General features: G+C 32.6%; 98 protein-coding genes, 1 tRNA gene and 3 pseudogenes (1 of these 102 running past the window's edge). 66 read left to right on the top strand and 36 right to left on the bottom strand.

Annotation, left to right across the window (positions count from 1 at the left end; genetic code table 11):
* Positions 1 to 611 precede the first annotated feature (611 nt).
* From CLV55_RS02795 to CLV55_RS02780, 4 genes are all read right to left on the bottom strand, one after another.
* Positions 612 to 2873: an aconitate hydratase gene (locus CLV55_RS02795; protein ID WP_112112193.1), complete on the bottom strand. Its 2262-nt coding sequence runs from the start codon at positions 2871 to 2873 to the stop codon at positions 612 to 614.
* Between the two features lie 270 nt (positions 2874 to 3143).
* On the bottom strand, positions 3144 to 4097 hold the full coding sequence (locus CLV55_RS02790; RefSeq protein ID WP_112112192.1) for an AAA family ATPase: 954 nt from the start codon (positions 4095 to 4097) through the stop codon (positions 3144 to 3146).
* Between the two features lie 11 nt (positions 4098 to 4108).
* Complete coding sequence (locus CLV55_RS02785) at positions 4109 to 5512, bottom strand: peptidylprolyl isomerase (protein ID WP_112112191.1); 1404 nt, start codon at positions 5510 to 5512, stop codon at positions 4109 to 4111.
* A gap of 8 nt (positions 5513 to 5520) precedes the next feature.
* The gene (locus tag CLV55_RS02780; protein ID WP_112112190.1) at positions 5521 to 7488 is read right to left on the bottom strand and encodes a peptidylprolyl isomerase; all 1968 of its coding nucleotides are present in this window, start codon (positions 7486 to 7488) and stop codon (positions 5521 to 5523) included.
* Positions 7489 to 7702: 214 nt separating this feature from the next.
* Here CLV55_RS02780 and CLV55_RS02775 point away from each other — a divergent pair, with 214 nt between their 5' ends.
* A complete protein-coding gene (locus CLV55_RS02775; protein ID WP_112112189.1) occupies positions 7703 to 9292 on the top strand; it encodes a peptide chain release factor 3 in 1590 nt (529 codons plus the stop codon).
* A gap of 60 nt (positions 9293 to 9352) precedes the next feature.
* On the opposite strand, the gene CLV55_RS02770 is transcribed toward CLV55_RS02775, so the two are convergent.
* Together CLV55_RS02770 and CLV55_RS02765 are read right to left on the bottom strand one after the other, a co-directional pair.
* Entirely contained in the window at positions 9353 to 10801 is a 1449-nt protein-coding gene (locus CLV55_RS02770; RefSeq protein ID WP_112112188.1) for a glyceraldehyde-3-phosphate dehydrogenase, read from the bottom strand.
* A gap of 386 nt (positions 10802 to 11187) precedes the next feature.
* On the bottom strand, positions 11188 to 11646 hold the full coding sequence (locus tag CLV55_RS02765) for a GNAT family N-acetyltransferase (RefSeq protein WP_112112187.1): 459 nt from the start codon (positions 11644 to 11646) through the stop codon (positions 11188 to 11190).
* 849 nt (positions 11647 to 12495) lie between these two features.
* Here CLV55_RS02765 and CLV55_RS02760 point away from each other — a divergent pair.
* The 5 genes from CLV55_RS02760 (at position 12496) to CLV55_RS02740 (ending at position 17105) form a co-directional block, all read left to right on the top strand.
* The gene (locus tag CLV55_RS02760; protein WP_112112186.1) at positions 12496 to 13029 is read left to right on the top strand and encodes an AAA family ATPase; all 534 of its coding nucleotides are present in this window, start codon (positions 12496 to 12498) and stop codon (positions 13027 to 13029) included.
* Between the two features lie 60 nt (positions 13030 to 13089).
* Positions 13090 to 14988, top strand: a complete 1899-nt coding sequence (locus tag CLV55_RS02755; RefSeq protein WP_112112232.1) for a RecQ family ATP-dependent DNA helicase — start codon at positions 13090 to 13092, stop codon at positions 14986 to 14988.
* An 18-nt stretch (positions 14989 to 15006) separates the two neighbouring features.
* Complete coding sequence (gene fmt / locus CLV55_RS02750; protein WP_112112185.1) at positions 15007 to 15954, top strand: methionyl-tRNA formyltransferase; 948 nt, start codon at positions 15007 to 15009, stop codon at positions 15952 to 15954.
* Positions 15955 to 16138: 184 nt separating this feature from the next.
* Complete coding sequence (locus CLV55_RS02745) at positions 16139 to 16411, top strand: HU family DNA-binding protein (RefSeq protein WP_112112184.1); 273 nt, start codon at positions 16139 to 16141, stop codon at positions 16409 to 16411.
* Positions 16412 to 16544: 133 nt separating this feature from the next.
* Entirely contained in the window at positions 16545 to 17105 is a 561-nt protein-coding gene (locus CLV55_RS02740; protein ID WP_112112183.1) for a YqgE/AlgH family protein, read from the top strand.
* On the opposite strand, the gene CLV55_RS02735 is transcribed toward CLV55_RS02740, so the two are convergent.
* Both CLV55_RS02735 and CLV55_RS02730 read right to left on the bottom strand, forming a co-directional pair.
* The gene (locus CLV55_RS02735; RefSeq protein WP_112112182.1) at positions 17097 to 17924 is read right to left on the bottom strand and encodes an aminotransferase class IV; all 828 of its coding nucleotides are present in this window, start codon (positions 17922 to 17924) and stop codon (positions 17097 to 17099) included. The genes CLV55_RS02740 and CLV55_RS02735 overlap by 9 nt on opposite strands.
* 49 nt (positions 17925 to 17973) lie before the next feature.
* A complete protein-coding gene (locus tag CLV55_RS02730) occupies positions 17974 to 18366 on the bottom strand; it encodes an START-like domain-containing protein (RefSeq protein WP_112112181.1) in 393 nt (130 codons plus the stop codon).
* Between the two features lie 139 nt (positions 18367 to 18505).
* On the opposite strand from CLV55_RS02730, the gene CLV55_RS02725 reads away from it, so the two are divergent.
* The 12 genes from CLV55_RS02725 (at position 18506) to CLV55_RS02670 (ending at position 29231) form a co-directional block, all read left to right on the top strand.
* Positions 18506 to 18579, top strand: a tRNA-Met gene (locus CLV55_RS02725).
* A gap of 53 nt (positions 18580 to 18632) precedes the next feature.
* A complete protein-coding gene (locus tag CLV55_RS02720) occupies positions 18633 to 19997 on the top strand; it encodes a tyrosine-type recombinase/integrase (protein WP_112112180.1) in 1365 nt (454 codons plus the stop codon).
* A 679-nt stretch (positions 19998 to 20676) separates the two neighbouring features.
* Positions 20677 to 21288, top strand: a complete 612-nt coding sequence (locus CLV55_RS02715) for a TetR/AcrR family transcriptional regulator (protein ID WP_112112179.1) — start codon at positions 20677 to 20679, stop codon at positions 21286 to 21288.
* Between the two features lie 3 nt (positions 21289 to 21291).
* A complete protein-coding gene (locus tag CLV55_RS02710; RefSeq protein WP_112112178.1) occupies positions 21292 to 22542 on the top strand; it encodes a TolC family protein in 1251 nt (416 codons plus the stop codon).
* A 25-nt stretch (positions 22543 to 22567) separates the two neighbouring features.
* Positions 22568 to 23446: an HlyD family secretion protein gene (locus CLV55_RS02705; protein ID WP_112112177.1), complete on the top strand. Its 879-nt coding sequence runs from the start codon at positions 22568 to 22570 to the stop codon at positions 23444 to 23446.
* Between the two features lie 21 nt (positions 23447 to 23467).
* Entirely contained in the window at positions 23468 to 23908 is a 441-nt protein-coding gene (locus CLV55_RS02700) for a hypothetical protein (protein ID WP_112112176.1), read from the top strand.
* Entirely contained in the window at positions 23905 to 24192 is a 288-nt protein-coding gene (locus CLV55_RS02695) for a cupin domain-containing protein (protein ID WP_112112175.1), read from the top strand. The genes CLV55_RS02700 and CLV55_RS02695 overlap by 4 nt, the downstream gene beginning before the upstream one ends.
* Positions 24192 to 25088, top strand: a complete 897-nt coding sequence (locus tag CLV55_RS02690) for an ABC transporter ATP-binding protein (RefSeq protein ID WP_171221816.1) — start codon at positions 24192 to 24194, stop codon at positions 25086 to 25088. The genes CLV55_RS02695 and CLV55_RS02690 overlap by 1 nt, the downstream gene beginning before the upstream one ends.
* Positions 25089 to 25096: 8 nt before the next feature.
* Entirely contained in the window at positions 25097 to 25831 is a 735-nt protein-coding gene (locus tag CLV55_RS02685; protein ID WP_112112173.1) for an ABC transporter ATP-binding protein, read from the top strand.
* A gap of 45 nt (positions 25832 to 25876) precedes the next feature.
* Entirely contained in the window at positions 25877 to 26983 is a 1107-nt protein-coding gene (locus CLV55_RS02680; RefSeq protein WP_112112172.1) for an ABC transporter permease, read from the top strand.
* Positions 26984 to 27126: 143 nt separating this feature from the next.
* Complete coding sequence (locus CLV55_RS02675) at positions 27127 to 28248, top strand: ABC transporter permease (RefSeq protein WP_112112171.1); 1122 nt, start codon at positions 27127 to 27129, stop codon at positions 28246 to 28248.
* An 80-nt stretch (positions 28249 to 28328) separates the two neighbouring features.
* Positions 28329 to 29231, top strand: coding sequence for a hypothetical protein (locus tag CLV55_RS02670; protein ID WP_112112170.1), 903 nt, complete (start codon positions 28329 to 28331; stop codon positions 29229 to 29231).
* A 6-nt stretch (positions 29232 to 29237) separates the two neighbouring features.
* Here CLV55_RS02670 and CLV55_RS02665 read toward each other — a convergent pair whose 3' ends face one another.
* Positions 29238 to 29672 (bottom strand): RrF2 family transcriptional regulator, encoded by a 435-nt coding sequence (locus CLV55_RS02665; RefSeq protein ID WP_112112169.1) that lies wholly within the window; start codon positions 29670 to 29672, stop codon positions 29238 to 29240.
* A 170-nt stretch (positions 29673 to 29842) separates the two neighbouring features.
* Here CLV55_RS02665 and CLV55_RS02660 point away from each other — a divergent pair, with 170 nt between their 5' ends.
* The 14 genes from CLV55_RS02660 to CLV55_RS02595 all read left to right on the top strand — a co-directional run bounded on the left by CLV55_RS02660 (position 29843) and on the right by CLV55_RS02595 (position 42364).
* Complete coding sequence (locus tag CLV55_RS02660; RefSeq protein ID WP_112112168.1) at positions 29843 to 30277, top strand: c-type cytochrome; 435 nt, start codon at positions 29843 to 29845, stop codon at positions 30275 to 30277.
* Positions 30278 to 30288: 11 nt separating this feature from the next.
* Positions 30289 to 31629 (top strand): cbb3-type cytochrome c oxidase subunit I, encoded by a 1341-nt coding sequence (locus tag CLV55_RS02655; protein WP_112112167.1) that lies wholly within the window; start codon positions 30289 to 30291, stop codon positions 31627 to 31629.
* A gap of 13 nt (positions 31630 to 31642) precedes the next feature.
* Positions 31643 to 33073 carry a copper-containing nitrite reductase gene (gene nirK, locus CLV55_RS02650; protein WP_112112231.1) on the top strand — a complete coding sequence of 477 codons (1431 nt, stop codon included), beginning with the start codon at positions 31643 to 31645 and terminating at the stop codon, positions 33071 to 33073.
* Between the two features lie 12 nt (positions 33074 to 33085).
* Entirely contained in the window at positions 33086 to 33934 is an 849-nt protein-coding gene (locus CLV55_RS02645; protein WP_112112166.1) for a formylglycine-generating enzyme family protein, read from the top strand.
* Positions 33931 to 34506, top strand: coding sequence for an SCO family protein (locus CLV55_RS02640; RefSeq protein ID WP_112112165.1), 576 nt, complete (start codon positions 33931 to 33933; stop codon positions 34504 to 34506). The genes CLV55_RS02645 and CLV55_RS02640 overlap by 4 nt, the downstream gene beginning before the upstream one ends.
* Positions 34507 to 34510: 4 nt before the next feature.
* Entirely contained in the window at positions 34511 to 35773 is a 1263-nt protein-coding gene (locus tag CLV55_RS02635) for an alginate export family protein (protein ID WP_112112230.1), read from the top strand.
* Between the two features lie 13 nt (positions 35774 to 35786).
* The gene (locus tag CLV55_RS02630) at positions 35787 to 36566 is read left to right on the top strand and encodes a CbbQ/NirQ/NorQ/GpvN family protein (RefSeq protein WP_112112164.1); all 780 of its coding nucleotides are present in this window, start codon (positions 35787 to 35789) and stop codon (positions 36564 to 36566) included.
* Between the two features lie 20 nt (positions 36567 to 36586).
* Complete coding sequence (locus CLV55_RS02625; protein WP_112112163.1) at positions 36587 to 38326, top strand: nitric oxide reductase activation protein NorD; 1740 nt, start codon at positions 36587 to 36589, stop codon at positions 38324 to 38326.
* Between the two features lies 1 nt (position 38327).
* Positions 38328 to 39296 (top strand): PAS domain-containing protein, encoded by a 969-nt coding sequence (locus CLV55_RS02620; protein WP_112112162.1) that lies wholly within the window; start codon positions 38328 to 38330, stop codon positions 39294 to 39296.
* On the top strand, positions 39287 to 39862 hold the full coding sequence (locus CLV55_RS02615) for a cytochrome c oxidase subunit 3 (protein WP_112112161.1): 576 nt from the start codon (positions 39287 to 39289) through the stop codon (positions 39860 to 39862). The genes CLV55_RS02620 and CLV55_RS02615 overlap by 10 nt, the downstream gene beginning before the upstream one ends.
* A gap of 2 nt (positions 39863 to 39864) precedes the next feature.
* Positions 39865 to 40104, top strand: coding sequence for a cytochrome C oxidase subunit IV family protein (locus CLV55_RS13080; RefSeq protein ID WP_112112160.1), 240 nt, complete (start codon positions 39865 to 39867; stop codon positions 40102 to 40104).
* Positions 40105 to 40176: 72 nt separating this feature from the next.
* Positions 40177 to 40614 carry an OsmC family protein gene (locus tag CLV55_RS02605; protein ID WP_112112159.1) on the top strand — a complete coding sequence of 146 codons (438 nt, stop codon included), beginning with the start codon at positions 40177 to 40179 and terminating at the stop codon, positions 40612 to 40614.
* 9 nt (positions 40615 to 40623) lie between these two features.
* Complete coding sequence (locus CLV55_RS02600) at positions 40624 to 41052, top strand: c-type cytochrome (RefSeq protein ID WP_112112158.1); 429 nt, start codon at positions 40624 to 40626, stop codon at positions 41050 to 41052.
* Positions 41039 to 42364 (top strand): cbb3-type cytochrome c oxidase subunit I, encoded by a 1326-nt coding sequence (locus tag CLV55_RS02595; RefSeq protein WP_112112157.1) that lies wholly within the window; start codon positions 41039 to 41041, stop codon positions 42362 to 42364. Before CLV55_RS02600 ends, CLV55_RS02595 begins: the two co-directional genes overlap by 14 nt.
* On the opposite strand, the gene CLV55_RS02590 is transcribed toward CLV55_RS02595, so the two are convergent.
* The 3 genes and pseudogenes from CLV55_RS02590 to ric (CLV55_RS02575) form a co-directional block, all read right to left on the bottom strand.
* On the bottom strand, positions 42332 to 43012 hold the full coding sequence (locus CLV55_RS02590) for an anaerobic ribonucleoside-triphosphate reductase activating protein (protein ID WP_112112156.1): 681 nt from the start codon (positions 43010 to 43012) through the stop codon (positions 42332 to 42334). The genes CLV55_RS02595 and CLV55_RS02590 overlap by 33 nt on opposite strands.
* Positions 43006 to 45312, bottom strand: a pseudogene (locus CLV55_RS02580) (ribonucleoside triphosphate reductase). Before CLV55_RS02580 ends, CLV55_RS02590 begins: the two are co-directional and overlap by 7 nt.
* Positions 45313 to 45344: 32 nt before the next feature.
* Positions 45345 to 46073 (bottom strand): iron-sulfur cluster repair di-iron protein, encoded by a 729-nt coding sequence (gene ric, locus CLV55_RS02575; protein ID WP_112112153.1) that lies wholly within the window; start codon positions 46071 to 46073, stop codon positions 45345 to 45347.
* A 139-nt stretch (positions 46074 to 46212) separates the two neighbouring features.
* On the opposite strand from ric (CLV55_RS02575), the gene nadA reads away from it, so the two are divergent.
* From nadA to ric (CLV55_RS02510), 13 genes and pseudogenes are all read left to right on the top strand, one after another.
* A complete protein-coding gene (nadA, locus tag CLV55_RS02570; RefSeq protein ID WP_112112152.1) occupies positions 46213 to 47139 on the top strand; it encodes a quinolinate synthase NadA in 927 nt (308 codons plus the stop codon).
* A 2-nt stretch (positions 47140 to 47141) separates the two neighbouring features.
* A complete protein-coding gene (locus CLV55_RS02565; protein ID WP_112112151.1) occupies positions 47142 to 47504 on the top strand; it encodes an FAD-binding protein in 363 nt (120 codons plus the stop codon).
* Between the two features lie 11 nt (positions 47505 to 47515).
* Positions 47516 to 47692 (top strand): annotated as a pseudogene (locus tag CLV55_RS13075) (nucleotidyl transferase AbiEii/AbiGii toxin family protein); the annotation flags it as partial.
* Between the two features lie 69 nt (positions 47693 to 47761).
* Entirely contained in the window at positions 47762 to 48208 is a 447-nt protein-coding gene (locus CLV55_RS02555) for a hypothetical protein (protein ID WP_146739520.1), read from the top strand.
* A gap of 270 nt (positions 48209 to 48478) precedes the next feature.
* On the top strand, positions 48479 to 48952 hold the full coding sequence (locus CLV55_RS02550; RefSeq protein WP_112112149.1) for a c-type cytochrome: 474 nt from the start codon (positions 48479 to 48481) through the stop codon (positions 48950 to 48952).
* 62 nt (positions 48953 to 49014) lie between these two features.
* Positions 49015 to 50994: a Sec-dependent nitrous-oxide reductase gene (nosZ, locus tag CLV55_RS02545; protein WP_112112148.1), complete on the top strand. Its 1980-nt coding sequence runs from the start codon at positions 49015 to 49017 to the stop codon at positions 50992 to 50994.
* Positions 50995 to 51085: 91 nt separating this feature from the next.
* Entirely contained in the window at positions 51086 to 52105 is a 1020-nt protein-coding gene (locus tag CLV55_RS02540; RefSeq protein WP_112112147.1) for a nitrous oxide reductase accessory protein NosL, read from the top strand.
* Positions 52105 to 53340, top strand: a complete 1236-nt coding sequence (locus CLV55_RS02535) for a nitrous oxide reductase family maturation protein NosD (RefSeq protein WP_211306475.1) — start codon at positions 52105 to 52107, stop codon at positions 53338 to 53340. Before CLV55_RS02540 ends, CLV55_RS02535 begins: the two co-directional genes overlap by 1 nt.
* The gene (locus CLV55_RS02530) at positions 53337 to 54080 is read left to right on the top strand and encodes an ABC transporter ATP-binding protein (protein WP_112112145.1); all 744 of its coding nucleotides are present in this window, start codon (positions 53337 to 53339) and stop codon (positions 54078 to 54080) included. The genes CLV55_RS02535 and CLV55_RS02530 overlap by 4 nt, the downstream gene beginning before the upstream one ends.
* A complete protein-coding gene (locus CLV55_RS02525) occupies positions 54077 to 54844 on the top strand; it encodes an ABC transporter permease subunit (protein ID WP_112112144.1) in 768 nt (255 codons plus the stop codon). The genes CLV55_RS02530 and CLV55_RS02525 overlap by 4 nt, the downstream gene beginning before the upstream one ends.
* A 3-nt stretch (positions 54845 to 54847) precedes the next feature.
* Complete coding sequence (locus CLV55_RS02520; protein WP_112112143.1) at positions 54848 to 55219, top strand: group III truncated hemoglobin; 372 nt, start codon at positions 54848 to 54850, stop codon at positions 55217 to 55219.
* Positions 55219 to 55662: a copper resistance protein CopD gene (locus CLV55_RS02515; protein ID WP_112112142.1), complete on the top strand. Its 444-nt coding sequence runs from the start codon at positions 55219 to 55221 to the stop codon at positions 55660 to 55662. Before CLV55_RS02520 ends, CLV55_RS02515 begins: the two co-directional genes overlap by 1 nt.
* 67 nt (positions 55663 to 55729) lie before the next feature.
* Positions 55730 to 56461, top strand: a pseudogene (ric, locus tag CLV55_RS02510) (iron-sulfur cluster repair di-iron protein).
* 100 nt (positions 56462 to 56561) lie between these two features.
* Here the strand turns inward: ric (CLV55_RS02510) and CLV55_RS02505 are convergent.
* The 3 genes from CLV55_RS02505 to CLV55_RS02495 all read right to left on the bottom strand — a co-directional run bounded on the left by CLV55_RS02505 (position 56562) and on the right by CLV55_RS02495 (position 59014).
* On the bottom strand, positions 56562 to 57116 hold the full coding sequence (locus CLV55_RS02505) for a fasciclin domain-containing protein (protein WP_112112141.1): 555 nt from the start codon (positions 57114 to 57116) through the stop codon (positions 56562 to 56564).
* Between the two features lie 66 nt (positions 57117 to 57182).
* Positions 57183 to 58424, bottom strand: a complete 1242-nt coding sequence (locus CLV55_RS02500) for a hypothetical protein (RefSeq protein ID WP_146739519.1) — start codon at positions 58422 to 58424, stop codon at positions 57183 to 57185.
* A complete protein-coding gene (locus tag CLV55_RS02495; RefSeq protein ID WP_112112229.1) occupies positions 58424 to 59014 on the bottom strand; it encodes a Crp/Fnr family transcriptional regulator in 591 nt (196 codons plus the stop codon). The genes CLV55_RS02500 and CLV55_RS02495 overlap by 1 nt, the downstream gene beginning before the upstream one ends.
* Positions 59015 to 59158: 144 nt before the next feature.
* On the opposite strand from CLV55_RS02495, the gene CLV55_RS02490 reads away from it, so the two are divergent.
* The 3 genes from CLV55_RS02490 (at position 59159) to CLV55_RS02480 (ending at position 62559) form a co-directional block, all read left to right on the top strand.
* Entirely contained in the window at positions 59159 to 59536 is a 378-nt protein-coding gene (locus CLV55_RS02490; RefSeq protein ID WP_245902667.1) for a hypothetical protein, read from the top strand.
* A 114-nt stretch (positions 59537 to 59650) separates the two neighbouring features.
* Positions 59651 to 60502 carry a hypothetical protein gene (locus CLV55_RS02485; protein WP_112112139.1) on the top strand — a complete coding sequence of 284 codons (852 nt, stop codon included), beginning with the start codon at positions 59651 to 59653 and terminating at the stop codon, positions 60500 to 60502.
* A 62-nt stretch (positions 60503 to 60564) separates the two neighbouring features.
* Positions 60565 to 62559: a TonB-copper family protein gene (locus tag CLV55_RS02480; RefSeq protein ID WP_112112138.1), complete on the top strand. Its 1995-nt coding sequence runs from the start codon at positions 60565 to 60567 to the stop codon at positions 62557 to 62559.
* 637 nt (positions 62560 to 63196) lie between these two features.
* Here CLV55_RS02480 and CLV55_RS02475 read toward each other — a convergent pair.
* Positions 63197 to 63439, bottom strand: coding sequence for a hypothetical protein (locus tag CLV55_RS02475; RefSeq protein ID WP_146739518.1), 243 nt, complete (start codon positions 63437 to 63439; stop codon positions 63197 to 63199).
* 553 nt (positions 63440 to 63992) lie between these two features.
* On the opposite strand from CLV55_RS02475, the gene CLV55_RS02470 reads away from it, so the two are divergent.
* Entirely contained in the window at positions 63993 to 64415 is a 423-nt protein-coding gene (locus CLV55_RS02470) for a DUF6943 family protein (RefSeq protein WP_112112136.1), read from the top strand.
* A gap of 69 nt (positions 64416 to 64484) precedes the next feature.
* Here CLV55_RS02470 and CLV55_RS12875 read toward each other — a convergent pair whose 3' ends face one another.
* From CLV55_RS12875 to CLV55_RS02450, 5 genes are all read right to left on the bottom strand, one after another.
* The gene (locus CLV55_RS12875) at positions 64485 to 64661 is read right to left on the bottom strand and encodes a hypothetical protein (RefSeq protein ID WP_170122230.1); all 177 of its coding nucleotides are present in this window, start codon (positions 64659 to 64661) and stop codon (positions 64485 to 64487) included.
* On the bottom strand, positions 64648 to 64875 hold the full coding sequence (locus tag CLV55_RS02465) for a hypothetical protein (protein WP_112112135.1): 228 nt from the start codon (positions 64873 to 64875) through the stop codon (positions 64648 to 64650). Before CLV55_RS02465 ends, CLV55_RS12875 begins: the two co-directional genes overlap by 14 nt.
* 3 nt (positions 64876 to 64878) lie before the next feature.
* Positions 64879 to 65301, bottom strand: coding sequence for a hypothetical protein (locus CLV55_RS02460; RefSeq protein WP_112112134.1), 423 nt, complete (start codon positions 65299 to 65301; stop codon positions 64879 to 64881).
* Between the two features lie 64 nt (positions 65302 to 65365).
* Positions 65366 to 65764 (bottom strand): DUF5675 family protein, encoded by a 399-nt coding sequence (locus CLV55_RS02455; RefSeq protein ID WP_112112133.1) that lies wholly within the window; start codon positions 65762 to 65764, stop codon positions 65366 to 65368.
* A complete protein-coding gene (locus CLV55_RS02450; RefSeq protein ID WP_112112132.1) occupies positions 65764 to 66522 on the bottom strand; it encodes a hypothetical protein in 759 nt (252 codons plus the stop codon). Before CLV55_RS02450 ends, CLV55_RS02455 begins: the two co-directional genes overlap by 1 nt.
* Before the next feature lie 954 nt (positions 66523 to 67476).
* Between CLV55_RS02450 and CLV55_RS02440 the strand changes: the two genes are divergently transcribed.
* The 4 genes from CLV55_RS02440 to CLV55_RS02425 all read left to right on the top strand — a co-directional run bounded on the left by CLV55_RS02440 (position 67477) and on the right by CLV55_RS02425 (position 71426).
* Positions 67477 to 68676: a hypothetical protein gene (locus CLV55_RS02440; protein ID WP_112112131.1), complete on the top strand. Its 1200-nt coding sequence runs from the start codon at positions 67477 to 67479 to the stop codon at positions 68674 to 68676.
* A 393-nt stretch (positions 68677 to 69069) separates the two neighbouring features.
* Entirely contained in the window at positions 69070 to 69420 is a 351-nt protein-coding gene (locus tag CLV55_RS02430) for a hypothetical protein (RefSeq protein WP_112112129.1), read from the top strand.
* Between the two features lie 102 nt (positions 69421 to 69522).
* The gene (locus CLV55_RS12780; RefSeq protein ID WP_146739517.1) at positions 69523 to 69735 is read left to right on the top strand and encodes a hypothetical protein; all 213 of its coding nucleotides are present in this window, start codon (positions 69523 to 69525) and stop codon (positions 69733 to 69735) included.
* 152 nt (positions 69736 to 69887) lie between these two features.
* Positions 69888 to 71426, top strand: a complete 1539-nt coding sequence (locus CLV55_RS02425) for a Fic family protein (protein WP_112112128.1) — start codon at positions 69888 to 69890, stop codon at positions 71424 to 71426.
* Positions 71427 to 71772: 346 nt separating this feature from the next.
* On the opposite strand, the gene hisS is transcribed toward CLV55_RS02425, so the two are convergent.
* Both hisS and CLV55_RS02415 read right to left on the bottom strand, forming a co-directional pair.
* Positions 71773 to 73191 carry a histidine--tRNA ligase gene (hisS, locus tag CLV55_RS02420; RefSeq protein WP_112112127.1) on the bottom strand — a complete coding sequence of 473 codons (1419 nt, stop codon included), beginning with the start codon at positions 73189 to 73191 and terminating at the stop codon, positions 71773 to 71775.
* 10 nt (positions 73192 to 73201) lie between these two features.
* On the bottom strand, positions 73202 to 74224 hold the full coding sequence (locus CLV55_RS02415; RefSeq protein WP_112112126.1) for a serine hydrolase: 1023 nt from the start codon (positions 74222 to 74224) through the stop codon (positions 73202 to 73204).
* 104 nt (positions 74225 to 74328) lie between these two features.
* Between CLV55_RS02415 and CLV55_RS02410 the strand changes: the two genes are divergently transcribed.
* Positions 74329 to 75573, top strand: coding sequence for an ABC transporter permease (locus CLV55_RS02410; protein ID WP_112112227.1), 1245 nt, complete (start codon positions 74329 to 74331; stop codon positions 75571 to 75573).
* A 17-nt stretch (positions 75574 to 75590) separates the two neighbouring features.
* Here the strand turns inward: CLV55_RS02410 and prmC are convergent, their stop codons facing one another.
* A complete protein-coding gene (gene prmC / locus CLV55_RS02405) occupies positions 75591 to 76451 on the bottom strand; it encodes a peptide chain release factor N(5)-glutamine methyltransferase (RefSeq protein WP_112112125.1) in 861 nt (286 codons plus the stop codon).
* Positions 76452 to 76457: 6 nt separating this feature from the next.
* Entirely contained in the window at positions 76458 to 76946 is a 489-nt protein-coding gene (locus CLV55_RS02400; RefSeq protein WP_112112226.1) for a GNAT family N-acetyltransferase, read from the bottom strand.
* Between the two features lie 65 nt (positions 76947 to 77011).
* Between CLV55_RS02400 and ribD the strand changes: the two genes are divergently transcribed.
* Genes ribD through CLV55_RS02385 form a run of 3 tightly spaced genes read left to right on the top strand, consistent with a single transcriptional unit; the run spans position 77012 to position 79248 of the window.
* Positions 77012 to 78019 carry a bifunctional diaminohydroxyphosphoribosylaminopyrimidine deaminase/5-amino-6-(5-phosphoribosylamino)uracil reductase RibD gene (gene ribD / locus CLV55_RS02395; protein WP_112112124.1) on the top strand — a complete coding sequence of 336 codons (1008 nt, stop codon included), beginning with the start codon at positions 77012 to 77014 and terminating at the stop codon, positions 78017 to 78019.
* On the top strand, positions 78012 to 78620 hold the full coding sequence (locus tag CLV55_RS02390) for an HAD family hydrolase (protein WP_112112123.1): 609 nt from the start codon (positions 78012 to 78014) through the stop codon (positions 78618 to 78620). Before ribD ends, CLV55_RS02390 begins: the two co-directional genes overlap by 8 nt.
* A 22-nt stretch (positions 78621 to 78642) precedes the next feature.
* A complete protein-coding gene (locus CLV55_RS02385) occupies positions 78643 to 79248 on the top strand; it encodes an IMPACT family protein (RefSeq protein ID WP_112112122.1) in 606 nt (201 codons plus the stop codon).
* On the opposite strand, the gene CLV55_RS02380 is transcribed toward CLV55_RS02385, so the two are convergent.
* Entirely contained in the window at positions 79245 to 79649 is a 405-nt protein-coding gene (locus tag CLV55_RS02380) for an acyl-CoA thioesterase (protein ID WP_112112121.1), read from the bottom strand. The genes CLV55_RS02385 and CLV55_RS02380 overlap by 4 nt on opposite strands.
* A gap of 183 nt (positions 79650 to 79832) precedes the next feature.
* On the opposite strand from CLV55_RS02380, the gene dnaA reads away from it, so the two are divergent.
* Genes dnaA through CLV55_RS02365 form a run of 3 tightly spaced genes read left to right on the top strand, consistent with a single transcriptional unit; the run spans position 79833 to position 82490 of the window.
* On the top strand, positions 79833 to 81260 hold the full coding sequence (gene dnaA, locus CLV55_RS02375) for a chromosomal replication initiator protein DnaA (protein WP_112112225.1): 1428 nt from the start codon (positions 79833 to 79835) through the stop codon (positions 81258 to 81260).
* 44 nt (positions 81261 to 81304) lie between these two features.
* Positions 81305 to 81772, top strand: coding sequence for a low molecular weight protein-tyrosine-phosphatase (locus tag CLV55_RS02370; RefSeq protein WP_112112120.1), 468 nt, complete (start codon positions 81305 to 81307; stop codon positions 81770 to 81772).
* A 1-nt stretch (position 81773) separates the two neighbouring features.
* Complete coding sequence (locus CLV55_RS02365) at positions 81774 to 82490, top strand: SAM-dependent methyltransferase (protein ID WP_112112224.1); 717 nt, start codon at positions 81774 to 81776, stop codon at positions 82488 to 82490.
* On the opposite strand, the gene CLV55_RS02360 is transcribed toward CLV55_RS02365, so the two are convergent.
* From CLV55_RS02360 to dapF, 5 genes are all read right to left on the bottom strand, one after another.
* Complete coding sequence (locus CLV55_RS02360; protein WP_112112223.1) at positions 82491 to 83120, bottom strand: peptidoglycan-binding protein LysM; 630 nt, start codon at positions 83118 to 83120, stop codon at positions 82491 to 82493.
* 94 nt (positions 83121 to 83214) lie between these two features.
* Positions 83215 to 84132: a DUF2279 domain-containing protein gene (locus tag CLV55_RS02355; RefSeq protein WP_394338223.1), complete on the bottom strand. Its 918-nt coding sequence runs from the start codon at positions 84130 to 84132 to the stop codon at positions 83215 to 83217.
* 4 nt (positions 84133 to 84136) lie between these two features.
* On the bottom strand, positions 84137 to 85183 hold the full coding sequence (gene mltG / locus CLV55_RS02350; RefSeq protein ID WP_317048361.1) for an endolytic transglycosylase MltG: 1047 nt from the start codon (positions 85181 to 85183) through the stop codon (positions 84137 to 84139).
* Position 85184: 1 nt separating this feature from the next.
* A complete protein-coding gene (locus CLV55_RS02345) occupies positions 85185 to 85718 on the bottom strand; it encodes a GNAT family N-acetyltransferase (RefSeq protein WP_112112119.1) in 534 nt (177 codons plus the stop codon).
* An 18-nt stretch (positions 85719 to 85736) separates the two neighbouring features.
* The gene (gene dapF, locus CLV55_RS02340) at positions 85737 to 86519 is read right to left on the bottom strand and encodes a diaminopimelate epimerase (RefSeq protein WP_112112118.1); all 783 of its coding nucleotides are present in this window, start codon (positions 86517 to 86519) and stop codon (positions 85737 to 85739) included.
* A gap of 129 nt (positions 86520 to 86648) precedes the next feature.
* Here dapF and CLV55_RS02335 point away from each other — a divergent pair, with 129 nt between their 5' ends.
* Positions 86649 to 88040: a S1C family serine protease gene (locus CLV55_RS02335; protein ID WP_112112117.1), complete on the top strand. Its 1392-nt coding sequence runs from the start codon at positions 86649 to 86651 to the stop codon at positions 88038 to 88040.
* A 499-nt stretch (positions 88041 to 88539) separates the two neighbouring features.
* On the opposite strand, the gene CLV55_RS02330 is transcribed toward CLV55_RS02335, so the two are convergent.
* Genes CLV55_RS02330 through CLV55_RS02315 form a run of 4 tightly spaced genes read right to left on the bottom strand, consistent with a single transcriptional unit; the run spans position 88540 to position 90853 of the window.
* On the bottom strand, positions 88540 to 89508 hold the full coding sequence (locus tag CLV55_RS02330; RefSeq protein WP_112112116.1) for a hypothetical protein: 969 nt from the start codon (positions 89506 to 89508) through the stop codon (positions 88540 to 88542).
* Positions 89509 to 89551: 43 nt separating this feature from the next.
* Complete coding sequence (locus CLV55_RS02325) at positions 89552 to 89866, bottom strand: hypothetical protein (RefSeq protein WP_112112115.1); 315 nt, start codon at positions 89864 to 89866, stop codon at positions 89552 to 89554.
* 48 nt (positions 89867 to 89914) lie between these two features.
* Positions 89915 to 90256, bottom strand: coding sequence for a hypothetical protein (locus CLV55_RS02320; protein WP_112112114.1), 342 nt, complete (start codon positions 90254 to 90256; stop codon positions 89915 to 89917).
* Between the two features lie 6 nt (positions 90257 to 90262).
* A complete protein-coding gene (locus CLV55_RS02315) occupies positions 90263 to 90853 on the bottom strand; it encodes an RNA polymerase sigma factor (RefSeq protein ID WP_112112113.1) in 591 nt (196 codons plus the stop codon).
* 461 nt (positions 90854 to 91314) lie between these two features.
* Here CLV55_RS02315 and CLV55_RS02310 point away from each other — a divergent pair, with 461 nt between their 5' ends.
* The 5 genes from CLV55_RS02310 to CLV55_RS02290 all read left to right on the top strand — a co-directional run bounded on the left by CLV55_RS02310 (position 91315) and on the right by CLV55_RS02290 (position 95426).
* The gene (locus CLV55_RS02310; protein WP_112112112.1) at positions 91315 to 91971 is read left to right on the top strand and encodes a vWA domain-containing protein; all 657 of its coding nucleotides are present in this window, start codon (positions 91315 to 91317) and stop codon (positions 91969 to 91971) included.
* Between the two features lie 224 nt (positions 91972 to 92195).
* A complete protein-coding gene (locus tag CLV55_RS02305; protein WP_112112111.1) occupies positions 92196 to 92480 on the top strand; it encodes a DUF493 family protein in 285 nt (94 codons plus the stop codon).
* A 1-nt stretch (position 92481) separates the two neighbouring features.
* Positions 92482 to 93204, top strand: a complete 723-nt coding sequence (locus tag CLV55_RS02300) for a DUF4290 domain-containing protein (protein ID WP_112112110.1) — start codon at positions 92482 to 92484, stop codon at positions 93202 to 93204.
* An 80-nt stretch (positions 93205 to 93284) separates the two neighbouring features.
* Complete coding sequence (gene murA, locus CLV55_RS02295; RefSeq protein WP_112112109.1) at positions 93285 to 94595, top strand: UDP-N-acetylglucosamine 1-carboxyvinyltransferase; 1311 nt, start codon at positions 93285 to 93287, stop codon at positions 94593 to 94595.
* A 66-nt stretch (positions 94596 to 94661) separates the two neighbouring features.
* Entirely contained in the window at positions 94662 to 95426 is a 765-nt protein-coding gene (locus CLV55_RS02290; RefSeq protein WP_112112108.1) for a sulfite exporter TauE/SafE family protein, read from the top strand.
* Between the two features lies 1 nt (position 95427).
* Here CLV55_RS02290 and CLV55_RS02285 read toward each other — a convergent pair whose 3' ends face one another.
* Positions 95428 to 97676 carry the 3' portion of a DUF5686 and carboxypeptidase regulatory-like domain-containing protein gene (locus tag CLV55_RS02285; RefSeq protein WP_112112107.1) on the bottom strand. 226 nt of this gene lie beyond the right edge of the window, so 2249 of the gene's 2475 nt are visible here — the last part of the coding sequence; its start codon lies off the right edge, out of view; its stop codon occupies positions 95428 to 95430.

Here is a 97676-nt window from a genome sequence, read left to right as displayed (position 1 = left end):
GAACTTCAATTAGGAGAGCGTTATCCATCTGGAGTATACAACGTGATTGTAACTCAAGGGGAAAACACTAAAACACTTCGTGTGATTAAAAGATAGTTTCTAGATATAAAGTAAACTAAACTTTAGAACCCCTTCTCGAAAGAGAAGGGGTTTTTTTATTTGTTTTGAATTTGATTTAAAACGATATATTTTCAATCCTTTCTATTTCAATGTCTAATTTTTTACTACCAATTACAAAAATTCCCACAATTTAAATTTTAGGAATTTGTGGTTGAAATTAAGGTGCCGAAACCTTGCAAATTATAAACGATGAACTCAATCATAGGGGTCTATTTTAATTTAAATGGTGAGAAAGAATACTATATAAAATTCATTTTCTAGTCACTCGGCCTTAGATGCAATCAGTATTGATGATATGTTTCCCTGTAGGTAGTCTGTTTTTAAATCTTGAGAAATAGAAGCAAAAAGATATAGTTTATTTTATTGAAATCAGAAGCCATTTGATGAATGATGACTATAGAGAAAAGGATTATGTATTTATGAATTCTAAAAGGGTAAAAAAATACCCCAATCAAAAGAAAGGGGTATTATATAAAAGGATGTATTTAGTATTACTTACCAGAAGCAATTAGATTTAATGCAGAGCCTGCTTTGAACCAACCTATTTGACTTTCGTTATAAGTATGGTTGGCAAGTATGGTTTCTTTAGAACCATTTTCATGTGTAATCTCAATGGTTAATGGTCTGCCAGGAGCAAAGTTTATCAAATCAACAAAATCAAAACTATCGTTTTCTTGAATTTTATCATAATCTGCTTCATGCGCAAAGGTTAACGCTAACATTCCTTGTTTTTTCAAATTTGTTTCATGAATTCGCGCAAATGATTTTACCAAAACTGCTTTTACGCCCAAGAAACGGGGTTCCATTGCGGCATGTTCACGAGAAGAACCTTCTCCGTAGTTGTGGTCTCCTACAACAATACTAGAAATTCCAGCCGCTTTGTAGGCTCTCTGTACCGCAGGAACTGCATCGTAAGACCCTGTGATTTGATTTTTAACTTTGTTTGCTTCTTGGTTAAAGGCGTTCACCGCTCCAATAAGCATGTTGTTCGAAATGTTGTCTAAATGCCCTCTAAAACGCAACCATGGACCTGCCATCGAGATGTGATCGGTCGTGCATTTTCCAAATGCTTTTATAAGAAGTTTGGCACCAAGTATATTTTTACCATCCCAAGCTTCAAAAGGCGCCAATAATTGTAAACGCTCAGAAGTTGGCGCGACAACGACTTCTACATGACTACCATCTGCTGCTGGAGCTTGATAGCCTGCATCTTCTACGCTAAAACCTTTCGTTGGAAGTTCATCGCCTTTAGGAGGATGTAATTTTACGGCTTCGCCTTTGTCATTTAGTAACGTGTCTGTAATTGGATTGAAGGATAAATCCCCAGATATTGCTAGAGCAGCAACCATTTCTGGTGAGGTTACAAAAGCGTGTGTGTTTGGATTCCCATCAGCACGTTTTGAAAAGTTTCTGTTAAAAGAGTGAACAATAGTGTTTTTCTCTCCTTTGTCAGAGCCTTCACGATCCCATTGGCCAATACATGGTCCACACGCATTAGTAAATACTTTTGTACCCATTTTTTCAAAAGTAGCAATAATACCATCTCGTTCTATGGTATGACGAATTTGTTCTGAACCGGGATTAATACCAAACTCTGCTTTTGGGGTAATGCCTAGGGCTACAGCTTGTTCTACAATAGAAGCCGCACGCGCCATATCTTCATACGAGGAATTCGTACAAGAACCAATCAATCCCCATTCTACTTTAAGAGGCCAATCGTTTTTCGCCGCTTCTTCTTTCATTTTAGATACAGGAGTTCCGCGGTCTGGTGTAAAAGGCCCATTGATATGGGGTTCTAATTCTGATAAATTAATTTCAATCACTTGATCGAAATACTGACTTGGATTAGCATATACTTCGGCATCACCAGTTAAATAATCCGAAACGGTATCCGCAGCATCCACAACATCTTGACGCCCTGTAGCAGCTAAATATCTTCTCATGGAATCATCGTATCCAAATGTAGACGTGGTCGCTCCAATCTCAGCTCCCATATTACATATTGTTCCTTTTCCTGTACAAGACATGTTTGTTGCGCCTTCGCCAAAGTATTCTACAATTGCTCCAGTGCCTCCTTTAACAGTTAAGATATCAGCAACTTTAAGAATCACGTCTTTTGGAGCAGTCCAACCATTCAATTTTCCATTCAATTTAACACCAATAAGTTTTGGAAACTTTAATTCCCACGACATGCCCGACATCACATCAACGGCATCAGCTCCCCCAACTCCGATGGCTAACATGCCTAATCCACCTGCGTTTACGGTATGTGAATCGGTTCCAATCATCATACCTCCTGGGAAGGCATAATTTTCTAACACAATTTGGTGAATAATTCCAGAGCCTGGTTTCCAGAACCCTATGCCGTATTTGTTTGATACAGAAGAAAGAAAGTCAAAAACCTCTTTCGATTGTTTGTTGGCAACTTCCAAATCGGTAGTCGCGCCAACTTTAGCTTGAATTAAGTGGTCACAATGTACGGTCGTCGGTACCGCTACTTTGCTTTTCCCAGCGTGCATAAATTGCAACAAGGCCATTTGTGCGGTAGCATCTTGACAGGCTACTCGGTCAGGAGCAAAATCCACGTAATCTTTTCCTCTTGAAAAAGCTTGAGAAGGCATTCCTTCCCATAAATGTGAATATAAAATCTTTTCTGAAAGTGTCAAAGGACGGCCTACCAACTCGCGTGCTTTATCTACGCGTGTGGCCATGTTTTCATACACTTTTTTAATCATTTCAATATCAAAAGCCATAATATATGTAGTTTATTTGTTCGGTTGCAAATTTACGAAAACACACCCTCTTTTAAAAGATTTTTAATCAAATAAGTTTATTTGAAATAATAATTTGTCAAAATGTTAATTTTGTTATGTAAAAATTATTAAAAAGCCATTTTAACGCCTTATAATTTACTATTAGATAATGTTTTAATAGATTCGTAGGAGTTCTTGATTTGTCAAAGAATTGTATAAAAAAGAGCAACATCTTGGGAATGTTGCTCTTGAAAAATAAGATATCGTATTTTATAAAAGTTTGCTAATGATGGTTTCTTCGGTAATCCCTTCTGCATCAGCTTTGTAGTTTTTGATGATACGATGACGCAAAATACCTGTAGCCACCGCTTTAACATCTTCTATATCGGGGGAGAATTTTCCATGGAATGCAGCATGGGCTTTAGCAGCCAATATTAAATTTTGCGACGCTCTAGGACCAGCACCCCAGTCTAGATAATTGTTGACATAATCTGTAGCTAATGGACTATTCGGGCGGGTTTTACCTACAACGGTTACGGCATATTCTATTACATTGTCTGCAATAGGGATGCGTCTTATGACATGTTGGAAATCGATAATTTCTTGTGCCGTAAATAAAGCATTAATGACTGGTTTAGCATCAGATGTGGTGCTTTTTACAACCTCAACTTCTTCAGCAAAAGTGGGGTATTCCAACTTTATAGCAAACATAAAACGATCCAATTGCGCTTCAGGTAACGGATACGTTCCCTCTTGCTCAATAGGGTTTTGGGTGGCTAAGACAAAATAGGGTAAGTCCAATTTGTAATTCTGTCCAGCAATAGTAACCGCACGTTCTTGCATGGCTTCCAACAATGCGGCTTGTGTTTTGGGTGGCGTTCTGTTGATTTCGTCTGCCAAAATAATGTTAGAAAATATAGGACCTTTAATAAACTTAAATTGACGGTTTTCATCCAAAATCTCACTTCCTAAAATATCAGAAGGCATTAAATCTGGGGTAAACTGAATGCGTTTAAAGTGTAATCCCAAGGCTTGCGAAATTGTGTTAACCATTAAAGTTTTTGCCAAACCAGGAACGCCAACTAACAAAGCATGTCCTCCAGAAAAAATACTCAATAAGATTTGATCAACAACAGCGTCTTGACCAACAATAATTTTAGATATTTCTTTTTTAAGTTCAATTCTTTTTTGAACTAAATTTTGTATAGCTGCTACGTCAGACATAGTATTCGTTTTTATTTTTTTAGCCAGTTATTTGTAAACGTACAATCTTTGTACTCTCCATTAATCTTGATATACGTTTCTTTTATTTTTTTCTCAGACCATTTTGCAATCGCATTAATTTGTTTTTCTTTTAATGCAAGTTCTTTGATTTTGGTGTAGTCTTTACTAAAATCAGCGGTGTGTTCTTCAATTTTATTGGTCACCATCATGATTTTATATCGTTTCCCTGCTTTGGGGTCTTCGTCTAAAATAACGTTTGAAATCTCACCACTTTTCATATTTGAAACTTGACTGTAAATTTCAGGATCCATATTGGTTAGTTCGAAGCGACTGTCTTGGGTTTTCGGATTAATTAAAGTTCCTCCATTGGCTCTTGTCTCTTTTTCATCCGATAGTGTTCGTGCGGCTTCAGCAAACGTAATTTCTTTATCTAAAATACGTTTTTTGATCAATTCAATTTTATCTTTTGCTTCTTTAAGAGCATCAGGAGTCACTTTTGGTACCATTAATATATGACGCAATTCTAAATCTTGGCCTTTGATTTTTTCTAAGTAAATGATATGAAACCCAAATTCGGTTTCAAACGGTTCAGAGATTTCACCTTCTTGCAGCGAATAGGCGACATCTTTAAATTCTTTTACAAAGGGTGTCTTCTTGTTTATTTTATAAAAACCACCACTGCTTCTAGATCCTGGGTCTTCCGTATACAATACGGCTTTAGTGGTAAAGCTGGCGCCTTCTTGAACTTGTTTTTTAATTTCTTTTAACCGGTCAATAACAGCTTGCTTTTCGGCTTGAGAAACTTTTGGAGCCACTACAATTTGTGCGATTTCAATTTCTGTACCTATCAACGGACGCTCGTTTTCTGGAATTTTTTTAAAGAAATTTCTTGTTTCTTCAGGAGTGATTTGCACAGGGTCAATGATTTTTTTCTGCATTTCTGAAGCCAAACGTTGTTGTTTCAAGATTTCAAAAAGCTCAGTTTTGAACTCATCTTCGCTATTTTTTTTGAAGTATTTTACAACCGCATCCATCGATTTTAATTGCTCCACCATATAATCAATTTGCTGATTCATTTTTTCCTTGATTTCTTCGTCTTTTACGACAATAGAATCTTGAATGGCTTGATGCGCATATAACTTGTCTTCCAATAATTTACCCAACATTTGACAACGTGTAATGTCTTTTGTGGAACCACCAGAACCTTCTATTTCTAAAAAAGCCTTGTCAATATCAGAATCCAAAATGGTATAATCTCCAACGGTAGCAATAATGCCGTCAACTTTAAGCCTTTTTGATTGTACGGTTTCTTTCTTTTCGGGCTCTTTTTCTTTAATGACTTCTTGAGCAAAGCCCGATAAAAAAAAGGCAAAAAAGAGAAGACTTAAGGTATGTTTGCTTTTGATGAGTTTCATTCGTACTATTATTTGTTTTTAATTTGTGTTTTTACTTTTTCAAAAACATCTTGATTCACGTGAATGGTGAATTCTTTTTTAAGTTCATTAACCCAATTGTTTTCGAGGTATTGTTGGTAATCGTTGACTAATTTACCTTTGCATTCTTCCAAGGTTTTATAGCCAGGAGGAAGAACCTTGTTTATCTTCACGATAAAATAATAGTCTCCTTTGTGTGAAATGTCTGAAATGCCTACTTCCATTTTGGTGTCTTTCGGAAGTGCATCGGCACCTTCTTCATAAAATCCTTCACTCGACATTACATTAACCAAGTCTTTGGTGTTGAATTTGTCTTTAATTTCTTTGGTGGTTTTGTTTTTCTTAATCATAACCAATACTTTTTTCATCAAGTCTAAGTTTGTGGATGAAAACAATTCGGCATGCACTCTAGTTTTCCAAACATGTTTTTCTTTTTGCGTTTCATAGAAGGCTTTCAATCCTACAGAGTCATTTTTTGAACGTTGCCAGATTTCTTTATCCATCAAATCAAAAAGCAATAACCCATCACGATATTCATCCATGACCGCCGCAAATTCAGGAAACTCATTTTCTAAATTGTCGTTGTTGTACTGACTTCTTTGTTCATCTGCAAAAGAATCAAATAATTTTTCTGTGACCTTCTCAATGGGTTTAATTTTGAGGTTTGATTTTTGTTGTGATTGAATGTAGTTTAGAAAAGTTTCTCCAGATATAGGTTTTGAAGCTACATAAAATAAAGAACCTGAGAATTTTTTCATATCCGTGGGAACAGTCCATTTCGAATCATAAAAACTATCATTAACTGTTTTTACAATGGCGTTATACAATTTCACATCCTTTTTGATAGGGTATTTTTTTCTTAATTTTTCATTATATGAATTTGTAATAAGGCGCGAACGATCGTCTTTACTGATTTTGTTTTCCAATTCGTATTTCGAGTCATCGTACGATTTTAAAGGGAATTTATCAATCAATTTTACAATGTGCCATCCAAAATGCGTTTCAAAAGGTTTTGATATCGGGTTTTCTTTGGTCAAGGCAAAAGCTTCGTTTTCAAATTCCTCTGAGCTTAATTGTCCAGAGCTGAATTTATTCAACACACCGCCTTTTGAAGCCGACGATTTGTCTTCAGAAAATTGCTTAGCCAATTCTTCAAATTTTTCGCCTTGTTGCAATTTCTTGTAAATGTCTTCAATTGTATTTTTTGCCGTTGGAACGTCTTGACCGTCTTTTTGTTTTAAAATCATGATGTGTGCCACAGCGATTTCCCCACGGTTTGCACGAATGTCGTTCACTTTGATGATGTGGTATCCAAATTTTGTTCGCACCGGCATAGAGATCATGCCAACAGGGGTGTTGTAAGCTCCGTTTTCAAAAGCATAAACCATTCGGAAAGCAGTAAAATACCCTAAGTTTCCTTTGTTTTCTTTCGCCGAAGGGTCTTGAGAGGTTTCTTGAGCAACGGTTCCAAAATCCTCTCCATTAAGAATTCTATTGCGGATGCTTATGATTTTATTGTAGGCTGCTAGGGTATCTGCAGGAGCAGCGTTTTCATCGACCATGATCAAAATGTGCGAGGCGTTAATCTCTTTTTGCATTCTGTTATAGCCTTCGTCAACCAATTCTTTTGTAACTTTCGAATCGGTCGTGTAATTTTTTGCTAACTGCGTTCGGTAGCTTTTCAATTCGTTTTGATATTGCTTGCCGTCTTGTAAACCAAGTTTATAAGCTTTGTTTACTTTTAATTTATATCCAATAAATAAGTCGAGGTATTGATTGATGTCTTTTTGTGATTCATCTTTGACCAAATCAAGGTTTTTATTATACACTCTGAGGAATTCATCCGTGTAATACGGTTTGTCATTAATTGTAAATAAAACTTCTTTAGAATTAGTTTGCGCATGCAGGGCAGTTGCTAAACAAAAAAGGAACCCTAAGAATAAATGTTTTAACTTCATTATAAGAATATTAAATTAGTGGTTTTACTAATCGTGATGCATTCACGGAATAATTACAATCAACAAAAGTAACAAATCGTTACTATTAAACAAGTGTAACAAATACTATTAACAAAATTTTATTAACACAATTAAAACACCTTGTTTTTTGAATTCCATATTCGATTAGTTATTTAGGCAATAAATAGTATTTTTGCAGTCCATTATATCAATTATGAGCTTTTTAAAAGAAATACAACGTCGCAGAACCTTTGGGATTATATCGCATCCTGATGCTGGAAAAACAACATTAACCGAAAAATTATTGCTTTTTGGAGGTGCTATTCAAGAAGCAGGAGCCGTAAAAAACAACAAGATTAAAAAAGGAGCCACGAGCGACTTTATGGAAATCGAAAGGCAAAGAGGGATTTCGGTGGCTACGTCCGTTTTGGCTTTTAATTATCAAGATAAAAAAATAAACATTCTCGATACGCCAGGGCACAAAGATTTTGCTGAAGATACTTTTAGAACCTTAACAGCAGTTGATAGTGTTATAGTGGTGATAGATGTTGCGAAAGGGGTGGAGGAGCAAACAGAAAAGTTGGTTTCGGTATGTAGAATGCGCAAAATTCCGATTATCGTATTTATTAATAAATTGGATCGAGAAGGGAAAGATGCCTTTGATTTGATGGATGAAGTAGAAAAGAAACTAGGCTTGCATGTCACTCCGTTGAGTTTTCCTATAGGCATGGGGTATGATTTTCAAGGGATTTATAATATTTGGGAAAAGAATATCAACTTGTTTAGTGGGGACAGTAGAAAAAACATTGAAGACACGATTGCCATTTCAGATATTTTAAGTCCAGATTTAGAAAAGCTAGTAGGGGAGCGTGCTGCCACCAAATTACGAGAAGAATTAGAACTCGTAGAAGAAGTGTATCCTGCTTTTGATAGAGACGCCTATTTATCGGGCAATTTGCAACCTGTATTCTTTGGTTCGGCGTTAAATAATTTTGGAGTTAGAGAACTTTTAGATTGTTTTGTCGCTATTGCGCCTTCTCCAAAAGCGAAAGAATCGGATACACGAGTGGTACATCCAGAAGAAGAAAAATTATCGGGATTTGTTTTTAAAATTCACGCCAATATGGATCCGAAACATCGTGACCGATTGGCTTTTATCAAGATTGTATCGGGCACTTTTGAACGCAACAAACCTTACTTGCATGTGCGGTTGAATAAAAGTTTGAAATTTTCTAGTCCGAATGCTTTTTTTGCAGAGAAAAAAGAAATTGTGGATATTTCCTATCCCGGCGACATCGTCGGATTGCATGATACGGGGAATTTCAAAATAGGTGACACCCTCACCGAGGGAGAACTCATGAATTTTAGAGGAATACCCAGTTTCTCGCCCGAACATTTTAGGTATATCAATAACGCAGATCCTCTAAAATCAAAACAATTGGAAAAAGGAATCGACCAATTGATGGACGAAGGGGTGGCGCAGTTGTTTACCTTGGAAATGAACAACAGAAAAGTAATTGGAACCGTAGGAGCGCTTCAATATGAAGTAATTCAATACCGTCTAGAACACGAGTATGGGGCCAAATGTACCTATGAAAATTTTCCTGTGCACAAAGCGTGTTGGGTCAAACCAGACGATGCAAAGAGTGAAGAGTTTAAGGAATTTAAACGCGTCAAACAAAAGTTTTTAGCCCATGATAAATACGGACAACTAGTGTTTTTGGCAGATTCAGATTTTACTATTCAAATGACTCAATCCAAATATCCAAGTGTAAAATTGTTCTTTACCTCGGAATTCGAATAAAAAGAAAAACCGTTTAAGTCAAGATGATTTAAACGGTTTTTTAATTTTTAAGGCAATCTATTAATAATACGTATAACGTCTTACTTTAGAAATGTACTTAGCCAAGCGAATCACTTGATGGCTGTAGCCGTATTCGTTGTCATACCATACATACATCACAATATTTTTTCCATCGGCAGAAACAATAGTAGCATTGCTATCAAATATAGAAGGCGCAGAAGTTCCAACAATATCCGACGATACTAATTCGTTGTTGAGAGAGTATTTGATTTGTTCAACCAAATCGCCTTCCAAGGCATAACGTCTCATAATGTTGTTTACTTCTTCTACGGTTGTGTCTTTGTTTACTTCCAAGTTCAATACTACCAAAGACCCATTTGGAACAGGAACCCGAATCGCATTAGACGTTAATTTTCCAGCCAAACTTGGTAGGGCTTTCGCCACAGCACTTCCCGCACCCGTTTCAGTAATTACCATATTAAGGGCAGCGGCTCTCCCACGACGGTATTTTTTGTGCATGTTGTCTACTAAATTTTGATCGTTGGTATAGGCATGAATGGTTTCAAGATGCCCTTTTACCACGCCCAAAGTATCTTCAACGGCTTTTAATACCGGTGTAATTGCGTTGGTAGTACAAGAAGCCGCCGAGAAAATAGCCACTTCGTCTGGGTTGTAATCTGTGTGGTTTACACCATAAACAATATTTGGAACTCCTTTTCCTGGCGCAGTCAATAATACTTTGTCAACCCCTTTTGAGGTTAAATGACGTTTAAGCGCTTCTTCCGTAGTGAAAGCTCCCGTGTTGTCAATCACCAAAGCATCTTCAATACCATATTGAGTGTAGTCAATATCTTCTGGGGCATTGGCCGTAATGATGTGAACCGTTGTGCCGTTAATAAGTAAGGCATTGTTTTCAATATCGGCAGCAACCGAACCTTCAAAATCACCATGAACCGAATCATAACGCAACAACGAAGCTCTTTTTTCGAGCGATGTAGCATCATTGCGGTCACGAGTTACAATAGCTCTAAGACGCAATTGCTGTCCTTTACCAATTTTGCTCATCATTTCGCGTGCCAATAAGCGCCCAATGCGTCCAAAACCATACAACACCACATCTTTTGGGGTGATTTCTTGAGAGTTTTTGGAATCTTTCAATTTATTGATGACAAAAGCTTTTGGGTCGTTATACTTGTTATCTTCCAAATGATATTCATACGTTAGTTTTCCAATATCAATACGAGAAGGCGGTAAGTCTAAACTAAAAATAGCTTTAGCAATTTCTACCGTGTCAAAAATGTTGATGGGTTTTTGAACAAATTCTCCAGCATATTCATGCAAGTTGATTAAATCACTCACATTGCTGTTGATTAATTGGTTTCTAAAAAAAATAAGTTCGATAGATTTATCATACCATAAATCGCTCACGATTTTAATAATCTCTACAGCGGCTTTTCTTCTACTGGCTTGAAAAGCAAGCTCTTTTTCGTATAATGCGTTGTTGTTCATAAAGATGAAAAAATTAAGTGTTGAGTTGTTTTATTTTTACTAAAAAAAAATTTGATGCAAATGTAATCAACTATAACGTTTTCGTGCTTCATTTTGCCGATTTTTTTTAACAAAAAAACTACAACTTTTTTAAGGTTGTAGTTTGTGTGTTTTTATGCTCTTTGTGGGGATATAATATAATTCTGTGCTATCCGTTGTGGACATATCTGTGCCAACTGGTTTGTTTTAGGGTGTGGCATAACGGTTTGGGGCTTGGCGAAGTGGCGAATTTAGAAGCATTTACTTTCATTTTAGCACTAATGTTGATTTGAAAACCAAATGTTCAATTTAGCACTGAACCCGCCATTTTGCTAAATTGCTGTTAGCGGTTCGGGCTTTTTTTGTTGTTAGTTTTCTAATGTTTCAAGTTTCATTCTCAATAAAGGATATTCTCTTCCTTGGTCATCTTTTTCTGTTCGTTCGTATGTTTTGAACCCTATTTTTTTGTAAAATTTAACCGCATTTGTGTTTTGTTCGTTTACGTCAACCTTATCGGCTTTCAATTCTGTAATGGCGAAGTCTGTGAGTTTTCTTCCAAGACCTTTTTCAATATATTCAGGTGAAAAGAAAAGCATTTCTATTTTTTTTTCAGCAAGACCTATAAACCCTGAAACTTGGTTGTTTTGTTTTAAACAGTATACTTCAAAATCATTAAAATTGATTGTCTGTACGAGTTGTTTGATTTCTTCAAAGTCAGCCTGATTTAGAAAGTCGTGAGTTGCTAATACTGATTTTTCCCAAATGTTGAGAATTTGTTCTCTGTCTTTATCTGTATATTTTTCTATTTTGAAACTTTGATTTGTCATAATTCAACTAATTTGTATGATGGTTTTATTATTCGGTTCGGAAGTCTTTATTTTATTACTCAATTAAAATTGTTTTTCCTGTTATTATTTTTCTCTTTGTAGTTTTCTCGCCTGACCGCTAACTTGTATATAGTCGCTACTTTATTGCGACTATACACCCTAAATTGGGTAGATTGTCGCTACTTGAAAGCTTATCAATTCCAAATATAAAAAATTATCCTTAAAAAATCATGGTTTTATAAAAAGGAATACCATTTTGAGGTCAACTAAATATTCTTTTGGGTAAATCCCGATAGCGCTGATTTAAGTTGCAATTCCGCACCATCCGTTGTTTTGTTGTGGCTATGTTTTCAAAAAGAGCATCTAAAGATATATGATACACGTGCTTTATAGATACTTCTTTTTTAAGGTATAGTGTATGTATAAAATTACTATTTTAAATCTATAGTGAGTCTATGAAAATCATTATTTTTATAGACTCACTATAGACTCAGTATAGACTTATTATAGAGTCACTATTACTAAAATAGAAAGTATCTATGCATAATCTGTACAAGAAAGAAACTTTTTAAAGGCTTAACGATTGCGACCACGTATTATTTCTATGTTTTTGCAAGCAATACGGTGAGTGTAGCTCCAATTAGCGATGGCAGAAGTCTTATGGCTGCTTGATGGTTTTCCCCAGTTTAATGGTTCATTTAAGTGACGGCTAGGATTAAATTTCTGGCAGTTTTTTTTGTAAGGGTATGGGCTCAATAAAGGCAAACCTCTAAACCATAAAATAAAATTTAAAAACCCCGCTATTATCTAAAACATTTCAATAAATTTGCGCCTTATTTCAAAAAAATCTTGAAAAAAGAAGTTGTAGTCATCACTGGCGGACCGGGTACTGGAAAAACCACCATAATCGATAAATTAATCGAAAGAGGATATACGTGTTTTCCTGAGATTTCTAGAGACATCACCCTTGAAGCTAAAAAACAAGGTATTGAGCAACTTTTTTTGGAAAAGCCGCTTTTGTTTAGCGAACTCCTCCTAGAAGGTAGAAAAAAACAATTTCGAGAAGCGCTCTCACAAGAGGCAGACACGGTATTTATTGATCGTGGTATCCCCGATATTTTAGCCTATATGCACTACATTGGCGATAGTTATCCTGCTTTTTTTAATGAGGCGTGTTTGGAACACCACTATTCTAAAATTTTTGTGCTACCCCCTTGGGAAGAAATTTATGTAAGCGATGAGGCGCGTTATGAAAACTACGAACAAGCCAAACTCATCTTTGACCACCTCAAAGAAACCTATCAAACCTATGGGTACGAGCTTATTGAAGTCCCTAAAGGAACGGTTGACGAGCGAATCGACTTTATGCTCAATAAATTGTAGGGAATGGTTTTTTAGTATTTTTACGCTATATTCGCAATTCTTAATTCGTAATTGCAAGCCATGTCTGAGCCTCTAGAAATTCTAAAACAATATTGGAACCACCAATCATTTAGAACCCCTCAAGAAGAAATCATCGCATCCGTTTTGGCAGGACAGGATACTTTTGGGCTAATGCCTACTGGAGGAGGCAAATCCATTACGTTTCAAGTGCCTACGCTTATGAAAAGTGGGTTGTGTTTGGTCATCTCTCCCTTAATTGCGTTGATGAAAGATCAAGTAAAGAATCTGCAAAGCAAAGGCATTAAAGCCCTCGCGCTTACGGGTGGCATCACGCAAGATGAATGGATTACGTTATTGGATAATTGTCAGTTTGGGAATTACAAATTTTTATATTTATCTCCCGAACGCTTGCAAAACGATTGGATTGTTGACCGACTCAAATCCTTGCCTATAGAATTAATTGCGGTAGACGAAGCGCATTGTGTTTCGCAATGGGGACACGATTTTAGACCCGCTTATTTGAAAATAGCCAAACTCAAAACGATCTTTCCAAAGGTTCCTATGCTGGCACTCACCGCCTCGGCTACCAAGAGGGTACAAGAAGATATTATTGCCCAATTACAACTTGAAAATCCTAAAATTTTTACAAAATCATTTGCCAGAGAAAATTTGGCCTATATGGTGTATGCGGTTGAAGACAAAGTACATTTTGCTCAAAAAATTCTCAAGAAACATCCCGAACCAGCGATTCTTTATGTAACCAACCGAAAAGCGTGTTTGGAGACAGTAAAACATTTAGAAGCCCAAGGTATTTCGGCTACGTATTATCATGGAGGCTTGTCTGGAAAAGACAAAGACCACAACATGACCCTCTGGATGGAAGAAAATGTGCAAGTGATGGTAGCGACTAACGCATTTGGAATGGGAATTGACAAGGCCAATGTGAAAACGGTACTTCACATTCACATCCCGCCAAATTTAGAAAATTATTACCAAGAAGCGGGACGAGCCGGAAGAAATGGAGCTAAAGCCTATGCGGTTTTACTCACCAATCCTTCTGATGAGATTCATGCCGAAAGTCAATTTTTAAATGCCCGTTGTGATACCGCTTTTCTTAAAACGGTCTTCATAAAACTGTGCAACTATTTTCAAATCGCTTTTGGTGAAGGTATTGATGAAACGTTTTCTTTTAACATGCTCCATTTTTGTACACGCTATAATTTTCCTACACTAAAAGTTTTTGAAGCCTTGAAATTCTTAGACAATCAAGGCATCATTAATCTGACGAAAGAATTTTCAGAGAAAACTACGTTACAATTCACTATCTCTTCCAAAGAGTTGATTCGATACATGAGTTTGAATCCAAACGACGAACCCTTGCTTTTGGCTATCCTACGAACCAATCCGGGTATTTATGATCATCAAACCGCTATAAATACCGCTTTATTAGCAAAAAAAACGAATCTAGACGAGGACAAAATAATTGAAGTTCTCCATCAATGGCATCACAAGCAAATCATAGAATTACACGCCAAAAGCAATGATGCTAAAATTACTTTTAATGAGATTCGAGAAGACGATAAAACGATAAACCGAGTTGCAAAATATCTAGAATCTCAAAACAAACTCAAAGAAGCGCAATTGCAATCGGTTTTTGAATATATTCATAACGAAAGTCAATGCAGAACGTCACAAATTCTTCATTATTTTGGAGAAGCCCCTTCGGCTGATTGTGGGATTTGTTCTTATTGCATTCAAACTAAAACACCCAAGAAAGACATCCTTTCTTTAACGAATAGCATTCTTTCGTTACTAGCCTCTGAAGAGTTGAATTCTAGAACTATTGAAAAACGGACAAATTATCCGAAAGAGGATGTTATCTTTGCGCTGCAAAAATTGTTAGAAAGCGATCGTATTTTTATAACTGCAACTAATTTATATTCGTTAAAAAGACACTGATTCAAATTTCAGATTAAAATGGAAAAATTAAAAATAGTTTTCATGGGTACTCCAGAATTTGCTGTGGGTATTCTGGATACACTTGTTCAAAATCACTATGACATAGTTGGCGTGATTACTGCCGCGGATAAGCCTGCAGGGAGAGGTCAAAAATTAAAATACTCAGCCGTAAAAGAATACGCGTTAGCACACCAACTAAAAATACTACAACCCACCAATTTAAAAGACGAAACTTTTTTAGCGGAATTAAAAAGTTTGGAAGCTAATTTGCAAATCGTTGTTGCCTTTCGAATGCTCCCTGAAGTAGTTTGGAACATGCCTAAATGGGGTACTTTTAACCTTCATGCTTCTCTATTACCCAATTACCGTGGTGCGGCACCAATTAATTGGGCGCTTATTAATGGAGAAACAAAAACAGGAGTAACTACTTTTTTTATTGATGACAAAATTGATACTGGCGCAACTATCTTAAGTAAAGCGATAGCCATCCTTCCCGAAGATAATGCGGGAACCCTTCATGACAAACTTATGCATTTAGGATGTGAAACGGTGTTAGAAACCTTAGTGCTTATTGCCAATCAAAAAGTCATTCGAATACCACAAACGGATGCTTCAGATCTTAAAACGGCCTACAAACTGAATCGTGATAATTGTAAGATCGATTTTTCTAAAAGCGGCACCTCTATTTGTAACCTCATCCGTGGATTAAATCCTTTTCCTGGTGCTTGGTGTTTTTTTAAAGATGATGCCAACGAATGGAATGTAAAAATATATGAGGCTCAATTTATAGAAGAACCCCACAGTCTACCCATTGGCACGCTCTTAGCCACCAAAAAAGACCTTAAAGTAGCTATTAATGATGGATTTCTGATGCTTTTACAGCTACAATTCCCCGGAAAAAAGAAAATGTCTGCCTCCGAATTGCTAAATGGGATGACTTTTGATACACATACTACGGTTTTTTAATCATTTATTTGTAAGATTATCAATAAGTTTGATAAAAAACACATGTATTTATTAACAAAACAAACGAGTTATTAACATTTCAGAATAAATATTGTCTTAAGATTTGTAACGAATTGATTTTTACGTTATGTTTGTTAATGATTAACAAAAAAATGTTTAACCAACAAAATTAATAACTATTATTATGAACAAATCAGAATTAATTGATGCAATTGCAGCTGACGCTGGAATTTCAAAAGCGGCTGCTAAATTAGCTTTAGAATCATTTTTAGGAAACGTAGGTGCTACTTTGAAAAAAGGAGGTAGAGTTTCTTTAGTTGGTTTCGGTTCTTGGTCAGTTTCTAAAAGAGCGGCTAGAGAAGGAAGAAATCCTCAAACTGGAAAAACTATCAAAATTGCTGCTAAAAATGTAGTTAAATTTAAAGCTGGTGCAGAATTAGAAGGTTCTATAAACTAATCTAGTTTTTTCACAATATTGAAAAGCCACTCCAACGAGTGGCTTTTTTTATAAGAAATTTTGTGTTTACAATTCTACTTTATACATTTATGTCCTGAGTGTGATATTCGTTAATCTAAAATTGGAAAAACACATGACAAAAGCTAAACTACAAAAAGGAGTTTTACTCATCTCAGAACCCGCAATCATTGGAGATGCTACTTTTGGACGTTGTGTAGTCCTTCTCGCTGATCATGGCGATGAGGGATCAATTGGTTTTATTTTAAACAAGCCACTTTCTTACACCATCAATGACTTGATTCCTGAAATTGAGGCTTCTTTTGAAATTTACAACGGAGGACCTGTTGAGCAAGATAACTTATATTTTATACATACCATTCCGCAATTGATTCCTAAAAGTGTTGAGATTTCACAAGGCGTTTTTTGGGGTGGTGACTTTGAAACCGTAAAACGTTTAATCAATGAAAAGGCGATTCATAGAGAAGAGATTCGCTTTTTTCTAGGGTATTCGGGGTGGGGGAGCACGCAACTAGATTATGAGTTGACCTCCAATTCATGGATTGTGACGCCAAACAATTATCACACGGCGCTATTGAGCAAGTCTTCTCCTATGTTCTGGAAAGAAAAAATTACAGAATTGGGAGGCGATTATGTGATATGGTCCAATGCACCCGAAAATCCTATATTAAATTGATTCATTTAAAGCGGCTATGATGTGCTGTGCAAGGGTAGTTTGAAAATCCTTTTTTCGATACTTTGTTACCGATTGCACGCCAACAATCACATTGGTAATAAATAGTTCATCGGCTTTTTGGAGATCAAAGGGAGAAATAATCGCTTCTTGAACCTCAATATGTTCTTGTTTTTCTGCCAACTTAAGAACTTGTTTTCTCATAATTCCGTTTAAACATCCTTCAGATAGGGGAGGAGTTATCAACGTATTTCCCATTCGAATAAAGAGATTGCCATTTAAAGCCTCAACTACATGCTTATCTTCATTCAAAACCAAAGCATTTTGCAATCCGTTTTCTTCAGCATAGATACTGCCTATCACTTGAATGATTCGATTGGTCGTTTTTATATTGGACAACAACTGCTTTGAAACAAAAAAATCTTTGTATAAATCTACTTCATGTACTGCCTGATTGAAAACATAGGTCGCTTGTTCGAGAGGATTTACTTGAATGGTATAGGAAATGGTTCGGTCTTTGGGCAAGTAATAGCCTCCTTCATTTCTAAAAACAGTCCATCGTACACGAGCATGCTCAAGAGACAACTGTTGCGCCAATTTCAAAATTTCTGCTTCCATAAATTCCATAGTGAGGTAGGCAGGAATCTTCATTCTTAAAATCCGCATAGAAGCCATAAGTCTGAAGTAATGATCTTCCAAAAAAAGAATGTTGCCTCGTGAAAGTTTAAGGGTTTCAAAAACAGCATCTCCATATAGAAAACCTCTATTTAAACTTGGAATTGCCGTTGATTCGTTACAAAGTGTTCCGTTAAAATTTATCATAAAAAAAGTCCCGCTAAATACGAGACAAATATACTTCTAATTCCTGATTTTAAACGGATCCGATGACATGTTTTAAATCGGATACTTGATTTTCCCAAAGTTTTTTGGATTCGGATAATTCTTCTTCTTCTGCAAAATCAACGACCATTAAAGAAACATCTTTAGTAATTTCGTCTTCCAAAATCCGTAATTCAAAAAAATATTCGGTATCTTTTTTGTCGTCGTCTACCCATTTAAATTTGACTTTTTCACCTGTTTTTTTAGAAGCAAGTCGGGCATGTTCCTCCACATCATCCCATTCAAAAGTAAAAAATTCACCTCTTGAGTTGACCATATCAGCAAACCATTCTTGTAATCCTGAGGGGGTTGAAATGTATTGGTACAATAACTGTGGTGAAGAATTAATTGGGAATTCTATTTCGTAACGTATTTTCTGTGACATACTACAAATTTTTTCGAAATATATAATTTTTATTTAAAAAGTCAATCAATAAAAAAAATATTTTTTTTCAATTTTATATTTGCGCAATCTGATATTAGTTTTATATTTGCACCCGCATTCAAGGATGTGACCGGCATTTGGCGAGGTAGCTCAGTCGGTTAGAGCGCAGGATTCATAACCCTGAGGTCGGGAGTTCAAATCTCCCTCTCGCTACAAAAGAAAATTCAATGAAACTGCGGTTTAGTGTACACTAAACCGCTTTTTTTATGTCGAATATTTTATTACTTTTACAAAGAGTACACCAAAACGTACACCAAACAAGACACTCTTTGGACAAAAAAAAATTTTCAGAACCTAAAATTTACACCGGTGGTGTGGATATTACTTTATGGAATGAACTCTCAAAAGAAGAGCAGAGTCATGCAATTTCTAAAGATTGGTACATCTATTACAAATTTTTAGATGCAACAACTGGAAAACTAAAACGTATGCCTAACATAAAGGGTGGTTGTAATAGATTTAAAACTAAAAGAGAGCGCATTGCCATCCTAACAAAATTAAGAGATGCACTTGAATACCTTTTAGAAAAAGGATTAAACCCATATTTAGATGCTGATTTAAGTTTGCTTGATGCAAAATCCTCAAATTCAAACGAAAGTAAAAAAACTATTACAGCTCCTATTGTAAATAAACCTGAAGTCACTAAAATTTCAGAACCCATAAAAACAGAACCTATTGAGCCTGTTTTATCCATTAAAGAAGCTTTTGAATATGCTTTAAAAATCAAGAAAAAATCTCTAAACGAGACTTCCTATATGAATTTTGCAGGTAGAATTAATCGATTCAAAAAAGCATTAGACCAGAATGCTCCAATTACCTCATTAAACCGCAAACAAACTAATGAATACTTAAATAGTGTTTTAGAAAGTACAAGTGCTCGAAATCGAAACAATACCCGAATAGACTTAAGTACTTTATTTGAAGTACTGGCTAATGATGAAATAATTCCCGAAAATTTCATTAAAAGAATAAATACTTTAAAAACCAAACCGGAGCGAAACAAAACATACACTCCAGATATGCAAGAAAGCATTTATTCCTATCTTAAAAAAAACGACCCTTTGCTCCTACTTTTTATTAAGTTTATCTCCTATAATTTTCTTCGGCCAGTCGAAGTTTGCAGATTAAAGGTTGGGGATTTGGATATTAAAGACAAAAAACTTTACGTTCGAGCGAAAAATAAATTAGTCAAAATCAAAATAATTCCGGAAATATTAATCAAAGACTTACCTGATTTATCCCTAATGAATAAAGCTGATTTTTTATTCACGCCCTCTCAAATAGGTGGCGAATGGATTGCAACTGAAAACAATCGTAGAGACCATTTTTCAAAACGATTCAAGGCAATAGTAAAAGACCATTTTGGACTGGGTGCTGATTATGGAATGTATAGTTTTAGACATACTTTCATAACCAAACTATACAGAGAATTGCGCAAATCGTATTCACCCTTTGAAGCCAAAAGTATCTTGATGAATATTACAGGCCATTCAACTATGTCTGCACTTGAACTTTATTTAAGAGATATTGATGCTGAACTACCGGAAGACTATTCCCATTTACTGGAATAAACTTTGTTGCAATTTTAGGCCATAAACTACAAAAAAAACAATTAAATCATTTATCAATAAAAGACATCCAAAAATAAATAAACCAATGGTTTACGTGATATAAACTTCAAGTATTTCTTTTATTTTTAATTTGGTATACTTCGAGGAAATCCTGTAAATACTTCAGGAAAACATCCAATATACCTGAAGAAACCAAATTTTTGCTTCTATAATTTATGATGGTTCAATGATTAACTATTGGATAACTATTTGGATAACTTATTTGTGAAAATAATAGAAACTAAGAAACAAAAACAAGAGTAGTTTATATTGGTTTTTAAATGAAATTTACACCTAAAATGCACCTAAAAAAATACAATTTAGATTGAAGACGTACAATTGTTCTCATATAATTCAAATTTAAGGATTTTGAAAACACTCTCTTAGTTTTGACTTAAATCAGTACACTTTTTGCTGACGATTTACAGTGATGACATGAAGATTTTAAAAAATAAATTTTCAATTTTAGACAATAATATATTGAAAAAATCTTCAGTCACAAGCTAACCATTTCTAGTAATGATGGCTATTTAAAGCTATTAAGACTGTATTATTTGTTAAAAAAAGCATAAACACCATTTTAGCAACTTTATTTTAGTAATTTTGTTAACCAAATAGTTAAACTATATAATTAAACAATATGGATAAAATTAAAACTGAAAATACTGAAACTGAAATATTAAAAGCTGCAAAAGAAATCTTTCAGCAAAAAGGAATGGCAGGTGCAAGAATGCAAGAAATAGCAGATAAAGCAAAAATTAATAAAGCATTATTGCATTATTATTATAGAAGCAAACAATTATTATTTGAAGCTGTTTTCAAAAGTGCTTTTTCGCTTTTAGCACCACAATTAAATAAAGTGCTAAATGATGATAGTGACTTATTTGAAAAAATACGAAAGTTCACTGAAAATTATGTTTCGTTTGTAATCAAACATCCCTATTTACCAAATTTTGTAATACAAGAATTAAATAAAAACCCAGAATTTGTTCAAAAGCTTCGCTCTGAAAAAAATTTTCCTTCCATTGAAAAATTTAAACTTCAAGTAAGTGATGCTATAAATCAAGGAATTATTAAACCAATTGAAGCTGAACAGTTATTTATCAATATTATCTCTTTAAATATTTTTCCTTTTATCGGAGAACCGCTATTAATGGCGCTTGTTAATGTGGATAAAGAAAGCTACAATAAAATACTAGAAAATAGAAAAACGGAAGTGGCTGAGTTTATCATTAATTCAATAAAAATATAAATTATGAAAACTAAGTTAATCATACTGATAGTATTGTTTATATCAATATATGTAAATGCACAACAGACTTTAACCTTGGAAGATTGTTACTCATTAGCTACAAAAAATTATCCTTTATCAAAACAAACAGGATTAATACAACAAAAATCAAGTTATGAAATTGAAGCATTAAGCAAAGGAAAATTACCAAAAATTGATATAAATGCACAAGCAACTTATCAATCTGAAGTGATAGGATTACCTACTTCACTACCAGGAGTTCAATCTTTAAATAAAGATCAATATAGAGCAACTTTAGATTTAAATCAATTAGTATACAATGGTGGAATAATTGATGCAAATACTAAATTAAAAGAGGCACAAACCAAAACACAACAACAAATAATAGAAGTTTGTTTATATCAAATAAAAACTCGAATCAATCAATATTTCTTTTCTGTTTTGTTACTTCAAGAAAAAAAAGCATTACTATCTTCAAAAAAAGAGTTATTAACTTCCAAAGTTAAGGAAGTGAAATCGGGAGTCAAATTTGGAGCAATTCTTCCATCATCAGAACAGATTTTAGAAGCAGAAATTATTAAAATAAACCAGCAATTAACAGAAATTAAATTTGAAAACATCAAATTATTAAATAACCTTTCAGAATTAACTTTTTCAGATATTGATACCGAAACAACTTTAATACAACCAGTATCATATCCAAATAGCACTAATATAACAAGACCTGAAATTGCTTTTTATGATTTACAAAATCAGCAATTAGAGTTCTCGAAAAGTGTTCTATCTAAATCAAATCTTCCAAAAATAAATGCTTTTGGTCAAGCGGGTTATGGTAATCCCGGATTAAACATGTTAGACAATTCTTTTCAAACATTTTATGTTGTTGGCCTAAAAGCGAATTGGAATATTTTTGATTGGGGCAAAACCAAAACAGATAAAAAAGCATTGGATATATCTAAAGAAATAGTAACATCTGAGAAAGAAACATTTGAATTAAATAACAAAATACAATTAGAAGAGCAAGGTTTTGAAATTAAAAAATTAGAACAACTGCTGCTTTCTGATACCGAAATAATTCAAATACGTGAAAAAGTTATTAAATCCTCAGATGCTCAATTAAAAAATGGTGTGATAACATCGTCTGAATATCTTATAGAATTAACCAATTTATTTGAAGCAAAAAATATTTTGAAAACGCATGAAGTTCAATTAGCAGCAGCTAAATCAAATTACGAAATAATTAAAGGAAAATAAAATAGTACCCGAAAAATTTAAAAAAATGAAAAAAATAAGCATAATAATTTTAGCAACGATAGGGTTAATTTCTTGTAACAAAAATAACGACAAAGCTGACGGTTATGGGAATTTTGAAGCAACTGAAATAACTATTTCTTCAGAAGCTAACGGTAAAATAGAGTTTTTAAAAGTCGAAGAAGGAGATGAATTAAAATCTCAATTACAAGTAGGATTAGTTGATACATTACAATTACATTTTGCGAAACAACAATTAATTGCCTCTAAAAGCACCGTGTCGTCAAAATCCGCAAATATAATATCACAAAAAAGCGTCTTAAATGAACAATTAAAAACAGCTAAATTAGAGAAAAACCGAATCAGTAATATGTATGCTGAAAATGCTGCAACTAAACGACAAGTAGATGAAATTGAAGGAAAGGTAAAAGTTATCGTAGAGCAAATAAAAAGTGTCGGAACTCAAAATGCACCTATTTTAAATGACCTTAAATCGATAGATGTACAAATTGCTAGAATCAATGATCAAATAGCAAAAAGTAAAATTATTAATCCTATTAATGGAACTGTTTTGACTAAGTATGCTGAACCAGGCGAAATAACAGCATTTGGAAAACCACTATACAAGATCGCTGATATTTCTGAAATGACTTTGCGAATCTATGTAAGCGAAACACAGTTGTCAAAAATAAAAGTTGGACAAAATGTATCGGTAAAAATTGATGCTGAAAAAGATATGAAATCATATCAAGGAAACATTTCATGGATTGCATCTTCGGCAGAGTTTACTCCTAAAATTATTCAAACAAAAGAAGAACGAGTAAATCTCGTTTATGCCGTAAAGGTAAAAGTAAAAAATGATGGTAGTCTAAAAATCGGAATGCCCGCAGAAATGTGGATTAAATAATAATTAAAAAAAATACAAGAAATGTTAAAAATAAAAATTGCCCTTTTATCCACAGTTGTATTACTCCTTTTCTCTTGTAACACGAAATCAAAAGAAGAAAAAACTACTGAAATTAACACTGAAGAACACCAACATTCTGAAAGTGAAACAATTCAATTAAACAATGGTGAAAAATGGAAGGTAGATGATAATATGATGCTACACATTCGTAATATGGAAAAAGATGTAGTCCATTTTGACCAAGAAAAAGGCACTAATTATTCATTATTAGCTAATAAATTAAAGACAAATATTGATATACTAACATCAAATTGTACCATGAAAGGACAAGCTCATGACGAACTTCACAAATGGTTAGTTCCATATATAGAATTAGTCGATTCGTTTTCTAAAGAAAAATCAGCAAATCAGTTTACAGAAATTCAAAATTCGTTTAAAACATTTAATCAATATTTCCAATGATTTTAAAAAACTTACATACCGAAAATAAACCAGTTCAAACACAATTATTATTTGAACCAAAAGACGCTAAAGTAATTTCATTGCAAATAGCAAAAGGCGAAACACTTAAAGAGCACGTTTCAAAAATACCTGCATTGTTAGTTTGCATTACAGGAAATGCTGTTTTTACTGATGATAAAGGAACAGTCGTTAATCTCAATTCAGGCACTTATGTAATGATTGAAGAAAATGTAAAACACGCAATAAAAGCAATTGATGAAAGTAATTTCTTATTGATGAAATAATGAGTATTGCTGTAAACAACATATCAAAATATTACAAAAAATTAAAAGCAGTCGAAAACATTACTTTTAATGTAAATGACGGAGAATTATTTGGTTTAATTGGACCTGATGGCGCAGGAAAAACAACTATTTTCAGAATACTTACTACGCTTTTAGTTGCCAATGAAGGAAGTGCTGAAGTAGCAGGTTTTGACGTAGTCAAACAACTCAAAGAAATCAGAAACTCTATTGGCTATATGCCAGGAAAATTCTCGCTATATCAAGATTTAACTGTTGAAGAAAATCTACATTTTTTTGCCACTATTTTCGGAACCACAATTGAGGAAAATTATGATTTAATTAAAGACATATACATTCAAATTGAACCATTCAAAGACAGAAGAGCAGGTGCTCTTTCGGGCGGAATGAAACAAAAATTAGCATTATGTTGTGCGTTAATTCATGCTCCAAAAGTATTATTTCTTGACGAACCAACTACAGGAGTTGATCCCGTTTCTCGAAAAGAATTTTGGATAATGCTAAAAAGATTGCAACAAAAAGGCATTACAATATTAGTTTCAACACCCTATATGGATGAAGCTTCTCTTTGCGATAGAATTGCATTAATTCAAAAAGGCAAAATTTTAAAAATAGAAACACCAGAAAATATCATTAACAACTACGAAAAAGTAATTTATGATGTACAAGCAAAAAACACACACGGATTGATTCACGATTTAAAAAATTATCCTAATCAATACAGTGTTTATGCTTTTGGTGAGTTTGTACATTACATAGATAAAAATGCAACTTTCAATCCAAACGATTTACAAACCTATTTGAAAAATAAAAATCATACGGATATAATTATTAAACCTGCTACAATAACCATTGAAGATGTTTTCATGGACTTATAAACAAAAAAATGGAAAGAGAAAAAATAATATCTGTAAAAAATTTAACAAAAGAGTTTGGCCATTTTACTGCTGTAAAAGGCATTTCATTTGATGTTTATAAAGGAGAAATTTTTGGTTTTTTAGGAGCCAATGGAGCAGGGAAAACAACAGCTATGAAAATGTTGATTGGAATTTCAAATCCTACTTCAGGTGAAGCCAATGTTGCAGGTTTTGATGTTCACTCACAAGCCGATATGGTAAAAAAAAGTATTGGTTATATGAGCCAAAAGTTCTCAATGTATGATGATTTAACTATTAAAGAAAACATTACTTTTTTTGGTGGAATTTATGGATTATCAAGAATACAAATCAAACAAAAAATCGCACAATTAATAGAAGAATTAGAACTTCAAGAAGTAGCCAATAATTTAGTAGGTTCGTTACCATTGGGTTGGAAACAAAAATTGTCGTTTTCAGTTGCATTACTGCACGAACCAAAAATTGTTTTTCTCGATGAGCCAACAGGAGGCGTTGACCCAATAACTCGAAGACAATTTTGGGAAATGATTTATACACAAGCTTATAAAGGTACTACCATTTTTGTAACCACACATTACATGGATGAAGCAGAATATTGTGACCGTGTTTCTATTATGGTTGACGGCTCTATTGAAGCTTTAGACACCCCAAAAAATTTAAAACAACAATTCAAAGTAGATTCTATGAATGATGTTTTTTTAAAATTAGCAAGGAATATAGAATAATAAATCACTACAACACTTGAAACTTAAACTAGAAACAAAAAACAAATGAAAAGATTTATCGGATTTGTAAAAAAAGAATTCTACCATATTTTCAGAGATAAACGTTCTTTGTTTATTCTGTTTGGTATGCCGATTGCCCAAATTTTATTGTTTGGTTTTGCCATAACAAATGAAATTAACAATGTTGACATTGCCATTTTAGACCAATCAAACGATATAGAAACACAAAAAATTATTTATAAAATAAAAGCATCACCCTATTTTAATGTTGAAAACCAAATTGAAAAAGAAAGCGACATAGAATCAGAATTTAAAAAAGGAAAAATCAAGGCAGTTCTTATTTTCGAACCAAATTTTAGTAAAAATCTAGAAACCAAAAAAGTAGCAGTAGTTCAAGCAATTACCGATGCGACCGAACCTAATGTTGCCAACACAATAGCAAATTATACCTCAGCAATTATACAAAATTATCAATCGCAAAAAAAACAATCCAATAGTAATCCGGTAAAGGTTGAAGTACAATCGAGAATGTTTTATAATCCTGAACTAAAAAGTGTTTTTAATTTTGTTCCAGGTGTAATGACCGTTATTCTAATGCTTGTTTCAGCTATGATGACCTCTATTTCTATCACACGAGAAAAAGAATTAGGCACTATGGAAATTCTTTTAGTTTCTCCATTAAAACCATTTCAAGTAATTATTGGAAAAGTATTTCCTTATATTTTTCTTTCCATTATCAATGCAATCGTAATATTAACATTAGGCTATTTTGTGTTCAAAATGCCTATAAATGGAAGCATCTTTTTGTTAGCTTTTGAAAGTATATTATTTATCATTTCTGCTCTTTCATTGGGGATATTAATATCTACCGTTTCTAATTCTCAACAAACCGCAATGATGTTATCATTAATGGGTTTGATGCTACCAGTAATTATTCTATCAGGATTTATATTTCCTATAAATAGTATGCCTTTACCCATGCAAGTAATCAGTAACATCATACCTGCAAAATGGTTCATTATTATTGTAAAAGCCATTATGCTCAAAGGTGTCGGAATTCAATATATATGGAAAGAAACCCTTATATTAATAGGGATGACTGTGTTTTTTATAACATTGAGCATCAAAAAATATAAAATTAGACTAGAGTAAGAATAGTATTACTGTAAAGGTTTAAAAATAATCATTGGGATATAAAAAAAATTATGAAATCGCCATTAACAACAAGTTTGTTGCAAACAAACACCAATGAAAATAGCGATACATATGCACCAAAAAACAAATAATATTTACATATGAAAACAATATTATTCATCATACAGAAAGAGTTTAAGCAAATTTTTAGAGATAAAAGTATGCTCCAACTTATATTTATATTACCCATTTTGCAATTATTAATTTTGTCAAATGCAGCTACATTCGATGTTAAAAACGTCGCAATTACTTTTGTCGACAATGACCAAAGTCGGGAATCAAGAGATTTAATAAATTCGTTTAAATCCTCAACCTATTTTAAAGTTACAGAACCCTATTTTTCTGAAAAAGAAGCTATCCAAGAAATGCAAAAAGGAAAAACCGATATTATTGTAAATATTCCAATTCACTTCAATCGTGACCTTCAAAAAGACCAAAAAACAAGTATCTCAGTAAGTATTAATGCTATAGATGCTGCAACAGCAGGTGTTGAAAATGTATATGTAACACAAATTATAAATACATACAATCAAAATATTCAAATGCAGTCCAACTATTTTTCAGGAAACAAAGAAATACCTCAAAATATTATAGTTATACCGTCTTTTTGGTACAACAAAACCTTAAACTACAAAACCTTTATGGTCCCAGGTATCTTGGTTTTATTGGTTACTATGCTTACTTTATTTCTGTCATCAATGAATATAGTTAGAGAAAAAGAGTTAGGTACATTGGAGCAAATTAATGTAACACCAATAAAAAAATATCAGTTTATAGTTGGAAAATTATTTCCATTTTGGGTACTTGGCTTAGTGATTTTGACTGTTGGCTTACTTATAGCTAAAGTTGTTTTTAATGTTCCCATGCTAGGTAATATTTTCCTTGTTTATGGTTTTACATCAGTGTATTTGCTATTAATTTTAGGATTCGGACTATACATATCTAATCATACCGAAACCCAACAACAAGCTATGTTTATTGCGTGGTTCTTTATGGTGATTTTCATATTAATGAGTGGTTTATTTACACCTATCGAAAGTATGCCAAAATGGGCACAAAGCTTAACATTGTTAAACCCTATTCGATACTTTGTAGAGTTCATAAGAATGGTTCTACTAAAAGGATCCGGATTTTATGAAGTATTACCAAACCTATTAATTGTTACCGGATTTGCAGTATTTGTAAACGGCATGGCGGTTTGGAGTTATAAAAAATCAAATTAGAAACTTAGCTTAAATCAAAATATTTATAAGTATTGAATTCAAACTTTTAGAAATCTTGAATTCAACAAATAAATGAAAACATGAAAAATAAAATAGTTTTGATTTCTATTATTTTAATAACATCTATTTCATCGGCACAAACTAAAACAGATTCAATAGTTTCACTTAGTTTAGATAAAATAGCACAAGTTAACCAAGTAGAAAGTTATGTTACATTTCCTTTTGATATTGGAAATTTAGAACCCTTACTATTTGAAGCAAATGTTAGTCCTAATTTTAAAATTCGAGAACGTAAAGATTCAAGATTAATGGCAGTACTTACCTCTCAAATCATTATAAGAATGTTTGATGAATATTCATATCCAGTAAAAACACCCAGTTATATTCCTCAAATAGCATTTTATTTTCTAACAGGTCATAAAGAATCAGCCAATAAATTAACACTTTTTGGTAAAATTGCACATCATTCGAATGGTCAAAACGGAAATTTCTATACCGAAAATGGAGATGTCAATTTACAATCCGGTAATTTTGCAACAAATTATATAGAAATTGGATTTTTAAAATCATCTTACAGTAACCAACTCAATGCGTTCAAATTTATTAAAAGCTCTATTGAAATTCATCCAAAAAAATGGATGTTAGAAGAACTTCAAGGTCAATATAGTGGACTTCGATGGCACAATACCTTTTTAGCCTACAAGCTTCCTATGAAAAGTAGTCTAATAAAAAATAAAGAACAAAGAGCAAACTTTTCTATAAAAGCTGAAACTACTTTGATGCTTGATAATATTAATAATTGGGATACTTTTAATATAGACAGACTTAATACAAGTTTAATTGTTTATTATCATCCAAAATTTTTAGAAGATATTGGATTCTATATTCAATTCTATCACGGTATGGATTACTATAACATATATTTTCAACACCAAATCAATACAATCCGTTTTGGTATTATGACAGAGGTTTTACGTTTTTAAAATATTTTAATATTTCAAAAAAGTTTGTCCTTTTTTAATGCCTAAGGATAATTCTTCAAGTGAAGTGTTTTCTAGCATGTAAATTAAATCTTTTTTTACAAACTTAAATTTTTCATGAACAGGACAAGGGTGCTCTTCAGAACAATTGCTTAACCCTAAACCACATCTTAAAAAAACTGAATCACCATCAATCGCATTAACAATATTAACTAGCTTAATGCTTTTTAGTTCATCTTTTAAAATCATAAAACCTCCACCAACTCCTTTACTAGATTTAACAATATTATTTTTAACTAAAACTTGTAAAATTTTTGCAGTAAAGGCAATTGGAGAATCAATTTCTTTAGCAATTTCTTTCAATCCTACTTTTCCTTCTTTACAACAATGTGTAGCAATAAAAATTGTAGCTCTTATTCCATATTCACAACTCTTTGAAAACATTTTTTTATGGCAAAAATATTAAATTAGCATCATAAAAGACAATTTTATCTTTTATTTAACAGTTATGATTTTTATCATGTTTTATAAGAACATCTATTCGGAATTTTGTTAAAAATTAATAAAGGACATTATTGTCTTTTATTAAAATTAATTAACTAAAACTAAAATTTATGCTATCAAAATCACAAGCAAGGGCATTTTTTCTAGGAGGAACATTAGTTACATTTTTAGTCTTCATAGGGTTAACTATCTACTCGTTCATGCCAAAAAATGACCAAACCAACTATGGCAAAATTGATGCTCAAGTTGTAAAAGGGAAGGAAATTTGGGAATCCAACAATTGTATGGGTTGTCATACTATTCTTGGAGAAGGAGCTTATTATGCTCCTGAATTAACAAAAGTTATTGACCGAAGAGGTGATGCTTATGTTAAAGCTGTTCTAATGTCGAAACAACCATGGCAACCTAGAGGTAGAAAAATGGTTGCTTATGCAATGTCAGAGGCTGATGCAGAAGCTGTTATTGCCTACTTTAAATGGATTGGCAAAATCGACTTAAATGGTTTTGACCGAGTAGTTTCTCCTTTATCTAAAGCTAAAAATTAAAATATATTATTATGAAATATAAATCACAAAAAGTAGCCTATTGGTTTTTTGCCTTATGTATGTTATTGTTTTCATTACAAATAATATATGGCTTTATCATGGGCTTTGATCGAATTGGTTTGCAAGGTCTGCATGACATCATTCCATTTAACACTGCAAGAGCAGTACACACCAACTTGCTAGTAGTTTGGTTATTAACAGGGTTTATGGGAGCAGCTTATTACATCATTCCCGAAGAGGCTCAAAGAGAATTGATAAGCGTAAAATGGGCTTATGTACAGCTTATATCATTAGCTGTTGTAGGTGTTGTAGCTATAATTGGTTTTCACTTGAACCATTGGGAAGGTAGAAAATTTCTTGAAATTCCAAGAGAATTGGATTTTCTTGTTGTTGTAAATGTTTTATTGTTTTTAGGACTTATTTTAGGAACTCTATTCAAAGGAAAACGCAAAACAACAACTGCATTGGTATTATCAATGGGATTATTATTTGCAGCATTGCTATACTTGCCTGGAATGATTTGGTTTGATAGCCAAGTAATGGATTCCTTCTTCCGTTGGTGGGTTGTTCACCTATGGGTTGAAGGTGTTTGGGAATTAATAATGGGTGGTATTTTATCTTATTTATTAATAAAACTAACAGGAGTTGATAGAGAAGTTATTGAAAAATGGTTGTATGTAATCATTGGTTTAACTTTCCTTTCAGGAGTTTTAGGTACTGGACATCACTATTATTATATTGGAGTAAACAAAATTTGGTTAATCGTAGGTGGAATATTTTCAGCATTGGAACCATTAGCATTCCTTGCAATGGCATTATTTGCAGTGAATATGTATAGAAAAGGTGAAAAAAGCCACCCAAACAAAATTGCATTATTCTGGACTATTGGTTCTGCAATTGTTTCTTTTATTGGTGCAGGATTATTAGGATTTGCGCATACAGTTCCACAAACTAATTTATATACTCACGGAACATTAGTTACTGCAATGCACGGACACTATGCGTTTTGGGGTGCTTATGCCATGATTGTTTTAGCAATTATTAGTTATGCTTTACCAAACTTAACAGGCAGAAAACGCTATAATAGTGTACAAGGAAATGCCGCGTTTTGGTTGTCAAATATTGGAATCCTTGGTATGACTGTAGCATTTGGTGTTGCTGGTGTAGCTCAAGTATATATGGAAAGAAAAATGAAAATGGAATTTATGGAAGTTCAAAACGAAATTGCAATCCATTTTGTGGTATTACTTATTTGTGCAACAATGTTTACAGTTGGAATAGGTCTTTTTATATATGACTTCATAAAATATGGTAGACCAACAGACGAAGCAATGGAAATTGAAAATAATTAAAAAGTTAAAAGTAATGAAAAAAATATTTATACTAATTTTTGCTTCGGTTGCATTTATTGGATGTAAGCAAAATGATGAATACAAGAAAGTAGATGCTACTCAAATAAAAGTAGATGGAACTATAAATGCAGAATTGACTTCACCTCCTTTTGTACCAAAACCAGTTGGAGATAGGCCGGCCAAAAAGCTGATTGTCAATCTTGAAATAATTGAAAAAGAAGGTGAAATGGCTGATGGCGTTAAATATGTTTATTGGACATTTGGCGGATCTGTTCCTGGAAGTTTTATTAGAACCAGAATTGGTGATGAAGTTGAATTTCACCTAAAAAATCATCCTGATAATAAATTACCTCACAACATCGATTTACATGCTGTAACTGGTCCAGGTGGTGGTGCAAAATCCTCTTTTGTAGCTCCAGGACACGAAGTAACTTTTTCTTTCAAGGTGTTAAACCAAGGTCTTTTTGTTTACCACTGTGCAACAGCTCCAGTTGGTATGCACATTGCTAATGGAATGTATGGATTAATTTTGGTTGAACCAGAAGGTGGTTTGCCTCCAGTTGATAAAGAATACTACATTATGCAAGGTGATTTTTATACTAAAGGTGCTAACGGAGAAAAAGGATTACAACCTTTTGATATGACAAAAGCTATAAAAGAAGAACCTGATTATGTTGTATTTAATGGAAAAACAGGTTCACTAACTGGCGATAATGCGCTTACCGCAAAAGTTGGAGAAACTATTCGTTTGTTTGTTGGAAATGGTGGACCAAACTTAGTTTCTTCCTTCCACGTTATTGGAGAAATCTTCGATAATGTTCATGTTGAAGGAGGAACTTTAATCAACCACGATGTTCAAACAACTCTTGTGCCTTCTGGAGGAGCAGCAATTGTGGACTTTAAAGTAGAAGCTCCAGGAACTTTAATCATAGTTGACCACTCTATCTTTAGAACATTCAACAAAGGAAGTTTAGGGATGATAAATGTAACTGGTGACGATAACAAAACTGTTTATTCAGGACCTCAATCTGACGAAGTTTATCATCCAGAAGGTGGCACAATTCAAACCATGCCAAATGAAGCAAGCGCAAAAGCTCCAAAAGCAGTAACTCTTGTTGAACGAATTGCAGATGGAAAATCAATTTACTCAAGAACTTGCTTTGCTTGTCATCAACCAACTGGAGAAGGTTTGCCAAATACATTTCCTCCTTTAGCAAAATCAGATTTCTTAAATGCTGATGTAAATAGAGCAATAGAATTTGTTCTTAAAGGTAAAACAGGTGAAGTCGTTGTAAATGGCAAAAAATACAATAGTGTCATGACAGCACAAACCCTTACGGATGATGAAGTTGCAAATGTTTTAACTTATGTTTATAGCACTTGGGGCAATTCTAAAAAAGAGGTTACTCCTGCTATGGTTAAAGCCATTAGAAGTAAAAAATAAATTATTGATTCAATGAAAAAGTTATATTTTCTGTTTGTCGTAATTGTATTAATTTCTTGCTCGAAAGATAAAGAAACGAATACTCTAGAAAATATTACTGTTCCATCAGTTTCTACTCCAAACGACGTTTCTTTTGGAGTAGAAACACCGATGGTTTCTATAAAAGGCGGAAAATATGTTCCTCTTTACGGAAAAAAAAATAAAGCTGTAGAAGTAAGTGATTTACTTATGGATGTCTATCCTGTTTCAAACGAAAACTTTTTAGCTTTTGTAAAACAAAACAAAAGATGGAGAAAATCCGAAGTAAAAAAACTTTTTGCAGATGATAATTATCTAAACAATTGGAAAAAGGATACCATTTTAGCAACAGATATGAAACCAAAGAGTCCAGTTACAAACGTTTCTTGGTATGCAGCAAATGCTTATTGCGAATGTCAAGGTAAACGACTTGCAACCGTTGACGAATGGGAATTTGTAGCAATGGCAAATCAAGAAATGGCAGATGCTCGAAAAATAAAAGCATACAATCAATATATTTTAGACTGGTACGAAAAACCAAAAACGTTTAACAATGAAATTGGAAAAACCTTCAAAAACTATTATGGTGTATATGATTTACACGGTTTAGTTTGGGAATGGACTTCCGATTTTAATTCAATTTTATTAACTGGTGAATCTCGAAGTGATGTAACTACAGATAAAAATTTATTCTGTGGAAGTGGTTCACTAAATGCTTCCGATTTAATGAATTATGCTGCGTTCATTAGATATGCTTTTCGAGGAAGTGTAAAAGCAAATTATGCAGTGAAAAATTTAGGTTTTAGATGTGTCAAAGACACTTTAAATACAAAAAAACCATGAAAAAAATAATCCTCTTTTTTATAGCAATATCTCTTTTTGGCTGCAAAAAAAACGCCGAAATAACAAATAAATCCATTTCAGACGAATCTATTTTTAATTTAACGAGCAAATGGAAAACTCAAGACAACAAAACCATAGAAATAAAAGACTTTAAAGGAAAAGTTACCGTAATGGTAATGATATACACAAGTTGCAAAGCCGCTTGCCCAAGATTAGTAGCCGATATGCGAGACATTGAATCTAAAATGCCCAAAGACAAACTTTCCGATTTAAACTTTGTTTTAGTAAGTATTGATCCCGAAGTAGATACTCCTGAAAGATTAAAAACGTTTGCAAAAGCCAATTTTATGGATGCACCACATTGGACATTTCTACAAGGAACAAAAACAACAGTACAAGAGTTTGCCAATGTTCTATCTGTAAAATACAAACAAATTGCACCAATGGATTTTTCTCATTCCAACATTATCAGTGTTTTTGATAAGAAAGGTATATTAATTCATCAGCAAGAAGGTTTGGGCGTAAACAACAAAGAAACAGTAGATAAAATAATTGAAACCGTATACAAATAATATCATGAAAAAACATATATACACAGTTCTTATTGGCCTTTTAGGAACAGTTACAATTTCAGCACAACAATTTAATGTTAATGCCGATTTAAGAGCGCGCTTTGAAAACAGAAATGGTTATGGAACGCTAAAACCCGATACTGAAGAATCCGCTTCTTTTATATCTCAAAGAACAAGGTTGATTTTTGACTATTCATTTAAAAATATAAAATTAGTGGTTTCACCTCAAAATGTTAGAACTTGGGGCGATGCTTTGACTAACTCTAAAGACGATATCGCCTCTTCGTTTCATGAAGGGTACGGAGAAGTTGCAATGAATGAAAAATTTGCTTTTAAAGTTGGACGTCAAGAAATTAATTATGATGATGCAAGAATTTTTGGCAATGTTGATTGGGCAATGCAAGCAAGAAGCCACGATGCCTTTGTATTAAAATTTGCACCTAACGCAACAAATAAAATTCATTTTGGTGTTGCATACAATGCAAATAAAGAAACCAACTTCGAAGAAAACTATGCTTTAAATCAATACAAATCATTGCAATATCTATGGTATCATACTGATTTTAAGAAAATAGGATTGAGTGTTTTAGTTTTAAACAACGGAATGCCTTATTTAGTTGAAACAGAAGAAAAAGTAGATTACAGCCAAACATTAGGTTCGCGATTGGTTTACAAAAACGGAAACTTAAATATCAATGGAGCAGCTTATTTACAGACTGGAAAACTATCTGACAATTCAGTTAATGCAAACTATTTATCTGCAAATGTTGGGTACAAATTTTCAACAAATCTAAATGCAACTTTAGGTTTCGAAAGTCTTTCAGGAAAAGATCAAAATGACACTTCAACCGATGTGAAATCGTTTAATCCATTATACGGAACTAATCATAAGTTTAATGGTTATATGGATTATTTTTATGTTGGAAATCATATAAATTCTGTTGGTTTAACTGATGTTTATGCAACATTAGAATATGAAAAAAATAAAGTTTCTGCCAAACTAACTCCTCATTATTTTGCCTCAGCAGCATCAATTTATAAAGCTGGTGAAAAACAAGACAATTATTTAGGAACCGAATTAGACTTTACTTTAGCCTACAAAATGTATGAGAATGTAACAATTGATGCAGGTTTTTCGCAAATGTTTGCAACAACATCAATGGAAGTTTTAAAAGGTGGAAATAAAAATGCAGGCAATAATTGGGGATTTATATCTCTAAAAATAAACCCTAATCTATTTAATTACAAAACTGAAGTAAAACCTTAATAATTCTAAAAAAATGGCTTCATTAATACCATACTATTTTTCTGTAGGAAAAGAAGAAGAAATTTTTTCCCATGCTTATTCCAATAAAATTCCGCTACTTTTAAAAGGGCCAACCGGAACAGGAAAATCGCGTTTTATTGAATATATGGCGCATAAATTGGAAAAAAAACTCATCACCATTGCCTGTCATGAAGAGACTTCTTCAACCGATTTAATTGGAAGATATATCATAAAAGGAGCCGAAACTATTTGGGTTGACGGACCAATGACCACAGCCGTAAAAGAAGGCGCAATTATTTATTTAGATGAAATTGCAGAAGCAAGACCTGATGTTATTGTTGCCATCCACTCACTTACTGATCATCGTAGAGAGTTGTTTATTGACAAATTAGGAATTACTGTAAAAGCACATGAAGATTTTATGCTTGTTGCCTCTTTTAATCCTGGTTATCAACGTGGTTTTAAAGAGTTGAAACCTTCAACAAAACAACGTTTCTCGGCGCTTTCGTTCAATTATCCTGAAACCAAACAAGAAATAGAAATTCTTATTAACGAAACTGGAGTTGATGCTGAAAATGCTAAAAAACTAGTTGCGATTGGTTCAAAAATAAGAAATCTAACCGAACTTGGATTAACCGAAACTGTTTCGACACGACTATTAGTTAATGCGGCAACGCTAATTAAAAGCGGATTACCCAAACGACTTTCTACTCACATTGCAATAGTGGAGCCATTAACCGACGATTTGCAAACCGTTCAGTCATTGAAAGATTTGTGTGATTTGATGATATAATCAGTCATAAAAACTTAATAATGGATATAGACGAGCTACTTTTTGGAACCGTTTCTAAATATTTCAAAAAAAGAAATAAGAATAAAATTCTTTTAGATAATAATGCTATCTTCTTAAAGGATATTAAACCTCGTTTGACCATTTTAGCAAGAGCAATTACAGGAAATGCCATTGAACTTTTTCCTGCTGAACGAGAAGGTGGTTATAAAAATAACAATTTTTTTCTTCCTATTTATTTTAATGAATTTGCTACAAAAGAAGCCAATTTAGGTTTTTATTTTTTTAGAATATTATTTCTAAGTGTTCAATCTGAATTGAAAATAAATTTAACGTTAGATGAAGTTTTGTCTGAACAAAATAAGGAGGATATTTTAACCTTATTGTTTCAAAAATATCCCAATTCAAAAGTTATTTATCAAAACTTAAAATCGCATTTTGAAGCTAAAACAACTCCAAAAAACACAGCCGATTATTCATGGATTTATGGCAAGTTGATGCAAAATGATAATGAAGAAAACACTGAAACAATATTAGAAAATTTTTCGGATTTAGTAAAAAAACCTAATTCAGAACAAATTACTACAACATTGCAAGCAAAAGCTGTTGAAGAAATAACTACCGTTGAAATAGATAAAAAACAACAAGAAGATTATGTATTGCTTCATAGTTTTGAGAAAGTAGAAACTGCCGAAGAGTTCAATGGAAACTGGCGTGATTTTGATGGTTCCGACTATTTAGAAAAACACGAAAACGCTATTGAAGATCTTAATATGAAATTCACTGTTCGTGTTGACGATACTGCTCATTCTGTTTATCAAGCGGAATTTACTGAAAACACTTCAATCTCTGAAAGTGCCGAAATCGATTCTAATGGTTTTCATTTAACTTATGACGAATGGGATTTTGAAAAAAGAAAATACAAAGACCATTTCTGTAAAGTATATCCAAAAATTCAACTAAAAATAGATTCCAAATACTATCAAAATACAATATTAAAGAATAATTCAACACTATTAAATTTAAGAAAAATTTTAACCAATTTGAACAACAAAATGCAGCAACAAAAGCGTCAAAACCAAGGCGAAGAATTTGATATTGATGCTATTACAGATTTATACGTAGATATTCATTCGAAAAAAACACCTTCCGATAAAATTTATCTCTCCAACCGGAAAAAAGAAAAAGATTTGTCCATTTTATTACTCTTAGACATTAGTTTATCAAGTGATAGTTATGCAGCTGGAAACCGAGTAATTGATGTTGAAAAACAAGTTTCTATTTTGTTTGGCGAAATATTAAACGAATTCAATATCGACTTTTCAATTGATAGTTTTTACTCCAAAACACGAAATTTTTCGACCTTTTTAACTGTTAAAGATTTTGATGAAAATTGGGCTATTGCCAAAAATAAAGTAGGTGCAATTGAACCATCTGGCTATACAAGAATTGGTGCTGCTTTGCGTCATGCTGGAGCAAGATTAGACACGCGAAGTACAAAAAACAAGTGGATTATTCTCATTTCTGACGGAAAACCAAACGACTATGACAAGTATGAAGGCAAATACGGAATTAACGATGTGAAACAAGCCTTACGAGAATTAAATCAAAGAGATATTAGTTCCTATGCCTTGGCAATTGAAGCACAAGCTAAATATTATTTACCTCAAATGTTTGGACAAAATCACTATCAAATTCTAACAACACCAACAGAACTACTACAATCAATGGTAAAGTTGTACGAAAAAATAAAACAAAATTAAAATGACATCAGAATTCCAAAATAAAAAATTAGAAAAAGGACATCCAATTCAAAATTATTTAGATGAAACACTTCTAATTCATTCTATTACAGATGACCTTATTCACGTTGACATCAATAATGACTTTCAGAAGTTTTATAATTTATTCAACCAACTGGCAACAATTGAAAAACGTTTTGAACGTAAAGAAAATCAACTTTTCCCATTTCTTGAACAAAAAGATTGGACTGGACCATCACAGAATATGTGGTCTTTTCATGATATTATTAGACAAATCTTTAGAATTGTTAGACAAAACATTGAAGACAAAAATTTGATTTCAGCAAAACACAATACCGAATTAGCAATACAAAACATAAATAGATTATTGGAAGTGGAAGAAACCGTTTTATTTCCTAATGCATTAGAAATTTTATCTGATGATGACTGGAAGGTAATGCGAAGAGGGGAAGATGAAATTGGTTGGATGTTAGCCGATGTTCCACCAAACTATCCAAACGAACCTGAGTACATTCATCCATCACAAGATACTGAAAGAAGAACTGAAGTCGTTTTTGATGAAAAAGCAGCACATTATGATGAAGGATATATGACTGTAGAACAAGCAAACCTACTTTTCAAAACATTACCTATCGATTTAACCTATGTAGATGAAAATGATAAGGTGATTTTTTATAACCGAGGTGAAGAAAGAGTTTTCCCAAGAAGTGCTGGGGTTATTGGAAGAGAAGTTCGCTTTTGTCACCCACCAAAAAGCGTTGATACGGTATTGAAAATTTTAGAAGCATTCAGAAAAGGAGAACAAAACGAAGCTTCTTTTTGGATAAACTATAAAGACCGATTAATATACATCCGTTATTTTGCTGTTCGCAATTCAGAAAAAGAATACAAAGGAGTTATTGAAATGTCACAAGACATAACCGATTTTAAACAAATTAATGGAGAAAGAAGATTGCTAGAATGGAGCTAAAAAACATAAAAATAAATTACAAAAATTTCTATTATCCACCAGGAGGAATCTTGATGTGGATAATTATTTTTTTAGAGCTTTTTACCTTCGGAATGGCACTTGTTGCGTTGGTTTTTAGTGCAAAAGAAAATCAACAACTTTTTCACGAATCTAGTTTGCACCTTAATAGAACTTTTGGAACTATTAATACATTTTTATTACTTGCAAGTGGTTTTTTTATTGCAAATGCGGTTCATAATTTCAAAGAAAAGAATTTTGAAAAAGCTTCTTTTCAGTTCAAAATTACAATGGTTGGAGGTTTGCTTTTTATTGTATTAAAAAGTGTTGAATATTATATAAAAATTGAAGCTGGTTATTTGTTAGATACCAATAGTTTCTTTACATTTTATTGGCTTTTAACTGGGTTTCATATAATTCATGTTGTGGTTGGCTTGGTCATATTATTTATTTTAAACCGAAATATTACAAAAACATCCATAGAAGATGTTGAAGCTTCTGCCGCTTTTTGGCACATGTGTGATTTGATTTGGCTATTGTTATTTCCTGTTTTATTCCTTATTTTTTAACTATGAAAAAGGAACTAACATATACGTTCGCATTATTACTATTGTTGACATTTGCTACTTTTTTAATAGTCAATCTTCCCTTAGATTCTTTCATAAAAAAATGCTTAATTCTAGCACTATTCTCAGTTAAGTTTTTATTAGTTGCATTTCAGTTCATGGAGCTTAAAAAAGCGCATTCTTTTTGGAAAATTTCAACGATAACAATTTTAATCATTATCAATTTAATCATAATTATTTCATAATAAATAAAACCATGATTGAAATCATAAAATTAGAGAACTAAAAAATAGCACTTTGCAAACAAATTTAAAAAAATGGAAAATCACATTTATAATGTAAACTTAAAATGGGAAAGCGACAGAAAAGGGCTTATCTCATCTCCTGAATTACCAACAACAATTGAAGTGGCAACTCCTCCTGAATTTGACAAAGGAATGCCCAATATTTGGTCGCCTGAACACTTATTTACGGCTTCTGTATTGAGTTGTTTTATGACAACTTTTTTGGCAATTTCAGAATATTCAAAATTAGATTTTATTTCTTTTGAATGTAGTTCTGAGGGGATTCTTGAAAAGATAGAGGGTAAATACTTAATGACTAAAATAATTTTAAAACCAACATTAACAATTGCCGATCTAAACAAAATAGAGAAAGCACAACGTGTTTTAGAATTGTCTGAAAAAGCATGTTTGATTTCAAATTCAATCAAAAGTGAAGTTATATTGAAACCAACAATCAATATTGAAAATTAAAATTTATTAATGGAGACATCCAAAAAATATTTACTTTTCCTATCGCTACTAATTAGTCTTTTTTTAGCGTATAACTTTATTATTTATACTTCAAAAGAAGATTATGAAACAATTCATCTTTCCGAAAAAGCGTTACAAGGTGAATCCATTTGGTTAAAAAAAAATTGCAATTCTTGTCATCAATTCTATGGTTTGGGCGGTTATCTTGGTCCTGATCTTACTAATATTTATTCCAAAAGAGATGAAGCCAATATAAAAGCCATGCTAAATAGCGGTGTAAATGCTATGCCAAAATTTAATTTCAAAGAAAATGAAAAAAAAGCTTTAATTCAATTTTTGAAAGAAGTTGACCAAACAGGTTATTATCCAAATAAAGAAGCAAGTATTGAATATAACGGTTGGGTTGAAATAAAAAATAAGCAACATGAAAACAGATAAATATCCGCTCTATTTTATTTATATAGGTTTAATTTCGCTTCTTTTTGGGCTTCTTTGCGGATTATTAGCAGGTTTTCAATATGTAATTCCGAATTTTATTAAAGAAATTTTGCCGTTCAACGCTGTTCGTCCTTTGCATACTCTTTTTGTAGTCTCTTGGATATTACTTTCGGCAATTGGAGGAATTTATTATTATATAAAACCAAGAAATCTGCTTCTTATAAAAGTTCATTTTTGGCTGTTTGTTTTCACAGGAATTGGAATAATTATTTCTTTTTTATCAAAGAATTTCGCTGGAAAAGAATATTTAGAGTTTCCAAGTTATTTTTACTTTCCAATTGTAGTAGGGTGGATTTTATTTGGCATCAATTATTATAAAACCATGCTACCTTCATTTAAAAATTGGCCTATTTATTATTGGATGTGGGCAACAGGGATTGCATTTATGATTTATCATTTTACCGAAGCACATTTGTGGTTGTTACCTTATTTCAGAGATCATTTTATTCAGAACATTTCTTTGCAATGGAAATCGGGAGGTTCTTATGTAGGATCATGGAATATGCTGGTTTATGGGACATCGCTATTTGTAATGTCTAAAATAAGTAACGATGATAGTTATGCTAACTCAAAAAAGGCTTTCTTTTTTTATTTTTTAGGATTAACCAATTTAATGTTTGGTTGGGCACATCATATTTATATTATTCCATCGGCTCCTTGGATTCGATATTTGGCTTATGCAATCAGCATGACCGAATGGATTATTTTATTTTCGATAATTTATGATTGGAAAAAAAACCTATCTAAAGAAAAGCAAACCAAATTTTTATTAACATATAGATTGATGATCTTGGCAGATTTCTGGGTGTTTTTAAACATCATTCTGGCATTATTAATTTCTATTCCATCTATCAACTTATTCACTCACGGAACACATATTACAGTTGCACATTCGATGGGTACGACTATTGGAATAAATACTTTAATTCTTTTATCATCAATAGCTTATATTTTGGAAAGTGAAAATAAATTTACTTTTATTTCAGAAAAAAGAATTAGAAATGGAATTAAAATTTTCAATATTTCATTCTTTTTATTTTGGGCAAGTTTGCTACTTATGGGAATTAAAAAAGGATATTGGACTTTCTTTAGTAAGAACGAATCCTTTAACCAATTACAGGATTCATTGCATTGGATTTATATTTTATTTGTCATTTTTGGGCTCGGAATTTTAGTAGGTCTTAATATTATAGTATTTGAATATTTGAAAAACATAAAATCAATTTCTAAAAACAACTCTAATCTTTGGTGAATTTTCAATTCTTGATGAATTAATTTTTAATGAAGAAGAAAGATTTCCCAATGTTTCAACATTGTTTTTAAAATACTGAATATAGTAGTTTCCTTTGTATTCTTTATATTCAAGAAAATGAATCATTTCATTTAATTCAACATCTGAAATCAATTCAGAATGATAAGTAGTTCTTATCTCAAATGGGATTGTACTGGCTAAAAGAAGTTCAAAGGAACTTTCAAATTCGTCAAACAAATTAGACTTTGTAATTGCATTGTAACTAGGCTTTAATGCTTTAAAATCTAATGCAACATAATCTATTAGATTATCTTGTATCAGTTGCTTTACTATTTTTGAGTTCGATCCATTGGTATCTATTTTGACTAAAAAACCTAATGCTTTCACTTCTTTAATTTGCTCGACAATATTTTTATGAATTAAACATTCGCCACCGCTAAAAACTACGGCATCGAGTAATCCTTTGCGCTTTTTTAAAAAAGAAATTGTTTCAGAAAAAGTAATGGCTCCTTTTCCTAAAACAATTTCGGGATTATAACAATACAAGCAACGCATATTACAACCTGCATACCATAGAATGCAAGCTGATTTATTGGGATAATCTAATAATGTAAATGGAGTAATATTGCAAATTGGTTTAGCTAACACTGGTTTTCTCTGAAATGTACACGCTGTTTATGCTCTCCTTTTTTTCCAATATTAAAACTCTCAACTGGGCGATGATACCCCATTACTCTTGTGTAAACCAAACATTTAGTTCTTAAATGTTGATTGTGTTCTAAAATTTCTAACGATTTTGTATTCATTTTGGATTGTTGTGTTTAATTGTTATTTATTGTACTTTCTAATAAAGTTTCATTATCTAATTCCTCCAAAAGTTTTTCATCACATTTTGGACAATACTCGTGCTCACCATTTAAATATCCATGCACTGGACAAACACTAAATACTGGAGTTACAGTTATATAAGGTAATCTGAACTTGGTTAAAACCGTTTTCACAAAATTTTTACAAGCTTCGGACGAGCTAATTCTTTCATTCATATATAAGTGTAGCACGGTTCCACCTGTATATTTGCACTGTAATTCATCTTGCATCAATAACGCTTCAAAAGGATCTTGCGTGAAATCTACAGGAATTTGTGAACTATTTGTATAATAAATATTTTCTCCTTGACCTGCTTGAAGAATAGTTGGAAATCTTTTTTTATCTTCTTTGGCAAAACGATAAGTTGTTCCTTCAGCAGGTGTGGCTTCAAGATTGTAAAGATTACCTGTTTGCTCTTGAAATTCTTTCATTCTATTTCGAATATGGTCTAAAATTTCTATACACAAATCGTTGCCAAAAGGTGTAGAAATATCATCTTTATCATTGGTAAAATTGCGAACCATTTCGTTCATTCCGTTTACCCCAATTGTTGAAAAATGATTTCTAAAATGAGGTAAATACCTTTTCGTATACGGGAATAAACCTCTATCATACATCTCTTGAATAAAAATCCTTTTTTTCTCTAATGTTGATTTAGCAATTTCCATTAATTTATCTAATTGCTTAACAAATGCTTTTTTATTGCCTTCATATAAATAACCTAATCGAGCCATGTTGATAGTAACAACTCCAATACTTCCTGTCATTTCGGCACTTCCAAAAAGCCCGTTACCTCGTTTTAGTAATTCTCTTAAATCTAGTTGTAATCGGCAACACATACTACGAACGGCATTTGGTTTATAGGCACTTTCGTTTTCAACTTTATTGCCTTTTTCATCTAATATGTATTGGCTTCCAATAAAATTTTGGAAATAAGAAGAACCAATTTTTGCAGTGTTTTCAAAAAGTATTTCGGTGTTTTCGCCATTCCAATCAAAATCTTCGGTTATATTTACTGTTGGAATTGGAAAAGTAAATGGTTGACCATTGGCATCACCTTCCGTCATTACTGTGTAATAGGCTTTGTTGATCAAATTCATTTCTTCCTGAAAATGCTCGTAACGTAAATCGGTTGGTTTATCAACTCCACGCTGATTAGCTTTTACTACTAAATCATGATTGAAATTACCTTCAAAGAAATGATGGTTGTTTTTAGTTGGAATCTGATTTTTTAAATCGTCTGGAACAACCCAATCTAATGTTATATTGGTAAAAGGAGATTGTCCCCAGCGTGCAGGAACATTTAGATTATAAACAAAGCTACGAACCGCTTTCAACACTTCATCAAAACTTATATCATCTTTAAAAACATACGGTGCTAAATAAGTGTCAAAAGAACTAAATGCTTGTGCTCCTGCCCATTCACTTTGTAAAATACCAAGAAAATTTGCCATTTGTCCTAATGCTTCTCTAAAATGTGATGGAGGTTTGCTTTCAACACGACCACGTACACCATTGAATCCATCGTTTAATAATACTCTTAAACTCCATCCGGCACAATAACCTGTTAAACAATCTAAATCATGAATATGGATGTCGCCATTTCGGTGAGCGTAGCCTTCTTCTTTGGAATAGACTTTATCCAACCAATAATTAGCAATGATTTTTCCTGCCACATTATTTACTAAACCTGCATTAGAATAGGACGTGTTTGCATTAGCGTTAATTCTCCAATCGGTTTGTGAAATGTATTCTTCAATGGTTTGTGTGCTGTCAACATAGGTTGTATCATCATTTAATCCTGCTACATGTTCGCGTTGTAATTTTCTTGTATGACGATAAAGCATGAATGAGCGCATCACTGTAAAATACTCTTTTTGAAACAGAGTTTTTTCAATCATATCTTGTATTTCTTCTACAGCCCAAGTATCTTTAATGCCTATGGAAGACATAACACTGTTGAAAATACTTTCATCATAAGGAATAGTGACGCTTTCAAAACTTCTCTCAATAGCATCCTTTATTTTGTAAGATTCAAAAGGCTTGTAATCTCCATTTCTTTTAATCACGAATTTCTCCATAGTATAAATATTTTGTTTCTATGTTTATTTAATTAGTTGAGATTAAGTTTTGTTTCCATTTCTTTTGCCTTTGGAAACACGATGTTGTTTTCTAAATGAATGTGTTTGTGCAAATCTTGTTCAAATTCTTTCAGCATTGCAAAAGTCACTTTATAAGTTTCACATGCATCAGTTGGAGGATTGTAATTATTTGTGAGTTTTGCAATTTCTCTAAATCGTTCTCCTTCTGCATCATGTTCATTCATCATCATTGCAATAGGATTATTTACGGTTCCAAAATGAGGATGCGCAATAGCAGTATTCGTTTTTAAAGCGTAAAACAAGTTTTTTATAAAAAGGAATAGAACCAATTCCTCCTTTTTCATATGTTGAGCTAATTCTCCTGCAGAGGTTTTAAAATGTTCTGTGATTTTAAATAATTCTGAATGACTTTTACCATGCACTTTACAAAGTTTGTCTAGATACAAAAGCAGCGTAACTGATTTTTCTTCAACATAACGATGATGTACTTTCTCAATGTAGTCAATTAATAAGTCAATTGGCCAAGATTTAAAATCTATATCATGTGTTGCTTTCGTATTAAGAATAATATCTATTTCGTGTTGAACTTCAATTGAATCTATCCCTTTTTTGTCACATGCTTCCTCCAAAGTTATATTTCCTTTGCAACAAAAATCAATTCCATATTTTGAAAAAACAGAAGCTGTTCTGTAATCTTCAGCCACCCATTCTCCTATTGTTATGTGTTCTAATATATTCATAATATTGAAATTTAAGTTTCATCAATAATACAACCGTTTTGAAATAAAAAATTATGATTAAAATCATATTGTTTGAATAATTTGAATCGTTTCTTTGAAATTATTATTATTTATATAATTTCAAAGTATTTGTATTTGTGTGAAAAATTTAAAACAAAAAATTATAACTTTAAAAAAGCAAAAAAATGCGGTTATTTTAGCGCATTATTATCAAGAACCTGAAATTCAAGAAATAGCTGATTATGTTGGTGATAGTTTGGGTTTGTCACAAGAGGCTACCAAAGTTGAAGCTGATATTATTCTTTTTGCAGGTGTTCATTTTATGGCAGAAACTGCTAAAATTTTAAATCCGACTAAAAAAGTTATTCTTCCTGATTTAGAAGCTGGTTGTTCTTTGGCTGCTTCATGCCCACCACATCTTTTCAAAGAATTTATTGAATCTCATCCAAATCATACTGTTATTACCTATGTGAATTGTTCAGCAGAAATAAAATCTCTAAGTGATTTAGTCTGTACTTCTTCTAATGCATTAAAAATTGTAGAATCTATCCCTAAAAATATCCCAATTATTTTTGCACCTGATAAAAATCTAGGTAAGTATATTATTCAGAAAACAGGAAGAAAAATGCTACTTTGGGATGGATCTTGTGTGGTTCATGAAGCTTTTTCATTAGATAAATTAATTGAACTTCATAAAAAAAATCCTGATGCAAAAATAATAGCTCATCCTGAATCTGAAACTCATATTCTTGAAACGGCGAGCTATGTAGGTTCAACTTCGGGAATGATTAATTATGTAAAGTCTTCTCCGAGTGATAAATTTATTGTTGCTACTGAAGCGGGAATTTTATATAAAATGCAACAAGAAGTTCCGAATAAAGTTTTGATTCCTGCACCTTCTCAAGAAGATAATACTTGTGCTTGTAGCGAATGTGGTTTTATGAAGATGAATACTTTACAAAAAGTATATGACTGTTTGCTTAATGAAGTTCCTGAAATTACCATTCCTGAAGATGTCAGAATGAAAGCACTGATTCCAATACAACGGATGCTTAAATTATCCTAAAAATGATACAAACTGATTATTTAATAATAGGTTCTGGAGTTGCTGGTTTGACTTTTGCTATTAAAATTGCTACTAAGTTTCCAAACAAAAAGATTACAATTGTCACCAAATCTAGTGAAGATAAATCAAATACTAAATATGCACAAGGTGGCATTGCCATTGTTCAAAATAAGTTAGATGACAATTTTGAAAAGCACATAGATGATACCTTAGTGTGTGGAGATGGCTTGTGTGATAAAGATATAGTTTCTTTGGTCATTACTGATGGTCCAAAGCGATTAAAAGAGTTAATTGATTGGGGAACAAGATTTGATCAAAACGAAGAGGGTACTTTAGATTTAGGGAGAGAAGGAGGGCATCGTTAGCCAATTTCAGTTTAGCAGGTGGAACAAATTTAGCATTACAATACAATCATAGAATTTCAGATGATATCGATTTATTCTGTCCCGAAATTATCGGTTTAGATGGATTTAATAAAATTCAAGAAGAGATAAAAACTCGTTTCTGGAAGAATGCTAGAAATTTTGATAATCCATGTGATATAAATGATTAATACTCTTTTTTAAGATTTTTTATTGACACTGAAGATGGAACAATGATAAAAGTTGATGTTTTACAAAACATGAAACATCTTTTCGAAATTGAATCTATCAATGACATCCGATTATTCAGTAAAGCAGATATTGGTTTATACAAACTAGTTAGTTTATCCAATCGTTCTACTAAAAAAGACATCTACGATTTAGATTTTATTACTGATGAAATCAAATTAAGCAATCTCTATCAAAGTCTAAAAGATAAAGCTCAAAAATTCGACAAAGAAGAAGATAAAACAATTTTTGATTTAGATAAAAACCAATCTGTTTTAGATAATCTTGAACTTCTAATTAGTTTTGACAACATAACGGCTTCCTCAAAATTTCCAACACATACACACGATAACATAAAAATTACTGAAGGTAGTAAAACTTGGATAGAAGCTCGAATAAGTTGGCGTTCCAAAGTAAGGGCTTTGTATGACCATTTAGGAATAGATTTTCCAAAACCTAAAGGGATAAATATTTCATAATCATTATCTCATTCATCTGCACAAAAATTGCTCCTAGTCCAAGTATTCCAAGCATCAATGCTGCCGTTTACTTCATTTCACTAATTTCATTTTAGCAACTAGAATATATTCTTCGTTTAGTTTAAATTGACGATTTAGGTTTTCAATTGCCATTTGTTATACTCCTAATTTTTAAAGAAACTGCAAAAAAAATCTTCTTTATGATTCCAGTCATAAAATATAACCCTATTCAATTCAGACCTTTGGAGTATAATTTTAAATCATAACAATATGAAAAAACTAATAGTAGTATTAAGCACAGCAATAATGTTGTTCTCTTGTGGAGACAAGAAAAAAAACGATCAAGATTTTTCTAAATCATCTACTGATGCTTCTGTTGCATCCGACCCATCTTCTTACGATCCAAATAGAGGTTTAGGAAAATTTGATAAAGTAGATTTAGGCGCCACTCTTGATCAAGAAATGGCAACAGAAGGACAAAAAGTAGCAGAAGTAAAATGTACTTCATGTCATAAACAAACAGAGGAAAAATTAGTTGGCCCAGGATGGAAAGGCGTTACTTCTCGAAAAAAACCAGAATGGATTATGAATTTCATCACTAATCCTGACCCGATGATTGACAAAGATCCAGAAGTTCAAGCACAATTAGAAATCTGTTTAGTTCGTATGCCTAACCAAGGTTTAAAAGACGAAGAAGCTAGAAGTATTTTAGAATACATGCGAAAAATCGACGGCGTAAAATAAATACAAACCAAAAATTGTTTTGTCAGGTGAAAGTGATGAATTGATTTTTAAAACTAGATAAAATGAAAAATAAATTTGTAAAAGCAATTTTTGCTATTGTCCTAGGAAGTGCTTTGTTCACTTCTTGTAAGCCTAAAAATTCGGGTGATGCTGTGAGTGGTGATGCCGCTCAAAAAGCCTATGTTGCACCAGGAAAATATGATGAGTTCTATAATTTCGTATCAGGAGGTTTTAGTGGAAAAGTAAGTGTTTATGGATTACCTAGCGGAAGATTATTTCGTGTAATTCCAGTCTTTTCTGTTGATCCGGAAAGTGGTTATGGTTTTAATGAAGAAACCAAACCAATGTTAAATACTTCTCACGGGTTTGTACCTTGGGATGACCAACATCACACCGAATTATCTCAAACGAATGGAGAAGTTGATGGTCGTTGGCTTTTTGCTAATGCCAATAATACACCTCGTATTGCTCGTTTGGATTTAAAAACGTTCAAAACAACTGAAATTATTGAGTTGCCAAACAGTGCTGGAAATCACTCTTCTCCGTTTATTACAGAAAATACAGAATACGTAGTAGCAGGAACTCGTTTTAGTGTGCCACCAGACAATTCTAATGGTGATGTGCCAATTAACACTTACAAACAAAATTTCAAAGGACACATTAGTTTTGTAAAAGTAGGTAAAGAAGGGCAAATGGATTTGGCATTTCAAATTCAATGTCCAGGTGTGAATTTTGACTTATCTCACGCTGGAAAGGGAAAATCTCACGGTTGGTTCTTCTTCTCTTGCTATAATTCTGAACAAGCGAATACTTTGTTAGAAGTAAATGCTTCTCAAAAAGACAAAGATTTTATTATGGCTGTCAATTGGAAAAAAGCAGAAGAATACATCAAAGCTGGAAAAGGAAAATTGACTTCTACAAAATATGCTCATAACGTATATGATGAAAAAACACATACTGCTAAATCTGAAATCAAAACTCAAGTTCTTATTTTAGATTCTAAAGAATTGAAAGACATTTGTTATATGATTCCTTGTCCAAAATCGCCTCACGGTTGTGATGTTGACCCAACAGGTGAATACATTGTAGGTTCAGGAAAATTAGCGGCTTTAATTCCTGTATTTAGTTTTGATAAATTACAAAATGCTATCAAAAACAAACAATTTGAAGGTGATTATGATGGAATTCCTGTAGTAAAATATGAAGCTGCTCTTCACGGAGAAGTTCAAAAACCTGGTTTAGGACCATTACACACCGAATTTGACGGGAAAGGAAATGCTTATACAACAATGTTCGTTTCTTCTGAAGTGGTAAAATGGGATATCAAATCATTGAAAGTTTTAGATAGAGTTCCAACATATTATTCTGTTGGTCACTTGTGTATTCCTGGTGGAGATTCTAAAAAACCTTTCGGAAAATATTTAATTGCTTACAACAAAATCACAAAAGACAGATATTTGCCAACCGGTCCAGAATTGTGTCAATCCGCTCAAATTTATGATATTAGTGGCGATAAAATGCAGTTAATTCTCGACTTCCCTACTATTGGTGAGCCACATTATGCACAAGCAGCGCCTGCCGATTTAATTAGAAATAATGGTCAACTTAAATTCTTCAAATTAGAAGATAATACAAATCCATTTGTAACCAAAGGTGAAAAAGAATCTAAAGTAGTTCGTAACGGAAAAAGAATTGATGTTTATATGACTTGTGTTCGTTCACATTTCTCTCCAGATAATATTGAAGGAATTAAATTGGGAGACGAAGTATATTTCCACGTTACAAATCTTGAACAAGACTGGGATGTGCCTCACGGATTCGCCATAAAAGGTGCAAATAATGCCGAGTTGTTAATAATGCCAGGTGAAACAGCTACATTAAAATGGACGCCAGATAGAGTTGGAATTTCTCCATTCTATTGCACCGATTTCTGTAGTGCATTGCACCAAGAAATGCAAGGATATATCCGAGTTTCTCCAGCGGGAAGCAGCGTTCCTTTAACATTTAGTTTGGGTACCAATTTACCAGCTGTAGCAAAATAATAGTTTAGTGATTAGTGATTGGTAATTAGTGAATAGTATAAATGCTAATCATTAATTACCAATCACTATTCACTTTAATAAACAAATCAAAATGAAAAAGTCAAAAATTTCTATGTTCTCAAAGGGGTTACTTTTGATTGCATCGGTTTTATTATTGTCTTCAATTTTCTTTCCACTTTGGAGAATCGAACTCGAAGCTCCTCAATATCCTGAAGGATTAGTATTGCAATTGCACGCCGATAAATTAGCTGGCGATGTCGATATCATCAATGGATTAAATCATTATATCGGAATGAAAACCTTACACGCAGAAAACTTTTTTGAATTTTCTGTACTCAAATACATCTTTATCGGATTTGCAGTTTTAGGATTAATAATCACATTCATCGGAAGAAAAAAAACATTGTATACTTTCTTCATTTCTTTTATAGTTTTCGGAATTTTAGCGGCTTGTGATTTCTACAGATGGAATTACGAATATGGTCACGATTTAAATCCAAATGCCGCTATAAAAGTGCCCGGAATGGCTTACCAACCACCTCTTTTGGGTTACAAACAATTATTAAATTTTGGAGCTTATTCTATTCCTGATATCGGTGGATTTATGCTTATTGGAGCTGGATTGTTATTATTTATTGCAGTTTTAAAAGAATCAAAAATTTTAAATAGATTCAGAAAAGCAAATATAAGTGCAGCTTTGTTAGTATGCCTTTCAATGACATTATTTTCTTGTAATTCAAACGAACCAAAACCCATTAAACTGAATTCAGATACTTGCGATTTCTGTAAAATGACGATTTCTAATGGAAAGTTTGCTTCTGAATTAATTACCAAAAAAGGCAGATGTTATAAATTTGATGATGTTTCCTGTATGATAAAATATGTCAAATCAAATTCTGATTTAGTAGATGCGAAACTTTATGTAACCAATTATTCCAACGAAACTCAATTCATTCCAGTTGAAAAAGGGTTTTATTTATTTGGAGGAACCATCAGCGCACCAATGGGTGGAAAAGTTGCCGCATTTGACACTGATAAAAACGCTATCGGTTTACAAACCAAACTTGGAGCCGAAAAAGCTTCTTGGCAAACCATTCTTGATACTTACTAATGAAAAATTCTTGTTACATATTATTTTTCTTTTTTGTGATGCAACTTGCAGGTGCAACAACCATCCAAGTTGGAGCTAATTTTCCTGTGAAAAGTATTAAAAAAGCAATTTCTTTATCCAAAAACGGCGATACAATTGTTATAAACAAAGGAACTTACAAAGAAGGCAATATTATCATCGACAAGAAAATAGTTTTCCTTGGTAAAGATTTACCCATTCTTGACGGACAACATAAATGTGAAGTGCTTTCTGTTAAAGCGGATAGCGTTTTAGTCCAAGGAATTAAATTTGTAAATTCTGGACATAGTGCCTTAGATGATCCTTGCGCAGTTAAAGTTTATAATCGAACTTTTGTTCGTGTTTTTAATAATGTTTTGGATAATAATTTCTTCGGAATTTATCTTCAAAGCTGCAATAATTGTATAGTAAAAGACAATGTTATTGTGGCTTACGGAAAAGAAGAACAATTAATAGGAAACGGAATTCACTGTTGGAAAAGCAGTAACCTTCAAATTATTGGTAACAAAGTTTCAGGACATCGTGATGGAATTTATTTTGAATTTGTAACTAATTCGGTCATTTGGAGAAACATTTCTACCAAAAATATCCGCTACGGATTGCATTTTATGTTTTCCAACGATGATTCTTATATTACCAATTTGTTCAAAAATAACGGAGCAGGAGTTGCTGTAATGTTTTCAAAAAGTGTCAAAATGATTAATAACACTTTTGAAGAAAATTGGGGTGATTCAGCCTATGGGATTTTACTAAAAGAAATTTCGGATGGTTATATTTTTAATAATAAATTCATTAGAAATACATCGGCAATTTATATGGAAGGAACGAGTCGAATTAAAGTCGAGAAAAACAATTTTGAATCAAATGGTTGGGGAATGAAAATTCAGGCAAGTTGTATGGATAACGAAATTGTAAACAACAATTATCTCAAAAACACATTCGACATCAGTACCAACGGAAGTTTAGTTTTAAACACATTCAACAGCAATTATTGGGACAAATACGAAGGTTACGATTTGGACAAGAATGGAATCGGTGACGTACCGTATCATCCGTTGAGTTTGTTTGCCGTTTTAACCGAAAAAACACCGTCAACTATGTTGCTGTATCGAAGTTTTATGATTACGCTTTTAGACAAATCGGAAAAAGTTTTACCTAGTATTACACCTGATAATTTTATAGATAAAACGCCATTAATGAAGTCACTGCCATTATGATTGAAATTAAAAACATAAACAAAAAATTCGGAAAACTAAACGTTTTAAACGATGTTAATCTTTCTTTCAAAAAAGGGGAATGCATTGCCTTAATTGGACCTAACGGTTGCGGAAAAACCACATTAATTAAGTCAATTCTTGGAATGGTTTTACCGGATAAAGGTTCAATTGAATTCAATGGAATATCAGTTTTAGGAGCTTATTTGTATCGTGAAAATATCGGCTATATGCCACAAATTGGGCGTTATCCTGATAATATGACGATTGGTCAAATCATAGAAATGATTAAAAAAATCCGAAATTCCAATGAAGATTTAGATGAAGATTTACTCAAAGCGTTTGAACTTGAAAAAATGTTCGATAAAAAAATGCGAACACTTTCAGGCGGAACTACTCAAAAAGTTAGTGCAGTTTTGGCATTTCTTTTCAATCCAGATGTATTGATTTTAGATGAACCAACGGCTGGTTTAGATCCATTAGCTTCTGAGATTTTGAAAGAAAAAATTATCAAAGAAAAAGAGAAAGGTAAACTCATTTTAATCACTTCACATTTGTTAAGCGAATTGGACGATTTGATAACTGAAATTATCTTTATGCAAGACGGAAAGGTTCATTTTCATAAAAAAGTAGCCGACTTAAAAGAAGAAACTAACGAAGATAAAATTTCAAAAGCCATTGCTAATATTCTAAAGCAAAAGCAACCTGAAACTCGAAACCCGAAACTCGCAATTGTATCATGAATAGAATTATAAAAATTATACTAATTGATATTCTAAAAAGTAAAATAGTCTTGGCTTACACCTTGATTTTAGCAATTTTATCTTGGAGTTCATTTGCTTTAGAAGACAATTCAGCAAAAGGAATTTTGACTATTTTGAATGTAATTCTATTTACAGTTCCATTAGTTTCAATACTTTTTGCAACGATTTATTTGTACAACAGTGCGGAATTTATTGAGCTTTTGTTGAGCCAACCGATTAAGCGAAGAAAAATCTGGATGAGTTTGTTTTTCGGAGTTTCCTTATCGATGGTTTTGGCGTTTTTTGTAGGTGCCGGAATTCCGCTTCTAATTAATTCGACCGACGGAGTTGGTTTGATGATGATTGTTATTGGTTGCTTAATTTCGGTAATTTTTACTGCTTTAGCCTTTTTGAGTTCCATTTTAACCCGAGATAAAGCTAAAGGAATCGGAATTGCCATAATGACTTGGTTGTATTTTGCCTTGTTATTTGATGGAATGGTTTTGTTTTTATTGTTTCAATTTTCAGATTATCCGATAGAAAATGCTATGGTTGGAGTGACGGCTTTAAGTCCGATAGATTTAGCCAGAATTCAGATTCTGTTGCATCTTGATGTTTCCGCTATGATGGGTTATACAGGAGCGATTTTTAAAGATTTCTTCGGAACTTCTTTAGGATTAATTGTTTCATTCTTATTATTGTGTTTATGGGCAATTGTACCGTTTTTTATCTCACTAAAAAGATTTCGAACTAAAGATTTGTAGAAAATGAAAACAGATATCAGAAATAGAAAAGACATCGAAAAATTAGTAAATGCATTCTATGATAAAGTCAAAACAGATGAAATTATTGGTTATTTATTTACTGATGTTGCCAAGGTAAATTGGGATTTGCATTTGCCTAAAATGTACAATTTTTGGGAAAATATTCTGTTTTATTCTGCTAATTATAGTGGAAGTCCGATGGTTGTTCACAAAGAATTACATCAAAAGAGTACTATGAATCAAGAACATTTTCAGCATTGGAACGAACTTTTCAATCAAACAGTAGATAAACTTTTTCAAGGTGCAAAAGCAGAAGAAATTAAAAATCGCGCAATGAATATTTCTGCGGTTATGATGCATAAAACATTGACATAATGTACCATCAAATTATTCTAATAATTCATTTATTGGCTGCTAGTATTTGGGTTGGCGGTCATTTGTTTTTAGTTTTAAGGATTTTACCTGCAACCATACAACAAAAAAATATTTCAATTTTAAGTGATTTCAGAACTAAATTTGGAAAAATAGGAATGCCTTCTTTATTTATTTTAGTGATTACCGGAATTCTAATGGCATATGATTATAACATTACAATTTCTAAATGGTTTTCGTTTTCAAGTCCGATTGAGAAAATAGTTTCTACTAAATTGCTATTACTTTTTACTTCTTTAGCATTAGCGATTCACGCTCAAAAAATTGTGTTTCCAAAATTGACAATAGAAAGAATGTTACCTACAATTATTGAAATTATTGTTGTAACTTTAATTGGAGTTGCAATGTTGATATTAGGAAGCTTGGTTAGAGTTGGCGGAATATAACTTCTTTATGATTTAACTCATATTTTTTGATTTTACTTTAGAATACTTTTGATAAAAATTTAAAAATATGGACACATTACAAAAAAACACCATTGGAGAATTTGTGGCGCAAGACTTCAGAACTGCTGCACTTTTTTCAAAATATAAAATCGATTTTTGCTGTAAAGGTAATAAAACACTTGACGAAGTTTGTGAAGCAAAAGGTTTAGATGTAAATAAAATGGAAAATGAAATTAATGCAGTTTTAAACACCAATTCATCATCAGAAATAGATTTTAAATCGTTTTCACCTAATTTATTAATTGATTATATATTAGAAACACATCACGAATATATCGAATCTAAAACACCTGTTTTATTGATGTATTTGGATAAATTGTGCAAAGTTCACGGCGAAAGACATCCTGAATTGTTTGAAATTAATAATCTATTCAAAATTGCTTCAAGTGAATTGCTAAATCATTTGCAAAAAGAAGAAGTGGTTTTATTTCCATTCATCAAAACAATGACAAACGCCATCAAAAACAACGAAACTATCCAACAACCAGGTTTTGGAACAGTTTAAAATCCGATTGCAATGTTGAAACAAGATCACGAAACGGAAGGCGATTTGTTTGTTAAAATTTCAGCATTAACTAATGAATACGATCCACCAATAAATGCTTGTGAAACTTATAAAGTAACATTTGCAATGCTAAAAGAATACGAACAAGATTTACACAAACACATTCATCTTGAAAACAACATTCTGTTTCATAAAGCAGTTGAATTAGAAGAAAGGTTCAATGTTTTAGATTAAATAATTCTTCCAAAATTGCATTAAAAAAGCGTGAATTACGACAATTCACGCTTTTTGACTTTAAATTAAAGAAAAACTACAATTTGAATTAATAATTGGTTTATTTTGGAAGAAGAACGTCTCCAATAACGTGAATCATACCGTTTGCAGTTGGAATAGAAGCTACAATTTCAGAGCCGTTTACAAAAGTTTTATCGCCTTTTTTAGTGATTTTCACTTTTCCGCCAAAAACCATATCAAACTCTTGTCCGTCTTGCATATATTCTGTTTTAAGCGAACCAACATAAGTGTGATAACCAAGAATATTGGTTAATTTTTCTTTGTTTTCAGGTTTTAATAAATTGTCAACAGTTCCTTTTGGAAGTTTGTCAAAAGCAGCATTGGTTGGTGCAAAAACTGTAAATGGTCCAGCATTACTCAAAGAAGTTACCAAATCAGCTGCTTTTACAGCTGCTACTAAAGTTGTGTGATCTTTGCTTCCAATTGCAGTTTGAACAATATTTCTTGCTGATGTATCATCAACAACTCCTTCTTGACCTGTAGCTTTTGTTTCGGTGTTTTCGGTTGTAGATGCAGATGTTGATTGTTCTACGTTTTTGCATCCAACAAAAGAAAGTAAGCTTACTAATAGTAATAATTTAATTGATTTTTTCATAATATTAAATACTTGGTTTATACTAGCAAAGTACTTAATTATGAAACAGTTATTTTATGAGTGCAATCATAATAATGGATGATTTTTAACTTTTTTTATTGAATAATAAGCAGTTATTCCAATTCCTGAAACAAGAATAATTGCAGCTCCAAAAAGCATTTCATTGGCAAACGGAATTACAGTATAACTAAACGATGCAATACCTTGAATCGCTAAAATTATTTCGTTTATCAAAACGCCTATTGAGAAGATAATTAATCCGATTTTTATTGGTTGGTTGAAATGAATCAAGTGATTGGCATAAATGTAAAACAACAAAAACAACGAAATAATTGCCAACAAAACCAAATGCAAATAAGCAATTACAATCGGTCTAAATCCAAAAGCCAATTGACTAATAGCCGGAATTGTTGAGCCCAGTTGAAGCAAGAATTTCACACTTAATGCAAATCCAACAAAAAGCAAAATGTATCTCAAAAAGAACGGAAAATTTTCAATAAATTCTCGTTTGGATTTGATAATAATAATTAAAAATCTAAACCAAGAATAAACTTGAATAAAAGCCGCAATTACAGTTAGAATGTAAATCCAAATCGGCAAATCCAACCAAAGTGTAGAAAGAAAATAAGCTGGAATACAAGCTGCAAAAAACAATTTGAAAACATTCTTAAAAAACGGATTATCATCTGATTTTAATTGCAAAAAAGAAAACAACAATCCCATACAAGCAAAGAAAAACCAGCCGTTATATTGAAAATGTAAATAGTAATAAATTGATGCTAAATATTCTTCTTGATGAATGTTTTTAGTAACCATCATATAAGCCAAAACAAAAGTTCCTAGTGACGAAATTACATTGAAAAAAAGTGCTGCTTTGAACCAATTTTTAGACAAATCATTGTTTGAAATCAACTTCAAATCTTTAATAAAATAATAAGCAAAAGCGCAAGCAACTACAATCGAAGAAGTTGAAAAAACAATCGAAAACAAACCATAACCTTGAATAATGAAAAAGACCAACATTCCATAAGCACAAATCAAATTGGCAATTAATACTTTATTGTATTTTTCTAAAAATCTATTTTCTATTTTCTTTATTCTTTTCTCTAAAAATCCAATCATTAATACCATTAAAGCATGGCTAATCCAGCCTGAAAAAGCAAAATGAGAATGTGAATGTTGTAAGTGTTTTTGATCAAAAAAAGGAAATTCAAAACCAATTTTATAACGCATTAAAAGTCCTAATAGAGCGACAATTAAAAGATTAATTAACGAAAATTTCAACCAGAATTTGCTGTTAAAATGCATTAGAAATATATTTTATGATTTATGATGTCAATTTTTTTATCTACTTTCATTTTTGCAAAAGCTCTTATCACTGTTTCAACCCGTAGACCTGTAAAATTGGCAATTTCTTGTCGAGTAAAAGGAACTAATTCTTTGATTTTACAATCAGAACCTTTTTTGTGAGCGTTTAAAAATGCAATAATTCTAAATTCAGGCTTTTGATTGATGATGTCTTTAGAAGTTTTAGTTTTTGAGTGAATTCTATGTGCCATTAAATTCAAAAATTGCTTCTGAATGGATGAATATTCGTCCAAAATCTTCAAGAATTTATCTTTTGACAACTTCACTATTTTAGAATCTTGAAAAGCTACTGCAGTAGCTGGATAACTTTCGTCAATAAACAGTGGTGGCTCTCCAAAACTTTGCCCATTGGAAAAATATCCTTGTGTAAATTCTTTTCCTTCATCGTTTGAATTGAACATTCTTACGCTTCCTTCTATTATTTGAAAATAAAAATTAGCCATTTCTTCTTCATCAAAAATCACTTCATTTTTCTTATATTCTTTAGCAATGGCACCCCAAGAAAACAGTAAATCTAAATCTATTTGCATAATTGATTTCGAGCTTTTTAAGTTTGAAATTGCTTTGATTACTAGCATTTCCAACTTATGGTTACAAAGTTAATTTTTATAAAATTACTAAAATTATGACCAGAATCATATAAAAAGGTAATTTTCTTAATGTAAATTTGTATCGTGAAAAAATTAGTACTCATAATAATATTTGCAATAATTCTAAAGCCGATAACCCCAGTTATTGATTATGTTGTTAACTATGAATACATTTCAAAAGTGCTCTGTGAAAACAAAAACAAACCCGAACTTAAATGTTGTGGAAAATGTCATTTGAAAAAAGAATTAGCCATTGCTTCTGAAGGTGAAAAGCCTTTAAATTCAGATAAAAAAGACAATTCTAAACAAGAAGTTGAAGTGTTGTTTTTTCAAGAAATCAAATCATTAGTTGTTGAACAAATTTATTTTCAAAATAAGTCATCAATTAACGACAACTATTCTAATCTTTACTTTCACTTGAATGGTTGTTCTGTATTTCATCCACCAACTTTTATTTCTTAAATTTTATTAGAAATCGATTCAATTATTTTGAATTGACAGGATTTTCATATCCAAAAATGTCATAAAGAAAACTCTTTACTGACACGCTATTCTATAGACTTTAATTAATAAAAAATGAAAACGCAATTAAAAAATATTTTCGCCATTTTAATTATGGCGCTAGCTTTTACATCTTGTTCTAAAGATGAAGAAGTAATAACTCCAGCTGTTGATGAATTAGAAGGATTATCAAAATTTAAAGAAATCACAAACACAACGCACACTATTGAATTGTATTCTCATATGGGTGTTGAACAAGGATTTAACGAAATTAAATTAAGAATAAAAGACAATAACACAGGGCAATATGTGAAAAATGCCCAAGTTTCATGGATGCCTCTGATGCACATGGCAATGATGACGCATTCTTGTCCAAATTCTGAAGTTGAAAAAATAGCTGCTGATGGAACTTTATATGAAGGTTATATCGTATTTCAAATGGCACAAAATACAACTGAATATTGGGATTTAAAAATCGATTATACTATTAATGGAACCGCTTACACAACTACTTCTGTTATTGATGTTCCAGCTTCGTCAGAAAGAAGAGTAGAGACTTTTACTGGCTCTGATGGAATGAAATATATTGTTGCTTATGTTGAACCACATCATCCAAAAGTTGCTGTAAATGATATGACTGTTGGTGTGTGGAAAATGCAAGACATGATGACTTTTCCTGTTGTAGATGGTTATACTGTGAAAATTGACCCAAGAATGCCAAGTATGGGAAATCACAGTTCTCCAAATAATGTAAATCCAACGCAATCAGTCGCTGGTGATTTGTACAATGGAAAAATGTCGTTAACTATGACAGGTTATTGGAAAATCAATCTTCAATTAGCAACAGCCGATGGTACAATTGTAAAAGGTGAAGCAATTTCAGATACTGTAACTTCAAGTAGTATTTACTTTGATTTTGAATTCTAATTTAAATAATATAAAAAGGTCAAATTCAATTTGGTTTTTGGCCTTTTTAAATTTAAACTCAAATGAAAAAAATACTATTTACAGTTTTTTTAGTTCCTCTTTTTTCTAATGTTTTCGCTCAAGAGACAAGTAAAGACACCTTGAAACCACTTCAAATGGAAGAGGTTATTATTATTGGAAAGAAAGCTCAAATTACTGATAAACAATCCAAAACATTGACTTCAATTGATGATTATTTGCAAAAATCTGCAAAAGTTGACATGATTAAACGTGGCGCTTATGCATGGGAACCAATTATCAATTCTATGCCAACTGAAAGAACTTTGATAACTATTGACGGAATGCGAATTTTTGGTGCATGTACCGATAAAATGGATCCGATAACTTCTTATGTTGAAGTTTCTAATTTATCAGAAGCTACGATTTGTTCAGGTCAAGAAGGCGCTTGTTTTGGAAGTACAATTGGCGGTTCGATTGATTTAAAAAGAAACCAAAATAGCTTCGGAAATAAAAAATGGGATTTCAATTTGAATTCAGGTTTTGAAAGCAATAACCAACAAAAAATCATTGGTACAGCTATAAATTATGCAAATAAGTTGTTTTATGTAGATACTGATTTTATGTTGCGTGATGCAGAAAATTACAAAGCAGGAAACAATCAAGAAGTACTGTTTTCGCAATTCAGAAAAATGAATTTTTCAGCAACTTCAGGTTTTAAATTAAGCAAAAACAAATTGATAGAAGGTTCACTAATTTATGATAAATCTACCAATGTTGGTTATCCTGCTTTGCCTATGGATGTTTCTATTGCCGAAGCTATTATTAATTCTTTAAAATATGAATACGCACCATTAAATTCTATTGTAACCAATTGGGAAACTAAATTCTATTTCAATACAATAATGCACCGAATGGATGACACCAGACGCCCTTTTGTACCAATTCACATGGATATGCCAGGTTGGAGTAAAACCTATGGTTATTATTCTAAAATTAATGCCAAACATGAAAGTCATAATTTATTATTGAATTTGAATTCGTTTTATAACAAATCTTTGGCAGAAATGACCATGTATCCAGCTAATCCAAATGAAAATCTCATGTTTATGTTGACTTGGCCCGATATTAGTACTTTTTACAATGGTTTGTTTTTAGAAGATAATTATGCTTTGAATTGTCATTCTAGTTTGAAATTTTCTGCATCTGTTGGAAGCCATTCCAATAAAGTTGAAAGCCAATTTGGATTGAATAGTTTGCAAATATTTTATCCAGAAATGAAAGCGAAAAAAGACCGATTTCTAAAAAGTTTTTCGGGAAATTATAATTATTCAGAAAATGGTTTAGAATATGGATTTGGTGCAGCTTTTGGCGAAAGAGCGCCTTCTGTAACAGAAGCTTATGGGTTTTATTTGTTCAATAGTTTTGAAAATTATGAGAACATCGGAAATCCAAATTTAAAAAATGAAAAATCGTTAGAAGGAAATGCTTTTGTAGGTTTGAAAAAGGAAAAAATAAACATCAAAATGGCATCCTCATATTTTCATATTTCCAATTATATTGTTGGAAAACCTGATGCAAGTTTGGTTCCAATGACAATTGGTGCAACTGGTGTAAAAATTTATACAGCACTTGATTATGCAACTATTTTCAATGTAAGTTTAACTTCTGAATTCAAATTTTCTAAACAGTTTAAATGGAATTCGCAGTTGGTTTATAGTAGAGGAAAAGATTTTGATAATGTGAATTTGCCTTTCATAAGTCCATTGAATTATTCAACATCATTGGCGTTTGCAAAAGATAAATTCTCATCAGAAGTTGTACTTCAAGGAAATGCAAAACAAACCAATTTTAGTGCCGTTTATGGCGAAGATAAAACGCCCGATTACGCAATAATTAATGCCAATTTCGGATATAAATTCAACTTCAATAAAAGTAAATTAATTACGAAATTTGGAATTGAAAATATATTCGATACTTATTATTCAACCTATTCTGATTGGAATAATTTTCCTAGAATGGGAAGAAACTTTTTTGTGAACTTATCAATAATTCTCTAAATAATTGCATGTGTATTTTTTATGAAATTCTTATACTTTATAATTATTTTATCAATAGCAAAATAAAATTTTTAGTTCTGTACTAAATTGACGTTTTAGGTTTTCTGTTGCCACTCCTTCCCAACGCTCAAAAAAAAATTACTGTCATGGTTTTTGGAACAAAAACGCGTTCGCAAAGCGACTCATGCCAGTATTTTTTTTTTCCAAAGCTTCTTTACATAATGTGGCATTATAGTGCATAAAGAACTATCCTGCTACTAATCAAAATCACAGATGCACTATAATAACATTATGTAAAAAAGCCGCTCACCCAACGCGCTTGCCAGTGGCTCCAGGACAACTTTTTTCTATGCTTCCTCGCACCAGCCTGCATAGAAAAAAACCGTCCTTCGCCACTGTCTTTAACAACGTTCACCATTTCATCGGAAAGTATACGGTTATAATTGCTTTTAAGAACGTACACGTTAACTGTTTTTATCAGCATTGTGGTTAAATAGGAAGTGTTTTAATTGCTTTTGTAAGTAATAAAATGGCTTTTAATCTCAGTTAATTTGCCGATGGTAAAAGCCATTTTATTACCCACAAAACCAAAATTCCCAGTAAGAGCATCATTTTTTATTTGCCAGAAACCCCACAGTTATTGCTCCAGCGAAAAAGCTGATGCCATACCGTTTTTTAAGATAATCCGCAGCATACTGAACACTGCGACTGTCAACTGAATTTCAGGCATCAGCTTTTCCACAAAAGCAATCAGAAACATCCCAATAAGCAAATAAAAAATGATACCCTTTGCGCTACTGCCAAATCGCACTCGGTAGTATAATGCATTGTTTTTTGAAGATGCTTCCCATTTTTTAAAACAAGCACATTCATAATTCATAATTATCAGTTCATAAATACGCTTAGGCATCCTCAAAAATCAAATCCATGAAAGAGTATCAAATTCTTTGGCTGGATAAATAGCTTGTATATTTTATGATTTGGTTTATTCATCCATCCAAAGAATTTGATACCCTTTCCGAAGACGTCTATCTTTCAAATCAACTCCCATTACTTTAGATAAAATCTTATTAAACAAGTACATTCTGATTGGATATTCAAAACAAAAAATAAAAAAAAAGAGAGCAAAGATAAGTTCCAGGCATTCTAAAAAGCAAGTTCAAGCCCTTCGGGTTTCAGAAAAAATCTCCACCCAAACAGTTTCGAAAGATATTTTACTTCTGATTAGACGCTACCGTTTTCAATCACGTATCGGGTAGTATTTTTTCTGAAAAACTTGCTTTTTTGAAACCCTCCACTAGACTAATGGCTTTCTTTTTTTTCTTTTTTTCTTTTGAAAAATTTAATGGGCGGAGCGTAGCGAGGCACATCTGCAATTCAGAAGAAACAACGCAAAAAATTGAAAATTAATCTAATTTTTAAAAGCCGATGTTATGCTGAAATTTATCATTAAAACCCACAAAAAAGACACTATCTACACAAAACCACATTTATTCCTACTTAACAAAGGGATGAACAGCGGAAAGCCTCAAAAAGAACCATTTACAAACAGTTTCGTTATCATTTTTGAAAATGAATCTGATTTTGACACCATAAATTTAACTGCTTATGCACTTTGGAAGACTAAATTTTGGCATCAATTCCTTAGAGGTTCAGTAATCCCATTTTTAAACCTACACGACATCAGAAAAGAATTTTCAATAAAAGTGAACCAAGAGATAAAAGACCACAAGGAACACGTTAAAAACATCGAAACTTTAAAACTTTTGGAACAAAACGAAAAACGATTCCATGAAAATCTAAATGTTATCAATGATATGCGTAGAGTTATTTTATACAGATATATAAGTAAATAAAAAAAGCCAGGTCTTGCGACTTGGCTTTAATTTTGCTTAACCCAAAGGTCACCACAACTAGGGCTAAACTTATTTTTTGTGCTTCTTATTTAGGCTTTTAAGCAGTAACGAAATCGTAAAACTAACCACGGCTCCAACGGTAGCTAAGATAACCGTTTTAGCAATATCATCAGAGGAAAGATTAGGTACAATACTTAAAAATGTGCCTCCAGCAGTTCCTATTAAAGTAGGATTATTGGATGACATTATTTTCTTTATCAGTTGTGGTCAGTTGACACACTGCAGAAATAACACCACCTGCTAATGCTACATATCCTCCAATTGTTGTCACAATTATCGGTAAACTTACTGGTGCAGTTACTATTGTTCCTCCTACAGTAGCTAAAACCAAACCAATATTTCGAAGCACTTTAAAAAACTTTGGTGTGGGTGCTGTTAGACGTCCAATTACTTTTTCCATAATTTAGACCGTTAGTTTTAATTCGCCTGAAGGCACTTTTACTCCTCCAATGGGCAAATCAATCAAAGTAAGATTTAGTAATCCACCATCAGAACTTCTACCTCCAATGTCAGATACCTCATTTAGGCAAAAAGCAATTTCACCAACAGGTCTATTTCCCCCAATTTCAAAATCAGAAATGGTATTCAATTCGCCAGTTGTCGATTTTCCTCCGATATCCTTTATTGAATTCAAACAGAAAGCAAACTCACCAACGGGTCTGTTTCCTCCAATATCATCAACAACCGAATGTAATGACGGTTCTTGTGATCGACCACCTATGTCATCAACCACTTTAAAATTTGTAGTTGTTATCGTTGGTATTTGTGAAGCACCTTCTACAATTGGATTAGATACAAAATAGGCAACTCCAATGTTGCCAAACATACAAGCATCAACATCGAGATGCCTTTTAAAATTACTTTTGGTGCTAAAGCACTACTCAAATTTTTCATGATAATTTAAGATTTAATAAAACTGTTTCTGTGCTATCTAAAGCACGATATACCAAGTTTCTCAACTTGGAAAATGCCAGTCGAGATTTTAAACCTAATCCTGGTCCACAAATCTTCGTTACTGGCGCAATACATCTATTCAATTCTTTCAAAGCATTATTAGCAGGATGAAATAGAATCAAGCTTCTATCTTTTACATCAATCACTTCCAAATGCCATTGAAACTTTCGACTGTATCGCTTTCTAATGAAATATTTCCCTTCTGGAATGCAGGAAACCTTCGTTTCGTTCATCTTCCATGGCAATTCAATGGTGTTACATATCAATTTACCTTCGCATTCGAGTTTACCATTAGTTCCGTCAGGGAAATAAGTTCTAGTGAGTACTAAAACCACTACACACCACCATCAACTTTTACCACTGCTAATGGGTTAAAAGCACCATTTTTCAACGGATACATAGCACCATTAACCTCTTGATAAAACTCAACACCCAAAGCCAAAAACAATGGTTTTGTACTTGCTGGAGTAACTGCATTTACTTGGCTTATAGCTGCTGTAGCAACTGAATTCCAAGGTAAAATAGCAGTTTCTGAATGAGTTTCGATAAAAGTCTCTGCTTCAAAATCAATCTCAGCTCCTGCAGAAATGATTTTAAAATGAGTAGTTCCACTAGGTGCAGCTATCATATTAGCAGGAATAAATGAAGCTAAATCAACGGTAATTTCACCTGCAACTCTGTCAATATTTGCAACAAAAGGAGCAAACAAACTTGTTCCCAACTTACCACGAATATTGAATTCAAAGCCAACAAGTAAATCAACCTCACCATCAATAACATTTCTTAAACCTCTTTCGCTAACCATATCCGCTTGGATAACTTTCACCATAGCTTGTGTCAAACGGCTCACCATTCTACCGTCAGCAGAATTCAAAAGCAGTGCTCTTAAAGCTGTTCTTAAAACCTTTCCGGCTTTCCCTGCTCTACCAAACTCGGAGCCATTCTCACGAGTTCTTTGAAACGCAGGATCGCTAGCGATTCTATTAGCGTCAATGCCGCCTTTTTCTCTCGCCAAATGTCCATCTTGCGTTTTGTAAAAGGTAATATCTCCGATAGTACCTTTTAATTTGATTATGCCTTTCTGTCTAGCCATAACTTCAAAATTTTGTTAAACATTCATCTAAAATCTCCTTCATTCTTTCAATCAGTTGCAACCACATTTTTTGAATGATTAAAGCAAAGTTTACAAAGCATTTCACTAAAGAAAAAGACGCAAGTGTACCATAGTCCAAAATCGACACAAGTGTCTTAAATGAACATAAAATCACATTAAATAAGTATGAAAAATTATAACTAAATTGCAAAAGATTTTCTGCACGTCAGGAGTATAGCATAGCTATATCAAAGGTATAGATAAAGTATGAAATTGAATAATCAGAGGGTATGCATCTATCCAAAGGACATACAACGAATAACAGGCAAGAGTTATCGTCAAAGTACTAGATTAATGCAAAAGATAAAAAAAGACCTCAATAAGCTCGAAAATGAGTTTCTAACTATTGAAGAGTTCTGTACATATTCAGGTATAAAATATGAACAAGTAACTCACTTGATTTTTGGTTAAAATTGGAAAATACTTCAGATAGATTTTAATCAAGATATACACAATCAAATACTTGAATAACTTGTTCAATTTTTAGTAATGTTTCTCAAACTTTTATTTGTTATATCATTGCAAATGAGTATATTTACAACTCACAAATGAAATGAATTATTTACGATTAAAAAGGGGGTAAAATCGGTTACCCAAATAAAAATTCAATTGTAACGAGCTGTTATAGAATACGTTGAAATAGGTAGTCAAATCCCTCTTTGTGCAAAATTCAATACTTTAACTTTTATCATAAAAGTTATAGAATCTATGATTTCTAAGAAATTTTAGCGATATCCATCCATTAATACTTGAAGTACGATTTAATATATTGTTGGATAAAATAAAATTAATTACAATTTCACACATTAATAATTATAAGATTAAAATAATCTATTAACGATAAATTTTTGTCATAAAAAAATAACATTTTAACTCTTTTAACTAAAGGTCCAGATGAAAGAAATACAATATTTAGACCTTATACTAAATGGTATATTTAAAAATGAACGTTTTTTAAAAAACTATATAATTAGGAAACAAAAGGAAGCTGAAAATAAATACTTTGTTTCAGAAGCAGAATTCTTCCAAAAATGCAATGAAACAATAGCTTTACTAGAAAACAGATTTGATTTTAAATTTCTAGAGAAGAGAAGAGAAATGTATGATTCTATTGAATTGCTCAAAAAAAATAACAAGCCATTTGAAAAAGAATTGGATGTAGTAAATAGTTTTACATTAGAACGCATTAATATTAACTTATCTGATATTACGAAGGGAAAAAACAAAGCTGATTTATGGTATAGTCAAATTAAGTCTTTAAAAAATAGCTTGGTTGAAATTATCATCAAAAATTTCATAACATCTACTAAAATTAAAGATTTAGACATTAACAAATACTTAAAATTTGTATTTACTAAAAAATCCATCAGTAGAGAATCTAAGAAAAATGCAGTAAAGCAGTTAATGGCAGAAATCAATGAGGAGAAAACTATTTCTAACTATCGAATCTGGATTGACTATGTCTTTAACAAACAAAACTACTGGAAAGAGCTAAAACAAGAAGATAAAAATTCATTTAAAGAATTAAGAAAAAAGTCCTTTAATGAAATGAATGATTTGTATAAAAACTTTATAATATGCAGTCCAAAGACAACCGTTGACATAGTAAATGAGTTTGAAGAAGCAATAATTGATAGATTGATCAAAGAACCATTCCAAAAAACTACACTTGAATTAATCAATGGTCAATTACCAAAGGAAATTTTCAAATTGGCTATTGTTATTGGTAAAATAGATTTTATTAAAAAAATCAACCAGCAAAAAGCAGTTAAAAGCCATATTAATAATATTAAAAGTAAAGAACTTACAATTAATGAAATTGCTTTAAAATGCGTTTTAGAAGGCATTAAACTTGATAGAAAAAAAGCAAAAGAAGAGCTTAAGGATACTATACACAATTCAAGTGATAAATTATATAATAAATATATATATTGGAGTGTGAAAGCTGAAAGAATTGGAGACCCAGGTAGTCATGCAAAATTGCGTAATAAAATTAAACTTTATGAAAGAGTTATCCAATTTTTACCTGAACATAAAAAATCGTATGCTGAGAGTGAGCTTACTACATTAGAAAGTTATTTATCCAAATATTAAAAATAGTAACCGGTTATTTTCGGTACACTAATCTTATTTGTTAAAACTTTGTTGAAATTTTAATTCAGCAAATAATGACAAATATTTTTAACATCTACCATTACAGATTAAGAACTAAAACTAACTCATTTCTTAAAGCTGGCCTTGCACAAAAGAAAGTTTGTAAGTTAAACTTCAATACTTTACCCTCAGCCAATTCAAATCCTAATTTACCATCCAACATAAACTATTTCCCTGTAGTTCATGTAGCAATTTCTAAATCAGTAAATGAATTAGAAACTAATAAATTAAATATTAAGTCAAGACTTATAGAAGAAACATTTCTAAAAGTCTTGACTTATTTAATTATAAAAAAAAGTAAAAGTAATAACCAAATTTATAAATCTAAGTAACATGAAAAAAAATGACCAAAACAGAATTTATGCAGTTACTACAAAAGTAACTGCTAACCAAAAAGCAAAATTCATTCAAGAAGCAAAAAAACACAATATCTCATTATCTGAATGGGTAAGTGGAACTTTAGAAATGGCAACCGATGCTTATTCCAAAGTAAATAACAAAGAACAACTAGAACAACTTCAAGAACAAAATGAGAATTATATCCGAATGATAAATCAACTAAATAGTGAGCTTATTTACTATAAAAAAATCATTGCCAATTATAATGAAAAAGGGTTAAATAAAGCAGAACCAATTGAAGAAGAAATAGTGTATACTCGCTTCAGAAGGAGAAAATTAAATTAGTCAAGTTGTAACTGAATACAGAACCTATAATTAAAAAATTCCAAAGAAATGATTTAGAATTTCAAAAAAACTAAAAATCAATAATACACCACATATATTAAAATGAATGCTAATACCGTATATGACGTTTTTCTAGCTCTTCCAGAAATGGAAAAGCAACGTCATATACAACTAGTAAATGAGTATATAGAGAATGAGAAAAACAAACTCCAGCAGGTATATAAGAAAAAGAATAAAAAGATTCATTTCACAAAACAAGATGCAATAGATTATTTATTGAAGAATGTGTTTACTTCAAAAAACAAAGTCAATTAAATATCAACTATAATTTTAAAGAATACTGATAATCTTATAATAACATTCACCTCAATAAGTATTTTTCTCAAAAATATCAAAAAAATAAGTATTTTTCACCTTTATTAAGTAAATTTCACTTACTTTTGAATAATCATTTTTCACCAACCATTATGAATACAAAGCATTTTTCACTAAAAATAAGTGTTTTTCACGGACGCAAAGCACCAGAAGAAGGGATATTAGTTGGTTATGGAGCAATTATAGAGGCATACAAATTAGCAATACCACTTCCTAATCAATTAGCTTTAATTAGCCCAAAAAAACGACAATACAAAACTGAAAATTGGAATGTACTTACGTCTCGTCATGAGCCAGATGACACACTGTACAAACAACTAGTTTTCGCATTAAAATACGAGGGAATAAATTTGTTGTTGTTCAAATATTTATTTGAAAAATTATCCGAAGAAGATTGTAAAGCATTAGTAAAATTGGAACCACAAGGGCAATACAGCCGAAAAATTTGGTTTTTGTATGAATGGCTATTAGAGAAAAGATTAGACATTCCTGACTTAGATAAAGGTAATTTCGTTGCTTTAGTAGATGAAAAAATTCAATTTGGATCACCACTGAGTATCAATTCAAGTAGATACCGTATAAAAAACAACTTACCTGGAACAGTAAATTTTTGCCCATTAATTTTCAGAACTGAAAAATTAGTAAACTACATTGAAGTAAATCTTTCTAATAAAAAAAATAACTATCTAAATGCTATACGTAAAGAACTACTTCAAAGAGCATCTGCATTTTTATTACTTAAAGATTCTAAGGCTTCATTTAATATAGAAGGAGAAACACCAACCAATAATCGTGCAGTTAGATGGAGTAAAGCTATTGGTCAAGCTGGTTCTAAATCTTTAGATAAAGAAGAACTATTGAGATTACAACAAATAGTAATTGAAAATACACGATTTCTTAAAATGGGTTTTCGCGAGGAGGGTGGATTTGTAGGGGAACACGATAGAATAACATCAGATCCAATACCGGAGCATATTTCGGCTAAAAGTGAAGATTTAGAGAAGTTAATCAACGGATTGATTTTAACATATGACAAACTAGAAAAATCAAATTTTAATGCTGTTTTAGCTGCTGCCAAAATCGCATTTGGATTTGTATTTATTCACCCTTATGTAGATGGAAATGGTAGAATTCATCGTTATTTAATACATCATATTTTAAGCAAAATGCAATTTGCTCAACAAGGAATGATATTCCCTATTTCGGCTTCAATTTTGAATCATATTGACGACTATCGAATTGTATTAGAATCCTACTCACATCCATTATTGGACTTCATAAAATGGAAACCAACCAAGAATCACAACGTAGAAGTTTTGAACGAAACAATTGATTTTTATCGGTATTTTGATGCAACTAAACAAGCTGAATTTTTATTCGATTGTGTAAATGACACTATAGAAAATGTAATTCCAAATGAAGTGGATTATCTTCAAAAATACGATGAAATGAAATCTTATTTAGACAATGTTTTTGAAATGCCAGATAAAGAAGTTGCTTTATTGATTAGATTCTTAGAACAAAATAACGGCAAACTTTCCAATAGAGCTATTGAAAAAGAATTTGCTGAACTAACTAGTGATGAAATAATAGATATAGAAAACCATTTTCAAATTTATTTTAAATCATAAAAAATTATAAAAGATTTAAGTAAGAGATAGTTTGTTAAATTAAAGACATAAAAATCCATTCTGAAAATTAATAAAAAACAATATTTTAAAATAAAAAAAAACTGTATATTGCAGTATATTTTTTTATCAAAACAGTACACTAATCAGTACACCAAACCGTACACCATTTTAAAGAAAATACCTTTTTAAGGCAAAAAAAATGGTTATAAATTGAGTAAAAATTCAATTCATAACCCTGAGGTCGGGAGTTCAAATCTCCCTCTCGCTACGAATAAAAAAGGTTGTCTATTATTTTTAGACAACCTTTTTTTATTTATTCTTTTTGAGAAAGATATTTGAATTAATTTTATTTAGTTGTTACTTCTTCCAACAACTGATTAAAATCCACTTGTGTTTGTGTTCCTGTTTTAAGGTTTTTTAAAGAGAATTTGGTCTCCACAATTTCTTTAACAACAAAAGGAATTGCTCTTCTTTCGGCATGTTTGAATTGTTTGTCAATTTTGGCTGCATCGGGATACAATTCTACCTTAATTCCTTGAGAACGCAACTTTTTAATGGTTTGCATGGCTTCAAAAGCTTGCGACACCCCGTAGTTTAAAAACAATACTTTTGTACTTGTTGCCACAGTATCTGGAAACAGATTTAACTCTTCTAAAACCAAATAAATGCGGTCTAAACCAAAAGAAATGCCCACCCCACTCATGTTTTTTAATCCGAAGATACCCGTCAAATCATCATAACGTCCACCACCGCCAATGCTACCCATAGCCACTCCAGTTGGTGCCGAAACTTCAAAAATGGCTCCCGTATAATAGTTTAAGCCACGTGCCAAAGTCACATCCAAATCTAAAATGGATTTTTGCAATCCTAATCTGGTTACGTTTTCACAAATAAATCTCAATTCTTCAATGCCTTTCATCCCTTCTTGAGAAGAAGCTAATAAAGTGGCTAATTTTTCTATTTTCTCTTGTATGGAACCTGTGAAATGAAATAAAGGTTGTACTTTTTGTAAGGCTTCTTCCGAAATCCCTTTTTCCATCATTTCTTTTTTGACTCCATCTTCACCAATCTTATCAAGTTTGTCAAGTGCTACTGTGAAATCAATTAATTTATCTGATGCGCCAATCACTTCCGCAATTCCAGAAAGAATTTTTCGGTTATTAATTTTAATCGTCACACCTTCTAAGCCTAATGCTGAAAAAACTGAATCATACAATTGGATTAACTCTACTTCCTGCCAAAGAGAGGTTGATCCAACCACATCGGCATCACATTGATAGAATTCTCTAAAACGCCCTTTCTGAGGTCTGTCGGCGCGCCAAACGGGTTGAATTTGATAACGTTTAAACGGAAACTCAATCTCGTTTTGATGTTGAACCACATAGCGTGCAAAGGGTACTGTTAAATCATAACGAAGGGCTTTTTCGGAGATTTTTGCAGTAAATTTGTTTAAAGAAATCCGCTCCTCAACTGAAATAGAATCGGCATCTTTAATTTGAAGTGATTCCAAAGTTGGTGGGAGCTCAATTTTATTTTTATTGTAGAAATAATTCCCAGAATTAAGTATTTTAAAAATCAACCGATCGCCTTCTTCACCATATTTTCCCATCAGGGTATCCGAATTTTCAAAACTTGGCGTTTCTATAGGTTGGTATCCATATTGTTCAAAATGGGCTCGAATAATCGAAAGGATATAATTTCTTTTGGAAACTTCTGCTGGGGAAAAATCGCGTGTTCCCTTTGGAATGCTAGGTTTAGTAGCCATTTTTCTTTAATTAATTTGAGGTTTCTGATGTATTGAGCATTTCGGTATAAACCGCACTAGAAATTTGTGAAATAACCTTCGCTAAATTATTCATTCCTTTTCCTTTAGTCATTACTGTTAATAAGTAAGGTTTTGAATTTAAATACACAATTCCTGATTCATGTAATTGATTTTCTTTATCACTTCCTGATTCGCCAAATTTGTGAGCTACAGCTATATTTTTAGGCAATCTACTTAGAATGCCATCCTTAAATTCCGTTTTAGTTAGTAATTCTGCCGCATATTCCGAATCTTCAATTGATAAATACCCTGCATTGTAAATCGCTCTCATAAAGATAGAATAATTTTTTACATTAAAATAATAATGATCAGCGCTTACGTTGGGCACCTCTAAATTTAAATCTTTAAACATTTTTCTAAGGTATTCCGGATTAATATTTTTTTCCAGTAAATAAGTAGCTTGATTATCAGAATATTTAATCATATATTCTATAAGTTGTTTTACAGTATAGCTTCCTCCAAATTGAATCGTTTTAGAAGGGAAATGTACATTTTTAGTAATGCCTAGTGGTGTATCATACTTTACTACTTGATTAAGAAAACCAGGATGCTCCTCATTAATTTTTAATGCAACCATTAATATTGGTACTTTAAATAATGATCCTGGTTCGTAAAATTCATTATCATTTACAGCAGTCCAGTCATTATTATCGTACTCTTTTAAATAAAAAGAGGCTGTAGTCAAGGTCCCTTTATTTTTTTCTTGTGTAATAATGTCCGTAACTTTTTGTTTGATAGAGGCTAAGTCTTCAGACTCACAATCTTCGTCTACCAAAAGAATAGGTTTAATATATTTTTGATCTTGAAGTCTTTTTATATTGACATTACAATAATAATTTTTCGACAAATCATTTTCTAAGGTATTGTATTGTTTGTTTTTCCATGCAACTGTTGCAAAAAAGGTTACCAAAGACATCGTTATTGCTATGATTGACGCCATTAATAACGAAATTTTTTTTCTGTACTTTTCCATTATGAATTAATTTAAAGAGCAAAATTAAGGGTTTATTTTTTAAAATATAGAGAAATTAAAAATGATTTGTAACAAAAACCATATTTTGGTAACAAATAATGATTATGAACGCCGTTTTTAGAGAAAATATTAAAATAGCCCTTGGCTCCATTCGAGCACAGTTGCTTCGAACTATATTAACAATCGTTATCATAGCAATTGGTATCACCGCATTGGTAGGGATTCTTACTGTTGTATCAGCTATCGATTATACTTTAAATTCGAAATTTGCTTCCATGGGTTCGAATACATTTACCATTAATCAATATGAATTTAAAACTCATAATGATGGAGGAAATGAAATTGAAAAAATAAACCCCATAATTTCCTATCCAGAAGCCAAAGCGTATCAAGAAAAATTTGATTTTCCACTCAGTCATACTTCGGTTTCTTTCACTGCAACTTCTACTGCTGAGGTAAAATATGAAAATGCCAAAACGGATCCTTCTATTGCTATTCTTGGGGTAGATGATTATTTTGTGTCGAATGGCGGATTTGAAGTGGTTCAAGGTCGTAATTTCAATAGTTTTGATATTTCTAATAATACGTATTCTTGTATTGTGGGCAGTGACTTTGTAACCAAAGGATTGTTAAAAGACGTTAATCCAATTGATAAAATTATTTCAATTCGCGGAGCCAAATTTAAAGTGATTGGTGTTTTGAAAGAAAAAGGGTCTACGTTTGGAAATAATCAGGATATGCGTGTTTTAATTCCTATTCAGGTCGCACGTTCTCTATTTACTGCTCCTCAAATTAATTACAGCATCAGTACCATGGTCGATAAAAAAGAATTGCTCGATGCGGCTGTTGATCATGCTTTAGTGACGATGCGAAAAGTGAGAAAACTCAATCCTGTAGAAGAAGCTAATTTTGGCATCTCTCGTAGTGATGATTTGGTCAACAGAATAGCCGAAATGACAGGCGTACTTAGTTTATCTGCATGGGTCATTGGAATCATCACGATATTGGGTTCTTCCATTGCGTTAATGAACATTATGATTGTTTCAGTAACCGATAGAACACGCGAAATTGGAGTGCGAAAATCACTCGGTGCTAAAAAAGGAACCATTGCGTGGCAGTTTTTTATGGAAACCTTACTTATTGCACAATTGGGAGGAGTTCTTGGAATTTTATTAGGAATCTTAATTGGGTATTTAATGGCCAATATAATGGAATTCGGATTTGTAATTCCATGGGGAGCCATTGTTGCTGCCGTAATTACCAGTTTTATTGTGGCTTTGGTTTCAGGACTTTACCCTGCGATTAAAGCCTCCAAACTTGATCCTATCGAAGCTTTGCGATACGAATAATATTTAAGATTCGAAACTCATCTAATACAGCGCACCATTCGGTCATTGCTGTATAGGTCTTTCTTTAATTCAATATTCTTAAACCCCATTGTATCCAATACATCTACCGTTTCTTTTCCTAAATATTGATTAATTTCGAAGAAAAGAGTTCCGTTTTCCGAAAGATGTTTTTGGGCCAATTGGGCTATTTTTCTATAAAAAATTAAGGCGTCATCGTCCGATACAAAAAGTGCGGTATGAGGTTCGTATTCTAAAACATTGGGTTTCATTTCGGCTTTTTCAAGGACACGTACATAAGGCGGATTGGAAACGATAATATCGAAAGTCGAAAACGGAAAGTCGAAAGTGGAAAGCTTTAAAACGTCGACACAAATAAAATCAACCGTTACCTTATTCATCAGCGCATTTTTTCGAGCGATTTCCATAGCCTTTTCAGAAACATCTATGGTAAAAACATCTGCGTTTGGAATATTTTTAGCTAACGAAATTGCAATGCAACCGCTGCCAGTACCTACATCCAAAATTTTCAGTCTTTCATTTTTCGATTTTCGGCATTCAAAAACAATCCAATCGACCAACTCCTCGGTTTCGGGTCTCGGAATTAAGGTGTTTTCATTAACCAAAAAAGGCAATCCATAAAAGGAAGTTTCTCCTATTATATATTGTATTGGTTTTTGTTTTTGTAATTCAGAGACAGCGTTTTCCCAACGTTTTAATTCTTCGGAATTCATTTCCATAGAAGGATTTAGCGCCAAATCAATTCGTTTTGTATTGTGAAAATGTTCCAGCAGGATGTAAAAGAAACTTTCAATTTCCTTTTCCTCATAAAAAGTAGAAAGCTTTTGTAGAATTATGGATTTATAGGTTTTTAACAGCATTAGAATTTAACTTTTGGGATTTAAATCTTTCAACATCCAGATAGGACAACTGGTATGACCCGTTCCTCCCATGGGGCTACAAAGATACTCAAAACCTACGTTCTGATATATTTTTTGAGCGGTTCTCATTTCGGGTAACGTTTCTAAATAGCATTTTTCATATCCTAATTCTTTAGCTCTCTGCAGGCATTTTTGAATCAATTCGAAACCCATTCCTTTTCCCCGAACTTCTTGCAAAAAATACATCTTTTGTAGCTCACAAATGTTTTTGCCAGCATGATCCAATTTATGGATTCCTGCGCCGCCCATTATTTTGCCATTATTCTCGATAACATAATATACCGCTTTTGGAGTGTTGTATGTTTCAAACATAAAGTCCAATTGCGAATCAGCAAAGGCCGTTCCTTTTTTAGGATAGTTTTCCAATATAAAAACTTGCCGAATTACAGCTGCAATTTGTTTGTTGTCGCTTTGTTGTATTTCTCGTATGATCATTTCAAGAAAGTTTAAAATTTGATAAGGATTATAGAATAAGCTTACAAAAATAGTATTTTTGCTTTGTGAAGATACATGAAACATACATCAAACGTTGCCTCGAATTGGCTCAAAAAGGTTTAGGGACAACCTATCCTAATCCTTTAGTAGGGAGTGTTATAGTCTATGACGGAAAAATTATTGGAGAAGGGTGGCATAAAAAAGCGGGTGAGGCTCATGCTGAAGTACATGCTATTCAGGCTGTAAAAGATAAAAGGCTCTTGTCTGATGCAACAATTTATGTTAGTCTAGAACCGTGCAGTCATTATGGTAAAACACCGCCTTGTAGTGATTTGATTATTGATCAGGGCATTCCTAACGTGGTGATTGGTACTATAGATCCCTTTTCTAAAGTGGCAGGAAGGGGTGTAAAAAAGCTACAAGACGCTGGAATAAACGTAACGGTAGGTGTTTTGGAAGCCGAATGTGCGAGACTCAATAAACGCTTTTTTACCTTTCACAACAAAAAAAGACCTTACATCATTTTGAAGTGGGCAGAAAGCAAAGAGGGATGTATAGCTCCGTTAACAAAAGAAATAAAAGAACCTATCTGGATTAGTAACGCTTTTTCAAGACAATTGGCCCACAAATGGCGAAGTGAAGAACAGGCTATTTTGGTGGGTACCCAAACAGTTCGTGATGATAATCCTTCTTTAACCGTACGCGATTGGACGGGAAATCATCCTATTCGAATAGTTTTAGATAAAAACAATTCCATTTCAAAAGAAAGTTATATCTTTGATACTCTAGCGAAAACGCTTTTAATTACAAAAGATGATTTTAGTTTCGACGATAATTTGGCGCTAAAAATGGCTCATTTTTTGTACGAAAAGGAGATACAATCTGTGATAATTGAAGGGGGTAGGCAAACGCTACAAACGTTTATTGATGCTGGAATTTGGGATGAAGCACGCGTTTTTATTGGGGACAAGGTATTGCAAGAAGGCATAAAAGCCCCGAAATTAGAAATTAGCCCCGAAAAGAAACGACACATTGTAAATGACGAACTTTTAATATTTTTCAACCATGATTGATACTATTATTTTTGACTTTGGCGATATTTTTATCAACTTACAAAAAGAAGCACAGATTGAAGCTTTTGCTCAATTAGGTTTGTCAGGTCCCAATAATGAGTTGATAGCCATGAACGATTTGTTTGAAAAAGGCCAAGTTAAAGAACACGAATTTTTAAGTGCTTTCCAAAAGTTTATTCCCAACGCTACGGTTGACCAAATTAAAGAAGCATGGAATAGTATTATAGGCGAATTTCCGCTCTATCGACTTGAGTTTTTACAAATGATATCGGAAAAATACCGTCTTTTTTTACTGACGAATACCGATGAAATACACATTCATAAATTTGAACAAAACGTAGGAATGTCTTTTTATACTGATTTTTACCGTTGTTTTGAAAAAGTATTTTATTCGTATGAAATGGGGATGCGAAAACCGGAGTCTGCCATTTATACCTCTATTATTAATAAGTATGATTTATCTCCCAAGCGTACCGTTTTTGTTGATGATAAAAAAGAAAACACCGATGCCGCAGCACAATTAGGACTTCATGTTTGGAATTTAAAAGTAGGAGAAGAAGATGTGGTCGATTTATTCAAACAAAAACATTTACCTCTATAATTAAAATTTCGTATTTGTAACTTTGAACGATACCTATAAAACCCTTTCGTTACCTTCTAAAGAAATACTATTCAAAGAAAAAAACAGTAAGTTTTATGGTTATGCTTTTCCTGTAACCACAGAGGAAGAAATTAAAAATCACCTTGATGTTTTAAGAAAACAACATTATGGAGCCGTTCATTTTTGTTATGCCTTCCAATTAGGGACGGATAAAATTCAATTTCGTGCCAATGACGATGGAGAACCAAGCAATACAGCTGGCGCTCCTATTTATGGACAGATTCAGTCTTTTGGACTAACCAATGTTTTGATAGTAGTAGTTCGTTTTTTTGGAGGGATTAAATTGGGGGTGGGAGGTTTAATTTCTGCCTACCGAACTGCGGCACAAATGGCTTTGGAAAATGCAGAAATTATTGAAAAGACCGTCAATGTTCATTTTGTGGTTGCATTTGATTATAAAAATATGAATAAAGTGATGCGAATCATCAAGGAAAAAAACTTAGAAATCATCACGCAAAAAATGGAATTGACGTGTGAGATTGAAATAGCAACACGAAAAAAAAATGCCGAAAATATCTTCGACATTTTTACAAACTTGTTTGAAGTTACTATCACGCGAAAAGATTAATCTTCCTTTTTAATAACATCCAAAACATATTGAGGCGGGACAATAGGTTTGCCTGTTTCTGTCGCTACAAAAACCAATATAAAATAAGCAATTGTTAATAACTCTTCGTTTTCATTGTGAATTTCACAATCAAATTCAATCTTTACCCCGCTATAATTGCGCATTTTAGTGGTAATGGTTAAGATGTCATCATATCGAGCCGGTTTTTTATAGTTCAAATGCATAGACACAATAGGAAGCGCGATACCATCTTCTTCTAGTGATTTATATGAAATCCCTCTATTTCTAAGCCATTCCACGCGTCCAATCTCAAAATAGGGCACATAACTTCCATGATAAACCACGCCCATTTGGTCGGTTTCTCCATATCTAACACGAAGGGTAACTTTATTTTTATCCATAATTATTTTGTCTGTTTTTGTTTATTTGAAAAAGCTGTATACAATAATATTTTTAAAAAATCAATAGTAATTTATTTTTTTTTAAAGAATTTTGTTCACATATTTGTTTGCCCGAAAATTACAACGAAGAATCCCTTTTTTTGTTGGAAAACCATAATAAAAAAATAAAAATTTAACATGATCATGAGCAAAACTGCGCAATCGGTATGGGAAAATTGTCTGTCTTTTATAAAAGACAACATTCAAGAGCAAGCCTACAAAACTTGGTTTGAACCTATCAAATCTGTTGAACTTTTAGACAGCACCTTACACATACAAGTTCCAAGTAAATTTTTCTACGAATGGTTAGAAGAACATTATGTAAAAATACTTAAAGTTGCCCTAACTAAAGAACTTGGGAAAAATGCAAAGTTACTATATAAAATTAAAATGGAAAACACTATTGGCAGTAAACAGCCCTTTACAGAGCAAATACCCAGTAGTCAGCGAAGTCCCATTAAATATCAAGAGGTTGACGCTCCTTTCAAAAACCTAAATCCTGAATTAAAAAATCCGTTTATTATTCCAGGAATACGAAATTTGAAAATTGAATCTCAATTAAACCCTAATTATAGTTTTGAAAATTTCCTTGAAGGGGATTCAAATCGATTGGCACGTTCTGCGGGGATGGCTGTAGCCAACAAACCTGGAGGAACGTCATTTAATCCGTTGCTTATTTTTGGTGGTGTAGGTTTAGGGAAAACGCATTTAGCGCATGCTATAGGTGTAGAAATAAAAGAAAAATATCCCGATAAAACGGTTTTGTATATTTCTGCTGAAGTGTTTACTCAGCAATACATTGACTCGGTAAAGAAAAATAACCGAAACGACTTTATTCATTTCTATCAATTGATTGATGTTTTAATCATTGATGATGTTCAATTTCTTTCAGGGAAATCAGGAACTCAGGATGTGTTCTTTCACATATTCAATTACTTGCATCAAAACGGAAAACAAGTTATTCTCACTTCCGACAAAGCACCTGTAGATATGCAAGATATCGAACAACGATTGCTTTCTCGTTTCAAATGGGGATTGTCGGCTGAATTGCACCAACCAGATTATGAGACCAGAATCTCCATTTTAAATAATATTTTGTATCGAGATGGGGTTGAGATGCCTAAAGAAATCGTCGAGTATGTCGCTCAAAACATCAAAACAAATGTTCGAGAATTGGAAGGCGCCATCATCTCTTTAATTGCTCAATCGTCTTTCAATAAAAAAGAAGTGACACTTGATTTGGCTAAAAGTATCGTAGAAAAATTTGTTAAAAATGTGAAACGAGAAGTTTCTATTGAATACATCCAAAAAGTGGTATCTGATTATTTTCAACTGGATATTGATACGTTGCAGTCAAAAACGAGAAAACGTCATGTAGTTCAAGCCAGACAATTGGCGATGTTTTTTGCAAAAAAATTCACCAAAGCTTCTTTAGCGAATATTGGTTCGCAAATTGGAGATCGGGATCATGCCACCGTTTTACATGCATGCAAAACCGTTGATAATTTAGTAACGACTGACAAACAATTCAAAAAATTTGTGGATGATATTCACAAAAAATTGTCTATGTAATAGTTGTATTTTATACCTTTGAACCCCATAAATATTAATCATTCATGGCAATAAAAATATTAATGGTGTGCTTAGGAAATATTTGCCGGTCACCAATCGCTGAAGGGTTGTTGGCTGCTAAACTCCCTAAAGACACTTTTGTAGTTGATTCTGCGGGTACTGGCCCTTGGCATGTGGGCAAACATCCCGATGAGCGATCTATTGCCACCAGTTTAAAGAACGGTATTGATATTAGTGCTCAGAGAGGGCAACTTTTTACGCCAGCTCATTTAGATACATTTGATTACATTTATGTTATGGACAATTCAAACTATAGCGATGTGATGGCAATGGCCAAAAATGAGGCACACAAAAGTAAAGTTAGCCTGATACTAGAAGCTCTTTTTCCCGGAGAACACGTCGATGTTCCCGATCCCTATTATGGTTTGCAAAACGGGTTTGATATGGTTTTTGAGATGCTTGACGAGGCTACTGATGTTATTGCAAAAAAATTACTAGAAACGCATGGCTAATATGAATACCATAAAAGGGAAATTATACCTCATTCCTACCACCCTCGGAGAAAATAATCCTTTAGATGTATTGCCAATTCCCGTAAAAAATACGATTGCTTTTCTTGATACTTATATTGTAGAAAACGAAAAAACAGCACGAAAATTTATTAAGAGCATCCTCCCTGAAAAAGTTCAGGCCAATCTAAAAATAAGCACTCTAAACAAACACACTGCCCTAGAAGAACATCAAAGCATGTTGAAGCCTTGTTTAGAAGGAACAAGCATTGGGCTCATGAGTGAAGCGGGGTGTCCTGGTGTTGCCGACCCAGGTGCGGTAATCGTAAAATTAGCTCATGAAAAAAACATACAAGTTGTGCCACTCGTTGGTCCATCTTCAATTTTACTAGCGATGATGGGGTCAGGAATGAATGGACAAAGTTTTGCTTTTAATGGGTATTTACCTATAGATAAATCTGAAAAAAAATCAGCCATAAAAAATTATGAAAAGCTGTCTTTTGATAAAAATCAATCTCAACTTTTTATAGAAACGCCCTACAGAAATAATAAATTGGTAGAAGATTTGTTGCAGACGCTACAGCCTAATACCCACTTGTGCATTGCTACCGATTTGACATTGCCCACAGAATTTATTAAAACACATCGTGTCTCCGAATGGAAAAAGATAAAGGTGGATTTGCAAAACCGGCCTACAATTTTTATCATTCACAAAATGTAACTATTCTATTTTTACAAATTCTTTAGGTGGAATATTGTGCGTTTCATAGCCAGCAAATCGTTTTAAATAACTTTTAATGGTCGTTCCATATCCGTCTTTAAATTTCTTTTTTCCACTAGAGGTAATGAATTTTCGAACCGATTGTGCGCCTCCCAAATGAGCTGCTGCCAAAAGGCCAGATTCTGTTATCCGAACGCCATCCACTGTTTTTCCTTTATACTCCCTAATGATGTCAGCAAGTTTGTATTTATTTATACTCACTAAAGCTACAAAAGCATCTTCTTGTAACATAGGATTGTTGAGAAAAACTGCCTTACTTTTTATTCCAATAAAATTTAGTGCTGAAATCCCAAATTGGTATTTACCCATATACCCCAAAGAATTCACAAGTTTGTACTGTCCTAAAGACTCTTTTGCGGCAATGGCCTCTTTAAAACCTACAAACCTTTTTCCAAGGAAAGGCATGTTTTGATGTTGATAATCAACTATTTTAATCGAAGGGAGTTGATAGGAAAAGTCTACATCTGTTAGTGTTTTTTTAGGATGGTAAGGCTCTAACGGTTTGAAATAAAAACTAGAGGCACTCACTACAAAAAAAAGCACAGAATAAAACATCCATTTGTTTATCATACTGTCCATTTTCAAAGCCAAAAACGGCTTTATTATCGGGACAAATATAAACATTTATTTTAAATTCAAATTGAAAATCAATATATTACGATTTTTAGTAATAAAATAAATGCCCTTTTAAGGCGCCTTTATCGTTTAATTCAAGGGTTGGAAAAGGAACCTTTAAAGAATTAAAAAGAGCGAAAACTGTTTTAAGAACCTGTGATTTTGTACGAATTTTCGTAAAATCTACATCCAAACTTAAATAAAATTGTCTATATCTTTGAAATACAGGATAGGAAGCTGAATCGTTAAATGATTCTTTTCCAGAAATCATGCCCTCTGCACCATAGCCAAGGGCAAGATTGAGCCAAGTAGGTACTTTTGAAGTTTTAAAAAAAGACCGAATATTTCCTGAAAACCAATACGTCTGTCCGTTGTAATCTTTCAATATTTGCTGACTTAATGACGTTCCTAAAACGTTGGGTCGAATAGCAGCGTATGAGGTCTGATGGAATGAAAATTTTGGAACAATTCGTTGTTCTTTCCATAAAAGTTGTTGGGAAACAAATAGGGAAGCTCCCGATACATTCGCTGCCATATCGCTCCATGAAAATCCCCATTCAGAAGAGTGACCGTCTAAAACTTCGACAACGGTCATGAAGCCTACACCTAGCGTTGCGCCATAAAGTAGTCTTGAAGCTTCATGGGCTCCAGACCAAGCTAAAGCGTTGTATCCCATTGCACCCATATGATAGGTGGAGTAAAAGTGTCCGAATTTATCCATCTGCAACCATTCTGCGCTATCATCTACTGTATGAAACTTAGAACGCGGGTATTGAGCATACCACAATTGGTTTAATCCAATTAAGGCTGAGGACGCTAATGCTGTTTCGGTAACTACAACCGTGGTTCTTCGGCTCGAATTCAAACTATCCGAAGGTTTTAAAAAAAGATTTAGAGACTGTCCTTGGCAGAGACCATAGCTCAAGAAAAAAAACAGAAAAAATTTTTTTACCTGTTTCAAAGCCACGTATTTATCTATTGGTTCCTGTAGAATTCAACCAATCGGCATATTTTTTCGCATTCACTTGATGTTGCGCATAGGTTGAAGCAAATTCGTGATAACCAAATCGATCTACACTCGCACAAAAATAAAGGTAGTCGTTAGTGTCTGGATTCAACACAGCGTCGATCGCAGAAATGTCTGGAAGCGCTATTGGCCCCGGAGGCAATCCGATGTTTACATACGTATTGTAGGGCGAGTGAATGCTCAAATCGTTGTATAAAACACGTTTGATGATTTGAGAAAAATCGTTTTGCTTTAATTTTAGCGCATAAATCACCGTAGGATCTGCTTGCAAGGGCATTCCTTGTTGCAATCGGTTGAGGTATACTCGGGCAACTTTTGGTCTCTCCTCTATTTTTACGGTTTCTTTATGAACAATCGAGGCCAATGTCATGACTTCTACAGGCGTCAATTGCAATTGATTTGCTTTTTTCAATCGATCTTTATTCCAAAAAGTATGGTATTCTTGAAGCATTTTTTCACGAAACTTCTCGGCAGAAATATTCCAATAAAATTCATACGAGTTTGGAATAAACATTGCGATTACATTCTCTTTAGTAAACCCATTTTTCTTTAAAAATACAGAATCTCTAAACGCACCTAACATTTTAGTTGTGTCAGGTTCAAGCATGCTACTGAATCGCACACACAAATCTTCCAAACGTTCTTGATTATTGAAGGAAAGTTTAACAGGAATATTTCGTCTCAATGCCGCAACGAGTGCAAAATTGCCCATTCCTTTTTTGATTAAAAAACGACCAGGTTTAACATGTTTATCATAACTTCTAAGGCTAGCCATCATTTCAAAACCGCTTAAATTACCCACTAGAGGTTTCATAATTTGTTTTACTTCCTCATAGGTAGCTCCAGTTGGAATGGTCACGAATTGTTCTTCTTTTGTAATAGTCGTATTGCTTGAAAAAAACTTTATATAGCCAAATAGTATCACTGCCAAAAAGAGACCAGCGCCTATACCTATTCTTATTTTTGATTTTTTGGTCAACATCAATGCCATGTTATTTTTGATTTATGAGTTGTAACAAAACCTCGTCTTGATACGAATGATTAGTAAATACCCAATCTTTTTTTACTCCAATTTTTTGAAACCCAAAAGTAGTAAAAAGGTTTAGACTAACGACATTGTCAATAGCTATATTTGCAAAAAGTTGATGCAAGTGCAAGTGGGTGAAAGCATAGTCTATCAATAATTTTAAGGCTTCTTTTCCATTACCTTGCGCTCTATTTTCTTGATTTTGAATAACAATGCCTATTCCTGCGCGCCTGTTTTTTGGGTCAAATTCGAATAGGTCAATCAGACCTATCGTTTCCCCCGAGGCGCTATTGCAAATTGCCAAGCGCAGTTGTTTGGCTTCATAGATATCTTGATGTGCATTTTCAAGATATTGTCGAATTAAAAACTTGCTGTATGGGGTTTGCGTATTGCTAACGTGCCAAATGGCTTCATCGTTTTCAATAGCATAAATAAATGATAAATCTTCGGGTTCTAAAGCACGCAAATAGACTAAAGAACCTTGGAGTGTTGTTCTCATACGTTTTTTTATAAAAAATTATAACGTCATCGTACCTTCATAGACAAAGGTTGCAGGGCCTTCTAAAAAAACCTGAGTAAATGTATTGTTCACTTTTTCAAAAGCAACCTGAAGACGACCACCTTCTACATCCAAATCAATTCTATTAGACGTTGTTTTTCCTAACACATGCATCGCAATAGCCGTTGCCGTTGCGCCAGTGCCACAAGACAAGGTTTCATCTTCCACGCCGCGCTCGTAGGTGCGCAATCTAAAATGATTTTCAGAAATTTGAGATACAAAATTTACATTAGAACCGGCAGCTCCATACAGTGACGAATACCGAATGGCAGCTCCGTTTTTTTGAACATCAAAGTTTTCGAGATCTTGAACTAAGGTAACATGGTGTGGGGAGCCCGTATCTAAAAAGACATATTCCTCGTGTACGGCAACAGCAGGAACCGATTTCATTTGCAGCGATACTTTGCCGTCTTCCTGAATGGTTGCCTCATGCAGACCATCTACTGCATTAAATCGCGTTTTGTTGTCAATCACTCCAATTTGTTTAGCAAAAGCAACAATACATCTTCCGCCATTACCACACATGGTGCTTTCTCGCCCATCAGAGTTATAATACACCATTTTAAAATCGGATTGGGCGTCGTTTTCTAAAAGAATGAGCCCATCTGCCCCAATACCAAAACGGCGATGACACCATCTTTCAATTAGTTTGATATCGTTTTTAGGGAAAAAATTTTGACGATTATCAATCATGATAAAATCATTTCCTGTTCCTTCGTATTTATAAAATTGTACAGTCATGGTTCAAAAATAAGTACAAATTTACAAATATTAACGAGAAGTTAAAGAATGTTAAACGAGCGTTAAACCCTTTTTTTGCGATTTATAAATTCATAATTTTGAAAGGTCTAACTAAATAAGGTTTGAATTATGAAACGATTATCAAGTTTATTTTTAGTATCATTAATGAGTGGCGCTACCACACTTGGAGCTTATAAATTGTTTATCGAAAAAGGCTCTAACCGAAACAGTATAGTTACCGAGGCCCCATCCTACTATGGAAAAGCCGTAGGTTTGGGTGCGGAAAACATTGATTTTACTTCAGCGGCTGACAAATCGGTGCACACGGTTGTGCACGTAAAAAACGTATCTATTAGAACCGTGTACAACCCCATTATGGAGTTCTTTTATGGCTCTAGAGGCGGCGGACAACAACAAGAACAAATCGGAACCGGTTCGGGTGTGATTATTTCTGAAGATGGTTATATTGTAACCAACAACCATGTGATTAAAGATGCTACCGAATTGGAAGTAACGTTAAACAATAAAAAAGTCTACAAAGCCAAATTGATTGGTACCGATTCTAAAATGGATATTGCCCTTTTGAAAATTGATGCCGATGAGAAATTGCCGTATTCTACCTTTGCCGATTCAGACCAAGTTCGTGTAGGGGAATGGGTTTTGGCTGTGGGGAATCCCTATAATTTAACCTCGACCGTAACCGCAGGAATTGTTTCTGCTAAAGCCCGAAACCTAGATACTAATGGCATTCAGTCTTTTATTCAAACAGATGCTGCGGTCAATCCAGGGAACTCGGGAGGGGCACTTGTCAATACTCGTGGGGAACTTATAGGCATCAACACCATGATTTCGTCGCCTACAGGGAGTTATGCAGGGTATTCGTTTGCGATTCCTTCCAATATAACTAGAAAAATCATTGAAGACATCATGGAGTTTGGAAATGTGCAACGCGGCGTATTGGGTGTGGTAGGAAACGAACTCAACGGGCCTACTTCAAAAGAATTGGGCATCAAACAATCGCAAGGGTATTATGTAACCAAGGTTATCAAGAATTCTGGTGCGGAAAAAGCGGGTTTACAAAAAGGAGATGTCATTGTTAAATTGGACAACCAAACCATTTCGTCCTATCCCGAATTGACAGGATACATCAGTACAAAAAGGCCTAATGATAAAGTACAAGTAACCTTTATTAGAAACAACAAAACCCAAGTGATTCCTGTAGTACTGGCCAAAAACGACATGATTAATGCCGACTTTAAAGGTTTAGAATTGGAGAATTTAGACAGTGGCGACAAAAAGAAATTTAACATTGACTATGGTGTAAAAATCAAAGAGGTGAATAATGAGCGCTTGAAACCCTATCAAAACGATTTAAAAGGAAGTATTATTTTGACTATAGACGGGGTCAAAGCGAGCGATATAGAAACCGTGTCTAAAATCGCTTCGGATAAAGACGAAAACCAAAGCTTTAATATTGAAATGATGAACAAAATGGGGCAAATTATTCGAATTATAATATAAAACCCGCTTTAAAAAAAAATAGTAAAAGGACGTTCATTTGTAGAACGTCCTTTTTTTATGAATATGTTGTATGACTCTAAAATACACACCTGAAAAAATGTAGCGTTGGATTGAAAATGTGAACGGTTTTCATAAAACCATATATAGTTTGCTTCAAAAGGGTATTCCTTTTTACAAAACGGTATATCGTTTACTCAAAAGGATATATAGTTTGCGTCAAAATATTATTAGTTTTTATAAAACGGTATATAGTTTACCCAAATGGCGCAGATATGCCCCACAACGGATAGCGCGGAATTGTATTCCTTGCCCACAAAGAGCATAAAAACACACAAACTTCAACCATAAAAAGTTGTAATTTTTTTGTTAGATTTGTTTTGAATTTGATTGTGGTCACGGATTGCAAATCCGCGCTATCGGGGTTTTAAAATACTATTATTATTCAAATTACTCAGTTTAAAGGACCTGACTTTTTAGTAAAATCCTAGATATAGTAGTTTTAGTTCTCTTTTTTACAAAATTCTTTAAATCTTTTAAGAGAACTAATAAATGCATTGTTACTTTTTCTTCCAAATTCAGCTTCAACACCATCAGTATCATATTTTTTTACATAAAAATTAATGTTTACTGAAAGATCTTCTATTGAAATTCCTTCTCTATCACAAATTTTTTCAACTCTTTTAATATAGTCATAAACTGTAGATGGTTTTCCTGAAGGAGTGTATTGACTATATCCATTATCAATTAAATATTCTTCAAAATTATCTTTTAATTTTTGACAATTAGTTTTTTTTGATTTTTCATTTTTATTATCAATTAATGGACCCGTTTCTTTGATGAGTTCAGCATTTTTATTACTTCTTTCCATGTTAGCCTTTGATACTCTGTTTTTTTTCCTTTGCTTATCTGTTCTAGGAGTTATTAAATCAGGATTACTAAGTATTTCATTTATCTCTCTAATTCTGGCTATATTCTTATCTATTATCTTCTTTTGTTGCTCAGTTAAAGGGGTAGCTTTTTTAAATATACCAAGTAAACCTTTTGGTTTGTTAGATTCAACTATTGATTTGTTTTTATTTATAAGTTTACAGCGTTCTTCTCTTAACCTTACTTGATTGTATTCACTTTTTGGTGTATTAGCATCTTTTTGCTCTTGTTTTTTAATTTGATTAGTTAATTTTATATTTTTACTTTTTGATTTTACTGTTTTGCTATTAATAATTTCATCAAATATTTTTTTAAGTTCAAAATTTGAATAATTTCGATATTTATTATACACTTCCCTTGATTGTTTAGCATAATTATCTAAACCATTTTTGTTATCTAAATAGGCAAAATTACTAATTCTCATTTTTAAAGAAGTTAATTTTATATCTAGTATTAATGATGATTTTTTTATTTCTTCTACAGTGCCAAATTTATAAAGGTAAAAAGCGACAATATCATCTGAAGTATCCCATTTTCTCATGATTTATATATTTTAAGTTGATTTTATCAAATCATTACAATTTTTAATAACATTCAGTAATGTCAAAATAATAATTTTCAATTTGAGTAATTACTTCTGTTTTAGTTTTGAATGTTGTTTCAATTTTTATTTTGTCAATGTTTCTACCATTATTAAATAAAAGCGATTGTTCAATTTTTTTCCAAGAAATTCCTCTTATTTCACCTAAACATTTCAATATAAAATACTCAACACCAATATAATCATTAAATATTTCTTTATGAATGATTATTGGGTTATCAATTAAATTTCCCTTGCCTCCTGAAATTGGTAAATCTTCTTCAAAATGTGTTTTAATTAGTTCTTTAAGTGTACTCATTTATCTGTGTTAATTGTTGTCTTAAATAGTAAATTAGATGACTAAAACTCAATAATCTACTTGTCCCATTAAAAATGTATTAAAATTTAATCCTTTTAAAGTTTCAACAAATTCTTTGTCGCTAACATTAAATAATAATCTAAAAACATTTCTATCACTTCTAGAGTAAAGTTTGTTGTAGATTTTATTATTTTCAGATATTTCAAAAACATGTATTTTTTTTGAATTATTATTATTTAGTAAAAGGAATAATTTTTTTGTTTTTCTACTACAATTAGGCTCAAGAGACCAAATTCCATTTGAATTAATATTCGACCAATTAGTATTGGTGGCATTTAAATTTAAATTTAATTTTCTATTTACAAGTTTTATTGCTAATTCTTTTGTCATGATGATTTAATTTAAATAATTATTAATTTTTTTATGAGATAGAATATTTTTAAATTTTGAATTTGCTCTATATATCCTTACTTTGACAACATCCATAGATAGTCCCATTTCTTTTGTTATTTCTAAATAAGTCATCTCTTTGTTGTAATACAAATCTAAAACTTTTTGTTCCTCAGAGGATAATTTTTTTAAGCTCTGGTTAAATAAAACCTTAATAATTTCTCTATCCATCTTTTCTTCAATAAATACTGAATCATCTACTAGAAAATCATAATTTGTATCATCTATATTTATAGTTTTAAGTTTGTTTTTTTCTGCTCTACTTTTTATATGGTCTTTTAAAGTGTTAATGGCAATTTGTATTAGCCATGTACTAAAACTAGCTCTATTCTCATCAAAACTTTGAATTTTGGAGAATGCTTTGTAAAAAGACATTGAACAAATATCTTCAACAATAAATTTATCAAAATTATCAAATGATATTTTAGAGATACTATTAAACACAAAATTATGATGAGATACATACAATTGTGAAAACGCATATTGATTACCCATTTTAGCTAATTTAATAATTTTTTTTTCGTTTAATGTTCTCATGTTTATAAAAGTTTTGTGTTAATATTTTTGTTAATTTAGGTAAAAATAAATTCAATTCTTTTTTCTCATGAACTTAATACGATGTTTAAAAATTAATGTTACATGAAAGTGTAATTAAAAAATAATTTAATCTATAAAATAAACATACCCTATATATATAGTGTATTGTCAATAGAAAAAAAGAAGTAAAACACCATTTTTTTAAAGATATATCGCTAAAAGCAATATATTAATAAGATAAGTTTAAAAATATTTTTATTTTAGGTTTAATTTTTATTAAATATGTAGTGAAAAAAATAAGATTTGTGTGTTTTTTCAATTTGAAACAATGCCATAATTTAAAAAAATAAAACTTTTTGTTACATAATAATTGTCTTCATCGTAATAAATTAAAAAAGTCTTCAACATTTATTTAATGAGGTCTTTTTTACGATTATTTATTAATTTCTAAATTTATTATTATGAAAAACAAAAAAACTTTGTATCATTTTGTATTAGACAGTAGTGGCTCAATGAATGATTGTGTAGAAGCTACAATTAAAGGATTTAACAATCAATTAGAAACAATAAAAAGTTTACAAAAAGAATTGCCAAAACAAGAATTTAGAATTTCTTTAACTCTTTTCAACAACCATATTAACCACGTTTTGTCAAATGTTAGTGTTTCTAATTTTGAACCATTATCTCGTTCTAAATATGTTCCGTGTGGTTCTACTTCATTATTAGATGCTATAGGACAATCAATAAATCAAATTAGAATTAATTGTGAAACAGAAATTGTTAGCAATAAGATGAATGTTGTTATGATAATTCTTACCGATGGTATGGAAAATTCAAGTTGTGAATTTAATTTTAATCAAATCGCGAAAACTATTACAGAACTTGAAACTTCAGGAAATTGGGTATTTACTTTTTTAGGTGCTGATATTGATGCTTTTCAAATGTCTGAAATGCTCAATATAAGGTCTGAAAATGTTGTTTCTTTTGATAAAAAAAACATGGATGCTATGATGGGGGATATTAGTAAAGGAATTTGTTATTATTCATATTCAAACGATCGGTTTAAAAAAAACTTTTTCGATTTTATTGAAGAAGATGAAGATCAAAAAGGAAAATAATCTTTTAATCTTAATTGTAAATATAATTTTCAAAACTACAACCTTGAAAAGTTGTATTTTTTGTTAGCTTTGTTTTAACCAGGATTGTAGGCATGAATAGCGCCATGCATTAACACGTTAACAGGATAAATATACAGTCACACAGGTCAAAATAAAAAACTAAAACCCAACTATTCTATATCTCATATCAAAACTGTATCTTTGCGTTTATTTTAATTTTCAGAATGGATAAAAAGACGGAAGAGTTTTACATTAGGCTAAAAGAAGAATTGAGCACGACCTCTCAATGGCCTTCAGAATACCTCTATAAATTTATTGTACCCACCGATGCGAAGAAAATTGAAGAAGTAGAAAATGCTTTTGACAATATGGGTGCCGTGATTAAAACACAACAATCTAAAGGGGGAAAATATACCTCTGTATCGGTAAACGTCACGATGAATTCTCCAGAAGATGTGGTAGAAAAATATATAGAAGTTTCTTCGATAGAAGGAATTATTTCACTTTAATATGGTACCAAAATACATAAAAGAAAACGCCAACGATGTTGTATTCAATTTAGAATACAATGCCGAGCGTCCGCATTTGATTATCCCAGAGTACGGTCGTCATTTGCAAAAACTGATTGATTTAGCAGTAGCCATTTCAGATAGAGAAGAGCGCAACAAAGCGGCAAAGTATATCATCCAAGTGATGGGAACCTTAAATCCGCATTTGCGTGATGTGCCCGATTTTCAGCATAAGTTGTGGGATCAAATTTTTATCATGTCCGATTTTAAATTGGATGTCGATTCACCCTATCCGATTCCTACTCGTGAGCAGATTAATTTGAAACCAGAACGGTTACCCTATCCACAGAAGAATCCTAAATACCGTTTTTATGGCAACAACATCAAATACATGATTGAGGTGGCCAACAAATGGGAGGAAGGCGAGATGAAAAGCGCTTTGGTCAAAGTCATTGCCAACCACATGAAGAAATCGTATTTGAGTTGGAACAAAGACACGGTGACCGATGCTGTGATATTCGAACATTTGTATGAATTGTCAGAAGGAACCATTAATTTGACACAGAGCGAAGAGGAGCTATCGAACACGGTAGATTTGATTAGAACCAACAAAAAGATTTCTAACAAATCACAAATGATGCAAAACAACAACAAGAAACAAGGTTTTAAAAAGCCCAACAACGGCAAAAAACCCTTTATGAAAAACAATAATAATCCAAAATAAATATAGGTACTAAGACACTAAGGTGCTGAGATTAAAAGCTCAGAACCTGTTTGTCTCAGAATCTCAGAACCTTAAAAAATATGGGAACTTTTAAAATTGAAGGAGGCATTCGCCTAAAAGGAGAGGTTACACCACAAGGAGCAAAAAATGAGGCATTACAAGTGTTATGTCCTTGTTTGCTTACATCAGAAAAAGTTAGAGTAACCAACATCCCAGATATTATTGACGTAAACAAACTGATTACATTATTAGGCAATTTGGGTGTCAAAATTCAAAAGAATGGTCCTGGTGATTATACTTTTCAAGCGGATGAAGTCAATGTAGATTACTTAAAAACAGAAGCGTTCAAAAAAGAAGGCGGGAGTTTGAGAGGTTCCATTATGATTGTTGGACCATTATTAGCTCGTTTTGGTTGTGGTTATATTCCAAAACCAGGAGGAGACAAAATCGGAAGACGCCGTTTGGATACTCACTTTGAAGGTTTTATTAATCTTGGGGCTAAATTCCGTTATGAAAGAGAAGACCATTTTTATGGAGTAGAGACGGATGGAAAACTGAAAGGAACCTATATGTTGCTTGATGAAGCGTCGGTAACAGGTACGGCAAATATTGTGATGGCGGCGGTTTTGGCAGAAGGCACGACTACTATCTATAATGCAGCTTGCGAACCTTATTTACAACAATTGTGTAAGATGTTGAACGCTATGGGAGCTAAAATTAGTGGCGTAGGGTCTAACTTATTAACTATTGAAGGAGTTGAGAGTTTAGGGGGATGCGAACACCGAATTCTTCCCGACATGATTGAAATTGGTTCTTGGATTGGTCTAGCTGCAATGACAAGAAGTGAAATTACGATTAAAAATGTGTCTTGGGATAATTTGGGTGTGATTCCTAATGTGTTTAGAAAGTTAGGAATTACTTTAGAGCGCAGAGGGGATGATATTTACATTCCTACCCATGAGCATGGGTATGAGATTAAAACCGATATCGACGGTTCAATTTTAACTATTGCCGATGCGCCATGGCCAGGCTTCACCCCTGATTTATTGAGTATTGTACTTGTAGTGGCTACTCAGGCGAATGGGGATGTGTTGATTCATCAAAAAATGTTTGAAAGCCGATTGTTTTTCGTGGATAAATTGATTGACATGGGGGCTAAAATTATGTTGTGTGATCCACACAGAGCGGTGGTTATGGGGCATAATTTTAAATCACAATTAAAAGCAACGGTAATGAGTTCGCCAGATATTAGAGCAGGAATTTCGTTATTGATAGCGGCACTTTCTGCCAAAGGAACGTCAACCATTCAAAACATCGAGCAAATTGATAGAGGGTATGAACGAATTGATGAGCGTTTGAGAGCGCTTGGTGCTAATATCGTGAGAGTGTAATACAGAAAAGATAAAAAAAAATAGAAAAAGAGGTGCAACATTGTGCCTCTTTTCATTTATTGAAATATGGAAAGTTACTTTATTATACTTCTTTGTATTGCTTCCTTCTTTGCAGGATTTGTCGATGCTATTGTAGGGGGTGGGGGACTGATTCAAACGCCAGTGGCACTCATTTTGTTGCCCAATGTGGCGGTATCTTCTATTATTGGTTCTCTAAAAATTCCTGCTTTTAGCGGAACCTCATTTGCTGCACGGCAATATTTAAAGACCGTGGACATGAATTGGAAGTTGCTTTCCATGATGGCTGTTGTGGCTTTTAGTGCTGCTTTTTTAGGTTCCAATTTGTTGACTTTGGTTAGTAATGATTTTATGAAACCATTGTTGTTGGTTGTTTTGAGTTTGATAGCTGTTTATACTTTTGCTAAAAAGAATTTTGGGATTCATCAAGAAAAGAATTTAACTCCAACAAAGCAATGGGTTCTCGCTGTTTTAATGAGTGTGTGCATTGGGTTTTACGACGGATTTATTGGTCCAGGTACTGGAAGTTTCTTGGTTTTGGGTTTTGTCGCTGTGCTAGGTTTTGATTTTCTTCATGCTTCTGCCAATGCCAAAATGGTGAATCTAGCCACTAATTTTGGTTCGATTTGCTTGTTTGTTTTAAAAGGTAAAATCATTTGGGCTGTGGCCATTCCTATGGCCTTTTGTAATGCGTTAGGTGGGTTTATCGGAGCAAAATTGGCCATCAAGAAAGGAAACGGTTTTATTCGAATCTTCTTTTTGATAGTTGTACTTGGAACGTTACTCCGTTTTGCCTACGATGTATTTCAATAGACTAGTCGGCAACATTCAATATTTTACACCCAAATAATACGGCATCGCCTAGATATCCATTTTGATAAGAACGCACATAGTCTATTCGGAATAATCTAAATTTTCCAAAACCTAAATTATCTAATCCAATAGAAAACTCTTGATAGGGCATTCTGTTTGGAATGGCTAGATTGTGAAATCCTAAGACCAATTGTGATTGTAGTTTGTTTAATAATGGGATTTTATTCATTAAATAACCTTTGTCGTTGTGTTCGGTATGAAACTCTAAAAAGCTGTCGTTCGTACTAGCCGAATAATAAGGTAGGTTGTTGAATAAATTAGTATAACCATCTCCACCTGCTATGTGGGTTTGATTGCCATTAAAATGTTTGTAGTCTACAAAAGAAATGTTTTCGGCATTAAAGAATTTACCTCCTTTAATATTGAATTTCAAATTGCCTTTGTTTCCAAGAGCTACTTCATGTGTAACACGAGCAGATAGTAAATCGTATTCATATTTTTTATCGGATGCCGAAAATCCTTTTTCATAACCTAACCATAGTGTTGGGTAATCATCATTTCCAATATTGAATTTTCCGTCGGGTCTTGTCCAATAGTGTTGACCAAACTGAATTTTTGCCAAAACAGTACCTTTTATTAAGTTGTGTTTTTCAAAAGCAGGGGTTGTATTATCATAAGGCAACAACGGATTATTAGAAGAATAGATGTCGTCAGTTTTGACGGCGCTTTGGTCGGTCGTGTTCCATAAAGGTTTTCTTTCGGAGTATTCTAAGTTTGCATTTAAGTTTAGTCCATTAATGATTTCACGACCGAAATTGGCAGCTATGAAGTTTTTTTCATAGAGTTTCATGAAATTATTTTTGAAGAGTAAACTGCTAGTGGTGTTCACAAAATTAGAAATGGGATTGCTTGAATTGAATTGAGTAACACTGCTTCCTCCATTTAAAAATAAAGTAGCATTGTTGTTATTGTTGAATTTGTGTGAATAATTCAACGTGGCACGAAGTTTATTTTCAGAAAACCCATAGTCCAGTTTTGTACCTACTTTGGTATAGGTTCTTTTTTCTTCATTACGAGTAGAATAAGACAACCCTATTTGTGTTTTCCAACCTTGAACGGTATTGAATGATGTAGCTGACAAAGGTCCTTGATAATTGAAATATCTTTTCTTAAAGGAATTAGAGTGGCCATATCCCGTGATGATATCTGAAAAACGAAATTTATTTCTCTTGTTATCAATAGAATCCAAATAAGGTTTTGATTTCTTTTTGGTTTGCAATGCCTCTTTTTTTAGATAATCTCCGCTTTCTTCTGAAGTTAAAGGTACCGGTCTGATAGTATTCCAGAAACTGTCTTCTTTTTTGTTGGCGTTTGGTTCAAATTTTAAAACTTCTGCGGTAAATGTTTTTTTAGCAAATTTTTCTGGAAATTCGAAATTTGAATAAACATAGGTAAATCCGCCGTTTATGTTAATGCCAAGGATTCCTGCCTCAAAGTCGAGAGTTTGTGTGTTTTTTGACCAAATTTTGTTCGTGTTGTTGTAGCTGAAATTCTGTTTAAGAGTTAAGGTATTCAACGCAGGATTGTTTATTTGATTTCCTGAAATGGATAAATCAACAGCATACAATTCCCAAGTATCGTCTACAATATAAATTGTTCCTTGCATGGCAGGTTCTTGGTCTCGTTTTGGGATAACTTTGATTTTATTTATAAGTTTGTTGTTTTCGTCAGCAAACGAACCTACAAATTTGTATTTATAATATTGAAAGGCATTGTCAGCAATTGGAGAAATGACTTTTGTGCCAAAGTCGATGTAGTTTTCGTAGAAATCAAAGTTAACATCGGCGGCATTGTTAAAACTAAAGCCATTGTTGTTGCCACTCACTTTTGAAGCCAGAATGACTTCTTTCATTTTGTCGGGTTTTTGGAACGTTATTTTTGAGACCGTTTCAGACAAATACAAGATGCCACTTCGAGTAGAATCAATAACATCGTCAAAAAAATCTAGTTTTTGTCCCATGATGGATTTGGGTAAATTCTTCACTCTAAAAATTCCTCTAGAGTAAAAATCGGCGGTATATTTAGCCAATGTAAGGGCGTTTTGTTTTCTGCTGGCAATCGCTTTTTTAATGATGCCTATGGCAGGATTATACTTTTTATCGATGACTACTTCATTGATTTGAATTTGCTCTTCATAAAGAGTCACATCAATAGTTTGCGGATTGGGGACTATTTCCACTATTCGCTTTT

The organism is Flavobacterium aciduliphilum, from assembly GCF_003268855.1.
Lineage (GTDB): Bacteria > Bacteroidota > Bacteroidia > Flavobacteriales > Flavobacteriaceae > Flavobacterium > Flavobacterium aciduliphilum.
The sequence above is the reverse complement of the archived record's forward strand: the minus strand, read 5'-3'. Positions and strand labels throughout refer to the sequence as shown.

Coding starts and splice junctions, on each gene's coding strand:
- CLV55_RS02710 (WP_112112178.1), top strand. CDS start 21,292: ATGAAAACTAAGTTAATCATACTGATAGTATTGTTTATATCAATATAT.
- CLV55_RS02550 (WP_112112149.1), top strand. CDS start 48,479: ATGAAAAAACTAATAGTAGTATTAAGCACAGCAATAATGTTGTTCTCT.
- CLV55_RS02320 (WP_112112114.1), bottom strand. CDS start 90,256: ATGACAAAAGAATTAGCAATAAAACTTGTAAATAGAAAATTAAATTTA.
- CLV55_RS02440 (WP_112112131.1), top strand. CDS start 67,477: ATGAAAGAAATACAATATTTAGACCTTATACTAAATGGTATATTTAAA.
- CLV55_RS02795 (WP_112112193.1), bottom strand. CDS start 2,873: ATGGCTTTTGATATTGAAATGATTAAAAAAGTGTATGAAAACATGGCC.
- CLV55_RS02770 (WP_112112188.1), bottom strand. CDS start 10,801: ATGAACAACAACGCATTATACGAAAAAGAGCTTGCTTTTCAAGCCAGT.
- CLV55_RS02740 (WP_112112183.1), top strand. CDS start 16,545: ATGACAAAAGCTAAACTACAAAAAGGAGTTTTACTCATCTCAGAACCC.
- hisS (WP_112112127.1), bottom strand. CDS start 73,191: ATGGCTACTAAACCTAGCATTCCAAAGGGAACACGCGATTTTTCCCCA.
- CLV55_RS02700 (WP_112112176.1), top strand. CDS start 23,468: ATGTTAAAAATAAAAATTGCCCTTTTATCCACAGTTGTATTACTCCTT.
- CLV55_RS02430 (WP_112112129.1), top strand. CDS start 69,070: ATGAAAAAAAATGACCAAAACAGAATTTATGCAGTTACTACAAAAGTA.
- CLV55_RS02715 (WP_112112179.1), top strand. CDS start 20,677: ATGGATAAAATTAAAACTGAAAATACTGAAACTGAAATATTAAAAGCT.
- CLV55_RS02475 (WP_146739518.1), bottom strand. CDS start 63,439: ATGAATTATGAATGTGCTTGTTTTAAAAAATGGGAAGCATCTTCAAAA.
- CLV55_RS02730 (WP_112112181.1), bottom strand. CDS start 18,366: ATGTCACAGAAAATACGTTACGAAATAGAATTCCCAATTAATTCTTCA.
- CLV55_RS02330 (WP_112112116.1), bottom strand. CDS start 89,508: ATGAGAAAATGGGATACTTCAGATGATATTGTCGCTTTTTACCTTTAT.
- CLV55_RS02415 (WP_112112126.1), bottom strand. CDS start 74,224: ATGGAAAAGTACAGAAAAAAAATTTCGTTATTAATGGCGTCAATCATA.
- CLV55_RS02630 (WP_112112164.1), top strand. CDS start 35,787: ATGGCTTCATTAATACCATACTATTTTTCTGTAGGAAAAGAAGAAGAA.
- CLV55_RS02695 (WP_112112175.1), top strand. CDS start 23,905: ATGATTTTAAAAAACTTACATACCGAAAATAAACCAGTTCAAACACAA.
- CLV55_RS02705 (WP_112112177.1), top strand. CDS start 22,568: ATGAAAAAAATAAGCATAATAATTTTAGCAACGATAGGGTTAATTTCT.
- CLV55_RS02660 (WP_112112168.1), top strand. CDS start 29,843: ATGCTATCAAAATCACAAGCAAGGGCATTTTTTCTAGGAGGAACATTA.
- CLV55_RS02755 (WP_112112232.1), top strand. CDS start 13,090: ATGTCTGAGCCTCTAGAAATTCTAAAACAATATTGGAACCACCAATCA.
- dapF (WP_112112118.1), bottom strand. CDS start 86,519: ATGACTGTACAATTTTATAAATACGAAGGAACAGGAAATGATTTTATC.
- CLV55_RS02400 (WP_112112226.1), bottom strand. CDS start 76,946: ATGATCATACGAGAAATACAACAAAGCGACAACAAACAAATTGCAGCT.
- CLV55_RS02485 (WP_112112139.1), top strand. CDS start 59,651: ATGAAAACGCAATTAAAAAATATTTTCGCCATTTTAATTATGGCGCTA.
- murA (WP_112112109.1), top strand. CDS start 93,285: ATGGGAACTTTTAAAATTGAAGGAGGCATTCGCCTAAAAGGAGAGGTT.
- CLV55_RS02450 (WP_112112132.1), bottom strand. CDS start 66,522: ATGGCTAGACAGAAAGGCATAATCAAATTAAAAGGTACTATCGGAGAT.
- prmC (WP_112112125.1), bottom strand. CDS start 76,451: ATGCTGTTAAAAACCTATAAATCCATAATTCTACAAAAGCTTTCTACT.
- CLV55_RS02495 (WP_112112229.1), bottom strand. CDS start 59,014: ATGCAAATAGATTTAGATTTACTGTTTTCTTGGGGTGCCATTGCTAAA.
- CLV55_RS02655 (WP_112112167.1), top strand. CDS start 30,289: ATGAAATATAAATCACAAAAAGTAGCCTATTGGTTTTTTGCCTTATGT.
- CLV55_RS02785 (WP_112112191.1), bottom strand. CDS start 5,512: ATGAAACTCATCAAAAGCAAACATACCTTAAGTCTTCTCTTTTTTGCC.
- CLV55_RS02365 (WP_112112224.1), top strand. CDS start 81,774: ATGAATACCATAAAAGGGAAATTATACCTCATTCCTACCACCCTCGGA.
- CLV55_RS02780 (WP_112112190.1), bottom strand. CDS start 7,488: ATGAAGTTAAAACATTTATTCTTAGGGTTCCTTTTTTGTTTAGCAACT.
- CLV55_RS02380 (WP_112112121.1), bottom strand. CDS start 79,649: ATGGATAAAAATAAAGTTACCCTTCGTGTTAGATATGGAGAAACCGAC.
- ric (WP_112112153.1), bottom strand. CDS start 46,073: ATGAATATATTAGAACACATAACAATAGGAGAATGGGTGGCTGAAGAT.
- CLV55_RS02665 (WP_112112169.1), bottom strand. CDS start 29,672: ATGTTTTCAAAGAGTTGTGAATATGGAATAAGAGCTACAATTTTTATT.
- CLV55_RS02480 (WP_112112138.1), top strand. CDS start 60,565: ATGAAAAAAATACTATTTACAGTTTTTTTAGTTCCTCTTTTTTCTAAT.
- CLV55_RS02645 (WP_112112166.1), top strand. CDS start 33,086: ATGAAAAAGTTATATTTTCTGTTTGTCGTAATTGTATTAATTTCTTGC.
- CLV55_RS02525 (WP_112112144.1), top strand. CDS start 54,077: ATGAATAGAATTATAAAAATTATACTAATTGATATTCTAAAAAGTAAA.
- CLV55_RS02735 (WP_112112182.1), bottom strand. CDS start 17,924: ATGATAAATTTTAACGGAACACTTTGTAACGAATCAACGGCAATTCCA.
- CLV55_RS02595 (WP_112112157.1), top strand. CDS start 41,039: ATGAAAACAGATAAATATCCGCTCTATTTTATTTATATAGGTTTAATT.
- CLV55_RS02615 (WP_112112161.1), top strand. CDS start 39,287: ATGGAGCTAAAAAACATAAAAATAAATTACAAAAATTTCTATTATCCA.
- dnaA (WP_112112225.1), top strand. CDS start 79,833: ATGAGCAAAACTGCGCAATCGGTATGGGAAAATTGTCTGTCTTTTATA.
- CLV55_RS02520 (WP_112112143.1), top strand. CDS start 54,848: ATGAAAACAGATATCAGAAATAGAAAAGACATCGAAAAATTAGTAAAT.
- CLV55_RS02305 (WP_112112111.1), top strand. CDS start 92,196: ATGGATAAAAAGACGGAAGAGTTTTACATTAGGCTAAAAGAAGAATTG.
- CLV55_RS02685 (WP_112112173.1), top strand. CDS start 25,097: ATGGAAAGAGAAAAAATAATATCTGTAAAAAATTTAACAAAAGAGTTT.
- CLV55_RS12780 (WP_146739517.1), top strand. CDS start 69,523: ATGAATGCTAATACCGTATATGACGTTTTTCTAGCTCTTCCAGAAATG.
- CLV55_RS02500 (WP_146739519.1), bottom strand. CDS start 58,424: ATGCATTTTAACAGCAAATTCTGGTTGAAATTTTCGTTAATTAATCTT.
- nirK (WP_112112231.1), top strand. CDS start 31,643: ATGAAAAAAATATTTATACTAATTTTTGCTTCGGTTGCATTTATTGGA.
- CLV55_RS02565 (WP_112112151.1), top strand. CDS start 47,142: ATGATACAAACTGATTATTTAATAATAGGTTCTGGAGTTGCTGGTTTG.
- CLV55_RS02370 (WP_112112120.1), top strand. CDS start 81,305: ATGGCAATAAAAATATTAATGGTGTGCTTAGGAAATATTTGCCGGTCA.
- CLV55_RS02675 (WP_112112171.1), top strand. CDS start 27,127: ATGAAAACAATATTATTCATCATACAGAAAGAGTTTAAGCAAATTTTT.
- CLV55_RS02635 (WP_112112230.1), top strand. CDS start 34,511: ATGAAAAAACATATATACACAGTTCTTATTGGCCTTTTAGGAACAGTT.
- CLV55_RS02465 (WP_112112135.1), bottom strand. CDS start 64,875: ATGGAAAAAGTAATTGGACGTCTAACAGCACCCACACCAAAGTTTTTT.
- CLV55_RS02555 (WP_146739520.1), top strand. CDS start 47,762: ATGAAACATCTTTTCGAAATTGAATCTATCAATGACATCCGATTATTC.
- CLV55_RS02720 (WP_112112180.1), top strand. CDS start 18,633: ATGTCGAATATTTTATTACTTTTACAAAGAGTACACCAAAACGTACAC.
- CLV55_RS02605 (WP_112112159.1), top strand. CDS start 40,177: ATGGAAAATCACATTTATAATGTAAACTTAAAATGGGAAAGCGACAGA.
- CLV55_RS02515 (WP_112112142.1), top strand. CDS start 55,219: ATGTACCATCAAATTATTCTAATAATTCATTTATTGGCTGCTAGTATT.
- CLV55_RS02345 (WP_112112119.1), bottom strand. CDS start 85,718: ATGAGAACAACACTCCAAGGTTCTTTAGTCTATTTGCGTGCTTTAGAA.
- CLV55_RS02530 (WP_112112145.1), top strand. CDS start 53,337: ATGATTGAAATTAAAAACATAAACAAAAAATTCGGAAAACTAAACGTT.
- fmt (WP_112112185.1), top strand. CDS start 15,007: ATGGAAAAATTAAAAATAGTTTTCATGGGTACTCCAGAATTTGCTGTG.
- nosZ (WP_112112148.1), top strand. CDS start 49,015: ATGAAAAATAAATTTGTAAAAGCAATTTTTGCTATTGTCCTAGGAAGT.
- CLV55_RS02620 (WP_112112162.1), top strand. CDS start 38,328: ATGACATCAGAATTCCAAAATAAAAAATTAGAAAAAGGACATCCAATT.
- CLV55_RS02535 (WP_211306475.1), top strand. CDS start 52,105: ATGAAAAATTCTTGTTACATATTATTTTTCTTTTTTGTGATGCAACTT.
- CLV55_RS02325 (WP_112112115.1), bottom strand. CDS start 89,866: ATGAGTACACTTAAAGAACTAATTAAAACACATTTTGAAGAAGATTTA.
- CLV55_RS02460 (WP_112112134.1), bottom strand. CDS start 65,301: ATGTTTGGCAACATTGGAGTTGCCTATTTTGTATCTAATCCAATTGTA.
- CLV55_RS02360 (WP_112112223.1), bottom strand. CDS start 83,120: ATGATAAACAAATGGATGTTTTATTCTGTGCTTTTTTTTGTAGTGAGT.
- CLV55_RS13080 (WP_112112160.1), top strand. CDS start 39,865: ATGAAAAAGGAACTAACATATACGTTCGCATTATTACTATTGTTGACA.
- CLV55_RS02680 (WP_112112172.1), top strand. CDS start 25,877: ATGAAAAGATTTATCGGATTTGTAAAAAAAGAATTCTACCATATTTTC.
- CLV55_RS02300 (WP_112112110.1), top strand. CDS start 92,482: ATGGTACCAAAATACATAAAAGAAAACGCCAACGATGTTGTATTCAAT.
- CLV55_RS02390 (WP_112112123.1), top strand. CDS start 78,012: ATGATTGATACTATTATTTTTGACTTTGGCGATATTTTTATCAACTTA.
- CLV55_RS02765 (WP_112112187.1), bottom strand. CDS start 11,646: ATGACAAATCAAAGTTTCAAAATAGAAAAATATACAGATAAAGACAGA.
- CLV55_RS12875 (WP_170122230.1), bottom strand. CDS start 64,661: ATGTCATCCAATAATCCTACTTTAATAGGAACTGCTGGAGGCACATTT.
- mltG (WP_317048361.1), bottom strand. CDS start 85,183: ATGGCATTGATGTTGACCAAAAAATCAAAAATAAGAATAGGTATAGGC.
- CLV55_RS02690 (WP_171221816.1), top strand. CDS start 24,192: ATGAGTATTGCTGTAAACAACATATCAAAATATTACAAAAAATTAAAA.
- CLV55_RS02790 (WP_112112192.1), bottom strand. CDS start 4,097: ATGTCTGACGTAGCAGCTATACAAAATTTAGTTCAAAAAAGAATTGAA.
- CLV55_RS02775 (WP_112112189.1), top strand. CDS start 7,703: ATGAGCTTTTTAAAAGAAATACAACGTCGCAGAACCTTTGGGATTATA.
- CLV55_RS02425 (WP_112112128.1), top strand. CDS start 69,888: ATGAATACAAAGCATTTTTCACTAAAAATAAGTGTTTTTCACGGACGC.
- CLV55_RS02600 (WP_112112158.1), top strand. CDS start 40,624: ATGGAGACATCCAAAAAATATTTACTTTTCCTATCGCTACTAATTAGT.
- CLV55_RS02625 (WP_112112163.1), top strand. CDS start 36,587: ATGGATATAGACGAGCTACTTTTTGGAACCGTTTCTAAATATTTCAAA.
- CLV55_RS02290 (WP_112112108.1), top strand. CDS start 94,662: ATGGAAAGTTACTTTATTATACTTCTTTGTATTGCTTCCTTCTTTGCA.
- CLV55_RS02640 (WP_112112165.1), top strand. CDS start 33,931: ATGAAAAAAATAATCCTCTTTTTTATAGCAATATCTCTTTTTGGCTGC.
- CLV55_RS02670 (WP_112112170.1), top strand. CDS start 28,329: ATGAAAAATAAAATAGTTTTGATTTCTATTATTTTAATAACATCTATT.
- CLV55_RS02335 (WP_112112117.1), top strand. CDS start 86,649: ATGAAACGATTATCAAGTTTATTTTTAGTATCATTAATGAGTGGCGCT.
- CLV55_RS02470 (WP_112112136.1), top strand. CDS start 63,993: ATGCTGAAATTTATCATTAAAACCCACAAAAAAGACACTATCTACACA.
- CLV55_RS02310 (WP_112112112.1), top strand. CDS start 91,315: ATGAAAAACAAAAAAACTTTGTATCATTTTGTATTAGACAGTAGTGGC.
- CLV55_RS02410 (WP_112112227.1), top strand. CDS start 74,329: ATGAACGCCGTTTTTAGAGAAAATATTAAAATAGCCCTTGGCTCCATT.
- CLV55_RS02315 (WP_112112113.1), bottom strand. CDS start 90,853: ATGAGAACATTAAACGAAAAAAAAATTATTAAATTAGCTAAAATGGGT.
- CLV55_RS02540 (WP_112112147.1), top strand. CDS start 51,086: ATGAAAAAGTCAAAAATTTCTATGTTCTCAAAGGGGTTACTTTTGATT.
- CLV55_RS02505 (WP_112112141.1), bottom strand. CDS start 57,116: ATGAAAAAATCAATTAAATTATTACTATTAGTAAGCTTACTTTCTTTT.
- CLV55_RS02745 (WP_112112184.1), top strand. CDS start 16,139: ATGAACAAATCAGAATTAATTGATGCAATTGCAGCTGACGCTGGAATT.